Here is an 81,667-nt window from a genome sequence, read left to right on the forward strand (position 1 = left end):
TATCTATCTGCTATGATCTGCGCTTTCCAGAGCAGTATCAGGCGCTGAGGGAGAGAGGGGCTGAGATTCTGACAGTGCCATCTGCATTTACCGCAGTGACCGGTGAAGCTCACTGGGAGGTCTTGTTGCGTGCAAGAGCGATTGAAACCCAATGTTATGTCTTGGCCGCTAATCAGGGGGGGCAGCACTCTGCAACCCGATCGAGCTGGGGGCATTCGATGATTATATCTCCCTGGGGAGAGGTGATCGCAGAGCGGGTGGAATCAGGGCCAGGTATCATTGTTGCGGATATTGATCTGGAATCACTGCATAAGAGACGTAAGGCGATGCCTGTTATGCAGCACAGGTTGGCGGCCAAACTTTAGATATTGGCAATTTCGCGTAGGTACTTAAACAGCTTGCGTGCGGATGCCGGTGGTTTCTCAAGCTTCGCTTCTTTCTGCGCATTTCTGATCAACTGACGAAGGTGCTGAACATCGGCTTCAGGGTGTTCATCAATATACTCTTGTAGAGCGCTGTTGCCGTCAGTGATCAGGCGGTCACGCCACCTCTCAAGCTTGTGAAAGATCTGGGTATGAGCCTGATGACCAGCTTCAAATAAACCCAGGCTGTGTTCAATTTGCTCCGCATCCTCAGTTCGTATTATTTTGCCGATAAACTGGATGTGACGTTTCTGTGCGCCGTTGGATTTTATACGATGAAATTCATCTACAGCGCTGCGTAGACGATCACTCAGATCAAGCTTTTCCAGTTGTTCTTTGTTGAGCTTAGTCAGGCGAGCTCCCAGCTCCTGAAGCGCATGCATCTGGCGTTTTACATCGGTTTTACTCAGCCACTCCTCTTCTGTGTCATCGATGGGGCTTTTATTAAAATCGTCAAATTCGCTCATGGTTTATCTCAAGCATAAAAAATAGTGGCAAGGCCAAGAAATGCAAAGAAGCCTACCACATCGGTAATAGTGGTTAAGAGTACACTACCTGCAAGCGCTGGATCGATACCCATAGATTTAAGTGTGATCGGCAGGAGTGTACCTGCAATGGCTCCGGCTATCAGATTGATCACGATAGCCAGCGCAATGATAATGCCGATATTGATGTCATTGAACCAGATTGTGGCGACCACAGCGATGACAAGGGCCCATAGTAGGCCGTTGAGGGCACCAACGATGATCTCTCGGTTTAACAGCCAGCCTGCGTTAGAGCGTTCTACGTGCCCGAGGGCTTGACCTCGGATGACTAGTGTCAAGGTTTGTGACCCTGCGATGCCCCCCATTGAAGCAACGATTGGCATCAGTACTGCCAGGGCAACGACTTTATCGATAGTATCCTCAAAGAGGCCTATGACTGCTGAGGCGATAAATGCTGTCAGCAGATTGATACCTAACCAGACCGCTCGGCGTCGGGTGGTTTTCATCACAGGAGCAAAGGTGTCTTCATCTTCATCCAGGCCGGCCATGCTCATCAGGGAGTGGTCAGCATCTTCACGGATAACATCCACCACATCGTCGATGGTTATACGGCCAAGAAGTCGACCATCATCATCAACGACAGGTGCTGAAACCAGATCGTGTTCTTCAAAAAGTGCCGCTACCTGATCATCAGGAAGGTTGGCATTAATCGGCTTAATATCCGTGTTCATGATCTCGCGGATAGTAATGGCAGGATCCGACACTAGAAGTTTGGTCAGGGGTAGTAAGCCAATATAGGAGTCTTTACGGCTGACGATGATCAGACTGTCTGTCATTTCGGGAATTTCATCGTGCCGACGAATATAACGCAAGGTTGTCTCAACAGTGATATCTGGCCGAATGGTTGTTGTGTCAGTGTTCATCAGGCCGCCCGCAGTATCCTCTGGATAAGAGAGTAGCTGTTCTACTCTGCTGCGGTTCTGTTTATCCATGATCCTGAGTGTTTCCTTCATGATCCGGTTAGGGAGCTGTTGAAGGATGTCGACCATGTCATCTGAATCGAGCGATTCAGTCAGTGCCAGTACCTCTTCTGAATTCATTCGGCTCAAAATGTCAGCCTGAATATCATCTGAAAGGTGCTGGACAACCTCTGGTTCAAGTTCCTGGGAGATCAGATTCCATAAAATCTGACGCTCTTTAGGAGGTGATTTCTCTATTAAGCGGGCAACTTCGGTGGGGCGCAGGGTGTGGTTCAGGGTAAAACGTATCTGGCGAAATTCACCGCTATCGAGGGCTTCGCTAAGCCTATCTAGCTGAGATTTTGTTTCTGTGTGCGCCATAATGCCGTCGCTAATGATCTTTCAGAGATGATCGAGGGAGCCGGGTAAAAGCCCTGACAGGCTGATTATAGCGGATTGTTTAGAGGAGGGATAACCTAATGATATGTTTATATTATTTACTCATCCTCATCGAAACGATTGTTGATCAGCTCTTCGATGGCCAGAATTGCTTTATCCTCATCACTGCCCTGTGTTTTAACCGTCAGAGTGGTGCCTTTGCTGGCTGCGAGCATCATCACCGACATAATACTCTTACCGTCCACTTCACGACCCTCTTTGATCAGGGTGATATCAGCTGAAAATCGCGAGGTGACTCCGATGAGTTTAGCCGCGGCACGTGCGTGCAAGCCCAGTTTGTTAATAATAAGAAGGTCTTTTTCCTGCATGATCCCTCAGCTTAGTTCTCGATGGCGGACGTGAACATTATCCATATGTTGAGCGAAATAACTAGCCAGAGTTTCGCAGATAAACACTGAGCGATGCTGACCACCTGTACAACCAATGCCGATTGTAATGTAACTGCGGTTATTGTCTGCAAACCGGGGTAGCCATCTTTCAAGAAACACCTGGATATCCGTGATCATCTCAGACACTTCAGCCTGTTGTAGCAGGAACTGCTGGACCGGTTGTTCAAGGCCCGTATATTGCCTGAGTTCAGGTATCCAATGAGGATTGGGTAAAACTCTGACATCGTAAACAATATCAACGTCAAGCGGTACACCGTGCTTGAAACCAAAGGACTCAAACTGTACGGACAGGGCCTGTTCTTTTCGTTGTGCCACCCTAAGTTTGACTGTATCACGCAGTTCATAGATCGATAGCCGAGTCGTGTCTATGCGGATGTCCGCCAGACTGGCGATCGGCTCAAGCAGCTTGGATTCTGACTTTATCGATTGTTGCAGGTTGTTGCATTCATTAGAGAGAGGGTGTTTTCGCCGTGTAGAACTATAGCGTTTGATCAGTGTTGCTTCTGCAGAATCCAAAAAGATCACTTCGTACTCAGCCCATCGTTGCTGGCGTAGTTGCTCCAGAATTTTTGGAAACTGGGTCAGATTGCTTAAGAGGTTTCGTGCATCAATGCTCACCGCGATACGATCCGGGTGGCTTGGTTCACTGCTCATCTGCTGGACGAGATCGGGAAGGAGCAGGGCAGGTAAGTTGTCTATGCAATAGAAGCCGATATCTTCAAGGGCCTGTAGGGCGGTGCTCTTTCCCGAACCTGAACGACCACTTATGACTACCAGCTTCATCTGTATAACTCCTATGAACTCATCTGGCACACGGTATCAAATAGAGCCGTATTGTCCTCTGCCTGCCTGAGTTTGATACGCATGCTCTCCTGGCTAAATAGCTCTGCTACAGAAGCCAGAGTCTGTAAATGCTCTGAGGTCGCATCTTCAGGGACTACAAGTACAAATAGAAGATCAACTGGCTGATTATCGATAGCATCAAAATCGACCGGAACCTCGAGTTTAATAAGGTAGCCTGTTGCATCCTGGCAGTTTTCGAGTCTGCAATGGGGGATTGCTACACCATCACCAATTCCTGTGCTACCGAGCTTTTCTCTGCTGTGTAACCCATTAAATATACAAGCGGCTTCCATCTCTGGATGCTGATCAGAGATGATTTCTGCCGCTTTTTCTAAAATGCGTTTTTTACTACCGCCCTCAAGACCGCAGAGGGTGCTTGAGGGGGTTAAGAGTTCTTGAACCAACATAATTCGTTGAAACGCGAGACCTATTTGTGGGTTTTCATTTTTTCTTTATGCTTGATGACCTGGCGGTCCAGCTTGTCAGTTAAGCCGTCAATGGCGGCATACATGTCTTCATGTTCATGTGTTGCAAAAAGCTGTGCGCCTGAAACATGCATCTCCGCCTCGGCCTTCTGGCGTAACTTTTCAACACTGAGAGTAACCTGAACGTTAGTGATGTTGTCAAAATGGCGTTCAACTTTCTGCAATTTTTCCAGAACATAATTCTGCATAGAGTCAGTCAGTTCAACATGATGTCCAGTGATATTGATCTGCATAGGTCTCTCCTACTTGTTGGTGACGTGCTTCGTCATCCTTAGTTATCAGTGTTATTAAACCAGACGCTTTCTTTCATTAGAAGGAGGAATGCCCATTGCCTCTCTATATTTTGCGATTGTACGTCTGGCGACTTTAAATCCCTGTTCATCAAGAAATTGAGCTATTTTGTTATCACTCAGTGGTTTTGCTGTATTCTCAGCAGCTACCATCTTCTTAATCAACGCTCGAATGGCCGTTGAAGAGGCTGCACCACCTGTTGCCGTACTGACGTGGCTGGAGAAAAAATATTTCAATTCAAAGATTCCCCGAGGGGTATGCATAAACTTCTGTGTGGTCACACGGGAGATGGTTGATTCATGCATCTCGACAGCCTCTGCAATATCATGCAGAACCATCGGTTTCATTCCCTCTTCACCATGGTCAAGGAAGCCAGCCTGCCGCTTAACTATTTCATTGGACACTTTAAGTAGTGTCTCATTACGGCTTTGGAGGCTTTTAATGAACCAGCGGGCTTCTTGTAGGTGGTTTTTAAGATAGGTGTTATCAGAACTGTTGTCTGCGCGCTTCACTAAGCCCGCATAGCCTGAGTTGATTCTCAACCTGGGGGAAACTTCCGGGTTAAGGTTTACTGTCCAGACGCCTCGCTGTTTCGTCACAATAACATCTGGGATGACGTATTCAGCTGTAGAGCTGCTGATCAATGCGCCTGGCTTTGGATTAAGGGTTTGGATCAGTTGGATAACCTGCTGTAACTGAGGTTCCCGTAAGCGGGTTTTTCGCATCAGTTGGCGGTAATCATGGGTTCCCAGAAGCTTGATATGTGACTCGGCTACTTTGATCGCTTCTTTTTTCCAGGGTGTCTCGACGGGGAGTTGTTTGAGCTGAATGCAGAGGCACTCGCTCAGGTCCCGGCAGGCTACTCCCGCAGGATCAAATTGCTGGATTCTGTGGAGAACTGCTTCTATCTCATCCAGTTCAACCTCGTCAAACTGTACCTGTTTCTGCGCAAGAAAGTGTTCGTGAATCTCTTCAAGGCTGATAGTCAGATAGCCATCAGGACTAATTCCGTCGATGATGTTGGTAGCAATGAGTCGATCCAGATCGCTCATAGGTGTCAGATTTAATTGCCAGTGGAGGTGATCCTGAAGTGTCTCTTCTGCACTGTCATTGGATTCAAAGGAATCCAGATCCTCTTTGCCAATCGAGGGAGTAGATGATTGAAAGGTGTCATCCCAGGAGCTGTCAGTGGATAACTCTTCAGGGATACTATCGTTCCAGTTATCTTCAGCCGTTGCGGTATCATCGTATTCAGACTCTGAACTACTGCTCTCCTGAGAGGTGGCAGTTTCTGTTACCGGGCTGGGTTCTTCTGTTGCTGCATTTCCGTCGGCTGGGCTTTCATCTTCTGAAACGTCCAGCATCGGATTGCTTTCAAGAGCTTCCTGGATCTCCTGCTGGAGGTCGAGTGTTGATAGTTGTAACAAGCGGATCGCTTGTTGCAACTGAGGGGTCATAGTGAGCTGCTGCCCAATTTTAAGATGAAGCGCTTGTTTCATATGCGATAGACTTACTTCCTGATACTACTTTGATTATCCGACCGCTGTATCCCATCTCACAGTGAGAACTGGTCTCCGAGGTAGGCATTTTTCACAGCTTTATTTGCCATAATCTCATCTGGTGTGCCTTTCGCAAGTATAGTGCCTTCACTGACAATGTATGCACTTTCACAGATATCGAGTGTCTCGCGAACGTTATGGTCGGTAATTAAAATACCGATCCCCCTGGATTGAAGGTGTCTAACAGTCTGTTTGATATCGTTGACTGATATAGGGTCTACCCCTGCAAAGGGTTCGTCAAGCAGAATAAAATCTGGTTCAGTTGCAAGGGCCCTTGCAATCTCAACGCGCCGTCTCTCGCCACCAGAGAGGCTCATGCCTAAACTGTCGCGGATATGCGTAATATGGAACTCTTCTAGCAGCTCTTCCATCTTGCTCAGAGCTGTGTGCTTGTCTAGCTCCTTGCGGGTTTCAAGAATAGCGAGAAGGTTGTCTTTAACCGATAGCTTCCTGAAAATAGAGGCCTCTTGAGGCAGATAGCCAATACCCTGCTGCGCCCTCCCGTGCATGGGCTGTGAGGTGATATCATGGCCTTTGATCTTTACATTGCCGCGGTCTGCCTGAACCAGACCGACAATCATATAGAAACAGGTTGTTTTCCCGGCACCATTGGGGCCGAGTAAGCCGACAATTTCGCCACTTTTGATCTGCAGTGAAACATCTTTAACAACTTCACGACCTTTATAGCGTTTTGCCAGATTGTTGGCTTCCAAAAAACTCATCTATTCTGCGGCCTTATCTTTTTTCTTGGGTTGGATCACCATGTTTACACGGCCACTCTGGTTATCGCTGCTACTCTGCTTGCTGCTGCCAAATGCGTTAACAATTGAACGATCAAGATCGTAAACAATCTTCTCCCCGGTAAAGGTATCCTGATCTTGAATCACTTTTGCTTTCTGGGTGATTGTTAACAACTGATCATCGACCTGATAGACCATCTTCAGGCCCCAGGCATCACTAAAGGGTTCGTTTGCTTTAGGTTTTTGACGGAAGTGGGCGGGTTGGCCGTTTGCAATAAGTTTTTCTACGCCCTCATCACCGCGATACATATCTACATGTTTTGCTTCAATAAGAAGTGAGCCCTGTTTGATGACAACGTTACCTTTATAGGTAGTAATGCCTGTCTTATCATTGATGCGAGCACTGTCAGCCGTTATGTAGATCGGTTGGTCACGGTCATCTGGTAAAGCAGAGGCATGAAAGGCTGTGAAGCTAAGTGCGAAAATGAGTGCCCGGGGCAGATTATTCAGCTTTATCATGGGTTCCCTTTACCTGATTGTGCAAATTCATAATACGATTATTAAACTCTATATCCATGCCAACACCTGCCATGATCGTCTCGGGAGATTCGATTACTACCGGCTGATCGGTTTCTGCAAAGTCCTTCTCTGGATAGATAGTCAGATGTTCTGTCTTCAGTGTCGTTCCAGAAAGTGAATCTGGATTATCATGAACAATAACATTCCCTGCAAGATCTGTACGGCTGTTATCATCTAATGTGATCCCTGTATCTGAAGTAGTCAGGAGCTGAGTGCCATTATCTCGATAGTGAATGCTTATTGGCGTAGTCAATTCGCTATGTTCGCGTTTAGGGTTGTGCTCCAGTCGGATGGTTTCCAAACCTCGTTGCAGGCCACCATCTTTTTGCCATTCTCGGATTTTGGCTCCATCGACAAAATAGTCCATTTTATCCGTGAGTGGGCTCGTCGATTTATCGCCTTCATGAGGGGAGCCGGAAAAACCCCAGTAGAGTAGCACGGGTATCAAAATAGTCGCGGCCAGTATGAGTCTGAGTTTGCTACTTAGTTCAGGCATTAGAGGTAGTCATCATGTAGTATGGCCAGTTTTCCCTGCGCGCTCAGGATATACTCACAGAACTCGCGTGCTGCGCCTTCACCCCCTTTTCGTTCAGTGCACCAGTCAGCATGGGATTTTACAAAGTCATGCCCGTTTGGAACGGTGGCGCCAAAAGCGCAATGCCTTATCGCCGATAGATCGGGGAGGTCATCACCTATATAGGCAGTCGTTTCAGCGCTGTGACCCGTCCTTGACCAAAGCTCTTCAAGAGCCACGAGTTTGTCTTCGCGCCCCTGTTGAAGGTGGTTAATACCGAGAGAGCGGCTGCGCTGGATGACCTGGGGAGAGCTGCGGCCGGTGATGATTGCAGTTTCAATTCCTCCCTGCATCAGCAATTTCAGACCTAAACCATCAAGCGTATTGAACTGTTTTACTTCCTGACCATTGGGTAAAAACAGCAACTGGCCACTGGTTAGGATGCCATCAACATCAAAGACGGCAAGCGTGATCTTCTGCAATCTGCTATTAAGGCTTTCCGCCGCTTCATAGGTCATTAGAGTACTCCGGCCCTGAGAAGATCGTGCATATTTAACGCTCCAATCGGTCTGTTACTTTGATCCGTGACAATCAGAGCATTGATCTTTTTGGACTCCATAATTTGAAGGCACTCAGCGGCAAGCATCTCACTGGTGACAGTGGTGCCCTGAGGGGTCATTACATCGTCTATGATGGTTGTCTGTAGATCAACATTATGGTCCAGAGCTCTGCGCAGGTCGCCATCGGTAAATATGCCCAGTAGGCGGTCTGAACTGTCAACAATGGTGGTCATACCCAACCGCTTACGAGTAACCTCTATAAGTGCATCTTTCAGAAGAGTTCCTGAAGATACAATAGGCACATCTCGATCTGCATGCATAATGTCGCTTACTTTCAGCAGTAAGCGACGGCCTAAACTGCCTCCAGGGTGCGAAAACGCAAAATCTTCTGCACTAAATCCACGGGCCTCAAGCAGAGCAATGGCCAGAGCGTCGCCCAGTACGAGTTGTGTGGTTGTACTGGAGGTAGGTGCCAGGCCGAGTGGGCAGGCTTCCCGTTCAACACCGATATGAAGGTTAGCATCAGCGGATAGGGACAGCGTTGACGTTGCGTTTGCAGTGATACTAATGAGGGGAGTGTTCATCCGTTTCAGCAGAGGAATAATGGTGACGACCTCTGCTGTTTCACCTGAATTTGACAGGGCGATGACAACATCGTTGGGTGTGATCATCCCCAGGTCACCGTGGCTGGCCTCTCCTGGATGGACAAAAAATGAGGGAGTGCCGGTACTGGCGAGTGTGGCGGCAATTTTTTTGCCAATATGACCTGATTTTCCCATACCTGTCACAATGACTCTGCCGGTACACTGCATCATGATACGGCACGCATTTTCAAAATGTTGATCAAGGTGAATCAGAAGATCGGTTACTGCTTCAGCTTCAAGCTGAATGGTACGCTTTGCAGAACTTAAAAAATCTGGCTGTGTCATCTTTGCTCTGCCCCTGCTTAAGATACAGTCATAGTGTATAGCAGGACCAGATATCCTGCATAGGCTGCAGCAAGCACTATACCCTCTATGCGGCTGATAGAAGGGGGCTTCTGCCATAGAGCGAATGCTAACAAAATGAAGGTCAGAGCCAGCATAGTGACATAATCACGCTGGAGTACGACCGCCTCCATCCCTATGGGGGAGATTAAACCCGGTATTGCCATAACGGCAACCAGATTGAATATATTGGAACCAACGACATTGCCGATTGCAATGTCGTGATGATTTTTCAGGGCGCTGGCAATAGATGCGGCGAGTTCAGGAAGGCTGGTGCCGATGGCGACTATGGTTAAACCGACAACAAGTTTGCTGACACCGAGAGAGAAGGCGATTTCACTCGCTCCCCAGACTAACATGCGAGAGCTGACTGCAAGCACGACTAAACCGACAACTAGCCAGAAAATAGCGGTGCGAGTATTAAGCTCCGGGATCTCATCCTCTTCATGAGAAAGTTCGTCACTTGGTGCGTTTTTTTGAAAATGATTGAATAGAAAGAGGCAGGTCACCAGTGCAATCAGAAGGATGATACCATCCACCAGATCTAGCTTAAGGTCGAACAGAATAACGCCAGCAAGTAGAGTGACCCCCAGAAGTAGAGGAAGCTCCTTTTTGAGTACACCTGATTTGACAGGGAGAGGCGCGATAATCGCGGTAATACCAAGCACTAGAGCAATATTGGCAATATTGGAACCCAGTGCATTACCTATGGCGAGATCACCGGCACCTGATGTGGATGCCATAATCGAAACTAATATTTCAGGTGCTGAGGTGCCAAACGAGACAATGGTCAAGCCTATCAACATTGGAGACATGCCAAAGTTCTTTGCTGTACCGGCTGCACCAATAACAAATCTGTCTGCACTCCAGACCAGCAGGACCAAACCAGCCAGCAGTGCCAAAATCGGATAAAGCATATTCTATTTGTATTCCACTGATAATAAAGCTGGCTATTAAAGCAGAATGGGGAGAGCGTTTGAATCGGCACCAAGGAAGTAGTTGGAAATATTTCTGTTTTTATATCGAAATGGTATAGTTGCCACCCCCAAAGAAGGGGTATTTGAATACAGCCTGAACAGAAGCAATGGATCTGTTCTGTTTCAACACCATAAATGGATACTTATGAATTTATTTGATGATGTCATCATCGATATTCAGAAGCTCAGTTTTTCCCGTGGGGAGCGACCCATCTACAGTGATGTGGATATAAAAATTCCCCGGGGGAAAATAACAGCAATAATGGGACCGTCAGGTACCGGTAAAACCACGCTGCTTAGATTAATTGGCGGCCAGTTACGACCGGAGTCTGGTTCTATTTTGATTGATGATCAAAATGTTCCCGAATTGAGTCGTGGTGACTTGTTCAAAATTCGTGAACGTATGGGAATGCTTTTTCAAAGCGGAGCGCTCTTCACCGATATGAGTGTCTTTGAAAATGTTGCGTTCCCTCTGCGTGTGCATACAGATCTGCCTGAAGATATGATTCGGGATATTGTCCTGATGAAACTGCAGGCGGTAGGCCTTCGAGGTGCTAACACACTGATGCCAAGTGAACTATCCGGAGGAATGGCGCGTAGGGTTGCGTTGGCGCGAGCAATCTCATTAGATCCTGATATTGTGATGTACGATGAGCCATTTACAGGGCAGGACCCTATTGCGATGGGGGTGCTGGTTAATCTTATCCGCCACCTGAACCAATCATTGGGGCATACTAGTATCATCGTTTCACATGACATTCAGGAAACTCTTGGTATAGCTGATTATATCTACCTGATTGCAGATGCCTCGGTGATAGCACATGGCACACCGGAGGAGCTGAAGCAGGTCGATTCTCCTCAGGTTCGCCAGTTTATGCATGGATTACCCGACGGACCGGTTCCCTTTCATTTTCCTGCAGGTGATTATTCCGATGACCTGCTGCAGGGAGGTTTATAGTGGATAGATTAGCGTTACTAGGACGGGCAGGATTGGATAAGCTTGCGGCGTTTGGTCGCTCCTCCATGATTCTGTTTCAGTCGCTGATTGCGAAGCCTCAGCCTGTAATGATGTTTCCGTTGCTGATACAGCAGATCTATTTTGTAGGGGTCCTTTCACTGGTTATTATCGTGGTGTCTGGTCTCTTTATTGGTATGGTTTTAGGGCTGCAGGGTTACACCATACTGGTTGATTACGGTTCAGAGCAGGCGGTTGGCCAGATGGTGGCACTCAGCCTTGTTCGTGAATTGGCTCCGGTTGTGACAGCACTGCTTTTCGCCGGGCGTGCAGGTTCGGCGCTGACGGCTGAAATAGGCCTGATGAAAGCTACTGAGCAACTTTCGAGTCTGGAGATGATCGGTGTCGATCCCTTGAGGCGTATTATTGCACCTCGTTTTTGGGCGGGCTTTATCTGTCTACCTATTCTAGCTGCCATATTTGCGATTGTGGGTATTTATGGCGGGGCGATCGTGAGTATCGATTGGCTGGGAATCTACGATGGTTCTTTCTGGGCCAATATGCAAAACTCGGTCGATTTTGGTGAAGATGTCGTCAATGGTTTGATTAAGGCGATAGTGTTCGGTTTTGTTGTGACCTGGATCGCTGTTTTTCAGGGGTATGACTGTATACCAACCTCGGAAGGTATCAGTCAGGCAACAACTAAAACCGTGGTTTACTCATCCTTAGCGGTGTTAAGCCTTGATTTTATTCTTACAGCTGTAATGTTTGGAGAGCTTTAATATGCGTATGCGGATCTTGGAGATCAGCGTAGGTGCTTTTATCTTGGCAGGGATTCTAGCGCTGATTGGATTGGCATTGAACGTCAGTGGTCTGAGTATGTCCAATGCTGGGGATACATACACAGTTTATGCGCGTTTTGAAAACATTGGAGGCCTGACGCCTCGTTCAAAAGTAACGATGTCAGGGGTGACGATAGGCAAAGTTACCAATATTGATCTGGATACGGATCAGTTGGTTGCCCGGGTTACCATGGAGATCAATGGTGACGTAGATTTTCTGTCGATTGATAGCTCAGCTTCTATCTTGACCGCTGGGTTGTTAGGTGAAAAATATATCGGGATATCGGTAGGCGCTGAAGAGGAGTACCTTGGATCTGGTGATTATATTGAGGATACTCAATCGGCCCTAGTGCTTGAAGATCTGGTTGGAAAATTCTTATTTAATGAGGTGAGTGAATAATGTTGGCCGCACTTTTTAAGTCAATTAATAAAGCTCTCGTACTGGTTTTTACACTGCTGCTTTTTGCACCGGTTGTACAGGCATCCTGGGAAGAGGCGGGTGGTGTGATTGAGGGCGCTACTTCAGATGTTATCAAGTTGCTTGAAAATGAAGAGCTCCTCGTTGAAGGGCAGGAAGATCAGTTAATCAGTGAAATTGATCTGTTGCTGACACCTGTTGTCGACTTCCCTTATATTGCTAAAGGGGTGATGGGGAAATATTACCGTCGTGCTTCAAAAGAGCAGCGAGAGCAGTTTGCCGGAGTTTTTAAAACCACTCTGTTGAAGACATACGCCAAAGCGCTGGTGGGCTTTAAAATTGAAAATTATGAGATGGTGCCTCCTCGCTCTGAAAGTCCTGATGAGCGTAAGCAGATTGTGACAATGAATGTGTTTTCTGCAGATGGGACAAAGTATTCCCTGATCTACTATATGAAGAAAGCGGATCAAGGATGGAAGCTGGTTAACGCCATTCTGGATGGTAGTGTCAATATCCGTTTAAGCTTCAAGAATCAGTTTGCGGATATGGTACAAAAAAATCGGGGTGATCTGGGTAAGGTTATCTCAAGCTGGAAAGAGAAAGTTGATCCTGGTAAGGAAAGTGCCTGATGGCTGCCGTTAAACTGGTTGATCAGCAGCAGATTAAGCTTGAAGGTGAGCTGAAGTTTCCCGTCATTATGCAGGTGCGTAAACAGCTCGAGAATATATTGTCAGAGTTGAACGGTTTAGTTCATGTCGATTTCTCGGGTGTTACCGGTGTCGATAGTTCAGCGCTCTCTTTATGGTTATGCTGTTTGCGTTACTCGCAGGGTAATGGAACCCAGTTAAAGGCACTGAATATGCCGGATGATCTTCAGGGGATTATGCAGCTGGTTGGTCTGGAAGGGCAATTAAGCTAGAAAGGCCAGTTATTATGAATAAGGCGGTGCATGGCATCGCCTTTTTTGTTGCGATCCGGTATTATTTCCGCCTTATTTTTTTCTTGAAGTATTCGATCAGGAGCTTTGAATGCAGGCTGAACAGGTTAAACAGATTCTGGAATCTCAACTGGAGAACTGTACTGTCGCAACAGCGGGTGAAGGTTGCGACTTTCAGGTAACTGTTGTAGGCGAGCTGTTTGAAGGGCTCCGCCCGGTCAAGCGTCAGCAGATGGTATATGCCTGCCTGAATGAATATATTGCCGATGGCAGTATTCATGCCCTTACTATTAAAACCTTTACCCCGGCACAGTGGGAAAAGGCTCAGAACTAATCACCTTTGACTGGATGAACCATGGATAAACTGATTATTACCGGTGGCGAACAGCTAAATGGTGAAGTTCGCATCTCCGGCGCAAAAAATTCCGCGCTGCCGATTCTCGCAGCGACTTTGTTGGCTTCTGAGCCCGTAACTGTATGCAACCTTCCGCATCTGCATGACATTACGACGATGCTTGAACTACTCCGTCGTATGGGGGTCGAGCTGGTTATCGATGAGAAGCTGAACGTCGAAATCGATGCAGGAACAATCAAGCAACTGGTTGCTCCTTATGAACTGGTTAAAACCATGCGTGCTTCTATCTTGGTTCTGGGGCCGATGGTAGCGCATTTTGGTGAAGCGGAAGTTTCACTTCCTGGTGGTTGTGCAATAGGTTCCAGACCGGTAGATCTGCATATTCAGGGCTTGCGGGCTATGGGAGCAGATATCACCGTTGAAAATGGATATATCCATGCCAAGACAGACGGTCGTCTTAAAGGCGCACGCGTTTTCTTTGACACGGTAACCGTGACCGGTACAGAGAATATCCTCATGGCCGCTACGCTGGCTGAGGGGCAGAGTATTATCGAAAATGCTGCTCGTGAGCCTGAGGTTGTAGATCTGGCAGAATGTCTGATCGCTATGGGTGCGGATATCTCGGGCCATGGTACCGATACTATTGTGGTCAATGGTGTGGAAAAACTGCACGGTTGTAAGTTCCCGGTAGTGGCAGACCGCATTGAGACGGGTACTTATCTGGCTGCTGTTGCGGCGACTCGCGGTAAAGTTAAGATCAAAAATACTTCGCCTAAGATTCTGGATGCCGTGTTACAAAAGCTTGAAGAAGCGGGTGCGCATATCACAACCGGTGAAGATTGGATTGAGCTGGATATGAAAGGCCAGCGTCCAAAAGCGGTTAATGTAACAACCGCACCTTATCCTGCGTTTCCTACCGATATGCAGGCGCAGTTTTCTGCTATGAATGCCGTGTCTGATGGTGTGAGTATTCTTAAAGAAACCATCTTTGAAAACCGGTTTATGCACATGCAGGAGATGATTCGCATGGGGGCAAAAATCAATATCGATGGAAACACCGCGGTTGTCGAAGGGGTTGAACGTCTGCAGGGCGCGCCGGTGATGGCAACTGATCTGCGAGCTTCAGCCAGCTTGGTGATTGCAGCACTTGTTGCCGATGGAGATACCGTCATTGATCGTATCTACCACATCGATCGCGGTTACGAGTGTATTGAAGAGAAATTACAGTTATTAGGTGCGCGTATTAAACGTGTGCCAGGTTAATCGATAGGTATAAATAGCGCTATGAAGCAGCAACTCACAATTGCACTGTCTAAAGGACGTATCCTTAAAGAAACTCTGCCGCTGCTGGCGGAGGCTGATATTGTTCCAGCTGAGGATATTCATAGCAGCCGCAAACTGATCTTTGATACTAACCACGACAACATCAAGCTGGTTGTGATTCGCGCTACGGATGTTCCCACTTATGTCGAGTATGGCGGTGCCGATATGGGTATCGCTGGAAAGGATGTTCTGCTTGAACATGGCGCGGCGGGATTGTACGAGCCGTTAGATCTGAATATCTCTAAATGTAAGCTGATGGTTGCGGGTCCTAAAGATGCAAAGCCTGTTGAAGGTCGCATGAAAGTAGCGAGTAAATTTGTCAATGTGACACGTGACTACTTTGCCAAGCAGGGATGTCAGGTTGATATCATCAAATTATACGGCGCAATGGAACTGGCTCCCCTGATGGGACTGGCTGACCGCATTGTCGACATTGTTGATACTGGTAATACCCTGCGTGCAAACGGACTGGAGCCGATGGAAGAGATCGCTGATATCAGCTCTCGTTTGGTTGTGGGTCAACCTTCGATGAAGATGAAACATCGCCAGATTCAACCAATTCTTGATAAGTTGGCTGATGCTGTTGCGCGTCGAGATGCGGAGGTGTCTGCATGAGTGAACTGACGATCAAACGACTGGATTCGACTCAGGCAGATTTTAGTGAACAGATGGATCAACTGTTGGCTTGGGAGGCCGTTTCAGATGAGAAGGTTAACCAGATCGTCAATGAGATCCTGAACAGAGTCCGTGCTGAGGGTGATTCCGCTGTTGTTGAATTTACAAATCGGTTTGATAACACCTCTGTAAGTGAGATCTCTGAGCTTGAGATGAGTCAGGCTCGTTTGCAGCAAGCATTGGATGGTCTGCCTTCTGAACAGCGCAAAGCGCTTGAAGTGGCGGCAGAGCGTGTTCGTAGCTATCACGAGCGCCAAAAAGGTGAATCCTGGCAGTACACAGAAGAAAATGGCACGATGCTCGGGCAGAAAGTAACCCCGATGGATCGTGTAGGGCTTTACGTCCCTGGCGGAAAGGCTGCGTATCCATCCTCCGTCCTGATGAACGCTATGCCAGCTAAAGTTGCTGGTGTTGCTGAAATTATCATGGTTGTCCCAACCCCAGGTGGTGAAGTTAATGAGCTTGTGCTCGCAGCAGCTTGCCTGGCTGGTGTAGATCGAGTGTTCTGCGTTGGTGGCGCTCAGGCTGTGGCTGCATTGGCTTATGGCACTGACACTGTTCCAAAGGTTGATAAAATTGTAGGCCCGGGGAATATCTTTGTTGCTACCGCTAAACGCGCAGTTTTCGGTGCAGTGGGCATTGATATGATCGCTGGTCCATCAGAGATTCTGGTGGTGTGTGATGGCTTGACCGATCCTGATTGGGTTGCGATGGATCTCTTTTCACAGGCAGAGCATGATGAAGATGCGCAACCTATTTTGGTAACCCCCGATGCTGATTTTATTGAAAAGGTTGAAACCAGCATCCTTAAGCTGTTACCAACAATGGAGCGTAAAGAGATTATTGAAACGTCGCTGCGCTTGCGTGCAGCCATGATCAAAGTTCAAGATATGGATGAGGCTATAGAGGTCTCAAACCGGATTGCGCCAGAGCATCTGGAACTTTCAGTGTCAGATCCTGAGGCTCTGCTGCCAAGGATTCGCCATGCGGGTGCAATCTTTATGGGGCGTTATACAGCAGAAGCTTTAGGTGATTACTGTGCGGGCCCAAATCATGTGTTGCCGACATCCGGAACTGCTCGCTTCTCATCACCATTGGGGGTTTATGACTTCCAGAAACGTTCTTCATTGATTATGTTTTCTGAAGAGGGTGCGTCTGAGATGGGGAAAGTTGCATCAGTGCTCGCTCGGGGTGAAAGCCTGACTGCTCACGCAAGGTCTGCAGAGTATCGCATCAAAGATTAAAGCTTTCTGCTTTCAGGAGGGTTCGTGCTCAATAGCACGGCCCCTCAGTTTTACAGTACTCATTACCTCTTACATCCCTTTTTTCATCGTTTAATTACGGCTTTTCGGGCGTTCGCCGATCGTGGCGCTGAGGCTTAACGACTCTCCCAAACGAAGAACCTTAATATTGACCGCTTTCCCCGGACGAAGTCGTGCTATCTGAGTCATCGATTTCTTACCATCAATGATCGGCTGGTCATTAATTGAAAGCATAATATCTCCCGGTTTAATACCTGCTAAGTGTGCAGGACCATTGCGAAAAACACCTGCAATAATAAGCCCCTGCATCTTATTCAGGCCAAAGGATTCAGCCAGACTAGGTGTCAGTTCCTGAATTTCAATCCCCAGCCAGCCTCGAATGACACGGCCATGTTCAATCAGGTCCTGCATCACCTGTTTGGTGAGATCGGAAGGGATCGCAAACCCGATGCCTTGAGAGCCGCCAGATTTTGAGAAGATGGCTGTGTTTATACCGATCAAATTGCCATGTGCATCAATGAGGGCGCCTCCAGAGTTTCCTGGGTTGATAGCCGCATCAGTCTGTATGAAGTCTTCATAGGTATTCAAACCAACACTGTTTCTGCCGGTTGCGCTGATAATTCCCATTGTGACGGTTTGACCTACGCCAAAGGGGTTGCCAATCGCTAGAACGACATCGCCGACTCGGTACGCATCTGAGTGACCTAAAGCGATACTGGGTAGATCACTCAGTGTGACCTTTAAAACGGCCAGATCAGTTTCTGGGTCGGTACCGATCACCTCCGCCACCGCTTCCCGTCCATCCCTGAAAGCAACGATAATGCTGTCCGCACCTGAAATAACATGGTTGTTTGTCACAATGTAGCCTTGTGGACTCAGTATGACCCCTGACCCCAGGCTGGACTGAATTCTTTCGCGCTGTGGAATGCTCTCTGAATCAAAAAAGTTACGGAAAAATGGGTCATTAAAGAGGGGGTGAATTTTTTGTTTCACTACAGTGCGGGTATAGATGTTGACGACTGTGGGGGCTGCTACTGAGACTGCGTCGGCATAGCTGACAGGGCCATTTCCCAGAGCGGATGTCTGAGGCTGAGCCACCTCTCTTATCTCAATGGCTTGCGGTGATGTATTGAAAAAGTCTGGAAAGTACTGAAGCAGAAGTACTGCGACCAGTACACCAGATATTACAGGCCAGAAAAGAAAATTAAATTTACGCATGAGTCCCTAGTCGTTCACCCTTAAACAGGAATAGAATTATACGATGAATCAAGACTTTGTGAATGGAAGACAACCGATGTCAGTGAAACTTTCCGATCTGCTTGCCTATATGAATCAACGCCTCACACCTGAGTTGTTCAAAGATTACTGTCCGAATGGCCTTCAAGTAGAAGGTAAAGAGAACGTTACTTCAATTATAACAGGTGTCACGGCATCTCAGGCGTTATTGGACGAAGCAGTTTCTGCTGGGGCTGATGTTGTTTTAGTTCACCATGGCTACTTCTGGCGCGGAGAAGATAGTTGTATTACACGTACCAAAAAGCGTCGTATCAAAACACTGCTTGATCATGATATAAGCCTGATTGCGTATCATCTTCCCCTGGATGCTCATCCTGAGATTGGTAACAATGTTCAGCTTGCCCGTTTACTCAATCTCGATATTACGGGGGGGCTTGAGCCGGATAATCCAAGGAGTATTGGCCTAACAGGCCGATTAAAACAGCCACTTTCTGCCCAGGATTTTTCAGAACAGGTTGCCCATGCGCTGGATCGAAAACCGCTTCTGATTCAGGGAGGAGAGCATCTGATTGAAACGGTGGGTTTATGCACAGGGGGGGCGCAAAGTTATATCAATAAAGCGATCGATCTGGGATTGGATGCTTATCTCTCTGGGGAGGTATCGGAACCTACTTTTCATGATGCGCGTGAAAATGAGATTCACTATCTAGCGGCTGGGCATCATGCGACTGAGCGATATGGTATCAGAGCGTTAGGTGAGGAACTGGCGCAGCAGTTTAATCTGAAGCACCAGTTTGTCGATATAGATAATCCGGTTTAGGCCTGCTTAGCTTTCTCTTCTTCAGTTGGGATAGCTGCATCGGCAAGCGGGGGCTCTTGTGAGTTCACCTCGCTTTCGCTCTCCGGTTTCTCCTCTTTAAGACCAAAGGTTTCGGATAAAGTACCTTCATCTTCTTCAGTCTTTGGGGCGTAATCCCTTGGTGGCTCAACACTCTCTTCCTCTACGGACGGCGTAGGTGAACTGGTATCGGAGGCGGTTTCATCGCTCTCAAGTTTCGGTGTCATTGCGGGTTCCAGGGCCATATCTATGGTTCCTGGTTGACATAACTCCTGAGCACCTTCGGCCAGATGTTGATGTACATCTTTATAGCTGTTAGTGAGGTCATTCACGAGGCTGGCTGTCTTTTCGAAATGCTCTGCAACTTCCGACTTATAGCTCTCCAGCTCTTGGCGGGTATCTTCGAGTTGCTGAGTGAGTTCTGTTTGGCGGTTGTTGTTTCCGCCGGAACGCCCCATCAGAAAGCCAATCACAGCGCCGATGATCAGAGCGGCAATACTTAATAGCCAGATATTTTCCACAAGGACTCCTTAACTTTTCTATGGGAGGTACTGTTATAGGGCTGTAAGAATAAATCATATACAGCTTACTGCCTAATATAAGCTGATTTTAGGATTGTTGCAGGTCAATTGAATTGGCGATTAGTCGCGTTGTTGTTTTCTGGCATGATTCTCCCTGGCTTCATCATGGAGTGAAGAAAGGTAGTTAACCTGCTCTTTGATCACCTCTACGGCAGTTACCCTGTTTTGATCACGTATTGCCTGTAGCAAGCGCTCGTGCTGGGAGATAATGATATCCCGTTCGCGGAAATGGAAGGTGATCATATTGGCTACCGGTTGCAGGGCTTCGATCAGCGTATACATGACAAAACTTAGCATTCGATTATGGCTAGCCTCGGCAATTGCGCGGTGGAAGCTGACATCTGCGCTGCAAAACTCTTCGGGACTGATATTGATATCCCTTTGACGCTCCAGTTCTGTTTCCAGGCGGGTTAAATCTTCATCAGTGCGATGTTGGCAGGCTAGTTGGCAGCATAGGCTCTCGAGCTCAAGTCGGGTATGTGCAATTTCGCTGAGAGAGATCTGATTCATGCTCACAAAGAGAGTTGCAGCTGTTGTCAGATGATCACTAAGCTCGTCGGCGCCTAAATGGTTAACAAAGGTACCACCTGTTGGTCCTCGGCGTGACCGAATCAGGTTTTTGGCTGCGAGACGTTTAAGTGCTTCCCGGATCGTGGGGCGAGAAACCTGAAAGCGCTTTGAGAGTTCCTCTTCAGTCGGTAGCCGGTCATCAGCTTTAAGTGAGCCTTCGAGAATAGCTTCCTGTAGTTGGTCAGCTACCTGTTTAGATAAACTGGAACGGATAATCGGTTCAACTTCTAGGCTCACGTGTGGCTCCGGGCAGCAATATGTGATGACTGGGCTATTCTACCTAAACAGTACAGGTAAATAACAGATTGCAGAATTAATTATAGTAATTTATATTTGTATGACAAATTAACTTTTCCCGAGTTCTACGAGGTAAAGGCATGTTTAAAGCATTGGTTCTTAATCAGGATGATGGCAAGACAACAGCTGCTGTACAGGAGCTATCACACAGTGATCTGCCTGATGAGGATGTATTAATCAAAGTTGATTACTCCTCACTCAACTATAAAGATGGCTTGGCGATTACGGGTAAAGGCAAAATCATCCGTAATTTCCCAATGGTACCCGGTATCGATCTTGTGGGCACCGTGGAGGAGAGTGCAGATAGTCGTTATAGCAAAGGCGATAAGGTTGTACTAACTGGTTGGGGAGTCGGGGAGAATTTCTGGGGAGGTTATGCTCAGTATGCCCGCCTTAAAGCTGATTGGCTGGTTCCTCTACCTGAGGGCATGGAGCCGATCCGCACGATGCAGGTTGGTACTGCGGGCTTAACGGCTATGCTATGCGTGATGGCCCTTGAAGAGGGGGGGGTAACACCGGATAAAGGCCCAGTTATTGTGAGTGGTGCTGCAGGGGGAGTGGGTAGTGTTGCTGTCTCAATTCTCTCCGGGTTGGGCTATCAGGTTACAGCAATTACAGGTCGACCTGAGACGGCGGAGTATCTGAAGAACCTTGGTGCTCAGGAGATTGTTACACGAGAAGAGATGGCAGAGCCGGCTCGTCCTTTGGAAAAACAGCGTTGGGCAGGGGCTGTAGACACTGTTGGGGATACCATTCTGGGTCGTATATTGGCTGAGACCGATTATGATGGTGTCGTGGCTGCCTGTGGATTGGCTGCGAGTTTCAAACTGCCAACCACGGTGATGCCATTTATCCTGCGTAATGTCCGGCTACAGGGGGTGGATTCGGTGATGTGCCCATTTGAGCGCCGTCAGCAAGCTTGGCAGCGCTTGCAGACTCAGCTGCCTGAAAACGCAATTGGGGATATTGCGCAGATTATTAGCCTGGAGCAGTTACCAGAATACGCAGAGCAGATAACCAATGGTCAAGTGAAAGGCCGTGTGGTCGTTGATCTTAACCAATAGTGGATCTGGGAATTAAAAAAGGCCTCAATTGAGGCCTTTTTTTATCCGTAAACACCATCTAATCTCGGTTTAATCAGGATGGGAGTGTACTTGAATACAAACAAACTCCAGGCTATGACCCATAAGCTTCCAGAGAGGTGTAGCCCCGCAAGATAGGGAATAGGAAGATACCCAATTGCTACCCGGACTATGGCGGAAAGAACCATTAACACAAACGCGGCGATGATGATGGGACCCGTTTCCAGCTGTCTGCCAGTATGGCCGAGTGATACGCGCGCCATCATGCCTAAAGTTAAGCCGCCAATACCACCAACTGCGAATGCGTGATATGCAATGGAGCGCGAGACCAGCCCTAACTCACTCAATCCAAACAGGACAAAGCCAAAGCCTATACAGAGATAGCCGAACTGTAGAATCCAAACCAAAGGCACGTTAAGTACTTTGGTGTTAAACCAGCCTGATACCCTAACGAGGTTAAGACAGCCGATTATAAGGCTCAGCGTGGCGATGATCTGTTCAATGCCACTCAGGCTTACGATGACCCATAAGGCTGTAGCGGGAAGGATGGCTTTTTCGATAAAGCCATATTTTTTACAGCTTACTCCTGCGACACCGCGTTCTGTAAAAAACGGGATAACGCGTCCACCAAGGACAGTAATCACCATCACCACAAGAAATAATCCCAGCTGAATTCCTATGTCAGCAGTCTCTGTTGTGACTTTGAGTAGCTGTAAGTGGATCAGTAAGTTAGCGATAAAAAAGCCAGCAATTAGAGGTATGAAGAGTAAATTTCTGTAGTTTTTTGATCGGATGATTGGCCAGGCAACACTGATCGCTAATAGCGGAGCGAAAGCAAGATCAGCGGTCGCGATGAATAAGCCGGGTACTGTATCGAATAGCGGGAGTGCCCTTGCGGTTAACCACAGGAGGAAAAGTGCAGCCAGCGGCCAACTGTATAAGGTTTGTACATTGGTCCAGTTGCGCACAGCTGTCAGCAGAAAGCCCCCAATAATTGCGAGGGTGAAGCCAAAAATCATCTCATGGGCATGCCAAAAAACACCGTAGCTATAATAGTGAGGCTGCATTCCCCGACTGTATATAACCAGCCATAAGGTGATGATAATGAGTGAAGCGATCGCTCCTCCGAGGAAAAAGGGACGAAACCCTAAATTAAAGAGTGAGAAGTTCTTAGGCTGTCGCCGCTCCTGGAGCTGTATCATGGGAATCTCCGCTGCTGTCTTGCGAGTGTAATGCGATATACTGTAACCACTGATTTTATATTATGTATTAAATATACATGTTAATACATATCAATTTTGTTGCTGTGAATAAAAATATTTTTTTGGTGATTATGTGCGTCAGTTGATCTTGGGAGGAGCGCGTTCCGGAAAGAGTCGGATAGCGCAAGATAGGGTAGAGCAGCTAGGTACTCCGGTCGTTTATATTGCTACGGCGACAGTGCGACCTGATGATCAGGAGATGTGCCAGCGAATTGAGCTGCATAGAAATAACCGGCCGAAAGCATGGCAGGTTCTTGAGGTACCTGTTGATCTCCCACAGGCTTTAGCTCGGTTAAGTGGTGAAGGTAAAACGGTATTGGTTGATTGTCTGACCCTCTGGCTGACAAACCTGTTACTTCAAAATACAGAAACTATGCAACAAGGAATGTCAGAACTGGTATCAGTTGTGGATGACTTCGAAGGAAACCTCATTTTAGTCTCTAATGAGGTGGGTTGGGGTATTGTTCCGATGGGGGAATTAAGCAGAACATTTCAGGATAATACAGGCCGATTGCATCAGGATCTGGCAGTGTTGGTTGAACGAGTTAGTCTATGTGTTGCGGGTATACCCATGGATCTGAAAAATGGTGAGCGCAATGAGTCTTGAAGCCTGGTCGACGCTAGAAGCTAAACCGTTAAATGCTGAGTGTGAGCAAAAGGCGCGTGAGCATCAGTTGAGATTGACCAAGCCGCCTGGATCACTAGGGGAGTTAGAAACACTGGCTGTATCCCTGGCGTCGATGCAGGAAGTTGTTTTCCCCGCATGTGATCAGGTGCATATCTCTGTCTTTGCTGCTGATCATGGTGTGGCAGCCAGGGGGGTCTCAGCATTCCCGCAGGTAGTCACCTCTCAGATGGTCCTGAATTTTGCTGCGGGCGGAGCCGCAATTTCTGTTTTGGCGAAGCAACTAGGGGCTGATTTTGAAGTTATCAATCTCGGGACCGTCGCAGCTGCCGACCATCCTGATGTAATCGATCGTAGGATTGCAGAGCAGACCGCTGATTTTTCTGTTACTGAAGCCATGACTGAAGAGGAGATGCTTCGAGCCATGGATGTGGGGGCTGAAGCAATCGGACGGGCTTTAAGCAAGGGCGCGCAGTTATTTATTGCAGGTGAGATGGGGATCGCAAATACTACTTCAGCATCTGCGCTGATGGCTGCCTTACTGAATATGTCGGGTGAATCAGTTGCCGGTCCGGGAACGGGTATCGGTGCTCCAGCAGTAAAGCGTAAGGCCGAACTGATTTCGGGTGCAATACGCTATCATCAATCCTCTTTAACCTCTCCTCTGGGTTGTTTACGTTGCTTAGGCGGGTTTGAAATTGCGGCTATGGTTGGTGCATATCTGCAGGCAGCACATCAGGGGATTCCTGTTTTAGTTGATGGTTTTATTAGTTCAACCGCGGCTTTTATTGCGTGCAGCCTTTGTGAAGATGCAAAACAGTGGATGCTGTTTGCGCATCAATCGGATGAGCCATTTCATCAGCAGATTCTCTCTGCTCTTGATGTTGAGCCTCTGCTGCAATTAAGCATGAGGCTGGGAGAGGGAAGTGGGGCTGCGCTTGCGGTCAATATTCTGAGAAGTGCTTGTGAATTGCATAAACAGATGGCCACTTTTGAGGGGGCTGGGGTAGCGGATCACTGATGAATCAAAACGCAGATGTCGATGTTAAATTCTAAAACTATTGATCTCTTCCGGCATGGAACGCCTGCTTTGAGCGGGGTTTACTTAGGACAGACTGATTCCCCTTTATCGCATGAGGGAGCTCAAGAGTGTCGGGACCGCTTGGAAGAACACAGGAGCTGGGAGCTGATCATCAGTTCGCCTCTTCAGCGCTGTTTACATACGGCTAGTTGGCTAGCGAAAAAACAGGGGATTGAGCTGCTGATCGCGGAAGGGTTACAAGAGTATGATTTTGGCGATTGGGATGGGCAGGTGTTTGAGGAGGTATATCAGCAGATGCCTGAGCACGCGGATCGTTTTTGGCGGGATCCAGAGCATAACCCACCACCAAAGGGTGAAACGCTGCACCAATTTAAACAGAGAATCACTACAGAGCTGGAAGCGCTGCTTCTAAGGCCTGAACAAAAAATTCTGATAGTGACACATGGTGGTGTAATACGCGGTATAATTGCTGAAATGTTGGGTGTATCCCCTGAACATTGGGGGCGTATAAGGCTGGATTATGCGAAATTCACTCAACTGAAATATGATTACGATGGGACTCAGTTTTGGCCTCAGCTGATCAGCTGTAACAGTGCCAATCCTTATTGATCGCTCTCTGAATTAGGGCTTCTATGAAGTACACGGACACACTCAAAAATATACATCGAAGCCTGGATAAACTCGGAGATCTTCCGGTATTTACTGCCACTGTTAACAGAATTCAGCAGATCAGTTCTTCAGAAGAGAGTGATGCGATGGCCTTGGCAATGGCCATTATGAAGGATGCTAGTCTGTCTGCCCGGTTATTGAAACTGGCCAATTCCCCCGCTTACAAGCGTGGTCAGGGTAATATCACTGTGGTCTCCCGTGCCGTAGTGCTTTTGGGGTTTAATCAGATTAAAAATATCTGCTTAACCCTGAAACTGATCGAGAGCTTTCACGACACCCACCCCGATCTAGATGTCCCTGGCATGATGATGCGTCAGTTTCTCAGTGCGAATATGGCCAAAGAGTTAGCGCTGCGAAGTGAACACCCCATTGATCCCGAAGAAGCTTATATTGGGGCGTTGCTGTTTGGTTTGGGTGAAATTATGGTTGCCTGTACCCTGCCTGATCAATACCGAAAGATGCTGCGCCTCAAAGAGCAGGGTGATAAAAAATGGCCGCATATTCAGGCAGAGGTGCTTGGAATCAGCTTCAGTGAATTGGGACGTGAGATGGCTGCAGGGTGGGGTTATCCGAAACAGGTTTTAGGTTCGATGGCGCAGGTGGACCTTAAGCATCTGGATGAAAAAAGTGATCTTTCTGCCTGCCTGCCATCACTATGTAATGGTATGGTGGAACAGCTCTACGGCCAGGATCAGCAGAATGAGCAGCCTTATGACCGGCTGGTTGATGCAGTCTCTCTCGTTGGAAATATACCTTATGACGATGTCGGCGAGATTACGTTACAGTGCTTCCGTCAGGTAGCAAAAGTCAGTCGCACCTATGGGTTAAAAACACGTTCGATGATCCCCTCGTTTACAGAGAGTGGCGATTTCGCAAAAGATGATATGGTGCGACAGTTATCATTCCTTGCGCATGGTGAGGTAGAACATCAGGCTCAGTATGAGGAGCCATCTGCGCCTGTAGCTTTAGCTGCAAATCCTAAGCAGAACCAGGCTGACAATCAGTTGTTATATATGAATCAGCTGACTGAGATGATCGCAGCGGAAGGCAAAATTCATGAAGTCTTTAAGCTGGTGGTTGAGGCGGTTCGGCATTGTGCCGGTTTTGACCGTAGCCTGCTTTGTCTACTGGATCGCACCCGAAAAAAACTGTCAGTCAAAATGATCGAGGGTGATGAAACCGACAGTCTTCAAAACTATTTTGAGCGTCAGAAAAATGGGAAGGCAGATGATCTTTTTTTCCGTGTTCTGGAAAAGCAGGTCACGCTCATGGTCAACGATCTCGATGAAGATGGCTGGAAGAAACGATTGCCGCCCGAATATGTAAGAAAGGCGGGGGCTCAGGGGTTCGTATTGATTCCACTGGTGATGGGTAAGCGTGTGATAGGGATGTTGTATGCGGATCGCAGTGCTGGTAATGGTGCTGTTACCGAGGAAGACTTTAATACTTTCAATCGGTTCGCTACGCAGACGCGCTTGGCTCTAATGTACGCAGACAGTAAAGCCAAGCAGTAACGTTCACTTTTATTCGGTTAAACCTTTCACAAAAGATTTCGTATCTTCCCAGGCCTCTTTGCTAACCTCGACGCCTGCATCAATGACCTCACCACCGGTCTCAACCGCTGTTTTTGCGCCCGACTCGGTTGAACAGACGGCTCGTTTAGCTGCGCACTTAGATTTACACCCTAATTCTGCTGCTTCATCATTGAAGTGTTTAAAAGCACACTCAGTGTTACAGAGCGTTTGATCGGTAGAACAGTCGGCCGCCGCCCAGGGGGCAAACAATATTAAACATAGTAGGTATATCTTTTTCATCTATCTCTCCAAGAGGGCGAGTAAATTTATCTTTTTTCTCTGGGTTGCCAGAGAGTTTCTTCGCCGCCCTGCCTTCGCGCTATCTCTCTACTTGCCACAAAAAGTAGATCAGAGAGACGATTAATGTAGATAACACAATGGTTATTTACCTCTTCGCCCTCGTACTGAGTTAGTGCAATCAATCGTCTTTCAGCACGCCGGCAGATACTGCGTGCTAAATGGGTATAGCTTGCACCGATTGATCCGCCTGGAAGAATAAACTCTTTCAGAGGGGGGAGTTTGGTATTGATGTTGTCAATCTGTGCTTCCAGATATTTTATCTCGCTGGGCTCGATAACTGTATAGCTTTTTTCTGCGACAGCCAGTTCAGCGCCCAGGTCAAAGAGTTGATGTTGAACTCTTTGGAGGCAACTGGTCATAGGGTCGTTTGTAGCGAGATATGAGATGAGTAATCCGATACAGCTGTTAAGTTCATCGATTGCGCCGATCGCTTCAATTCGGGGGGAGGTTTTCAGGACCTGTTTACCGTTAGCCAGTGATGTCGTGCCGGAATCGCCTGTGCGGGTATAGATTTTTGTCAGCCGGTTGGTCATAGAGGTGTTTTAGCCGTAAGGGATTGGACTAAGTTAGATTGGCAAAAGGGGAAAAGGTTCAGTCTTAGAAAAAATGGCCTGCTGATGCAGGCCATGGGGAGATCTTAATTATCGAAATGTTCTGCAAAGTGACGTATTTCATGCGCCAGCTTATCGATCTTGTCAGCCGCTTTTTCCATCTCTTCAAGAACGGCAGCGCTGATAGCAGATTCGATCAGGAGCGCCAGTTCATCAAAATGTGACTCACCAATATCGTTAATCATGGCATCAGGCAGTTTTTCCTTGAAAGAATCTACCACATGATTGGCATGCGCAGTTTGCTTCATGGTCATAGCTTTTACTCCTTACTATTATCGAGTCACAGGGTGACGCTCAACTTGCCCCGATTGAGCATTGCTGACGATCAGTGGGTCTGGATGTAGATCGATCTCTTCATTCTTATTTGGATAAGACATCCGGCTCAGTAGATGACGCATCGCATTTAAGCGGGCACGTTTTTTATCGTCAGACTTGATTACAGTCCATGGTGCATCGGCGGTGTCGGTATAAAAGAACATCGACTCTTTTGCTTCAGTGTAAGAATCCCACTTGTCTAAAGAGGCCAGATCAATGGGTGACAGTTTCCACTGTTTAAGTGGGTCTACGCGGCGAGCCTGAAAGCGACGAAACTGTTCGTCACGGCTGACCGAAAACCAGAATTTGAAGAGCTTGATGCCGCTGCGTGAAAGCATTCTTTCCAGATCTGGCGTCTGTCGCATAAATTCCAGATATTCAGCTGGAGAACAGAAATTCATCACCTTTTCTACACCGGCACGGTTATACCAGGAGCGGTCAAACAGAACGATCTCGCCCGCTGTCGGAAGATGGTTGATATAACGTTGGAAATACCACTGCCCTTTCTCTTGCTCGGTGGGCTTTTCTAGTGCTACCACACGTGCTCCACGAGGGTTCAGGTGTTCCATCATGCGCTTGATGGTACCCCCTTTACCCGCAGCATCGCGTCCTTCGAAGAGGATAACAATACGTTGACCAGTTTCGCGAACCCAGTTCTGCATTTTAAGCAGTTCAATCTGAAGCTCTTTTTTGTTTTTCTCGTATTCTTTACGTGAAATTTTATTGTCGTAGGGGTAATCACTGGCCTCAAAAATATCAGTCATTTCCTGATCCAGCAGCACAGAAGGGCATGCGTTTTCAGTAGTCTCAACGCATTGTTCTTCAATAGGGGACTCCGGGGTCTGTAACTCCTGGTTCATAGGCTTTCCTCGCATAATTGGTTAATCGTTGGTAGTAATTATGCGCCTCTCACACAGGTAGATATTGATGCAGGTCAAGCAGTGTTTGTTTGTTGGAGTTAAAGACTATTTTCTATGAAAAATGTCAGCTACGATTTTGCATTTTTTTGATTTTAGAGAGGTAGTGGCCGTTGATCGGAGTTTTTATGCCCAATTCTGCAGCCAAATTGCACAGGTAACCTGTGATGTGATCAATTTCTGTGGTGCGGCCGTGTTTCATATCCTGCAGCATGGATGAATAGTTTTCAGCAGTTAATCTGGCCACCTGAGATGCTTGTTCAATTAAAGGAGCTTCAAACAGGGGGATATTCAAAGCATTTGCAACCGCTTCTACTTCTGCGCAGAGAGCTGTCATCTCATCCATCAGCTTTGGGGTGGTGATAAGTTCACCATTCTTGCAATGATGTACCGCTGTGAGTGGATTGATAGCACAGTTGATTGCCAGCTTACGCCATAGAGAACCGGCTATATCCCGATCGATTTCAACATTCAGAAAACCACCCTGTAAATTATTCAGCCATTTCAGGTGAGTTGTTGGGGATCCAATATGTGTCACGCCTTTTCCAGCGTGTTTAACTGAGAAGGGAGACTTAATCCAGGCACCATCTGTAGTTGAAGCCCAGGCAACCTCAGTGTCAGGAGATTGATCAGTTACCCATTGCTGACTTCCCATGCCATTTTGTAAGACAACTATATGGGCTCCCGGGTTGAGCCTGTTTTTAATGCTGTTGAAAGCACTCTGTGTATCTGTTGATTTTGTCGTAATCAGAAGCTGTTGAATTGAGCCAGAGTCGGCTGTTAACTCTGCATCGACCGGGAACAATTCACCGTCCCTAAGGACTCCTTCTATCTGTTTGAACTGATCCAGACGATGTTGATCTCTTAATAGTAGAGTGACCGAGCTGCCTGCTGCGGCCAGATTTGCTGCCCACAACGTTCCGATCGCGCCGGCTCCTAGAATATGCCATCTATTACACATAAAAATCCTCCTCCTCTATTGTGACGTGAAATAGGGGATGAGGTCAGCTAGAATCGGCAAAAAAGTCAGGAGAAGGGTAATGCCATCATTTGATATTGTCTCAGAACTCGATATGCATGAAGTGACCAATGCGGTTGATCAGGCAAATAGAGAGCTGCAGATGCGCTACGACTTTAAAGGCGTTGATGCACGTTTTGAGCAAAATGACTCAATGGTTGTGATTCATGCAGAGGTAGATTTTCAGCTTCAGCAGATGTTGGATGTGCTGCGCACGAAAATGGTTGGACGCAAAATAGATATCCGTTGCCTGGAGGTTAAAGATCCAGAAAAAGCGAATATGCGGGCTCGTCAGGAGGTGGTGTTGCGTCAGGGGCTTGATCAGCCATTAGCCAAAAAAATTGTCAAGATGGTCAAGGATGCCAAGTTAAAAGTTCAGGCGCAGGTTCAGGGTGAGCAGGTTCGGGTTACAGGTAAAAAGCGGGATGATCTACAGAGTGTGATGGCACTGTTACGCGAGTCTGATTTGGAGTTACCACTTCAGTTTAATAATTTCCGGGATTAAAGTATTCATGGAATGAGTGGGGTCGGTGACCCCGCTACTCTTGGTGTAAGCAGTCCAGTAAAAACAGATCTTTAATAAGTTCTTGAGTGGGCTCACCTTCAAAATCTTCTATACAGATCGCACCACTTTGTAACTTCTTGGCTAGGACTTCCCCCTGCCAGCTAACCACAGATACGCCTGTAGTGCAGTGGATGACACGAAGATAAGGATTCTTGCGTTCAAACCAGGCATCGATCAGATAGGTCATCATTTATCTCCTTTGATGTTTTAAGAAGATAATAGATACACAGTATCTGGAAGTAAATGGTAATAATTCTTATTTGTGTTTGAGTTTGAGTTTCTCTATCTGACTGGCTAAATGAACAAGAAACAAGACCGGTAGACCCAAGGCAGCAACGATAATGAAAAATGTTTCATAGTTGTAATGATCGACAAAGCCACCCGAGAAACCGCCCAGAAATTTCGGGAATAAAAGCATAATAGAGCTGAATAACGCGTACTGGGTGGCGGAGTATTGGATATTTGTCAAACTGGATAGGTAGGCAACAAATGCGGCTGTGGCGATACCTCCACTGAGATTATCCAGAGAGATAACAACCGTCAGTGCAGTCGTGTTATTACCCAGCGTGGCAAGCCAGGCGAATAGTAGGTTTGTAAGGGCGACAAGTAAGCCCCCTAGAAACAGTATCCTCAATACACCGAAACGGTTCACAAGAATACCGCCAAGGCCTGCCCCCACTATCGTCATGACAACACCATAGACTTTGATGATTCTCGCGATATCAGCCTTGCTGAAGCCCATATCAACGTAAAAGACATTTGCGATGATTCCGAGAATGACATCAGATATACGGTAAGTGCCTATCAGGGCAAGAATGATGATCGCTTGCTTTCCGTAGCGTTGGATAAAGTCTACAAAGGGACAGATGATAGCAATATAGGCCCAACCCAGAAAACGGGCAATGGGATCAGGTAGGTGAGCATAGCGCTCAGTATATTCGATAATCTTTTCTTGCTGCTGGAGCGTTTCCTCATCCATCTCAACAGCGGTGGGTTCTTTCACGACTAAGGTTGTGAAGATGCCGATCATCATGAGTGCTGCCATACAGAGGTAGGCTGTTTTCCAAGCGTTTAGATCGTATAGATCGGGAAATATGGAGAACATATTCGCAAGGGCAAGCGCCCCGGCCCCGGCTACAATCATCGCTATACGGTACCCTGCCATATAGGTTGCAGCCATCGCTGCTTGCAGGCGTTCACCTGCAGATTCGATTCGATAGGCATCAATAACAATGTCCTGAGTAGCAGAACTGAAGGCGACCAGTAGTGCAAAAAGCGCCATCCATTCCAGGTTATCAAGCGGGTCAGCATGGGACAAACCAATCAGGCCTATAACAAGCATGAGTTGCGCGATCAGTAGCCATGCGCGCCGTCTTCCCAGAAGTTTGGATAGTATGGGAATAGGGAGACGATCTACTAAAGGAGCCCATAACCATTTAAAGCCATAGGCTAGCCCCACCCAGGAAAAGTATGTGATTAAGCTTCGTTCAACGCCTGCTTCTCTTAACCAGAAGGAGAGGGTGCCAAATACAAGAAGCAGCGGAAGTCCTGATGAAAAACCAAAAAAAAGCAGAGTGATCGCGCGGGGATGTAGATAAATTTTGATCGAGTCAAGCCAGGTGCGGGAGTTTGAATCAACTGATGACATGAGGGTGCCTTCCATGAGTAAGCCCGTATTGTGGCTGTCACGGTAAATTAAGGCAATAAAAAGGCCCGAATATTCGGGCCAGAAGTTTCAGTAAGAGCGGTCTGAAGGGGGGAGACGGCTCTACACTTAAACTTGATTAGAACTTGATCTGCATACCGGCCAGAATGTCCGTCTCCACTGTTGCATCTTTTGCCGCATCATCAAAATCGGTGGAGCTGACTTCAGCAAACAGTTTAACGTTTTTCTGAGATGGGAACTTGTAACTTACGTTAGCGTACCAAGTATCAGCGTCTTCAGTATTGTCATCTGAGTTTAGGTTGACATAACCCAGAGCAACTTTTGTCGTTTTAGATGCTTTGAAAGACGCAACCAGGTTGGTCACGTTAGTCTCAAAATCAGTTGCGTCATCTTCTGAAGAGGAGTAATCCGCACCAAATGTTGCAAAGCCAGCATCAAATTCAGCGCTCAGACCCCAAGTGTTGATGTCGTTAGCAGAAGGTGAATCCTGATAAGTCTGGTATGCAGCTGCGATGGATAGTGCATCGAAGTTTGCGCCGACAAATAGATCTGTCGCTTCACCGTTCTCAGAGTCATTGCCTTCAGCTTCCAGGTCATGGGAGAAAACAACACTTACGCTATCGAAATCCCCTTCCACCCGAATTACATCATCGCCAGAGGTTGAAATTGCATCGAACATATCTTCTTCAAGCGTGGTTTCATAAGCCCCTTCGATACCGAATTCGTCGCTTGCCAGATCTTGCTTACCAACCTTAACTTTAAAGTTGTTGTACTGCATACCAACATAAGCTTCTTCCAGCTCGCTGTTGTCCTGTCCATCTTTGTCTGCAGCATCTTTGAAACCAAAATCAACCTGGCCGAATGCTTTTAGATCATTACCCAGGTCATAGATGACAGTGTTCTTGATCTCCAGATCATCGAACTCCACATCCATATCATTGGCTTTTTTGTAATCATCGCGTAGCTGGATCTGCCAATCACCTTTCATTTTGAAAGTAAGGCCTTTGTCTTCGTAAATAGTGGCAGCGGTTGCAGAGTTGGCTGCAATTGCTGCAATAGCAGAAGCCAGTATCAGCTTTTTCATTTTAATATTCTCCAAACGTTTGGTAGGTATAAATGTTTATAAAAAGTAAGGGTTACTGTTTATTAATAATTTCTTTAAAGGATTCTCTTGTTCTTTCATCTGCCTGGTTGTACCAGTAGATCAACATCTGGGCTGCTATATTTTCCTTTGAAATATTTTTATTATTTTTTACATGGTTTGTGATTTGCGTATTTATTTGGCTATTGGAAAATATCTTTTTTTGAGGAAGTGCAGCTTGTGAATTAGTTTTATTAAAATCCTCAAGCTCTTGTTCATAGTCTCTGCTTAATTGAAAGCCAGATCTTTTTATTAGGTTAGATTTGAAAGGGAGAGTCTTTCCAACACCGTCTCTTAAAATCCAGTTTTGACTTTCCTCGAATGTGCTTAGATCTTTTAATTTTTTAATTTCAGGAGCTTGCAGGTAGATTATGGCGTCTTTTATTTTAAATAAGATGACAGATGCATTACTGCTTTCTAATTCGTAATCACTTCCCTTCTTTATCTCTGCGGTATAGTTGACGAGAATTTGGTTGATCCCATTAGGAAGCCTGTATTGACTACTATCACCAAAGAAACTTTCTGAGTTTACTTCTTTACCATTGACAGCAATTAGGTTTACACCGTCACCTAAGTGAAGTGTATTACCAGCACTAGGGAACATGCGATTAAGTCCCTCAGCATGAGACAATCCATGCTCTGATGTGCTGAGGACTATCCATGGATCACCAACTCTCCTTCGCTGACAGCGAATTCAACAACAAGCGCCGCCAAACCCGCAAAGAGAAGTTTCTAGGTCGCATGGAAAAACTGGTTCCTTGGCAGCGGCTGGAATCAGTGATTGCCCCTCACTACCCAAAGGCCGGTAACGGTCGCAGGCCTTATCCGTTATCAACCATGCTACGCATCCACTGTATGCAGCAGTGGTATAGCATGAGCGATCCAGCCATGGAGGATGCGCTCTATGAGATCGCCTCTATGCGTTTTTTTGCTGGTCTCTCGCTGGATAGCTCGATACCTGATCACACTACCATCATGAACTTCCGTCACCTGCTGGAACGGCATGGTTTGGCTCGAAAAATATTCCAAGAGGTTAGCTCCTGGTTAAGCGATGCCGGTGTGCTGGTAAAAGAAGGAACGCTGCTGGACGCAACGATCATCGAAGCACCAAGTTCTACCAAGAACAAAGCGGGTGAACGTGACCCTGAAATGCACCAAACCAAGAAAGGCAATCAATGGCACTTCGGAATGAAAGCCCATATCGGCGTTGATGCCAGAACCGGTCTGACGCATAGTTTCACAACTACCGCCGCTAATGAGCATGACCTCAACCAAGCCGAATACCTTCTTCATGGCAAAGAAGAGTTTATCTTCGCCGACAGTGGTTATCGTGGCGCTGAGAACCGTAAAGAGCTAGAAGATGTAAAAGCGGACTGGCATGTTGCTGAAATACCCAGCAAGGTCAAAGAGCTGAAGAAACATCCACGTATCAATAAGCTCCCATTGAAAACCGAGTATCTGAAAGCCAGTATCCGCGCGAAAGTTGAGCATCCGTTCCGGATCATTAAGTGCCAGTTTGGTTTTACCAAAGCTCGTTATCGTGGGCTGATGAAGAATGACAGTAAGCTAGCTACGCTGTTTGCTCTGGCAAACATTGCTCGCGTGGATCAGATTCTGCGGGCGTAGGATAAATCCGCCTGCATGCTGAGAAATCGGCATGCAGGCAGTAAGAAATAACCAGCAATCGTGCGATTATGCCGCAAATACAGCTTTCTTGGGAGAGTGAGCTAAAAAGTGGGGCTTAATCGCATGTTCCCTAGCCGAATGAGTAATAGTTACTAGTGTCAGAGAAAGTACTAGATTTTTAAAAGTATCTGCTAATTTCAATTTGCTTGCCTGTTTTGGTTGAAAGCTTTGTTGCGCCGCAATAATAATTTGGATTTGTTGCAATGCGGTTTCATATTTATTGTGTCCTTATGACACTTTTACTTTTCTCTATTTCTACTATTTCCATTTAGGGGATTCCCTACATCGGCTTCCTTGAAGAAATGTGTGCGCATTATATGTAAAGGTGAATCATTATCAATAGCAATAGCGACATTAATTATATAAGTGTTTGCTATTAGTATATTCCCTGCGTATATGCTTTATCTCATGGGCATAGTGCGGTGTGGCTGATCTATCTTTAGTTGCTAAGGGAAGAGGGGGGATTGAGGTAAGAGATTGATGATCTAATATGCGCTTTTGACTTCTAGTATCAATATGTCATCACTGTAAACAGTGACCGTTCTGTTTACAGGCTTCAGGTATTACCTGGATATTAAAAGCCATGGAGTTAGTGATGAGTATCGGATACGTAAGCTCTGTTCATCAGATTTTCACAAATGAGTTCTACTTTTATCTATTTGAGCATGGGGATTACGAATACCCCATTTATTAAAGCTGAAGGGTCACCCTATGGTTGATCCGCATATACTGAGTGGTATCTAGGCTATGAGCTATAACAATTCACATGATCGATGCAGCAATTTGGAAGAGCAGCAGGATTCTGAGTTCACACAGATAATTGATATGAGCGTTAGTCGTCGGACTTTTCTGACAGGTATGGGAGCACTGGGTTTGGGTGCTTTTGTCGCGACCACGCCATTGGCACAGTCAGTTCATGCTGCTATGAATTCGAAAGTACAGAGTAGTTTGATTGGCTTTAATCCGATTGTTGCAAGTACAGCTGATACTGTTGTGGTTCCAGAGGGTTATAAGGTAACTAATCTTATCTCCTGGGGGGATCCTCTTTTTGAAAGCGCACCTGAGTTTGATCCATCCGGGAATGCACCGGCTTCCTCACAGGCTCAGCAATTCGGAGACAATACTGATGGTATGTCTTTATTTGCTGTGGATGATGATCGTGCAGTGTTAGCCGTGAACAATGAGTACACTAACAATGATCTGCTTTATCACCATCAAGGTGAGAATATGACTGCGGATGATGTACTGAAAGCTCAGAATGCGCATGGTGTTTCTGTTTTTGAAATCAAAAAAACTGCTGCAGGTTGGAAAGTTGATCGATCAGGTAAACTTAATCGTCGCATCACAGCAAATACACCGATGAAGTTAACGGGCCCTGCTGCTGGCCATGATCTGTTGAAGACTGCTGCTGATTCATCCGGTACAGAGGTGCTTGGAACATTTAATAACTGTGCTAATGGTGAAACCCCTTGGGGGACTTACCTCACGTGTGAAGAAAACTTTCATAACTATTTTGGGACCGAGGATGGTTTTTATGAAGTGTCCGAAAGGCAGAAGCGTTATGGTATTAACACGACAGATAAGCGCTATCAGTGGAGTAAATTTGATGAACGTTTTGATCTGTCGAAAAATCCGAATGAACCGAATCGCCATGGTTGGGTCGTAGAGATTGATCCGATGGATCCGGATTCAGCTCCCCTGAAGCGAACTGCTCTGGGGCGTTTCAAGCATGAGAATGCGGCGCTTATGATCGATAACAGTGGACACGTTGTTGTTTACCTGGGTGATGATGAGCGTGGTGAACACCTCTATAAATTTGTCTCCAAGGGCAAATTTAACGCGACTAGCGGAACCGCCAACCGTGATCTTTTAGCAGAAGGCACGCTCTATGTGGCGAAGTTTGAAGCAGCTGAGGGTGAACTTAAAGGTAGAGGAAAATGGATCGAGCTCTCGTTTGGTAAAAATGGTCTAACGCCAGAGAATGGTTTTAACAGTCAGGCTGAAGTATTAATTTATACTCGTCAGGCTGCTACACAGGTAGGGGCGACAACGATGGATCGTCCTGAATGGGTTGCTGTCCATCCCAACAAATTGAGCGTTTGTTGCACACTGACGAATAATAAAAACCGTGGAAAGAAGGAGAATCAGCCTGTTGGAGGCCCTAACCCACGAGCTGAAAACCGATATGGTCAGATCGTTCGCTGGTCACCGGTAAACGGCGATCATACTGCTCATGAGTTTAGCTGGGATCTGTTTGTTATTGCAGGCAATCCATCTGTTCATAGAGAAGGGCTGTTGGCGGGTAGCAGTAATATAACAACTGAAAATATGTTCAACAGTCCAGATGGTCTTGGTTTCGATAAAGATGGGCGCTTGTGGATAATGACAGATGGTCAATATTCCAACAAAGATGGCTTTGCAGGCATGGGGAACAATCAGATGTTGTGTGGGGATCCCGAAACGGGGGAGATTCATCGCTTTCTAGTTGGCCCGATTGCGTGTGAAGTTACTGGGCTTGCCTTTTCACCTGATCAGAGAACTATGTTTGTAGGAATTCAGCACCCGGGTGAAAAGGGACAACCTTCTCACTTTCCGGGGGGCGGGGAGAGTAAACCTCGTTCTACAATTGTAATGATCACGCGTGAGGATGGAGGTATTATTGGTGCTTGATCGAGACAGTGATATAGATAACAGGCGATATCCTGATATTAGTTGATTCAGACGTAAAAAAACCGGCAGTTGCCGGTTTTTTTAAGATCTGAAAGATCGTACTTAGATGCGCAGGCCACCATCAACCTCGAAGCAGCGACCACTGATGTAGTCGTTTTCAAGGATGAATGTAACCGTTTTAGCGATCTCTTCTGGTTTGCCCAGACGCTTAGCAGGGATACCAGCAGCAATTTTATCCAGTGCTTCAGGTTTCATGCTCATTACCATCTCGGTGCCGATGTAACCTGGTGCAATTGACGCTGCACGGATTCCATAACGAGCCAGTTCTTTCGCCCAAGTAACAGCCATCGCCTCAACACCTGCTTTAGTAGCTGTGTAGTTTGTCTGGCCCATGTTGCCAGAGCGAGAGATAGAGGAGATGTTGATGATGCAGCCTTCAGTGCCAAGGTCGATCATCTGTGCAGCAGCTTCACGTGCACACAGGAAAGTACCTGTCAGGTTTACATCCATGACCAGATTCCACTGATCCATAGACATCTTCTTAGCTACTTTGCCTGTTTCACGGTCAACTTTCAGGAATAGGCCATCGCGAGTCACGCCTGCGTTGTTAACCAAGCCGTTTAGAGTGCCGAAATCAGCAACAACATCAGCAAACATTTTTTCTACGTCTTCTTCTTTTGCAACGTTACAGATGTAAGCACGTGCTTCAACACCTTTCTCCATGCAAAGACCAACAGTCGTGTCCAGATCTTCCTGGCTCAGATCAGCGAGTGCCAATTTAGCACCCTGTGAAGCCAGTTCCAGCGCCATTGCGCGACCAAGACCACGGCCACCGCCGGTTACAACAATTACTTTATCTTTGAGTTCCATTGAGGACTACCCTTACTTCGGTTTGACTCTGTTATTGTGCGTTGCGTCATTGTGCAGAATTCAAACTTATCTCGCTTTTGCGGAAATGTCTACTTCTAAGCAAATCGAATCATTTATCAATAAGTTTTATAGACCATTGAGGGAGTTGTGCGGCCCTATGCTGTGGGTGCTAACTTGCTGTTTTGAGATGTTTTTTCCGCACTGCGGAATAGGTTCTGTACTTTAGTATTAGGGGTGCTGCCGAGGGGCGGTGGCAGATTAAAGCCGGTTTTTATAGCAAATTCTATCCCTGAAGCTTGAAAAAATTGAGGCTGGCCCATAAGAATAGGTTATCTATTCCCTACGATCAGACCCGTTTTGATCTGCAGGAACCCTGGTTACAACCTGTTTGAGGCATTCATGAAGTTTCTATTCCTGCTGTTCATTATCGTACCCATCATCGAAATTTCTGTTTTGATCAATGTGGGTGAAGCTATCGGGACCTGGAATACTGTTGGCCTTGTACTTCTTTCTGCATTTATAGGCGTGAACATGTTGCGCTATCAGAGCCTTTCTACACTTGCCCGAGCCCAACAAAGGGCGAATCAGGGAGAGATCCCCGGACAGGAGATGGTGGAGGGGATTGTACTTGCAGTAGGCGGTGCCCTGCTGGTAACACCCGGTTTTGTTACGGATGTGATCGGGTTTAGCTGTTTGCTTCCATTTGCCCGTAAAGCTTTTGCTAAAAGTCTACTAAGTCGCTTTACGGTGATTGCATCACAACAACAGCATACCTCTTCAGCGCAGTTTTACAGTAGTGATCCTTTTCGGCATCAACAGAGCCAGGATCGATCCGGTCGCGATATATCGCCCAACTCGGGTGATGTGATCGATGGAGAGTTTGAGCGTAAAGATTAGTTTTTTTAAAAAAAAATCGAGAGGGTGTTGAATTCGGTTTTAATGCCCCAACTTAGCAATTCAAAGGGTGATGCGCCGATTGGTTGGCCCACCTACTTAACTAAACGTGTTTATTTTGGTCAGCAAAAAGATCAGGAGAAAAAACAGATGAAAATTCGTCCGCTTCACGACCGTGTAGTTGTTCGTCGTCAAGAAGAAGAAGCTACTACTGCCAGTGGTATTGTGCTGCCAGGTTCTGCTCAGGAAAAACCTAATCAGGGTGAGGTAATCGCAGTAGGTGAAGGTCGTATTCTGAATAACGGTGAGCGTCAGGCGCTGACTGTTCAGGTTGGGGATACAGTTTTGTTCGGTGGCTATGCTAATACTGTCAAAGTTGATGGTGAAGAGCTGCTAATTCTTAGCGAAAACGAAATTTACGGTGTACTTGAAGACTAATTCTTCAGGTTTGACTTTTCGTTTACCCAAGATTGTTTAAAGAATTTTTGATTACAGGATTTTAACAATGGCTAAAGACGTACTATTTGGTAACGACGCTCGTCAGCGCATGCTGGCTGGAGTAAACATTCTCGCAGACGCTGTAAAAACAACTCTGGGCCCTAAAGGTCGTAACGTTGTTCTGGACAAGTCTTTCGGTGCGCCAACAGTAACTAAAGACGGTGTGTCCGTTGCTAAAGAGATCGAGCTGGAAGATAAGTTCGAGAACATGGGCGCTCAGATGGTTAAAGAAGTGGCGTCTCAGGCTAACGATGTTGCGGGTGATGGTACAACTACAGCAACTGTACTGGCTCAGGCGATCGTTAATGAAGGTCTGAAATCTGTTGCTGCGGGTATGAACCCAATGGATCTGAAGCGCGGTATCGACAAAGCTTCCGCTGCTGTTGTAGAGCAGATTAAGGCGATGGCCGTTCCTTGTGCTGACAATAAAGCGATTGCTCAGGTAGGTACCATCTCTGCGAACGCTGATTCTCAGGTCGGCGAGATCATTGCTGAAGCGATGGCTAAAGTGGGTAAAGAGGGTGTTATCACTGTAGAAGAAGGTTCTGCACTGGAAAATGAGCTGGACGTTGTAGAAGGTATGCAGTTCGACCGTGGATACCTGTCTCCATACTTCATCAATAATCAGGACAATATGTCTGCTGAAGTTGAGCAGCCATTTATCCTGCTGGTTGATAAAAAGATCTCTAACATCCGCGATCTGCTACCTATTCTGGAGCAGGTTGCAAAAGCATCCCGTCCACTGTTAATTATCGCAGAAGACGTTGAAGGCGAAGCGCTGGCAACTCTGGTTGTAAACAACATGCGCGGCATCGTTAAAGTTGCTGCGGTTAAAGCACCAGGTTTCGGTGATCGTCGCAAAGCGATGCTGGAAGATATTGCTATCCTGACTGGTGGTACTGTGATCTCTGAAGAGGTAGGTCTGACACTGGAAGAAGCTTCTCTGGAGCAATTGGGCCAGGCAAAACGTGTTTCTATCACTAAAGAAAACACAACTATCGTTGATGGTATCGGTGCTGCTGAGAATATCGAAGCTCGCGTTAACCAGATCCGCGCACAGATGGAAGAGACCTCTTCTGATTACGACCGTGAGAAGTTGCAGGAGCGTGTAGCTAAACTGGCGGGTGGTGTTGCTGTAATCAAAGTAGGCGCAGCAACTGAAGTTGAGATGAAAGAGAAGAAAGCACGTGTTGAAGATGCGCTGCATGCAACTCGTGCTGCTGTTGAAGAAGGTGTAGTACCTGGTGGTGGTGTTGCCCTGATTCGTGCTATGGACAAAGTTAAAGATCTGAAAGGTGATAACCACGATCAGAGCGTGGGTATTGAACTGGCATTCCGTGCACTGGAAGCGCCACTGCGTCAGATCGTTGGCAATGCGGGTGAAGAAGGTTCTGTCATTGTGTCTAATATTCGTGAGAAGGGTGAAGGTAACTACGGTTATAACGCTGCTTCTGGTGAGTATGGCGATATGATCGACATGGGTATCCTGGATCCAGCTAAAGTAACACGTTCTGCGTTGCAGGCAGCGGCATCTGTTGCTGGTCTGATGATCACTACTGAAGCGATGGTTGCTGATAAACCAGCTGAAGGTGGTGCGCCAGCTATGCCTGACATGGGTGGCATGGGCGGAATGGGTGGTATGGGCGGCATGATGTAATTGCCGGTCAACCGACCTGACTGTTCGAAGAGAGCCCCGCATTTTGCGGGGCTTTTTGTTTCTGCGTAAAATGGCCGCATTGATAATTTTAAAGAAGTGAAATCAATCTAATGAACCGTGATGATGACGATATTAATGTTCCAAACCTTGGGCCTGCTGATCCAAATGAGGAGGGTCGTAGCAAGCCTGTGAAAAAGGGTAAGCCTGCTGTTGCTGCTGATAGTAATAAATTACCGGCAGGAAACAGCAGCGGAGGGAGCTTAATACAGACGTTTGTGATCATTATTCTTATCGCATCGGTTGCTGGTCTGGGCTATTTCGGTTTTGGTATCTATCAGGAGCAGCAGGAGCGAAAAGCAACTTTCCAGCAGGCTCAGGAGCAGATTGAGCAGCTTCAGGCGCTTTTAAAACAGGCGGAGCAGGGTGCGGTGAAGTCTGATGAAACGCTCAAAGGTGATGTGAATTCGCTTGAGAACAGCCTGAAGCAAAAAGATAAGCAGCTGGATTCAGAGATTGCAAAGTTGTGGGTGATTGCTCACCAGCAAAATAAGCCAGAACTGACGAAACAGGGTAAGCAGCTAGCTGAGTTAAAACGTTCGTTGTCGGATCAGGCAAAAACGGTTAAAGCCTTGAGGGCGGATCTTGCTGCGCAGTCAAAACAGCTAAAAGCGGTTGCAAGCTTTAAAGAAGATGCTGCGAAGCTGAAACAATCGGTGAATGAAGAGCTTAAAAAGCTCAGTAGGGTGGTGGCCCGTGCGGAGACCGAGATGCGAACAGCGGGCGAGTTGATGCAGGAGCAGCTGGATGAACAGCGTAAAACACAACGGGTTTTATCGGATCGACTGGTTAAGCTGGAAGGTAAAAGCACAGTGGATTTGGAGCGCAGGGTTAAATTGAATGAGCAGTCCGTCAGAGCATTTGATAGTACAAGGCGCCAGTTGAATCAAGACCTGCTTCAGGTAAGACAAAAGCTGAATAATTTACAGTTGATGATCGAACAGCGATAGTTCTGACTAAATAATGATCAGTATTTTGTTTTCAGGGTTTGCTATGTGCACGCCTTGAAGGCAAAATACACGATTCCTCAAAGACAGGGATAGATTTAACCTCTTATGAACATCCGTGCTTTTTTTGCACTAACGCTACCTGATTCAGTCGTTCGTTGGTTAGCTGATCATGCTGATACGCTCTGTGAGTATGATCGTAAAACAGAGGTTAACTGGGTCGATTCTGACCGTTATCATTTAACGCTATGTTTTCTTGGAGAGATCGATCTGAATAAGGTCGATGAGCTTGAGCATTGTGCACGTGAAAGGTTGGCTGATTTCAGTTCATTTCAGGTGCATATTAATGCGGCAGAATACTATCGCGTGAGCAAAAAACTGGCGCTGATCGCTGCGTTGCCAGATGTTCATGAGGAATTACAGTCTTTGCACGACATTATGGTGTCCGTAGCCTCTGATGCAGGGGTTAACTACACTGAAGAGGATTTCAAACCCCATGTGACATTGGGGCGTTTACCTGGAAAAAATAAGTTTAAGAAGCCTGAAAGCTGGCCTGCGATTGACTTGTTCAGTCTGGCTGATTCAGTGGTTCTTTTTCAGAGCAAACCCGGGGAAGACGGATCTATCTATACGCCGCTTTTTGAGATCCCATTAAAGGATCTGTCCTGATCTGAAATCAGCAATTAGCACATTTAGACTCTTACAAAAGCCATCTCATAACTATGTTGAATCCAGAACTTTTGTCCCCTGCAGGGACACTGAAGAATATGAAATATGCATTCGCCTACGGGGCTGATGCAGTGTATGCAGGTCAGCCACGTTACAGCCTGCGTGTGCGGAATAATGACTTCAATATGGATAACCTGTCAGAAGGGATCGATCTTGCTCATCAACTGGGTAAGAAGTTTTTCCTCGCCAGTAATATCCTCCCGCACAACAGCAAGCTGACAACCTATATCGATGACCTGCGTCCTGTGATTGAGATGGGACCAGATGCTTTGATTATGTCAGACCCCGGTTTGATCTATCTGGTAAAGGAGCAATTTCCGGATATTCCGATCCATCTATCCGTTCAGGCGAATACCATGAACTGGGCTTCGGTTAAGTTCTGGCACTCAATGGGTGTAGAGCGCGTTATTCTATCACGCGAGCTCTCTCTGGATGAGGTGGCTGAGATCCGTCAGCGTTGCCCGGAGATGGAGATTGAGGTTTTTGTTCACGGCGCGCTGTGTATCGCTTATTCAGGGCGTTGCCTGTTATCCGGGTATATCAACAAACGTGATCCTAACCAGGGAACCTGTACTAACAGTTGTCGCTGGAAATACGATGCGCATGAAGCGAAAGTCGATGACTCCGGTGATGTTGTTCCTGTAGAACAGTTTGATCCACAAGCTGAGCAGGAAGCAAAACCAGCACTGGGTGTCGGAAAGCCAACGGATCAGATCTTCCTGCTACAAGAGGAAACGCGTCCAGGTGAGTATATGCCAGCCTTTGAGGATGAGCATGGCACCTATATTATGAACTCCAAAGACCTTCGTGCGATTCAGCATGTTCATCGTTTGGCAGAGATGGGTGTGGATTCTTTGAAGATTGAAGGCCGTACCAAATCACACTACTACGTAGCCCGTACAGCGCAGGCGTATCGTAAAGCGATCGATGATGCTGTTGCAGGTAAGCCATTTGATATGAGTCTGATGGATGAATTGGAAAATCTGGCTAGCCGTGGGTATACAGAAGGTTTCTACCGTCGCCATGTCCATGATGAGTACCAGAACTATGAAACGGGTAACTCCGTTGGTGTTCATCAGCAGTTCGTAGGTGAAGTGATGAGTTACGATAAAACTGCTGGGATGCTCGAGATTGATGTGCGTAACCGTTTCCTCAAAGGGGATACGCTTGAGCTGATGACCCCGCAGGGAAATCATAAGTTTAAACTCGAAGAGATGATCGACAAAAAGGGTAACTCAGCAGATGTTGCTCCCGGTTCAGGTCATGTCATGCGAATCCCTATGAATCTGGAAGCTGATCTGGAATATGCGCTGTTGATGCGTGATCTGCCTAATGCACCGGGATACAGCAGCCAAAAGTAATATGATCGCCGAAAAATACCTGTTTTGGCGTGCTATACGGCCGTTTTCGTTCAGTGTGGCTCTTATAGTATGCCTGACAGGTATTGTCATCGCTTATCGGGATGGTATAACCAACATCCCACTCTCCCTCCTTATTCTATCAGCAGGCCTTCTGCTACAGACCGGCGTTAATCTGATCAATGATTATGCGGATCTCTCTCAACCTGAGTTGAGCCCGGCCTCGATTCGGCAGATTAAGGCAAACTTCAACTATGGCCTGATCAGCTTCCTGCTGGCAGCCATCATTGGGTTCTTTCTGATCATTAATTCAGGACCTCTCCTCTTAGTGCTAACTGCCATCGGTGTTGTTGGGGCATTGGGTTACACGTTGGAGCCGATCAATTACAAGCGTCGCGGTCTTGCCGTCCTGCTGGTCTTCTGGCTCATGGGAGTGCTGATGGTGGTTGGAAGTTACTATGCCCTGTCGTCTGAGATAACAGCTGATCTGTTTCTGTTATCGGTTCCGGTAAGCCTGTTTACATCTTTGTTGCTTCTGAGTAATGAGATTCGTGATTTTGAGGATGATTGTGCTAATGGGATCAACACGTTGACTGTGAGGTTGGGATATCCGACTGCGGTCGTGCTTTACAGATCACTTGTTGTGTCCGTGTATCTTGCGTGTTTGTTGCTCTATCTCTTCAATTTACTTCCAGGCGCTCTCTGGGTGCTACTCAGCCTTCCTGTTCTACTGCTGCCCTTAGGCCGGCTTGAAAAGACAGGTGCAGATAGGAGCAGGCTTCCACCCGAAACGGGGCGTTCCTTTCTCTGTTTTGGCTTGTGCTACTGTCTGGCGTTGCTATTTTAGTTTTTTCGGCCTATATAATTAATAGATAAACCATTGGCGCCTGATCAGCGTTGCTTTACTCTTGGCCGGAACGGTATGAGTTATCTACGAAAGTTGCTCTCGTTATTAGGCGTAATGCTGTTCGTTTTTGCAAACGGCGCCTCAGCAATTGAACTTAGGGAAGAGGAGCGGGCGTGGCTTGAGCAGCATCCCGTGATCCGCTATGCCCCTGCACCGAACTATCCCCCCGTCGAATTTTTTGATGAGACTAAACGTCATCTCGGTATCACTGCGGATTTTCTATCACTGATTTTACAGAAGGTTGAACTACCCATTGAGATCCTGCGTTACGACACGTGGGATGAGGTGATGGATGCAACCCGTCAGCGAGAAGTTGATATGTTAGGTTCTGTTGCCAGAACCCCTGAGCGTGCCCAGTTTTTAGAATTTTCTCCGGTATATATCTCTCTGCCCACATTGATCTATATGCGGCATGATTCGCGCTACGAAGAGATCGAGCTGAGTCAATTGATTGGCAAGCGAGTGGTTGTTATTGAGAGCTATGCATCGACAGAATTTCTTCATCAGAACTATCCGCTGATTGACACAATTACCGTACCGGATATTGAAACGGGGCTCCGAATGGTCTCATATGGCATGGCTGATGCGATTGTCACGACAGAGGCGGCAGCGGTTTACTATATCGAGAAGCACCGGTTGTATAATCTGAAATCTGTAGGTAGCTCTGATGTTGTCTGGCATCTAAGGTTTGCTGTACGCAAGGATTGGCCTGAGCTGATCAATATCATCCAGAGAGCAGTTGATGAGATCCCTTCTCCTAAAAAAGAGTCTTTGATCCAGCGCTGGCTAAAACTCGATTATCCAAAGCAACTTTTACAAAGCCAATGGGTTCAGATGATCCTGGTACTGGTGGTGATGTTGCTGTTGATGAGTTCAATCATTTTAAATGGGATGCTGTATAAGCAGATAGGCCGGCATAAACGTCAGGTTGCTAAAGTTAAGCGCCAACTTGATGAAGCAAAAGAGCAAGTTGAAGAGTTCAGGCGTGTTGACCCTTTAACCGGTATAGCCAATCGTCGTTCCTGGCTGTCAGAAGCCAATAAGGAGTTAGCGCGTTTTCATCGATATGGTCAGAGTTTTTCAGTGATCTTCATTGCAGTTGAGGATTATCAACGCTTATGCAGTGAAGGGTTGAAACTTGTTGCGGAAGATCGATTACGCCAGGTTTCTCTGATTATCGCAGGGGAGGTGAGGGAGCACGATCATTGTGGCGATATTGGTAATGGTCATCTCTGCCTGCTGGTGCAGGGAGAAGATGAGGTCAGAGCGCAGCAGGTAGTGGAGCGGCTTAATGCACGTTTGCTTGAGAAAACCCAGAAAGGTGACAGTTTTGATGGACCGGTTATCAAAGTGGGTATAGCCAGCCCGAAAATTTCAACAGTATCGATTGAGGAGTTGCTCCAGCAGGCTGAAGCGCAGCTTTATGCGTCGAATACATCCCCCGAATAATACCAATGCCCGACACCGAAATGCGGTACTTTTGGTGTATACTCCTGTCCCAGTTCAAGCTCTCCTGAGAGAGAGCGTAAACGGGTGAGGATTCAACATACTGAATCTTCCTAACCTCAGCCCTTTGGCAAGAAGCTTTACTGGGAGTCTCCGAATGAGCGTAATCCGTCAAGACGATATGATCAGCAGTGTTGCTGATGCATTGCAGTTCATCTCTTATTACCATCCGATTGATTTTGTACAAGGTGTACATGAAGCCTATCTAAAGGAAGAAAATCCGGCTGCAAAAGATGCGATGGCCCAGATCCTGATTAACTCCCGTATGTGCGCAGAGGGGCATCGTCCTATCTGTCAGGATACTGGTATCGTAACTGTCTTCCTTAAAGTGGGTATGAACGTTCAGTGGGATGCTACCATGAGCGTTACAGATATGGTGAACGAAGGTGTTCGCCGTGCTTACACTCATCCGGACAATGTTCTGCGTGCATCAATTTTGGCAGATCCGGCGGGTAAACGGCAGAATACTAAAGATAATACGCCTGCTGTCATCCACTATGAGATTGTAGAGGGTGATGAAGTAGAAGTTCATGTTGCAGCGAAAGGCGGCGGTTCTGAAAACAAGTCTAAGATGGTCATGTTGAATCCATCCGATAGCATAGTGGACTGGGTTGTTAAAACAGTCCCGACTATGGGAGCAGGCTGGTGCCCACCAGGTATGCTGGGCATAGGTATTGGCGGTACTGCTGAGAAAGCCGCAGTCATGGCAAAAGAGTCCCTGATGGATCCGATCGATATCCATGAGCTTCGTGAGCGCGGACCTCAGAACCGGGTTGAAGAGCTACGCTTGGAAATTATGGATGCAGTTAACAACTTGGGTATCGGTGCTCAGGGTTTGGGTGGCCTGACAACTGTTTTGGACGTTAAGATCATGGATTGCCCAACCCATGCTGCGTCCCTTCCTGTATGCATGATTCCAAACTGTGCAGCGACACGTCATACGCATTTTAAACTGAAGGGTGATGGTCCAGCTGTACTGACACCACCAAGCCTTGAAGACTGGCCAGATGTGACCTTTGAGGTAGGCTCAAATACACGTCGTGTTAATCTGGATGAGATCACACCTGAAGCTGTTAAAGAGTGGAAAGTCGGAGAAACTGTTCTGTTGAACGGTAAGATGCTGACGGGGCGTGATGCAGCGCATAAGAAAATGGTAGAGATGCTGAATAACGGCGAAGAGCTGCCAGTAGATCTTAAAGGGCGCTTCATCTATTACGTCGGCCCTGTAGATCCAGTACGTGATGAGGTTGTAGGTCCAGCAGGCCCAACAACATCTACACGTATGGATAAATTCACCCGTCAGGTGATCGAAAGTACAGGTCTTCTGGGGATGATCGGTAAATCTGAGCGTGGTCCAGTGGCTATTGATGCGATTAAGGATAACGAAGCTGTTTATCTAATGGCTGTTGGCGGGGCTGCGTATCTGGTATCGAAAGCGATTACTAATGCCAAGGTACTGGCTTTCCCAGAAATGGGAATGGAAGCGATCTACGAGTTTGAAGTGAAGGATATGCCGGTAACTGTGGCGGTTGATACATCAGGCGAATCTGTCCATACGACAGGCCCTGCTAAATGGAAAGATATCATCGCTAAGCAGGCATAAAGCCAGAATGATAGGAAAAACGCAGCATATGCTGCGTTTTTTTTGGTTAAAATAACTTAGATATTGTCCCTTGGGAGTATTAAATACGTACTTTATGTCAGGTTAAAATTCCTGCGTAAGTGCAGTAGTGGTTCTACATTCATCGGCGGATACTGTGGGGAGTTTTGGCATTCATTTAGAGGGGAATGATAATGAAAACTAAACTCGCTGTGGTCTCTTTACTGGCATCGATGTCAGCATCAACATTGGTTTCTGCCGATACTGATGCAATGATGGAAGCTGCTGGAAAAGAGCTGTTCTCAAAATGTTCGGCTTGCCACTCTGTGGATAGCAGTAAAAACGCTTTTGGTCCCAGCCTGATCGGCGTAGTAGGGCGTAAAGCAGCATCACTGCCTCGTTTTGCATACTCTGATGCTCTGAGAAAGTCTGAGATCACCTGGGATGAGGGTAACTTGCGCAAGTGGATCGCAGGTAATGATCAGTTTGTACCTGGAACACGGATGCGTCATGTTGAAATCACAGATAAGGCGGAGCAGGATTATCTGATCGCTTACCTGAAAACACTTAAGTAAGCGCATAAGGTTCTCAAAAAAGCGGCAAGGGATGCTTGTCGCTTTTCTTTGTATTGGCCTCAATGTTGGCCTACCAGAAAAATATCGCGTTAGTCAGAGTTGCTAACACAACTTTCAGGAGGCATCTAACAACCGTTTTTGTTCGGCAATATATTTAGGCATAGGGCCGGCATCTTCGAAGATCTCCTCCCCATCCTCTATCCGTATCACCTTGCTACCCTGAACATAGGGCATTTTCGCTTCCAGCTCATTGAGTGCTTCATGAATTAAGGTTGCCACGACATCATCTTTTGGCAGCTCATACATTGCAGCCAGTGCCTCCAGCTTTATGATATCGCTTTGATAAATTGAGAGAGTTTCGCTTCTACGCCCATTGATTTTGCGGGCCCTTTTCTCCCATTCATCCAGTAATCTTGAAAGGCTTTCGTTTCCCATGGTCCATCCCCCGTAAACCGATGCTCACATTCAGTGTAGGTGCTGTTTCCGGTATTACCAGTGAGTTATTTTCTGACTTATTCATCAATATAAGCGGCACAATAGTATAATTCTGAAGGGCTCTTAAACCTTTGGCTTAATACGGGTGTATTTAATGGCAAATATTAAAATTCTGGTAGGGACTGTCTACGGAAACGCATTGGATGTTGCAGAGATGTGTTTTGATCAGCTCATGGATAAAGGTCATCAGGTTAAACTTCTCAGACAGCCTGAGTTTGATCAGGTGTTCACCGATGATGCTGATGTGCTTTTAGTCTGTACTTCCACTACCGGACAGGGTGAGATACCGGATAGCTTATTGATGTTTTACTGCCAGTTGCAGGACCGTCAACCAATCCGCCCTGAGCTACGTTATGGCCTGATAACGCTGGGTGATAGCTCCTACGATACCTTTGCGGAGGCGGGGAAATTAATTGATAGCCTGTTTTCTCAACTCCAATTCCAGCGCTTGGGTGAGCCTCTGGTGATCGATGCGTGTGAATCGCTGGCCCCCAGAGAGGATGCTCAACCCTGGATTGAGAGCTGGGAGAGAAACCTCTGAACGGCAACAAGATTACAGGATCGGTGAAAGCCGGTCTTGTAGAGTCTTGCTAAATTCAGCGGCGTCTACCGGTTTTCCAAAGAGAAACCCCTGTAGCTGATCACAGCCTTCATGCTCTAAAAATGTTCGCTGTGCAGTAGTTTCCACACCTTCTGCACAGACCGTAAGATCTAATGTGTGACTCAGAAGAATAACGGCCTTGGTAATGGCTTCATCGTTGGGGTCATCAGGAATATCTCTTACCAGAGAGCGATCAATTTTCACTTTGTTGATCGGTAGTCGTTTGAGGTAACTCAGTGATGAGTAACCTGTTCCAAAATCATCCAATGCAAGTCCGACCCCCATCGCTTTTAAGGCCTCAAAAGTGGCCGTTGCTTCTTTCTCATGCTCCAGCAAAAATGTTTCCAGGATCTCAAGCTCGATCATCTCTGCTGGGACATGATATTTCTCTAGCAGTAGGTGAAGAGTATTAGGTAGATCCTGCTTCGTTATCTGCTCACTTGCTAGATTGATAGAGAGTCGGAAATTATCCAGCCCCATCTTTCGCCATTCAGCGAGTTGAGCAATGGCTGTCTCAAGGACCCAGTTGCCGATTTTGAGCATTAAACCGATCTCTTCAGCGATGGGGAGGAACTGTATTGGGGGTATATTGCCCATCACAGGATGTTTCCAGCGAATGAGTGCTTCTGCACCGATCAGATTGGTGCCGCTGTTATCCATCTGCGGTTGGTAGTGAAGAGATAGGTGATTCTGCTTCAGCGCGTTACGTAATTCAGGTTCCAGTTTTATCCACTCTTCTACTGTTTCGGAAAGTTCTGGCTGGAAAAATGCGTAGTTGTTGCGGCCAATATCTTTAGCCTGATTGAGGGCTATGTCAGCGTGTTTAGTGAGTGTGTCAATATCTTCGCCATGATCAGGGGCTAAGGCTACTCCGATACTCGCTGTCGTGAAGAAGGTTTTACCGTCCAATTCAAATGGCTGTTCAAGTGCTGAAACTACCTGATCAGCAATGGAGGCCGCATCGGCTGCATGCTCCTGCGACTCTACCAGAATCGAAAACTCGTCCCCCCCGACTCTTGCAATTGTATCCTTATCGCTCAGGGTATTGATCAGGCGTTCAGTTACTTCGATCAATAATTGGTCGCCATAACGGTGCCCCAGGGTATCGTTAATATGCTTAAATCGGTCCAGATCAAGGTGCAGCATCACGATTTTTTCGTCATCACTCCGGTGGGTCAAGGCGTGATCAAGACGGGCGCTGAATAGCAGTCGGTTGGGAAGGTTGGTGAGCGCATCATGATGCGCCAGGTGAGACAGCTTCTCTTCTGATGCTTTGATATTACTGATGTCTGCAATAACACTGACGTAATGGGTGAGCTCACCGGATTTCGGATCATGAACCGCATTAATATTGGCCCAATGGGGAACCACTTCGCCATTTTTGCGGCGGTTCCAGATCTCGCCCTGCCAATGATGTTCCTGATTGAGGGAGTTCCAGATCGATTGGTAAAAATCTTCACTATGCCGTTCCGATTTGAGCAGGGTCGGATAGTTGTTAATCAACTCATCCCGGGAGTAACCAGTGATATCGACGAAAGCGCGGTTAACATCAATAATCTTATTTCCGCGATCAGCGATCATGATCCCTTCATTGGTACTGGAAAAGGCGATACCCGCTAATCTTAATTGTTCGATAGATGATTTTTCTGGCGTAATATCCAGAAACACGCCGTTCCAGCGCGTTATCCCGGTTTTCTCATCAATTTCAGGTGAGGAGGAGCCTCTTACCCAGTGCAGATCGCCATTTTTATGGTAAATCCGGAACTCATGGCTCCAGGAAACTAGTTGCTGACTCGCATGAATCATTGAAGCTAATAATCCAGGTTTATCTTCAGGGTGGACCTGCTTCCAGATCAGGTCGAAATCTTTAACGGCGTCATCCGCGGAGATTCCGGTGATTGTCTCGATCCCTGGACCGATATAGTTGAAGGATTGATTAAGCTCAGCGTCCAGTTGGGATTGGTAGATAACACCGGGGATCGATTTTGTGATGTTTTGTAACAGCAGTTCTTTATCTTCTATGTATTGTTGTGAACGCTGGCGTTTAAGAATAATGCCGACGATGCTGGCTGCTGCCTCAAGCAGTAATGCGTGAAAGGCGAGAGGTGTGCGAGGTTTGAAGCTGGAGATAGCGATAGTACCGGCGATCTCCTGTGAGTCTATTTTGACCGGGTAGGACCAGCAGGCTCGAATCCCCAACTGAGTGGCTAGGCCTCTCAGTTGATCCCAACGGTTATCAGAACCCGTCTCTACAACATAGACAGGTGAGCCGAGAAAGACTGATGTGCCGCAAGAACCCGCTCCAACCCCAGGTATCAAACCATTAAGTGTCGCTGCCGCTTCAGCTGGTACGCTGGGAGCGCAGGCAAGATTCAGATGCTGTTGTGCCTGATCAAGTAACATAATGGTGACAACACAATCAGGAATAGCATGTTCTATATAGCGACAGATTTGATCAAAAAGTTGATCGGCATCCGTATCTTGAGTGACCTTTTCAAGCACCCGGTTCTGAAGCGATAAGATTTTATTCAGCTCTGCAGAACTGGGGGTGCCTTCAATAATAGGGTTTTGCGTAATCGCTCGGCTATTCATATAACGTGTCTTAATTATTTTTATATCGACTTTAACTGCTTCGCAAATTATACCTGAGGTTAAGGTTTTAAGTGGAACTCTTAACCGGAAAATATTGACGAAGGTCCTAAATCTGAATTTTTCTGAAAGTAAGATTAATACGCGCAGTAACCGGTTTCTTTGTTTTGGGCAGGCTGTGCTGACATTGATTTTGGAAAGAGGGGCCCATCCATAGTAACGCACCGGAGTTGAGCTGAAGTTCATAGCGTTCTCTGTCCCGGGTGCGCATAAGGAAGCGTCGCTGGGCTCCAAGAGAGATACTTGCGATCACCGGGTTACTTCCAAGTTCTGGCTCATCATCCCGGTGCCAGCCCATACTGTCATGACCATCCCGGTAAAGATTCAATAAAACGGCATTAAACTGAACCTCAGTTTTGTGGAGTAGCCGATCCCTTATCTCGGCCACGGCAGGGTGCCAGTCGATCGCACTCAGGCTCAAACCTGAATAACGGTAATCAAGTCCTGCCTCCCCCATGAATGCCTGTAGACGTGGGATAGATATACTCCGGCCAAAGAGTTGTATCTGATCCTGCTGCCAGGGAATCTCCTCGTAGAGTTGCCTGAAATAGCTAGCAGCCGTTTCAACCGGGATGAAGTCTTCATCAAGCCAACCATCCAACTGAGTAGAAGGCAGAGGCTGCATCTCAGATAAACTCTCTGGCTGCATCTGAGAGTGTGCTACAGATATCTATCTGATTGGATAGGTGAGGAATGCTGTTGCAGGTAATCACCTCTGCTTGCATCGAGAGCTGTGAGTATGCCTCATCAGAGAAAAGCCCATGAACACCGATACAGACTGCTGTTTGTGGAACTGAACTTTTAAGGTGGGTGACTGTTTCCTGCATGGTGCGTCCACTGGAGATGATATCGTCTACCAGTACCGGAGTATGATTTTGCCAACGCTCCACCTCTGGGAGAGATACCTCGACATCATAATCTCCCCGGCGAATTTTTGAGAGTACCTGGAAAGGCGCATCGGCCAGTGATGCCACATGGGATACCCACTGTTCGCTTTCACTGTCTGGCCCGATTAAAAGCGGTTTTTGAATCGTATTTTTAATCCACTCAGCGATCTTCGGAGCCGCATGGCACACTCTGCTTTGCAGGGAATAGATCTCATCAAGCGAGTGGTAACGATGAAGATGCGGATCCAGAGTGACCAGCCAGTCCAGTTGTTCTGAGAGGAGTTTGGCAAATGGGCGGGATGAGATACATTCCCCTGGCTGAAAGCGTTTATCCTGACGCATATAAGCCAAGTAGGGGGTGATCAACCCAATTTTTTTTGCGCCAAGCTCACGTAATGTAGAAGCAAGAAAGATCAATTTGAGCAGTTTGTCATCAGGCTGGAATAGATTGCAAAAAATGATGACCGAACGGTTACGGCAATCAGTATCTACTCTAAGGTAGCTTTCACCATCGGGGAACTGTCGCATATTGAGTTTGCCGATCTCAGCACCCAGCTGTTGGCTGAGGTTTTTAGCAAGACCCGGATCGGATTCAATCGTAAAGAAGAGCGGTTGCATCACACCACCTCGCATGTCGTAATTTCGATAATTCCCTGATGATCTTCAAGGTATTCGACGGCATAGCTGAGCTCACCAGAGCTCTCAGCATGTATCGTGAGAAGAGGCTGATTAGGTTTCACTGAATCACCAATTTTACAGTGCATATCTACACCGGCTGCCAGATCTGCAGGTGCTCCAGCTAACTTCGCCACTTTGGCTAGTTGACGATTATTGATGCGGTTCACTCTGCCAGAGGTATGGGCAATCAGTTCATATCGATAAGGTGCAATGGGGGGCTCCTTGAGCGCTCCTTGTGTTTGGCAGATGGATTGGAACTTATCCCAAGCTGCGCCTGAGTCCAGCAGCTCAAGAGCCTGGTTATAGCCTTCACCGGGAGGGACCTCGTTCACCATCTCTAGCATGGCGCCTGCCACTTCAGCAGCTCTTTGTCTGAGATCCATCGGCTGATCGGAATGATTTTTTAATACAGATAAAATATCACGCGCTTCTAGCGCAGGGCCGATGCCGCGACCTACAGGTTGGGAACCGTCTGTAAACATTGTGGTTATTTTTAAGCCCAGGGTATCCGCTACCGCCTGAAAATTAGTAGCAAGGGCTTCAGCGGCTGCCTGGCTCCGCACTTTGGCAGTCGGACCTACAGGAATATCAATGACAACATGAGTTGCTCCGGCGGCGATTTTTTTAGAGAGAACCGACGCAATCAACTGACCTTCACTATCGATATCCAATGCTCTTTCCACCTGAATCAGCAGATCATCCGAAGGGGAGAGGCGAACAGCGCCTCCCCATGCGAGACAGCCACCCTCCTGCTCAACGACCTGACGCATCTGTTGAAGGCTGAGGCTAACATTGGTCAAAGTCTCCATGGTATCGGCAGTACCTGCGGGTGAAGTGATCGCCCGGGAAGAGGTTTTCGGCATTGTTAATCCGGAAGCGGCTAATATGGAGACTAATATGGGAGTGGTTCTGTTGCCCGGAAGTCCACCCACGCAGTGCTTATCGACCACCATGGGTAACCCCCATTCAATCTGGCTGCCGGAATTAACCATCGCTCTGGTGAGATCGGTAATTTCACGGATATTTAGTTTGTCATCACCGCAAGCCGTGATAAAGGCGGCCAGATGAACATCTGCATAGCGTCCTGCAACGATATCATCAATGATCTCCTGAAGCTGTTCCGCTTGTAGTTCGTTGCCATACACCTTGGAGCGGATATATGAAAGAGACTGCACAGGCTTGGGGTGTGAAAGCCACACCGATGTTCCTGGTTTTAGCCCCATCCGTTTCCAGGCTGATTCGGAGAAACCGATCTCGCCAGGCATCAACAATTCACCTGTCACCATATGCAGGGTAGCGATCAGGTGGCGCTGTTCTGTTCTGACTAAGACGCGAGAGAGAGCAGAGAAACCCTCAGACCGACAAACTGGACTATCCTGTCGTAAGTAGATGGTGAGTTCTTGATGGGTATCTAGCCCTAAACGGCACGCGCTCAGGGGAGTCATTCGCTCGAGTGTGTAATTCATGCCTAATCTCCCTTCCAGTGATAAGTATATGAAGGATTGGCAAAGGGGAAAACTATTCTGTATCAACTCATTAGGAGCGACGGGAGAAAATGATGCCAGAAACACCACTGTTGGTTGAAGAAGCATGCGAAGCGTGCCGCGCTGACTCAGTAACATTAGATCTTCCTGAGATCGAAAAGCTTTGCCGACAGATTCCCTGTTGGTCAGTGGTCAAAAGTGACGGGGGCCAGCAGCTGGTTCGTGAGTTCCGCTTTAAGGACTTTTCCCAGGCGCTGATGTTTACCAATCTGATAGGGGAGATGGCTGAAAAACAGAACCATCATCCAGATATTCTGACTCGTTGGGGGGCAGTCGAACTGATTTGGTATACCCATCGGATCAGTGGATTACACCGGAATGATTTTCGCTGTGCTGCCCGTTGTGATCAGCTCTATTCATCGATTCCAAACACAAGTTAACTGCTGCTAGAATAGGCTTTCGAATTTTCGCAGTGGAGTTTTGGCTAAATGGAACGTAGATTCAGGTTGGTTTTGGCATGCCCTGATCGTGTGGGTATTGTGGCGATGGTAAGTAATTTTATTTCTAGCCACGGTGGTTCGATTTCAGATGCAAACCAGCATACAGATACTACGACCGGCTGGTTCTTCATGCGGGTTGAAATTAATGCAGCGACACTGCCTTTCTCACTGGAAGAGCTGAAAGAGGCTTTTGCCCCGATTGCGCAATCGTTCAATATGGATTGGGATATCAGCGATTCCGGCACACCTAAGCGTGTGATCCTGATGGCCAGCAGAGGGGCGCACTGCCTGGCGGATCTCCTCTATCGATATCATGAAGGTGAACTGGATTGTGAAATCCCCTGTGTGATCTCGAATCATGATGATCTGCGTAGCATGGTCGAATGGCATAACATCCCATATTTCCATGTCCCTGTTGATAAAGACGATAAACAACCTCATTTTGATGAGGTCAGTCGCCTGATCAGGGAGCATAAGGCTGATACGGTGGTTCTGGCGCGCTATATGCAAATTCTGCCATCAGATATCTGTGCAGAGTATGCGCATCGAATCATCAATATTCACCACAGTTTCCTGCCCTCATTTGCGGGGGCCAAGCCCTATCACCAGGCACATGAACGTGGAGTAAAACTGATCGGTGCAACCTGTCACTATGTGACTGAAGATCTCGATGCCGGACCGATTATCGATCAGGATGTTATTCGGATCAGTCATCGTGATATGCCCGAAGATATGGTTCGACTGGGGCGCGATGTTGAAAAAACAGTTTTGTCTCGTGGTTTGCGCTGGCATCTCGAAGATAAAATTTTGGTACAGGGCAATAAAACGGTCGTTTTCAATTAAGCTAAGTGAATGCGCTTGCGGGAAAGTGCGGAAGGGTGTAAAGATAGAATCGTCACAGGAGCTGTTAACGATTTTCTTTGGGCTCCGGTATTTAGTTGTCAGGTAGGGTGCCTACCGGCCATGGAGGAAGGGTAATGTTAAGATCCGTAAAAGCTCAGGACTATATGTGTGAAGACCTGATCACTTTTTCACCAGAAACAGATCTTTTTGATGCGATTAATCAGCTGTTGGAATACCGAATTACAGGTGCCCCAGTGGTTGACGGTAGTGGCAACCTGGTTGGTCTTATGTCCGAAGTAGACTGTTTGAAGGCCATTTTGACACTGACCTACCATGAGGAAGAGATGGGAGGCCTTGTCGGTACCTATATGTCTGAAGAGGTGTACACCATCAGTCATGATGCCGATATTATCAAAGTGGCAGAAGAGTTTATAAATAATAAGCGTCGTCGTTTACCGGTCGTAAAAGATGGTAAACTGATCGGCCAGATCAGTCGTCGAGATGTACTGCGAGCGGTAGAGCGTTTCGCACAAGATGGTTGATCGCCGCATTTTTTTCAAAGCCGCGGCTAAGTCTGCGGCTTTTTTGTTTCTAAGGTGCTCTTCTAAGAGTGTCCACCGTATTTAGGTGCTTGATCACTACATGAGTTATTCATTTCCAGAAAGTCCGATACTGCTTTACCCCTCACTGGCAAAACGTTTGGGGGTTGAAGCTGCAGTATTGTTAACCCTCTATCATAAGCGTTTTGAGCGGGTGGCCGGGTTTGGCAGTGATGAGCAGCCGGAGCTGATCTTTTCCAGAGAGCAGTGGTTGTCACTGGGGCAGTTTTGGGATGAGGAACAACTGGCGCAGCTGACCAATCTGCTGGTGGGTGAAGGGATGATTGATGCAGCATTTGCATCGGATGGTCGAGTACGGATTATTATGCTCGCTCCCGACTCTGAGAGTGATGATCTGCCTGTTGCTGACGCTGACGTTGAGATTGTGGCGCGACTGCCTGTTGTTGAAGTGCTTCCTGAGCGGGTTGTCCCGCCCTCTGATGTGCTAAATCATACGGCGCCTGAGGTACAGGATACACCCTACTACCCTGATCCCCCTGTTAGTCAGCCTCAATCGACTTATAACTCTAACCCGGGGCCAGCGCCTACTTTTGGGGGCAGTATCGGGTGGGCGAAAAAGAATCGTCAGGGCGATGAGCTTCAGGCACTCTTCCAGCAGCATGAAAAACGTAATAAACAGTTACATGCAATGGAGCTGGGGTGGCAGCCATCGGAAAACTTTTTTGCGTTGCTACCACGGCACAATATCGCTCCTCAATTTGCGATATCCTGTCTGGATGAGTTTGTGCTTTACTGGTTAGATAAAGATCGTAAAGAAACCAACTGGGATCAAAAATTTCTGGGTTGGGTCAAACGCGAGTGGGTGAAGAAACAAACCCAGGATGGGCGCCAACAGCGTATTAATAACGAACAGAAAGCAGGCTTTAACCATGAAAACCCCCGCAGAGATACTCGCGAAAAACGAAAACGGGTTACCGCAGCCATCATGGACATCAAAGACACAGACTGGTGAGGAGCCTTCACATCCACGTGAGCTGAGCGTTGAAGTTAAAACCTTCGTGAATATGATTTTTGCCCGGTTTATGGCGATCTATGGGCATAAATTTAAGAGCTGCTTTGAAACACAGGATGAGATCCGGATTGCTAAGCGCGAGTGGGCGTTGAGCTTAGGTGGATATACTGAGGCTGAATTGGTGTCTGCGATCGACTACTGCAAAGAGCACAGTGCTTGGATGCCGACGATCTCAGAGTTTCTGAAGGTCTTGCGTAACCTGACCGGAGATCACGGGTTGCCCGTTGCAAAACATGCTTATGAAGAGGCTTGTATGCATTCAGAGCATGCAAGCAAGCATCAATGGACCCATCCCGCTATCTACCATGCCGGTAAGGCGACAGGGTGGTTCCGTTTACGAACGGAAGATGAAGCGCAGGTATTTACAGATTTTCGCTACAACTATGATGTGATCTGCCGCAGAGTACGCGCAGGAGAACGGTTGGATAACCCTGTTCCTGTAGCCCTGCCTGATCAAAGTGATAACTCACTGTTTGAGTTTATTCAGGCGTGGGGAAAGGAGCATCAACTTAAACCGGAAGTAGCCAGTACCTGGTTGTTTTACCTCACAAAACCGAAGGGTTCGATGGTTCGAAAACGCTTTCAGCAGCAAGCTCAGGTTGAAGCGACAGCGATGGGGATCGAACTGCCGGATGACTATCAGTAAGTTATTCTGATTTGTAGTGAGCCGCTTCGATCCCATGCTTCTTTAGAAGCTTATAAAAATCGGTTCGATTACGTTCTGCTATCTTGGCTGCCTGAGTGACATTTCCCTCTGTAATCTGTAGCACTTTGCTCAGATAACGTTTCTCAAATTCTGATCGTGCTTCATTAAAACTGGGAATCACCTGTTCCTGATTGGCAAGCGCTCGTTTAATGGCTGCATCAGAGATAACAGGGGTGGTACTTAGGGCTGTAACCTTCTCGATCACATTTTCCAGCTGTCTGACATTCCCGGGCCAGGCTGATTGAGCCAGAACCTGAAGAGCATCAGCGGAGATCGATTTCACTTTAGGGTTGTGACGCTGCGCTGATTGCTCAACAAAATAGCGAGCCAACGGTGGGATATCTTCAGGCCGTTCCGAAAGGGGGGGCAGGTGCAGATTAACCACATTCAATCGGTAAAAAAGATCCTCTCGAAACTGGTTATCCTGCATCGCCTGCTCCAGGTTTCGATGGGTGGCAGAGATAAGGCGAACATCGACAGGGACCGTTTCAGTACTGCCGACAGGTCTGATCTGGCGCTCCTGTAGCACCCGTAATAGTTTAACCTGCAGTGGTGCTGGCATATCACCTATCTCATCGAGAAAAAGTGTGCCGCCATCGGCTGCCTGAAATAGGCCTTCATGCTTGCTCACCGCTCCTGTGAATGCGCCTTTTGTGTGACCAAACAGTTCTGACTCCAGCAGCTGTTCTGGAAGAGCTCCACAGTTGATCGCGATAAATGGTTTATCTGCTCTTTGACTGGCTTGATGCACTGCGTTAGCAAGCAACTCTTTACCGCTGCCGCTGGGCCCTGTGATCAGCACACTGACATCAGAGGTCGCTATCTGCTCGGCTTCCTGAAGAATGTTCTCCATAACCTGGCTGCGGCTAATGATGCGGCTGCGCCATTCACTGTCTGAACGACTGGTTCCCGCCAATGCTGATGCCATCGTCTGCAGTAACTGATCCCGGTCGATCGGTTTTGTCAAAAAACCGAATACGCCTTGCTGTGTGGCCGTGACCGCTTCAGGAATGGAGCCGTGAGCGGTGATAATGATAACGGGGAGTTGAGGGAATTTGCGTTGTACTTGCTCAAACAGGGCCAGCCCATCCATGCCCTCCATCCTAAGGTCGGTGATAAGCAGGTCAAATTGGTCACTCAGAACATTCAGGGCTTGCTCTGCACTATCTGCACAGCTTACCTGATAGCCGCTGGCCTCTAATCGCATAGAGAGGAGTTTCAGAAGAGAGCTGTCATCATCAACCAGAAGAACGTGGGGGGTCATTCCTGCACCTCGCGCTGTTTTTCGAGGTCTGTCTCAATCTGGGTCAGGGCATCGATTTTGATCTGAAGATTACGGTTCTCTGTTAGCAGATTATCCTGCTCTGCTCGCATCCATAACAGAGCGGATGCGAATCGATTTCGGGTATCCAGATAGCGATCGCCCGGGCAATCAACATGTGGATATAGCACGAGTTTTGAAAAGTGACGTTTGCTCTGTTGTAACTGCTCAGTTGAGGAGTAGGGAGTCGATAGTAATAACGCCAGTAGAGGGCGATCCTTACTGCGTATCGCATTTTGCATAATACGGCTTCGGTGATCTGCTTTTTCTAGAAACTTCAGCTCGATAGTCTGAAGTGCAAAGAGTTGTTCTTCGTCAATCAGGCAGCTATCTCGATTGGCACTACCTTCGAGCGCTAACTGCTGGAGCTGACAGCCTTGCAGGAGAACCAGGATAGAGAGTGATAGATATTTAAACATGTGAGTCTTCCTTGGCGGGCAGACAGATACGAAAGCCAACCTGTTCATCCGAATTTGTAACAAGAGCCACTTCGGCACCTAATGAATCCGCTGCGTCACGTACAATGCTAAGTCCAATACCTGACCCTTTGACCGGACCTAAGCGGCGGTTCTGTCCCTGATAAAAAGGTGTAAAGAGGTGAGGTATATCATTTTCGGGGATGGTAGGACCATCATTGATCACCTCAATGCAGAACTGCTCCGATCTTAGTTCCGTTTTAATTCTGAGTTGACCACCGGGATCTCCATAGAGGGCAGCATTCGAGACTAAATTGCCCAGTATACGGATTATCATTGCACGATCAGTGTAACAGAGCTGATCTTGCTGAGGTAACGTGACGGAGATCCGCTTCTGTTCCAGAAGTAGTTTATAAGGTTCGAGCGCTTCATGCAGAACGGGTAGCAGATTGACCTGATGAAGGTTCACCGGCTCGTTTTGGTGTAAGCGGTTATAATCAAGTAGCTGTTCAATGAGGGATTGGAGTTGTCGTGAGTTGCTTTGCAGTAGCTGTGCAATCTCCATCTGATTATTGTTGAGCTCGCCAGTGATCTGATCAGCAAGAAGATCAGACCCCTCTCTCAGGGTTGTTAAAGGGGTTTTCAGCTCATGGGACATATGGCGGAGAAACCGCTGTTTCTCTTTTTCAACTTCGGCCAGTCTTTCAGTGAGCCAATCCAGTTGTTGCTCCAGTTCAACCAGTTCATCGGGACCGCCTACTTTATGTCCCAGGTACTCCTCTCCTGTACCTAATGCCTGAATGCGTTCTGCAATGCGTTTGACCGGGCGGGTGATAGTGAAACTAAAGAAGAGAATCAACAGCGCTTCAAGGCAGAGGAGAACAATTGCCAGTGAGCTCAGTTGTGCCTGAGTTTTTTGTGCCGTTTCATTAAGTGCTTTGAGCTTCTCATCCAAGACCAGATCAACCTGTTGGTTTACCTCTCGGGTCATGCCGAGTAAAAAACCTACCTGTTCCGGGTTGGATTGATCTATCTCAGCCAGCAATTGGGTAATTTGGGTATAGAGGCCTGAATCGGTCAGTAGGAAACTATGAACAGAAAGCTGACTGGAGTAATCCTCTAGATATTGGTTGAGCCGCTCCTGAATTTCTGGCTTAGCGACAATCTGATATTGTCTGACCGAGCGAGTGATATCTTCGGCGAGACGTTCGAGTTGCTGCCCCCGACGGGTGACTTCTAATGCTTGTTGTGCCAGTAATCGGCCCTGAGTCGATTGTTCAACCAGTTCATTGGTGGCGTAGTAGACCAGGATGCCAAAGGGAGTGACAACCACAAGAAAAGAGAGAAGCACTAATTGCTTCAGAGAGCTGAGTCGCCAGGGATGGTGGTTATAATTTGGCATTAAGAGTGATCGGACTTTTGAAACAGATGTATCGCTATTATCCATTAATTGTCCATCACTTGGGTAGTCTCCACTGATTAAGGAGGAAACGGTTGCTCCTTAATTAGGGGAAGGAAGGGTGGGGAGCCGGATACCCGTTAGGTATCCGGACATGCTAAAACAGAGCTGGCGGCTAAGCTGTGGACAAGGATGCTCTGAATTAACTTGTTATCAGTTAGAAAAATAGGGCTTTTCTGAGGCTGTCTCGGAATCAGTGAAACCACTATCTCTCCAACTGATGAACCCCTTCATAACTTATACAGCAGCCACAACAGCATAGGTTTTGGCTGATGTGTTTTTAACCTGCAGCATGGAAAACTCATCCTGGCTCAGGAATCCATCTTTATTGGTATCGATTTTTTCAAACCCTTTTACCAGAGCGGGTGAAACCTGTGCTTCCTGCTGGCTGACTTTGCCATCTTTATCCGCATCCAGTTTTTCGAAAATGCTTTCAGACTTTGGCTGTTCTTCAGTCATAACTTCAGGCTGTACAGCGGGCTTAACTTCAGCAGCGGCTTTATCGTCAGCTGCAACAGCTGAAACAGACGCAACGGCAAGAACAGAAGCCAGTGTCAGTGTGGTCATTTTCATTTCTAATTCTCCTTGATAGATACAACATTAAATCGTGCAAAAATTGAAATTCGATCTGTATGTATCAAGTGTTGTGCCAACTATTAAAAACGCTTATAAATCATATGGTTGAAAGTGTTCCAAACGATTTTAAACTAGCACGAAGAAAAATTTTGGTTGATATCAGGCGAAACTGTCTCTAAATAGAGACAGTTAACTGTATGGAAATTATACTTATCTTTTAATTTCAATAGGTTAGTTGGTTACTTATTGGCGACAGGGATTATTGGCCTGTAGTTATTTTGGCGACAGACTAATATTTTTGTGTATCAGGTTCCTCAATAACGTGATTGATCAATTTGCCAATTCCTTCTATCTCTATCGTTACTCTGTCTCCTGGTTTCATATAACCTCGTGGTTTCATTTTTACACCGACACCTGAGCAGGTGCCTGTAGCGATCACATCTCCCGGTTCTAGGGTACAGACTGTCGAAACAACTTCCACCAAGCGGTAGCAGTCAAAAATTAGCTGATCGGTATTGGATTGCTGTCGTAGTTCGTTATTGACCCATGTTTTCAAAGCGAGCTTATGGGGATCAATCTCATCCGCGGTCACAATCCATGGGCCCATAGGTCCGTGGGTGTCAAACGATTTTCCAAGGGTCCAGGTGGGCGCTTTAATCTGCCAGTCCCTAACAGAAACATCATTGACGATGGTATAGCCTGCAATCACCTGATCCGCTTTGGCGTAGGGTACATGGCGACAGGATTTTCCGATCACGAGAGCTAACTCGCCTTCGTAGTCCAGTTTCTCTGAAACAGCGGGACGTTGAATCGCTTCATTTGGGCCAATGATGCAACTGGTTTGTTTGTTAAAAATCGTCGGAAAGGTGGGCTGCTCTAGTCCCGTTTCCTCAATGTGGTCTGCATAGTTGAGCCCGACTCCCAGAAACTTCTGAGGGTTGGGTACAGGAGCCATCAGAGTGACCTGCTCAATGGGAATATCATCCTTGCCTGAGAGAGCGAGTAGCGCTGCTTGCCCTGCTGAACCCAGGCTCAGAAACTCGGTCATGGTCTCTGGTAGAGCAGGGTCTAGCCAGGCGGGGGTTACCCGATCATTCACAATACAGCCGACAGAGATGTGATCACGATACTTAAAGGTTACCAGCTTCATAAAAATAGGCTGTTTTGAAACTAATTGGATGGTTCATACTCTATTAACAACTGAGATACATTTTAAATGTATGGCTGAGAAACTTTAGCCCTTTTCAGAACCTTAAATCCTCAATGGGAGGGTGTTCTATGAGCCGTAATCTCAACTTTACCGCACTCATGCTGGTGGGTGTAGCCGCCAATTTAAGTGCAGCACCGGATAAAGTGTTGATTGAAGCCGGAGCTTTTAATATGGGTTGCTCTCAGGGAGACGGAGCATGTGAAAATGACGAAGCTGGGGCCGGAGGAGTGACGGTCAATGTGCCTGCATTTGAATTAGATCGATTTGAGGTGACGGTTTCTAGTTATACCGCGTGTATTGAAGCTGGAATTTGTGTTCGCCCAAAAGATCATCAGAGAAATCAATACTGTAATTTAGGAGCAAGTGGGCGTGAGAACCACCCGGTAAACTGTGTTGATTGGCAAGAGGCCCTGAGCTTTTGCCAATGGAAGGGGGGCCGGTTACCTTTCGAGGCTGAGTGGGAGAAAGCGGCTAGAGCTAAAACTGATACTGCATTTCCCTGGGGGGAGCGGGTCAGTTGTAAACAGGCGATTCTGGATGATGGTGTGACACAGGGATCAGTACCTGGTGAGCCTGATGGCTGCGGAGAGGATAGAACCTGGCCGGTCGGCAGTCGTAAGGCGAATATGTACGGGCTTCATGATATGCACGGCAATGCTGGGGAGTGGACCATGAACTGGTATGAGAAGTCAGGGATTGCTCGCTATGCTAACGGTGACTTGAAAGGGCCTGAGCAGGGGCGTCAGCGTGTAGTCAGAGGGGGTTCATGGGATGAAAATAGAGCTAATCTACGTAGCTCTTTCCGAAATGTAAAACCTCCGGTGAGCGGCCGGTCGGTCTATGGGTCTATTGGATTCCGCTGTGCCTATGATGTGAAATAAAGCACCCCTGAGGGCGCTTTACTGATCAACGGCTGCTGACCTAATGACTAGGGCTGTGCAGTGCCTTGAAAATATTGGTGATCACAGCATCATATTTCTTGCGATCGGGGCGTTTACTACTCAGAACCCGTAACCCCCAGATGTTAGTCATCAGGAAGGTTGATAGTTCGTCAGGGTCCTTGTTTTTATCCAGTTGTCCCTGAGCCTGAGCTTCGGTTATCAACTGATAAAAGTAGCTTTCGACCTGATTTAGGTAGTCGTCTACCTTGAGACGCACTTCCTCATCCTCAGTGGCCAGTTCCAGCATGGTGTTAACCATGAGGCAGCCTTGTCCGATAGAGTCATGGGACAATTCATCACAAAAACGCTGGAAAAACAGTTCTATCGCATCTAACGGTGAGGATGCATCTTCCATTGCGCCTTTAACACGATCGATACTGCGAACGGCATAAGTATCAATAACCTCCAAAAACAAACCGCGCTTGCTTTGGAAAGCACCGTATAAAGAGCCAGGCTTTAACTTGGTGGCATTCACAAGATCTGTAACAGAGGTGGCGTTGTAGCCTGTCCTCCAGAACACATTCATTGCCTTTTCAAGTACTTCAGTACGATCAAATTCCGCTGGCCGTGCCATATTTTTGCCCTCCATGATCAATTAGCATATTATCAATATTCGTTCCTTATCTCGCAATACCTATATGAAACTTAATGGACAAACGCACCAGCAGGGAGTTCTCACCCTTCTGGCTGTAGGTATTCTCGCGGGTTGTCAGACCCTGCCTGAGAATATGACAGGAGAGTCAGGGCCCCTATTCAGGCGTGGTATCATTTCTCAGGTTGGGGATAACCTTCATTTCAAGCCCTGTTATGTACAAAAGGGTGAGTTGATATCCGATCGCTCCGGCCGTCTTAAAGAGTTCTTTCAACAGTATGAAGTGCCGGCAGCTTATGCAGAACTGAGCGGCGACCATCTCTATCTGGGTGAACCCTGGGCGGTATATAAAGTGCATATGCTGAGTGGGAACCAACTAAGCTGTAGCTATGAACTTTCAGGGAACCACTATCGTGCAGCGGGAGAAAAACCGGTTTGGGTAGTCGATGTCCGTGATGAGGGCATCTATGTGCAAAACTATGGCCGGCTTTCTCAACTGATCTTCCCCGCAACAGAGCCAGTGCAGCAGGGCAATGGGCTTGAATGGAACAGCTCCCTTACCGGATTTAACGCCTACGATCTGACACTGAGATTATTGCAACAGCGTTGCACAGATCGCTACGGTGCAGTTTATCAATACCGGTCAGAGATGGTACTGAACGGTAAAATGCATTTTGGCTGCGCGCGGCAGGGAGATCTTGATATCCGCACGTTGCCGGGGCTTTATCGGGCCAATCTTGCTGGAGTCCGAGGAGAGGGGCGGTTTATTACACTCGATCTGACAGTGGATGGTCAGGCACTGATGAATCAGGATTACCGCAATAACCAGCCTGTGATCAAACAACAGGGGAGTTGGAAGCGGTTGGAGGGTCGTACGATTATTCTGGAACTAAATGATGATAATAGCCGTGCGGAGAAACAGGTACTGATTTTCGAACGTGACAAACAGGGCGCGTTGAAGATGAAAGGGTATAACAGTACCTATGGTCGATCCGGGTTGCGTTTGGAGCGGGTTGGGCCCGCACAAAGCTATCGAAAATCTATCCGTGTAGAAGCAGGTCCTTCGCCTGATTAATTTTTGCGGCCAGATAATCACTTCCGCCACGGTCGGGGTGGTATTTCTGCATCAGTCGCCTATGCGCATTGACTATATCTTCTCGTGAGCAACCGGGGCATAAGCCTAAAATATCGTATGCTTCTTTACGGTTCATCATCCGTTCGCCCTTGTTGACGGTATTTTCCCCCGGATCATCTTCTCGCCAGCTATCGCCAAAGCGCTTATCCAGGTAGGCCTCTAGCAAGCGTGCTGATTCGCTATCCTGCTGGCGGCAATAACTTAGCAGGTTTATAAATTCCTTTTCATTGAGCTCTCCTAACTCGCGTCCTGCAAACGGTCCCGATTTGATGGTTCCGTACATCACCCCGGAATCATGATCGAGTGTCAGGTGTAAAATCAGGGTGTCGACCTCTGAGCAGTTGCCAGATGTTGGGTGTGGGTTTGGGCGTGACTGGTACCACTGCCGTATAAATGGCAGGGCTCTCAATATAATGGGGATTAAGTTACGCCAGAAGGGAAGTAATCCAGCAAAAACAGCGGCGATCCAATGTAATCGCCCTGTGAGTGCCATCAGCAACATAAACAGGGAAACAACAACGATAGCGATCATAACCAATGCGCGTATTCGCTTTTTTGGTGACATCGATTTCAACCAGAGAAATACCATAAAGCCCAGACCGGCTAAAATCACTAAGCTAACAGGGTTCACAATAGGCTCCGTAGAATTTGATCATCTTTTTTGTTTGGTCATCTCTTATTTTAACTGTTCCAGCAGCCGTGTGATGGCTGGATCTTTATCTTGTGCAAAATGTTGCAACGCTTTCTTTCCACCGCTGGCATAAACAGCTACAGCATTGAGCAACTGTTTAAGCAGATGAGAGCTGGCGCTGTTAAACGAGTGATAGGCACCACCGGATAACCTCGCCACCTCTTTGAATGCTCGCTTGGCTATAAGTTCATTCCCCTCCTGAAAGATGAAAACCGGTGTGGAAAGTAATCCCAGTTCGCCAGCTTTCTGGCATAGGTTATCAACCGGTTCCTCCATACAGTCACCGATATAGATAACGGCTTGAACACTTTTAATTCGCGTTTCCTTAAGCGCAAGATTCAACACCTTACCTATCTGAGTATGCCCAGCCGCACATGAAACCTGCTGCATGATGTTCAGTAAACTGTGTGAATCAGTGAGCCAGTCACTCTGATGAAACTGCTGGAACCCCCGGAAATAGCAGAGCTTCATCATCAAACCACCTATTTTACCAGCTTCTATAAACATAGAGTTCTGAAGATGGCAGGCGTGATCCCAGGTTAACTGTCGGCTGGCTGTCGCATCGAGTGCGAAAAGGACTCTACCCTCACCTCCAGCGGAAAAAGTCACCGGTGTTTGCTGCATCTTATCAATAAATGCATCCAGTTCCTGTTTTGAGGTTTGTGTTGCTAAAGGCTGTTTAGATTTTGGCATAGCAGAGTTATCGATCAGAAACGGTTAATTTCAGTATAGCGATTCCAGATCGGAGTAGGTTTTTTACTTTCCATCAGGACAGTTTGATGGGGTTAGGTTAAGATCGGACAAAATTACAAAATGGAGTTTTGGACGGTGCGAAATCTCATTATAGCTGGAGCGGTTGTCGCAGCTGGTGCAGTCGGATACCTGGTAAGCCAACAAGGTGGTGAAACGTCGGTGATGCAACCCGCAGATCATCCACTGGCGTATGTGCCTGCAGATACTGTTTTCTTTTCAGGGCAATTGGAGCCGTATCCGGTAAAGGACTATCTGCAATCTGTTACTTATACCCAGACTCAGGTGCCAGATGATTTTCTTGAGGAGTTGGATGATGATCCGAATCCCAAGAATCGCTTTATTGGAAGCCTGGTTAGATCCTACTTTGAAGCGTCACGATCAGCAGAGAGCTTTCTGAATACCTTTGGTCTGCCTGAGCAGATGAGAATGTTGGTGTACGCAGTAGGGTTTATTCCAGTCCTGCGTTATGAAGTCGCGGATGAAACACGCCTCTGGGCTCTGCTGGACAAAGCTGAGCAGGAGAGTGGGTTTACCCATCAAACACGCTCCATAGGGGAACTGAACTATCGGGTTTATCCCTTTGAAAATAGCGACAATGGGGAAAAGTTTGAACTGCTGGTGGCCTTCCATGAGGGCTGGGCTACCTGGAGCTTCAATACTCACTTAAATGATGCGCAAACGGAAGCTGTTGTTCTGGCTCAAAGCAAACCAAAGGCTTCGCTAGAACAATCGGGAACGTTGGATGAAATAGCAAAAAACCATGGATTTATTAAAACCAGCCTCTCCTATCTGGATCATCAGGGGGTGGTTACTGCGTTGACAACAGAGAAGGGTAATGCCCTGGCACAGATGTTGACCCAGGTTTTGGAACGGGAGGGCAAGACGGATGATTTTGCTGAACTACGTACGCCCGAATGCCAAACAGAAATGGGCGCGATTGCTGCTAATTGGCCGCGTACGGTTCTGGGTTTCAGGGATAGTAAGGATATCCAGATATCAGCGGAACGTAGTTATATGAAGATGTCGATGGTTGTGGAAAGTCACAATCAGACGGTGCTGGATGCCTTAAATGCGGTGCAGGGCTATCTTCCAGACTATCTGAACGGAGATCAGGTGTTCAGCATGGGGTTTGGTATTGATGCGAATAAGCTCAGCTCGTCAATGTCATCGATCTGGTCAAATATGCTTGAACCTGTATACCAGTGTAAACCATTGATGGAGATGCAGGAGGGACTGAAAGCCAGTAATCCGGCAGCGCTTGCGATGTTTACAGGTATGGCACAGGGGGTGAAAGGGATCGGTATGGGAGTTCAGAGCTTTGCACTGAATCTGAACGGACCGGAACCGCAGCTGGATGATCTTCAGGGGGTGATCACCCTTTCCGCTGATCAGCCGGAAGTTATTTTTAATATGGCCAAAGCATTTGCGCCGCCACTTGCAGGTATTCAGGTGCCTAACGATGGTAGTGCTGTGGATCTGGCAACGGTTATGCCGATTCCGCCGGAGCTGAATATTCGACCGATGCTGGCAGTTAAAGGTAAACATCTGGTGATCTATAACGGTGAGAAAGGTGCGGCGATTGCCGATCAACTCGCTGATGAAGAGCCGATTAGTAACGGAATTCTGGGTCTATCAATCGATTATAAGAAGTTACTTGCGCCGCTCGTGCCTGTGCTGGAGCAGGCAGCCGCAGATCCTGCTGTAACGGAACAGCTTGAGGTGCTCAAACATATGGATATGCGGATTAAAATGGCTATGGATATGAATCCACAGGGGATTCAACTTACCAGTGAAGCTGACATCAAAGCGGCCCCGAAGGGAGAGACCGTTAGTCGGTAGTTGCCTTGCCAATTATGAAAAGGCCACAGAGATGTGGCCTTTTTTTTATGAGCAGCAAGCGTTCGGCTTAATATTTTCAGCTTGGTTGCTCAATCTGTTCGCCGATATAGCGTTTACGCTTTTTCTCTTTAACATGGTGGATATCAACTAAAACCAATCCATCAATACAGTAGTTAAAGTCTGCATCAACACCAAAATCTAAAAAACGAACACCTCCCTCTTCACAGAGCTCACTGTATTGTTTGTAAAGGGTCGGGACACTAACACCGAGAAAATCAAGCTGCTCTTTGAGTACCTTAAAGTCCGCTTTATAGTTATCCCCACAAAATAACCGTGTCATATTATTTTGAGTTTCACTGTCTAATGGGTAGGGGGAGAAAGAGCGGCCTAACGCTTCGGTATCACCAAAATAGTGTTTGTAGAACCAGATCAGCATATCTTTGGCAACTTTGGGGTAGTTATTACTCAGGCTGACCGGGCCAAACATATAGCGAACTTCAGGGTGTCTGCGTAGGTAGGCACCGATTCCGTACCAAAGATAATCCAGGCTACGTTTTCCCCAGTATTTGGGCTGTACGAAACTTCGGCCCAACTCGATCCCCTGTTCGAAGATCGGTTGCATCTGCTCGGAGTATTTGAACAGGCTTGCACTATAGAGCTGCTGGTGTGCTTCTGGATCAAGTTTTCCAGCTTCTGCTAATCGGTATGCGCCGGCAATCTCTAACTCATCTTCATCCCAGAGGATCAGGTGGCGATAGTACTGGTCGTAGAGATCCAGGTCTCTACGGTCCCCGGTCCCTTCACCGACACACCGGAAGGCGATCTCTCTGAGCCGGCCAACCTCCTGCATAACCGCAGAATCTGCCTGGTAATCAAATAGGTAGATCTTTTTACCATCCGAGGTCTCCCCTAAAAGCTCGGAGTCTCTGAGTTCCTGCTTCAAGGATTGCCGGCTCTGAGGGTGAGCGATCGTTTTCTCAGTGATAAACAGAGGTTTTTTATTTTTGGCAATTCGGTAGAGATGCTTTTTCAGCAGCTTGGTTTTTTCGGCGGTGGATACGGGCACTGCATCGATCTGGCTGAACGGGATCGCCTCTCCGACTTTCATCGAAATCGTCACCGAGCGTTTATTAAACATCTCGTGAGCCAGCATGATGGTAGACAAAGCTTTGTTGATATAGGAAACACTGTAAAACAGAGAGGAGTTTCTTCCGCCGATAAAGATGGGGAGCACTGGTGCATTGGCTTTCCGGGCAAAACGGATAAACCCACTGTTCCATTTATCATCTTTAACGCCGGTGATGCCTGCTCGTGAGACCTCTCCGGCAGGAAAGACAATGATCGCCTGGTCCTGATGTAAAGCGTCTACAATGCGTGAAATGTCACGCTTACGGGTGCTCTTTCCTAAGTTGTCGACGGGAAGGAAGAGGTTTTTGATCGGATCAAAGTTCATCAGAATATCATTGGCAACAATTTTGACATCCCGTCTCACCTCGCCGACCATTTTGAGTAGAGCCAACCCATCCAGAGCGCCGAGAGGGTGGTTCGCAATGATCACAACCCTGCCTGATGAGGGAATGTTATCGCGGTCACGATTACTGATGCTGTAACCAAAATTAAAATACTCCAGGACGCGGTCAATGAATTCAAAACCACGGGCATCCTGGTTCGTATCAAGAAAGTTGTTGATCTCACCCTCATGAACCAGCCTGCGAAGCATATAGAGAGCTGATCGCTTAAAGGGGGCTGGTTTTTCAGAGAATGCCGGATATTTACTGATAAGAGCCTGCTCTATATTGAGAGCGGGCTCAGTTACGATGAGGTTGTTTTCACGTCTATTCATAGCGTGAAAACTATATGAGGGTTTCGTGACTAAACTTTTACGTATCGTTTACGTTTTAGTGACATGGGGCTGAGAAGAGAGTGATTGATCACTCTCCTTCATACTTGTCCCAAGGGTCTCCATCTTCAGCGCGGCGCCCACGTGTTTTCCTGCGATCAGTTTTACCCGGTTCAAAACGAATATCTTCACGGCGGTCTTTCAACTTTCTACGGTCGCCACCTTTCCTTCTATCACCTTGAAAAGCGCCTTCTTGCATTACTGATTCCTTTTATAGTGATTACTTCAATAAGGGAAGTTCTGGGCAGTAGTAGAGGAAGAGAGAACACTGCCCAAAACTTCAGATACCTGTGTATTGCTATTCAGAATAGCAAAAAAATCTGTTGGCTGGGAAAAATGATAGTATACAATACTGTATATATAGTCAGTATTTGGGTGAGCAGGTGCAGAGGAAAATCATTCACTGTGATTGCGATTGTTTTTTTGCAGCGGTTGAGATGCGAGATCAGCCTGCACTCAGCAATATCCCAATGGCGATTGGCGGTTCATCTGATCGTCGAGGTGTTATTGCTACCTGCAACTATCCTGCCCGCGAGTACGGTGTGCGTTCTGCCATGCCAACAGCGCAGGCTTTGAAGTTGTGCCCCACGCTGACGGTGATGTCTGGAAATATGGCTAAGTACCGTGAAGCATCACAGCAAGTTATGCAGATTTTCAGAGATTACACCAACCTAATTGAGCCTCTCTCTCTGGATGAGGCGTTTCTTGACGTGACCGGCGTGCCACACTGCCAAGGCAGTGCTACCTTGATAGCAGAAGAGATACGCAATCGGGTTAGGGAGGAGGTCGGTATTACCATCTCTGCTGGTGTTGCACCGAATAAATTTTTGGCCAAAGTTGCCAGTGATTGGAATAAACCTGATGGTCTCTTTGTCATACACCCCTCGCAGGTGGCCACTTTTATCACCGACTTACCGGTAAAAAAAATATCAGGAGTCGGGGCCAAGACGGCTGAAAAGCTCAAATTGATGGATATTGAAACCTGTGGGGAACTGGGTGACCGTAGCTTGCCACAGCTCATTGAGCGCTTTGGTAAGTTTGGCCAGCGTCTTTATGAACTTGCGAGGGGGGTTGATGAACGCCCGGTGCGTGTTTCCCGGGTTCGTAAATCGATCAGTGTGGAACATACCTACTCCAGGGACCTACCGGACTTGGAGGCCTGTTTAGAGCAGTTACCCCGGTTAATCATGGAGTTGGAGGAACGCTTTCAGAAACACAAAGATGCCAGAGCCGTGAGTGGTGTGGTGGTGAAAGTAAAGTTTTTTGATTTTGTGCAAACCACTGCGGAGCACTCTGTTGCTGCCCCTGAGCTGTCACATTTCAGACAGTTGCTGATCGATGCCTATCATCGGGGTGGGCGACCCGTACGTTTGATTGGGCTGGGCTATCGTTTAGCGTCGGAGGAGCCAGGGCAGCCGGAGCAGTTGAGTTTACTTTCCTAATCTGAAAGAGGCAGGAGCCGAGTGTGACAGAGCGATCAGAGCATGAACTGGAATCGATAGCGTTAAGGCTGGCTGCATATCGGTCAGAATACGGAACAGGCGAAGAAAAGTGGGCGCTGAGGGTCTGTGAGTTAGCCTGGCAAGCTTCTTTGCAAGGAAACTATGGGGTAGGGGCTGTGCTGGTTGATGGGCAGGGCGACCTTCTGGCTGAAGGATCTAATCAGGTATTTGAACCGGTGTTTAATTCGTCAGCACATGCAGAGATGAAAGTGCTTGATCTATTTGAAGCGGTTTATCCCGATTATCATCAGCGTGTACAGCTAAGCTTGTTCACCTCACTTGAGCCCTGTCCGATGTGTTGTGGTCGTATTCTTGCTGCAGGGATCGGTCGGGTTGTTTATCTGTCTGAGGATAAGGAGGGTGGTATGATGTCGCATTGCACTAGGCTGCCAGCCGCATGGAAGAATCTATCGCAGCTCCTTGAAATTAAAGTATTTGATAAAGAACATGAACTTTCAGTTCTGGCCTCTGATATTGCGACTGCACAAAAAATCAGGCTCCGTCATAAACTAATGGCCGTTATTCGTCCATGAACGCCTGTAATTAACACCTGCATTTGTTATACTCGCGCGCTTTTACGCGGTCTGGTTAAAAAAGAACCAGTTCTTTTGCAGGGGTGTTAAATGATCGAATTGCTTGTGTCCAAGACACAATCACTCAAAAGTGATGTTCTCTCCGGATTGACAGTGGCGTTAGCGCTGGTTCCGGAAGCGGTTGCTTTTGCCTTCGTTGCGGGTGTTGAACCCTTAGTGGGTTTATATGCGGCGTTTATGGTGGGATTGATTACCGCTGCAATTGGTGGCCGTCCGGGGATGATCTCCGGTGCAACAGGTGCTTTGGCTGTTGTGATGGTCAGTCTGGTTGCGCAGCACGGCGTTGAATACCTGTTTGCAACAGTCGTTCTCATGGGGATCTTTCAGGTATTGGCGGGGGTTTTCCGGCTGGGTAAATTTATCCGTCTCGTGCCTCACCCGGTGATGCTGGGCTTTGTGAATGGCCTTGCGATTGTGATCTTCCTTGCACAGATGAAGCAGTTCCAGTTTACCGATGAGCAGGGAGTACTTCAGTGGCTGCAAGGTCAACAGATGATGCTCATGCTGGGACTGATTGCGCTGACGATGGCGATCATACACTTCCTGCCTAAACTAACGCGTGCAATCCCATCATCACTGGCGGCGATTGTAACCGTGACTCTGCTGGTTATCGGTTTGGATCTGGATGCGCGTACCGTACAGGATGTGCTGGCAGATATGACGGGTAACCCCGCAGCTACTATAGCCGGCGGTTTACCCGAGTTTCACATCCCGATGGTTCCTCTGAACATGGAAACGTTCCAGGTCATTGTCCCTTATGCTTTGATCCTTGCTGCTATCGGTTTGATTGAGTCGCTGCTGACATTGACACTGATTGATGAAATCACTGAAACCCGGGGTCGTGGTAATAAAGAGTGTATCGGCCAGGGTGTTGCAAACGTGGCGACAGGCTTCTTTGGAGGTATGGGCGGTTGTGCGATGATTGGTCAAAGCATGATCAATATAAACTCTGGCGGCCTGGGTCGCGCATCCGGGATCTCTGCGGCCCTATTTCTGCTGACCTTCATTCTTGTCGGTTCGAATCTGATAGAGATTATTCCAGTTGCCGCGCTGGTCGGTGTGATGTTCATTGTTGTAATCGGAACGTTCGAGTGGGCAAGCCTACGCCTGTGGGGCAAGATTCCTCGTTCTGATCTGATCGTGGTTATTGCCGTGACGGGTGTCACTGTGTGGCAGGATCTTGCGGTTGCGGTTGTTGTCGGTGTAATTATTTCAGCGCTGGTGTTTGCGTGGAAGCATGCTAGCCATATGGTGTTTGAGATTCGTGATGAATACGATACGAAGGTTTATCTGCCAAACGGTCCCCTATTCTTTGCCTCTATTCAGACTTTCCGCGATCAATTCAATCCTAAAATGGATCCGCCTGAAGTCATAGTCGATTTTGTTAACTGCCGTGTGATGGATCATTCAGGTATCGAAGCGATCGATTCTTTGGCAGAGCGCTATGAAAAAGCGGGTAAAGAGCTTCATCTTCGCCATCTAAGCCCTGAGTGCCGAGCCCTATTGAGGAAGGCCGGGAACCTGGTCGAGGTGAATATGATTGAGGATCCAAAATATAAAGTGGCAGATGATAGTCTCGCCTAGATTCTGATTCATCGTTCAAAAATATTGATATCTAAAACCGGCATTTATGCCGGTTTTTTTATGCTAACTATTTGATATTAAAAGGTTGTGAGGCTTAGGGTCGTGCCGGGTTTTAAATGTAAAAAGCTTGGTAAGTTCCGATATTCTATTTTTATGGTGTATATAGAGTTGGTTATTACTTTTCGGTATATAGTTTAACTGATTGTAAATTAAGGGTTTTTTGGTTTTCTGGTTTTGATTGTACTTCAGTACAGTAGGTAGTAACGCTTATCAGGTCTAATTTTGAGTGTAGATTAATTGAACAGTTGTAAGTTGCGACTGTATTCCTTCAATTAGCGCCTCTGATAAGTTTTAAAGCTGCTGTTTTCAGTGCGCAATGATGAATTCCTGAATAATGGAGATATTCTCATGAGCGTCATCGGTTCTGTATCACAAATCACCGGTAAAGTTGTTGCAATAAAGCCTGATGGATCTGAGCGGGTGCTCTCCCTCGGCGATCCAGTTTTTGATGATGATCTGATCAAAGTCGCACAGGATGCGACGATTGAAATCTCCATGAATGATGCCGGTCCGGTCTCTCTGGAAGGTGGCCAGACATGGCTTGTCTCTTCAGAAACTTACAACACGGCTGAATCGCTGGATGTGTCAGAAGCGCGTGCCGGTGAGGAATCTATCAACGCTGCTATCGCTGAAGCCAATGCTGAAGCAGCGGCTGAACGTGCAGCCCAGGCGCAGCAGAATGCTGAGTCTGAAGCAGCAGCCGAAGCACTAGCCAATGCAGAATCACAAGCTAATACAGATGCCGCGGCTGAAGCTGATGCGATTCAGGCCGCAATCCTGGCGGGTGCTGACCCTACCGAAGTAGGTGAAGCAACAGCTGCAGGGGGTGAAACCGGTGCTGGTGGGAACCAGGGTAATGAAGGTACCTCAACGGTTAATATCGCGCGTACCGCAGGAGAGGTTGATCCGAATGCGGGTTATGAAACCATCGGTATTCAGGATTCCTTTGAGCAGCCCGAGCAGGAAGATCTGGGAGTAGTACTTCCAACCGTATCTGTCTCTGTAAATGTTAATGTTGATACACCAACAGATCCAACCGATCCGGAAGTACCAGATACTCCAACGGAGGAGTTCCCAGTCCTGGTTGAAGGAAACAGTGTTTCCATTCTTGAAGGGTCAGATGTCTCGGGTGGTGCGGATAGCCCAACACTACGTGAAATTAAGTTTGAGCTGGTTCTGGATAAAGTATTTGGCTCAGATGTGACCGTGACCTATCAGCTCGTAGCCGGTTCAGCTGAGTACGGCGTTGACTGGTTGAACGGGGATGATCCTGAACAGATCTATACCGTTGTGATTCCTGCCGGTGAAACTGCGATTCCGGTCTCTATCTTTGTTATTGAAGATAAATTAGATGAAGGCAACGAAACCGTTGATATCGTCCTGCTAAGCGCAGATAACGCGACTATCGGACCTGATTCCAGTGGTATGCTCACCATCTTTGATGATGATACAACACCTGTCGCAAATGCAGATACCAACTGGTTAGTCTCTGAAGGACAACTGGCTGATGAAGAGAGCCAAGAGCAGGCGATGCCCTATGCAGAAGGTAATATCCTGCAATCGATCGCACATGATGGTGATCCATCCGATGAGATCGATTTTGCAGATCAGGCTGATTCTGATGCCGATGGTGATCCACTCTCTATTTTGACTGTTAGTTCGCCCGTCAATGGCGTTACGGATATTACGCCCGATGCGGATGGTGAAACTATCCAGGGTCAATACGGTACTCTGACCATCTACGATGACGGCAGCTATCGTTATGAGTTTAATCCAGAGTCTGTCGAGCTCACCTTTGGCCAGACGGTAGAAGATGAATTCGGGTATTCGGTTACAGACGGATATAACACCCCACAAGATAGCACCCTGACGATCACTATCTTCAGTGGAGATAGCGGTGTTGAAATTCTTGATCTGACTCCGACCCTTGAAGGGGGAGATGTCATTGTTGATGAGGATGACCTTCCTCAGGGCAGTGATGGCTCTCAGTCCAATACTCAACAGGGTACATTTACAATTTCTGCGCCAGACGGTGTTGATACCGTTTCTGTGGGTGGAGTGACCCTGATTGCAGCGGGCGCTCTGGTTGCGGATCCAAGCTTCTCTACGGCGCTGGGCAATACATTCACAGTCACCAATTATGATGCTAACTCAGGCGTGATTACCTATGAGTACACGCTTGAAGATGCAGAAACCCATGCGAACGCAGATGGCGAGAACAGTCTGTTTGAAGAGCTGGCTGTCGTACTTAGGGATACTGATGGCGATGAAGCCAACGATATCCTGAGTGTTCAGATTGTTGATGATCTGCCTGGGGCCAATGATGATGGCCCTGTGGGTGTAACTGAAGATGCAGCAAGCTTTATCGATGGTGATGTTTTACTCAACGATGATGCCAATGCGGATCAGAGTGCGGTCTTTGTGGGCTGGTCTGCAGATGGGCAGGATAACGCTGCTGCAATTGCTGCGCTGGATAGCTACGGTACTCTGGTGCAGGGCGGCGATGGTACCTGGAGCTTCACACTGGATAACAGTTTGGCGACGACTCAGGCGCTGACTACGTCCGACAACTTAAGCTATGACCTGTGGTACACCATGGCGGATGCTGATGGTGATGAGTCTGCTGCAAAACTGACCATTACCATTACCGGATCTGATGACAGTGCAAGCGTAGCGACTGGCGAAGGCGAGACTGTTTATGAAGCGGGCTTGCCAGCGGGTTCTGCCAACGATGAAAGTGATCTGGTTGTGGGTGGTACCTTTACGGTCTCTGCCAGTGACGGAATTGAAACGGTCACCATTGGTGGCACTGACTTTACCCTGGCAGAGGTGGAAGCGTTTGATGGTAGTCAGACGGTGAATACGGGTCAGGGTGTTCTCACGCTGATGAGTTACGCTGCGGGTACAATCACCTATAACTATGCACTATCGGCCACCATTGATAATGACAGTGCGACACCAATCTCACCGGAAGCAGTCGACGGTGATAGCTATCTGGATGTTGTGACTATTGAAGTCGATGGCATCGGTGGAAGCTATGCGACAGATGATCTGGAAATCACGATCATTGATGACACGCCAACCGCTGTCGATGATGGCCCTGTGGGTGTGACTGAAGATGCAACAAGCTTTATCGATGGTGATGTTTTACTCAACGATGATGCCAATGCGGATCAGAGTTCGGTCTTTGTGGGCTGGTCTGCAGATGGGCAGGATAACGCTGCTGCAATTGCTGCGCTGGATAGCTACGGTACTCTGGTACAGGGTGGCGATGGTACCTGGAGCTTCACACTGGATAACAGTTTGGCAACGACTCAGGCGCTGACTACGTCCGACAACCTGAGCCATGACCTGTGGTACACCATGGCGGATGCTGATGGTGATGAATCTGCTGCAAAACTGACCATTACCATTACCGGATCTGATGACAGTGCAAGCGTAGCGACTGGCGAAGGCGAGACTGTTTATGAAGCGGGCTTGCCAACGGGTTCTGCCAACGATGACAGTGATCTGGTTGTGGGTGGAACCTTTACGGTCTCTGCCAGTGACGGAATTGAAACGGTCACCATTGGCGGCACTGACTTTACGCTGGCAGAGGTGGAAGCGTTTGATGGTAGTCAGACGGTGAATACGGGTCAGGGTGTTCTAACGCTGATGAATTACGCTGCGGGTACAATCACCTATAACTATGCACTATCGGCCACCATTGATAATGACAGTGCGACACCAATCTCACCGGAAACAGTCGATGGTGATAGCTATCTGGATGTTGTGACTATTGAAGTCGATGGCATCGGTGGAAGCTATGCGACAGATGATCTGGAAATCACGATCATTGATGACACGCCAACCGCGGTCAATGATGGTCCTGTGGGTGTAACTGAAGATGCAACAAGCTTTATCGATGGTGATGTTTTACTCAACGATGATGCCAATGCGGATCAGAGTTCGGTCTTTGTGGGCTGGGCTGCAGATGGGCAGGATAATACTGGCTCGATAGCGGAATTGGCTAAGTACGGCTCATTATCACTGAATGCGAACGGAACCTGGGATTACACTTTAGATAACAGTCTTCCAGCGACGCAGGCTTTAACAGCAGGTGATAATCTATTTTATGATCTTTATTACACGATGGCTGATGCAGATGGTGATGAAGCAATTGCAAAACTCACTATCAATGTTATTGGTGCAAATGATGGTTCATCTGTTGATGCAGGTGATGGTGAAACGGTTTATGAAGCGGGTTTACCAGCTGGTTCTGCCAACGATGACAGTGATTTGATTCAGTCCGGCACATTTGATGTCGCAGCTACAGATGGGATCGCAACAATTACCATTGGTACAACAGTACTGACCTATGCAGAGTTAGCAGACGCGGATGGCACAGCGACCTATCAGATAAATACGGGACAAGGCTTGTTAACTTTGACCGATTATGTCGGAGATGCCATGGGTGGAACTGTAACCTATGACTATGCTTTGGCTGGTGCCATTGATAATGACAGTGCGACACCCACCTCTCCAGAAACGGTCGATCCGACAAGCTATTTAGATGTCGTCTCTATTACAGTTGATGGTGCTGGCGGTAGTACAGGTAGTGATGATTTGGAGATTACTATCATTGATGATGCGCCTACAGCGAATGATGATGCTCGTAATATTTATGAGGGAACCTCTGCCATTGCTGGTAATGCCCTGGGTATATTAGGTTCAGCGTCTGGTGACCAGGCTGATATTAAAGGGGCCGATGGGGCAACTGTCACCGCCTTCAGAACTGGCACAGAAGCATCCGTTAGCGGTACTTCAGGCGTGGTTGATGGTAGTACCAAGTTAATGGGGAGCTACGGTGAACTCACACTGGATAGTGCTGGTATATATGTATATCACCTTGATCAGTCGATGGTCGACAGCTTAGCTGAAGATCAGACCGTACAGGATGTATTCACCTACACCATTACCGATGGTGATGGTGATACTGATCAGGCAGAGATAACTATCACAGTGACTGGGGTGAATGACCAACCAGTAGTGTCTGCCGATACCAACTGGGCACAGGAGGATCTGGCGACTATTGCTACAGGTAATGTTCTGGATACCCTTGCCCATGATGGTGCGCCAGATGGTGCTTCTCGTGGAGATGTGGAAGATACGGATGTTGATACAAACGATATATTAACTGTTACCAACATAGCCGATGGAGATGAGAATAAAGCGGTTGCAGCGAATACGACCTCTGCGGATGGTACCGTTGTAACGGGTCTGTATGGAACGTTGACCATCGGTGCGGATGGTAGTTACAGCTACATTCTGAATGATGCAGCGATTCAGGGTATGGACGATCT

Annotated in this window: 84 protein-coding genes (1 of these 84 only partly in view); 42 read left to right on the forward strand and 42 right to left on the reverse strand. The window is 47.4% G+C overall.

What is annotated here, in order from left to right:
- A protein-coding gene (locus Q0882_RS09870) for a carbon-nitrogen hydrolase family protein (protein WP_299180898.1) crosses the window boundary here: on the forward strand, positions 1 to 365 show its 3' end. 472 nt of this gene lie to the left of the window's left edge; the window shows 365 of its 837 coding nt (coding positions 473–837); its start codon lies beyond the left edge, outside the window; it ends in the stop codon at positions 363 to 365.
- Here the strand turns inward: Q0882_RS09870 and yjgA are convergent.
- From yjgA to Q0882_RS09935, 13 genes are all read right to left on the reverse strand, one after another.
- Positions 362 to 889, reverse strand: a complete 528-nt coding sequence (gene yjgA / locus Q0882_RS09875; RefSeq protein ID WP_299180901.1) for a ribosome biogenesis factor YjgA — start codon at positions 887 to 889, stop codon at positions 362 to 364. The two genes, Q0882_RS09870 and yjgA, sit on opposite strands and share 4 nt — an antisense overlap.
- Before the next feature lie 8 nt (positions 890 to 897).
- Positions 898 to 2,247: a magnesium transporter gene (gene mgtE / locus Q0882_RS09880; RefSeq protein WP_299180902.1), complete on the reverse strand. Its 1,350-nt coding sequence runs from the start codon at positions 2,245 to 2,247 to the stop codon at positions 898 to 900.
- A 116-nt stretch (positions 2,248 to 2,363) separates the two neighbouring features.
- Complete coding sequence (locus Q0882_RS09885; protein WP_299180904.1) at positions 2,364 to 2,633, reverse strand: HPr family phosphocarrier protein; 270 nt, start codon at positions 2,631 to 2,633, stop codon at positions 2,364 to 2,366.
- A gap of 6 nt (positions 2,634 to 2,639) precedes the next feature.
- Positions 2,640 to 3,497, reverse strand: coding sequence for an RNase adapter RapZ (gene rapZ, locus Q0882_RS09890; RefSeq protein WP_299180905.1), 858 nt, complete (start codon positions 3,495 to 3,497; stop codon positions 2,640 to 2,642).
- Positions 3,498 to 3,508: 11 nt separating this feature from the next.
- A complete protein-coding gene (ptsN, locus tag Q0882_RS09895; protein WP_299180906.1) occupies positions 3,509 to 3,964 on the reverse strand; it encodes a PTS IIA-like nitrogen regulatory protein PtsN in 456 nt (151 codons plus the stop codon).
- 20 nt (positions 3,965 to 3,984) lie between these two features.
- Positions 3,985 to 4,275: a ribosome-associated translation inhibitor RaiA gene (gene raiA, locus Q0882_RS09900; RefSeq protein WP_299180907.1), complete on the reverse strand. Its 291-nt coding sequence runs from the start codon at positions 4,273 to 4,275 to the stop codon at positions 3,985 to 3,987.
- Positions 4,276 to 4,329: 54 nt separating this feature from the next.
- A complete protein-coding gene (locus Q0882_RS09905) occupies positions 4,330 to 5,832 on the reverse strand; it encodes an RNA polymerase factor sigma-54 (protein ID WP_299180908.1) in 1,503 nt (500 codons plus the stop codon).
- Between the two features lie 56 nt (positions 5,833 to 5,888).
- Positions 5,889 to 6,614: an LPS export ABC transporter ATP-binding protein gene (lptB, locus tag Q0882_RS09910; protein ID WP_299180909.1), complete on the reverse strand. Its 726-nt coding sequence runs from the start codon at positions 6,612 to 6,614 to the stop codon at positions 5,889 to 5,891.
- A complete protein-coding gene (gene lptA / locus Q0882_RS09915; protein WP_299180912.1) occupies positions 6,615 to 7,151 on the reverse strand; it encodes a lipopolysaccharide transport periplasmic protein LptA in 537 nt (178 codons plus the stop codon).
- Positions 7,135 to 7,707 (reverse strand): LPS export ABC transporter periplasmic protein LptC, encoded by a 573-nt coding sequence (lptC, locus tag Q0882_RS09920; RefSeq protein WP_299180915.1) that lies wholly within the window; start codon positions 7,705 to 7,707, stop codon positions 7,135 to 7,137. The genes lptA and lptC overlap by 17 nt, the downstream gene beginning before the upstream one ends.
- Positions 7,707 to 8,243 (reverse strand): HAD family hydrolase, encoded by a 537-nt coding sequence (locus Q0882_RS09925; RefSeq protein ID WP_299180917.1) that lies wholly within the window; start codon positions 8,241 to 8,243, stop codon positions 7,707 to 7,709. The genes lptC and Q0882_RS09925 overlap by 1 nt, the downstream gene beginning before the upstream one ends.
- Entirely contained in the window at positions 8,243 to 9,214 is a 972-nt protein-coding gene (locus Q0882_RS09930) for a KpsF/GutQ family sugar-phosphate isomerase (RefSeq protein ID WP_299180919.1), read from the reverse strand. The genes Q0882_RS09925 and Q0882_RS09930 overlap by 1 nt, the downstream gene beginning before the upstream one ends.
- Before the next feature lie 17 nt (positions 9,215 to 9,231).
- On the reverse strand, positions 9,232 to 10,188 hold the full coding sequence (locus Q0882_RS09935) for a calcium/sodium antiporter (protein ID WP_299180920.1): 957 nt from the start codon (positions 10,186 to 10,188) through the stop codon (positions 9,232 to 9,234).
- A gap of 205 nt (positions 10,189 to 10,393) precedes the next feature.
- On the opposite strand from Q0882_RS09935, the gene Q0882_RS09940 reads away from it, so the two are divergent.
- The 9 genes from Q0882_RS09940 to hisD all read left to right on the forward strand — a co-directional run bounded on the left by Q0882_RS09940 (position 10,394) and on the right by hisD (position 16,997).
- Complete coding sequence (locus Q0882_RS09940; protein ID WP_299180922.1) at positions 10,394 to 11,206, forward strand: ATP-binding cassette domain-containing protein; 813 nt, start codon at positions 10,394 to 10,396, stop codon at positions 11,204 to 11,206.
- A complete protein-coding gene (gene mlaE, locus Q0882_RS09945; RefSeq protein ID WP_299181094.1) occupies positions 11,203 to 11,985 on the forward strand; it encodes a lipid asymmetry maintenance ABC transporter permease subunit MlaE in 783 nt (260 codons plus the stop codon). Before Q0882_RS09940 ends, mlaE begins: the two co-directional genes overlap by 4 nt.
- A gap of 1 nt (position 11,986) precedes the next feature.
- Positions 11,987 to 12,445 carry an outer membrane lipid asymmetry maintenance protein MlaD gene (gene mlaD / locus Q0882_RS09950; protein WP_299180924.1) on the forward strand — a complete coding sequence of 153 codons (459 nt, stop codon included), beginning with the start codon at positions 11,987 to 11,989 and terminating at the stop codon, positions 12,443 to 12,445.
- Positions 12,445 to 13,092 (forward strand): phospholipid-binding protein MlaC, encoded by a 648-nt coding sequence (locus Q0882_RS09955; protein WP_299180927.1) that lies wholly within the window; start codon positions 12,445 to 12,447, stop codon positions 13,090 to 13,092. The genes mlaD and Q0882_RS09955 overlap by 1 nt, the downstream gene beginning before the upstream one ends.
- Positions 13,092 to 13,382, forward strand: a complete 291-nt coding sequence (locus tag Q0882_RS09960; protein WP_299180929.1) for a lipid asymmetry maintenance protein MlaB — start codon at positions 13,092 to 13,094, stop codon at positions 13,380 to 13,382. The genes Q0882_RS09955 and Q0882_RS09960 overlap by 1 nt, the downstream gene beginning before the upstream one ends.
- A gap of 109 nt (positions 13,383 to 13,491) precedes the next feature.
- On the forward strand, positions 13,492 to 13,734 hold the full coding sequence (locus Q0882_RS09965; protein ID WP_299180930.1) for a BolA family protein: 243 nt from the start codon (positions 13,492 to 13,494) through the stop codon (positions 13,732 to 13,734).
- Between the two features lie 21 nt (positions 13,735 to 13,755).
- Positions 13,756 to 15,018 (forward strand): UDP-N-acetylglucosamine 1-carboxyvinyltransferase, encoded by a 1,263-nt coding sequence (murA, locus tag Q0882_RS09970; RefSeq protein ID WP_299180932.1) that lies wholly within the window; start codon positions 13,756 to 13,758, stop codon positions 15,016 to 15,018.
- Between the two features lie 21 nt (positions 15,019 to 15,039).
- On the forward strand, positions 15,040 to 15,693 hold the full coding sequence (gene hisG / locus Q0882_RS09975; protein ID WP_299180935.1) for an ATP phosphoribosyltransferase: 654 nt from the start codon (positions 15,040 to 15,042) through the stop codon (positions 15,691 to 15,693).
- Positions 15,690 to 16,997: a histidinol dehydrogenase gene (hisD, locus tag Q0882_RS09980; RefSeq protein WP_299180938.1), complete on the forward strand. Its 1,308-nt coding sequence runs from the start codon at positions 15,690 to 15,692 to the stop codon at positions 16,995 to 16,997. Before hisG ends, hisD begins: the two co-directional genes overlap by 4 nt.
- A gap of 90 nt (positions 16,998 to 17,087) precedes the next feature.
- Here the strand turns inward: hisD and Q0882_RS09985 are convergent, their stop codons facing one another.
- Positions 17,088 to 18,233: a trypsin-like peptidase domain-containing protein gene (locus Q0882_RS09985; protein ID WP_299180939.1), complete on the reverse strand. Its 1,146-nt coding sequence runs from the start codon at positions 18,231 to 18,233 to the stop codon at positions 17,088 to 17,090.
- A gap of 76 nt (positions 18,234 to 18,309) precedes the next feature.
- Here Q0882_RS09985 and Q0882_RS09990 point away from each other — a divergent pair, with 76 nt between their 5' ends.
- Complete coding sequence (locus Q0882_RS09990) at positions 18,310 to 19,071, forward strand: Nif3-like dinuclear metal center hexameric protein (RefSeq protein ID WP_299181096.1); 762 nt, start codon at positions 18,310 to 18,312, stop codon at positions 19,069 to 19,071.
- Here Q0882_RS09990 and Q0882_RS09995 read toward each other — a convergent pair.
- Together Q0882_RS09995 and Q0882_RS10000 are read right to left on the reverse strand one after the other, a co-directional pair.
- A complete protein-coding gene (locus tag Q0882_RS09995) occupies positions 19,068 to 19,610 on the reverse strand; it encodes a DUF1043 family protein (RefSeq protein ID WP_299180941.1) in 543 nt (180 codons plus the stop codon). The two genes, Q0882_RS09990 and Q0882_RS09995, sit on opposite strands and share 4 nt — an antisense overlap.
- A 120-nt stretch (positions 19,611 to 19,730) precedes the next feature.
- Positions 19,731 to 20,477, reverse strand: a complete 747-nt coding sequence (locus Q0882_RS10000; protein ID WP_299180943.1) for a FadR/GntR family transcriptional regulator — start codon at positions 20,475 to 20,477, stop codon at positions 19,731 to 19,733.
- Between the two features lie 140 nt (positions 20,478 to 20,617).
- On the opposite strand from Q0882_RS10000, the gene Q0882_RS10005 reads away from it, so the two are divergent.
- Positions 20,618 to 21,601, forward strand: a complete 984-nt coding sequence (locus Q0882_RS10005) for an MDR family oxidoreductase (protein ID WP_299180944.1) — start codon at positions 20,618 to 20,620, stop codon at positions 21,599 to 21,601.
- Between the two features lie 41 nt (positions 21,602 to 21,642).
- Here Q0882_RS10005 and Q0882_RS10010 read toward each other — a convergent pair whose 3' ends face one another.
- Positions 21,643 to 22,821 (reverse strand): NnrS family protein, encoded by a 1,179-nt coding sequence (locus Q0882_RS10010; protein WP_299180946.1) that lies wholly within the window; start codon positions 22,819 to 22,821, stop codon positions 21,643 to 21,645.
- 133 nt (positions 22,822 to 22,954) lie between these two features.
- Between Q0882_RS10010 and cobU the strand changes: the two genes are divergently transcribed.
- Genes cobU through Q0882_RS10030 form a run of 4 tightly spaced genes read left to right on the forward strand, consistent with a single transcriptional unit; the run spans position 22,955 to position 26,731 of the window.
- Positions 22,955 to 23,488 carry a bifunctional adenosylcobinamide kinase/adenosylcobinamide-phosphate guanylyltransferase gene (cobU, locus tag Q0882_RS10015; RefSeq protein WP_299180948.1) on the forward strand — a complete coding sequence of 178 codons (534 nt, stop codon included), beginning with the start codon at positions 22,955 to 22,957 and terminating at the stop codon, positions 23,486 to 23,488.
- On the forward strand, positions 23,478 to 24,527 hold the full coding sequence (gene cobT, locus Q0882_RS10020; RefSeq protein WP_299180950.1) for a nicotinate-nucleotide--dimethylbenzimidazole phosphoribosyltransferase: 1,050 nt from the start codon (positions 23,478 to 23,480) through the stop codon (positions 24,525 to 24,527). Before cobU ends, cobT begins: the two co-directional genes overlap by 11 nt.
- A gap of 21 nt (positions 24,528 to 24,548) precedes the next feature.
- On the forward strand, positions 24,549 to 25,157 hold the full coding sequence (locus tag Q0882_RS10025) for a histidine phosphatase family protein (protein WP_299180952.1): 609 nt from the start codon (positions 24,549 to 24,551) through the stop codon (positions 25,155 to 25,157).
- Positions 25,158 to 25,180: 23 nt separating this feature from the next.
- On the forward strand, positions 25,181 to 26,731 hold the full coding sequence (locus Q0882_RS10030) for an HDOD domain-containing protein (protein ID WP_299180954.1): 1,551 nt from the start codon (positions 25,181 to 25,183) through the stop codon (positions 26,729 to 26,731).
- 9 nt (positions 26,732 to 26,740) lie between these two features.
- On the opposite strand, the gene Q0882_RS10035 is transcribed toward Q0882_RS10030, so the two are convergent.
- The 5 genes from Q0882_RS10035 to Q0882_RS10055 all read right to left on the reverse strand — a co-directional run bounded on the left by Q0882_RS10035 (position 26,741) and on the right by Q0882_RS10055 (position 29,895).
- Positions 26,741 to 27,031 (reverse strand): hypothetical protein, encoded by a 291-nt coding sequence (locus Q0882_RS10035; RefSeq protein ID WP_299180955.1) that lies wholly within the window; start codon positions 27,029 to 27,031, stop codon positions 26,741 to 26,743.
- A 26-nt stretch (positions 27,032 to 27,057) separates the two neighbouring features.
- Entirely contained in the window at positions 27,058 to 27,624 is a 567-nt protein-coding gene (locus tag Q0882_RS10040) for a cob(I)yrinic acid a,c-diamide adenosyltransferase (protein WP_299180956.1), read from the reverse strand.
- 104 nt (positions 27,625 to 27,728) lie between these two features.
- Positions 27,729 to 27,956 (reverse strand): phosphatase, encoded by a 228-nt coding sequence (locus tag Q0882_RS10045; RefSeq protein WP_299180958.1) that lies wholly within the window; start codon positions 27,954 to 27,956, stop codon positions 27,729 to 27,731.
- An 18-nt stretch (positions 27,957 to 27,974) separates the two neighbouring features.
- Positions 27,975 to 28,877: a polyphosphate kinase 2 gene (gene ppk2, locus Q0882_RS10050; protein WP_299180960.1), complete on the reverse strand. Its 903-nt coding sequence runs from the start codon at positions 28,875 to 28,877 to the stop codon at positions 27,975 to 27,977.
- A 124-nt stretch (positions 28,878 to 29,001) separates the two neighbouring features.
- Complete coding sequence (locus Q0882_RS10055; RefSeq protein WP_299180961.1) at positions 29,002 to 29,895, reverse strand: ketopantoate reductase family protein; 894 nt, start codon at positions 29,893 to 29,895, stop codon at positions 29,002 to 29,004.
- A 79-nt stretch (positions 29,896 to 29,974) separates the two neighbouring features.
- On the opposite strand from Q0882_RS10055, the gene Q0882_RS10060 reads away from it, so the two are divergent.
- The gene (locus Q0882_RS10060; RefSeq protein ID WP_299180963.1) at positions 29,975 to 30,457 is read left to right on the forward strand and encodes a YajQ family cyclic di-GMP-binding protein; all 483 of its coding nucleotides are present in this window, start codon (positions 29,975 to 29,977) and stop codon (positions 30,455 to 30,457) included.
- Positions 30,458 to 30,491: 34 nt separating this feature from the next.
- Here the strand turns inward: Q0882_RS10060 and Q0882_RS10065 are convergent, their stop codons facing one another.
- From Q0882_RS10065 to Q0882_RS10080, 4 genes are all read right to left on the reverse strand, one after another.
- Positions 30,492 to 30,707 carry a hypothetical protein gene (locus Q0882_RS10065; protein ID WP_299180964.1) on the reverse strand — a complete coding sequence of 72 codons (216 nt, stop codon included), beginning with the start codon at positions 30,705 to 30,707 and terminating at the stop codon, positions 30,492 to 30,494.
- A gap of 66 nt (positions 30,708 to 30,773) precedes the next feature.
- Positions 30,774 to 32,165: an MFS transporter gene (locus Q0882_RS10070; RefSeq protein WP_299180966.1), complete on the reverse strand. Its 1,392-nt coding sequence runs from the start codon at positions 32,163 to 32,165 to the stop codon at positions 30,774 to 30,776.
- Positions 32,166 to 32,301: 136 nt separating this feature from the next.
- Entirely contained in the window at positions 32,302 to 33,267 is a 966-nt protein-coding gene (locus Q0882_RS10075) for a porin (RefSeq protein WP_299180969.1), read from the reverse strand.
- Positions 33,268 to 33,319: 52 nt separating this feature from the next.
- Entirely contained in the window at positions 33,320 to 33,928 is a 609-nt protein-coding gene (locus Q0882_RS10080) for a DUF2057 domain-containing protein (protein ID WP_299180972.1), read from the reverse strand.
- Between the two features lie 56 nt (positions 33,929 to 33,984).
- Here Q0882_RS10080 and Q0882_RS10085 point away from each other — a divergent pair, with 56 nt between their 5' ends.
- A complete protein-coding gene (locus tag Q0882_RS10085; protein WP_299180973.1) occupies positions 33,985 to 34,950 on the forward strand; it encodes an IS5 family transposase in 966 nt (321 codons plus the stop codon).
- 807 nt (positions 34,951 to 35,757) lie between these two features.
- Complete coding sequence (locus Q0882_RS10090; RefSeq protein WP_299180975.1) at positions 35,758 to 37,680, forward strand: PhoX family phosphatase; 1,923 nt, start codon at positions 35,758 to 35,760, stop codon at positions 37,678 to 37,680.
- Positions 37,681 to 37,782: 102 nt separating this feature from the next.
- On the opposite strand, the gene Q0882_RS10095 is transcribed toward Q0882_RS10090, so the two are convergent.
- Complete coding sequence (locus tag Q0882_RS10095) at positions 37,783 to 38,550, reverse strand: SDR family oxidoreductase (protein ID WP_299180978.1); 768 nt, start codon at positions 38,548 to 38,550, stop codon at positions 37,783 to 37,785.
- 399 nt (positions 38,551 to 38,949) lie between these two features.
- Here Q0882_RS10095 and Q0882_RS10100 point away from each other — a divergent pair, with 399 nt between their 5' ends.
- The 10 genes from Q0882_RS10100 to Q0882_RS10145 all read left to right on the forward strand — a co-directional run bounded on the left by Q0882_RS10100 (position 38,950) and on the right by Q0882_RS10145 (position 49,278).
- Complete coding sequence (locus Q0882_RS10100) at positions 38,950 to 39,447, forward strand: FxsA family protein (RefSeq protein ID WP_299180981.1); 498 nt, start codon at positions 38,950 to 38,952, stop codon at positions 39,445 to 39,447.
- A gap of 147 nt (positions 39,448 to 39,594) precedes the next feature.
- Entirely contained in the window at positions 39,595 to 39,882 is a 288-nt protein-coding gene (locus tag Q0882_RS10105) for a co-chaperone GroES (RefSeq protein ID WP_299180984.1), read from the forward strand.
- Between the two features lie 67 nt (positions 39,883 to 39,949).
- Positions 39,950 to 41,599: a chaperonin GroEL gene (gene groL, locus Q0882_RS10110; protein WP_299180987.1), complete on the forward strand. Its 1,650-nt coding sequence runs from the start codon at positions 39,950 to 39,952 to the stop codon at positions 41,597 to 41,599.
- A gap of 110 nt (positions 41,600 to 41,709) precedes the next feature.
- Positions 41,710 to 42,606 carry a hypothetical protein gene (locus Q0882_RS10115; protein WP_299180989.1) on the forward strand — a complete coding sequence of 299 codons (897 nt, stop codon included), beginning with the start codon at positions 41,710 to 41,712 and terminating at the stop codon, positions 42,604 to 42,606.
- Positions 42,607 to 42,711: 105 nt separating this feature from the next.
- Positions 42,712 to 43,272 (forward strand): RNA 2',3'-cyclic phosphodiesterase, encoded by a 561-nt coding sequence (gene thpR / locus Q0882_RS10120; RefSeq protein ID WP_299180992.1) that lies wholly within the window; start codon positions 42,712 to 42,714, stop codon positions 43,270 to 43,272.
- 53 nt (positions 43,273 to 43,325) lie between these two features.
- Positions 43,326 to 44,693 carry a tRNA 5-hydroxyuridine modification protein YegQ gene (gene yegQ / locus Q0882_RS10125; RefSeq protein WP_299180993.1) on the forward strand — a complete coding sequence of 456 codons (1,368 nt, stop codon included), beginning with the start codon at positions 43,326 to 43,328 and terminating at the stop codon, positions 44,691 to 44,693.
- Complete coding sequence (locus Q0882_RS10130; RefSeq protein ID WP_299180996.1) at positions 44,665 to 45,537, forward strand: prenyltransferase; 873 nt, start codon at positions 44,665 to 44,667, stop codon at positions 45,535 to 45,537. Before yegQ ends, Q0882_RS10130 begins: the two co-directional genes overlap by 29 nt.
- Before the next feature lie 75 nt (positions 45,538 to 45,612).
- On the forward strand, positions 45,613 to 47,046 hold the full coding sequence (locus Q0882_RS10135) for a transporter substrate-binding domain-containing protein (RefSeq protein WP_299180999.1): 1,434 nt from the start codon (positions 45,613 to 45,615) through the stop codon (positions 47,044 to 47,046).
- Positions 47,047 to 47,200: 154 nt separating this feature from the next.
- Positions 47,201 to 48,706: a fumarate hydratase gene (locus tag Q0882_RS10140; RefSeq protein WP_299181001.1), complete on the forward strand. Its 1,506-nt coding sequence runs from the start codon at positions 47,201 to 47,203 to the stop codon at positions 48,704 to 48,706.
- Positions 48,707 to 48,897: 191 nt separating this feature from the next.
- A complete protein-coding gene (locus Q0882_RS10145; RefSeq protein WP_299181004.1) occupies positions 48,898 to 49,278 on the forward strand; it encodes a c-type cytochrome in 381 nt (126 codons plus the stop codon).
- A gap of 114 nt (positions 49,279 to 49,392) precedes the next feature.
- Here the strand turns inward: Q0882_RS10145 and Q0882_RS10150 are convergent, their stop codons facing one another.
- Positions 49,393 to 49,713 carry a hypothetical protein gene (locus tag Q0882_RS10150; RefSeq protein ID WP_299181007.1) on the reverse strand — a complete coding sequence of 107 codons (321 nt, stop codon included), beginning with the start codon at positions 49,711 to 49,713 and terminating at the stop codon, positions 49,393 to 49,395.
- 154 nt (positions 49,714 to 49,867) lie between these two features.
- On the opposite strand from Q0882_RS10150, the gene Q0882_RS10155 reads away from it, so the two are divergent.
- Entirely contained in the window at positions 49,868 to 50,314 is a 447-nt protein-coding gene (locus Q0882_RS10155; RefSeq protein WP_299181010.1) for a flavodoxin, read from the forward strand.
- A gap of 12 nt (positions 50,315 to 50,326) precedes the next feature.
- Here the strand turns inward: Q0882_RS10155 and Q0882_RS10160 are convergent, their stop codons facing one another.
- The 4 genes from Q0882_RS10160 to Q0882_RS10175 all read right to left on the reverse strand — a co-directional run bounded on the left by Q0882_RS10160 (position 50,327) and on the right by Q0882_RS10175 (position 56,054).
- On the reverse strand, positions 50,327 to 52,966 hold the full coding sequence (locus Q0882_RS10160; protein WP_299181013.1) for an EAL domain-containing protein: 2,640 nt from the start codon (positions 52,964 to 52,966) through the stop codon (positions 50,327 to 50,329).
- 106 nt (positions 52,967 to 53,072) lie between these two features.
- On the reverse strand, positions 53,073 to 53,648 hold the full coding sequence (locus tag Q0882_RS10165) for an alpha-ketoglutarate-dependent dioxygenase AlkB (RefSeq protein WP_299181016.1): 576 nt from the start codon (positions 53,646 to 53,648) through the stop codon (positions 53,073 to 53,075).
- A 1-nt stretch (position 53,649) separates the two neighbouring features.
- Positions 53,650 to 54,528, reverse strand: a complete 879-nt coding sequence (locus Q0882_RS10170; RefSeq protein ID WP_299181019.1) for a ribose-phosphate pyrophosphokinase — start codon at positions 54,526 to 54,528, stop codon at positions 53,650 to 53,652.
- Complete coding sequence (locus tag Q0882_RS10175; protein ID WP_299181022.1) at positions 54,528 to 56,054, reverse strand: thymidine phosphorylase family protein; 1,527 nt, start codon at positions 56,052 to 56,054, stop codon at positions 54,528 to 54,530. Before Q0882_RS10175 ends, Q0882_RS10170 begins: the two co-directional genes overlap by 1 nt.
- Positions 56,055 to 56,143: 89 nt before the next feature.
- Between Q0882_RS10175 and Q0882_RS10180 the strand changes: the two genes are divergently transcribed.
- The 5 genes from Q0882_RS10180 (at position 56,144) to Q0882_RS10200 (ending at position 59,693) form a co-directional block, all read left to right on the forward strand.
- Positions 56,144 to 56,512: a 4a-hydroxytetrahydrobiopterin dehydratase gene (locus Q0882_RS10180; protein WP_299181025.1), complete on the forward strand. Its 369-nt coding sequence runs from the start codon at positions 56,144 to 56,146 to the stop codon at positions 56,510 to 56,512.
- Between the two features lie 48 nt (positions 56,513 to 56,560).
- Complete coding sequence (gene purU, locus Q0882_RS10185) at positions 56,561 to 57,415, forward strand: formyltetrahydrofolate deformylase (RefSeq protein ID WP_299181028.1); 855 nt, start codon at positions 56,561 to 56,563, stop codon at positions 57,413 to 57,415.
- 134 nt (positions 57,416 to 57,549) lie between these two features.
- Entirely contained in the window at positions 57,550 to 57,957 is a 408-nt protein-coding gene (locus tag Q0882_RS10190) for a CBS domain-containing protein (RefSeq protein WP_299181030.1), read from the forward strand.
- Between the two features lie 100 nt (positions 57,958 to 58,057).
- Complete coding sequence (locus Q0882_RS10195) at positions 58,058 to 58,987, forward strand: DnaT-like ssDNA-binding domain-containing protein (protein WP_299181032.1); 930 nt, start codon at positions 58,058 to 58,060, stop codon at positions 58,985 to 58,987.
- Positions 58,905 to 59,693: a replication protein P gene (locus tag Q0882_RS10200; RefSeq protein WP_299181034.1), complete on the forward strand. Its 789-nt coding sequence runs from the start codon at positions 58,905 to 58,907 to the stop codon at positions 59,691 to 59,693. Before Q0882_RS10195 ends, Q0882_RS10200 begins: the two co-directional genes overlap by 83 nt.
- A gap of 1 nt (position 59,694) precedes the next feature.
- Here Q0882_RS10200 and Q0882_RS10205 read toward each other — a convergent pair whose 3' ends face one another.
- The 5 genes from Q0882_RS10205 to Q0882_RS10225 all read right to left on the reverse strand — a co-directional run bounded on the left by Q0882_RS10205 (position 59,695) and on the right by Q0882_RS10225 (position 64,675).
- Positions 59,695 to 61,017, reverse strand: a complete 1,323-nt coding sequence (locus Q0882_RS10205) for a sigma 54-interacting transcriptional regulator (protein ID WP_299181037.1) — start codon at positions 61,015 to 61,017, stop codon at positions 59,695 to 59,697.
- A complete protein-coding gene (locus Q0882_RS10210; RefSeq protein ID WP_299181040.1) occupies positions 61,014 to 61,493 on the reverse strand; it encodes a hypothetical protein in 480 nt (159 codons plus the stop codon). The genes Q0882_RS10205 and Q0882_RS10210 overlap by 4 nt, the downstream gene beginning before the upstream one ends.
- Positions 61,486 to 62,937 (reverse strand): ATP-binding protein, encoded by a 1,452-nt coding sequence (locus Q0882_RS10215; RefSeq protein ID WP_299181043.1) that lies wholly within the window; start codon positions 62,935 to 62,937, stop codon positions 61,486 to 61,488. The genes Q0882_RS10210 and Q0882_RS10215 overlap by 8 nt, the downstream gene beginning before the upstream one ends.
- A 249-nt stretch (positions 62,938 to 63,186) precedes the next feature.
- Entirely contained in the window at positions 63,187 to 63,522 is a 336-nt protein-coding gene (locus Q0882_RS10220) for an EF-hand domain-containing protein (protein ID WP_299181046.1), read from the reverse strand.
- 292 nt (positions 63,523 to 63,814) lie between these two features.
- A complete protein-coding gene (locus Q0882_RS10225) occupies positions 63,815 to 64,675 on the reverse strand; it encodes a fumarylacetoacetate hydrolase family protein (RefSeq protein WP_299181049.1) in 861 nt (286 codons plus the stop codon).
- A gap of 128 nt (positions 64,676 to 64,803) precedes the next feature.
- On the opposite strand from Q0882_RS10225, the gene Q0882_RS10230 reads away from it, so the two are divergent.
- The gene (locus tag Q0882_RS10230) at positions 64,804 to 65,616 is read left to right on the forward strand and encodes an SUMF1/EgtB/PvdO family nonheme iron enzyme (RefSeq protein WP_299181052.1); all 813 of its coding nucleotides are present in this window, start codon (positions 64,804 to 64,806) and stop codon (positions 65,614 to 65,616) included.
- A gap of 40 nt (positions 65,617 to 65,656) precedes the next feature.
- Here the strand turns inward: Q0882_RS10230 and Q0882_RS10235 are convergent, their stop codons facing one another.
- Positions 65,657 to 66,250 (reverse strand): TetR/AcrR family transcriptional regulator, encoded by a 594-nt coding sequence (locus Q0882_RS10235; protein WP_299181055.1) that lies wholly within the window; start codon positions 66,248 to 66,250, stop codon positions 65,657 to 65,659.
- A 64-nt stretch (positions 66,251 to 66,314) separates the two neighbouring features.
- On the opposite strand from Q0882_RS10235, the gene Q0882_RS10240 reads away from it, so the two are divergent.
- Positions 66,315 to 67,343 carry a hypothetical protein gene (locus Q0882_RS10240; RefSeq protein ID WP_299181057.1) on the forward strand — a complete coding sequence of 343 codons (1,029 nt, stop codon included), beginning with the start codon at positions 66,315 to 66,317 and terminating at the stop codon, positions 67,341 to 67,343.
- On the opposite strand, the gene Q0882_RS10245 is transcribed toward Q0882_RS10240, so the two are convergent.
- Together Q0882_RS10245 and Q0882_RS10250 are read right to left on the reverse strand one after the other, a co-directional pair.
- Positions 67,309 to 68,034: a DnaJ domain-containing protein gene (locus Q0882_RS10245; protein WP_299181060.1), complete on the reverse strand. Its 726-nt coding sequence runs from the start codon at positions 68,032 to 68,034 to the stop codon at positions 67,309 to 67,311. The two genes, Q0882_RS10240 and Q0882_RS10245, sit on opposite strands and share 35 nt — an antisense overlap.
- A gap of 45 nt (positions 68,035 to 68,079) precedes the next feature.
- Complete coding sequence (locus tag Q0882_RS10250) at positions 68,080 to 68,787, reverse strand: VWA domain-containing protein (protein WP_299181063.1); 708 nt, start codon at positions 68,785 to 68,787, stop codon at positions 68,080 to 68,082.
- Between the two features lie 135 nt (positions 68,788 to 68,922).
- Here Q0882_RS10250 and Q0882_RS10255 point away from each other — a divergent pair, with 135 nt between their 5' ends.
- Positions 68,923 to 70,686 carry a hypothetical protein gene (locus Q0882_RS10255; protein ID WP_299181065.1) on the forward strand — a complete coding sequence of 588 codons (1,764 nt, stop codon included), beginning with the start codon at positions 68,923 to 68,925 and terminating at the stop codon, positions 70,684 to 70,686.
- A gap of 76 nt (positions 70,687 to 70,762) precedes the next feature.
- On the opposite strand, the gene Q0882_RS10260 is transcribed toward Q0882_RS10255, so the two are convergent.
- Positions 70,763 to 72,529, reverse strand: a complete 1,767-nt coding sequence (locus Q0882_RS10260; protein ID WP_299181067.1) for a lysophospholipid acyltransferase family protein — start codon at positions 72,527 to 72,529, stop codon at positions 70,763 to 70,765.
- 88 nt (positions 72,530 to 72,617) lie between these two features.
- Positions 72,618 to 72,785, reverse strand: a complete 168-nt coding sequence (locus Q0882_RS10265) for a hypothetical protein (protein WP_299181069.1) — start codon at positions 72,783 to 72,785, stop codon at positions 72,618 to 72,620.
- Positions 72,786 to 72,969: 184 nt separating this feature from the next.
- Here Q0882_RS10265 and dinB point away from each other — a divergent pair, with 184 nt between their 5' ends.
- From dinB to Q0882_RS10285, 4 genes are all read left to right on the forward strand, one after another.
- Positions 72,970 to 74,028, forward strand: a complete 1,059-nt coding sequence (gene dinB, locus Q0882_RS10270; RefSeq protein ID WP_299181071.1) for a DNA polymerase IV — start codon at positions 72,970 to 72,972, stop codon at positions 74,026 to 74,028.
- Between the two features lie 23 nt (positions 74,029 to 74,051).
- Positions 74,052 to 74,621, forward strand: coding sequence for a nucleoside deaminase (locus tag Q0882_RS10275; RefSeq protein WP_299181074.1), 570 nt, complete (start codon positions 74,052 to 74,054; stop codon positions 74,619 to 74,621).
- 90 nt (positions 74,622 to 74,711) lie between these two features.
- Positions 74,712 to 76,265, forward strand: coding sequence for a SulP family inorganic anion transporter (locus Q0882_RS10280; RefSeq protein WP_299181077.1), 1,554 nt, complete (start codon positions 74,712 to 74,714; stop codon positions 76,263 to 76,265).
- 408 nt (positions 76,266 to 76,673) lie between these two features.
- On the forward strand, positions 76,674 to 81,667 hold a 4,994-nt coding region (locus tag Q0882_RS10285; protein ID WP_299181080.1), incomplete at its 3' end, for a retention module-containing protein.

This window comes from uncultured Neptuniibacter sp. (assembly GCF_947498015.1).
Taxonomy (GTDB): domain Bacteria; phylum Pseudomonadota; class Gammaproteobacteria; order Pseudomonadales; family Balneatricaceae; genus Neptuniibacter.

Bases quoted from the DNA above. Each gene is read 5' to 3' on its own strand.
- lptC (WP_299180915.1), bottom strand. From the start codon at position 7,707: ATGCCTGAACTAAGTAGCAAACTCAGACTCATACTGGCCGCGACTATT.
- hisG (WP_299180935.1), top strand. From the start codon at position 15,040: ATGAAGCAGCAACTCACAATTGCACTGTCTAAAGGACGTATCCTTAAA.
- Q0882_RS10100 (WP_299180981.1), top strand. From the start codon at position 38,950: ATGAAGTTTCTATTCCTGCTGTTCATTATCGTACCCATCATCGAAATT.
- Q0882_RS10055 (WP_299180961.1), bottom strand. From the start codon at position 29,895: ATGTGTAATAGATGGCATATTCTAGGAGCCGGCGCGATCGGAACGTTG.
- yegQ (WP_299180993.1), top strand. From the start codon at position 43,326: ATGTTGAATCCAGAACTTTTGTCCCCTGCAGGGACACTGAAGAATATG.
- Q0882_RS10215 (WP_299181043.1), bottom strand. From the start codon at position 62,937: ATGGATAATAGCGATACATCTGTTTCAAAAGTCCGATCACTCTTAATG.
- hisD (WP_299180938.1), top strand. From the start codon at position 15,690: ATGAGTGAACTGACGATCAAACGACTGGATTCGACTCAGGCAGATTTT.
- Q0882_RS10075 (WP_299180969.1), bottom strand. From the start codon at position 33,267: ATGAAAAAGCTGATACTGGCTTCTGCTATTGCAGCAATTGCAGCCAAC.
- Q0882_RS10005 (WP_299180944.1), top strand. From the start codon at position 20,618: ATGTTTAAAGCATTGGTTCTTAATCAGGATGATGGCAAGACAACAGCT.
- Q0882_RS10170 (WP_299181019.1), bottom strand. From the start codon at position 54,528: ATGCAACCGCTCTTCTTTACGATTGAATCCGATCCGGGTCTTGCTAAA.
- Q0882_RS09985 (WP_299180939.1), bottom strand. From the start codon at position 18,233: ATGCGTAAATTTAATTTTCTTTTCTGGCCTGTAATATCTGGTGTACTG.
- Q0882_RS09905 (WP_299180908.1), bottom strand. From the start codon at position 5,832: ATGAAACAAGCGCTTCATCTTAAAATTGGGCAGCAGCTCACTATGACC.
- Q0882_RS10205 (WP_299181037.1), bottom strand. From the start codon at position 61,017: ATGACCCCCCACGTTCTTCTGGTTGATGATGACAGCTCTCTTCTGAAA.
- Q0882_RS10150 (WP_299181007.1), bottom strand. From the start codon at position 49,713: ATGGGAAACGAAAGCCTTTCAAGATTACTGGATGAATGGGAGAAAAGG.
- yjgA (WP_299180901.1), bottom strand. From the start codon at position 889: ATGAGCGAATTTGACGATTTTAATAAAAGCCCCATCGATGACACAGAA.
- ppk2 (WP_299180960.1), bottom strand. From the start codon at position 28,877: ATGAACCAGGAGTTACAGACCCCGGAGTCCCCTATTGAAGAACAATGC.
- Q0882_RS10130 (WP_299180996.1), top strand. From the start codon at position 44,665: ATGCACCGGGATACAGCAGCCAAAAGTAATATGATCGCCGAAAAATAC.
- Q0882_RS10280 (WP_299181077.1), top strand. From the start codon at position 74,712: ATGATCGAATTGCTTGTGTCCAAGACACAATCACTCAAAAGTGATGTT.
- Q0882_RS10195 (WP_299181032.1), top strand. From the start codon at position 58,058: ATGAGTTATTCATTTCCAGAAAGTCCGATACTGCTTTACCCCTCACTG.
- mlaD (WP_299180924.1), top strand. From the start codon at position 11,987: ATGCGTATGCGGATCTTGGAGATCAGCGTAGGTGCTTTTATCTTGGCA.
- Q0882_RS10160 (WP_299181013.1), bottom strand. From the start codon at position 52,966: ATGAATAGCCGAGCGATTACGCAAAACCCTATTATTGAAGGCACCCCC.
- Q0882_RS10045 (WP_299180958.1), bottom strand. From the start codon at position 27,956: ATGACCATGAAGCAAACTGCGCATGCCAATCATGTGGTAGATTCTTTC.
- Q0882_RS10010 (WP_299180946.1), bottom strand. From the start codon at position 22,821: ATGATACAGCTCCAGGAGCGGCGACAGCCTAAGAACTTCTCACTCTTT.
- Q0882_RS10220 (WP_299181046.1), bottom strand. From the start codon at position 63,522: ATGAAAATGACCACACTGACACTGGCTTCTGTTCTTGCCGTTGCGTCT.
- lptA (WP_299180912.1), bottom strand. From the start codon at position 7,151: ATGATAAAGCTGAATAATCTGCCCCGGGCACTCATTTTCGCACTTAGC.
- Q0882_RS10250 (WP_299181063.1), bottom strand. From the start codon at position 68,787: ATGCCAAAATCTAAACAGCCTTTAGCAACACAAACCTCAAAACAGGAA.
- Q0882_RS10235 (WP_299181055.1), bottom strand. From the start codon at position 66,250: ATGGCACGGCCAGCGGAATTTGATCGTACTGAAGTACTTGAAAAGGCA.
- Q0882_RS10200 (WP_299181034.1), top strand. From the start codon at position 58,905: ATGAAAACCCCCGCAGAGATACTCGCGAAAAACGAAAACGGGTTACCG.
- Q0882_RS10180 (WP_299181025.1), top strand. From the start codon at position 56,144: ATGATGCCAGAAACACCACTGTTGGTTGAAGAAGCATGCGAAGCGTGC.
- Q0882_RS10095 (WP_299180978.1), bottom strand. From the start codon at position 38,550: ATGGAACTCAAAGATAAAGTAATTGTTGTAACCGGCGGTGGCCGTGGT.
- groL (WP_299180987.1), top strand. From the start codon at position 39,950: ATGGCTAAAGACGTACTATTTGGTAACGACGCTCGTCAGCGCATGCTG.
- Q0882_RS09965 (WP_299180930.1), top strand. From the start codon at position 13,492: ATGCAGGCTGAACAGGTTAAACAGATTCTGGAATCTCAACTGGAGAAC.
- Q0882_RS10025 (WP_299180952.1), top strand. From the start codon at position 24,549: ATGTTAAATTCTAAAACTATTGATCTCTTCCGGCATGGAACGCCTGCT.
- Q0882_RS10085 (WP_299180973.1), top strand. From the start codon at position 33,985: ATGGATCACCAACTCTCCTTCGCTGACAGCGAATTCAACAACAAGCGC.
- lptB (WP_299180909.1), bottom strand. From the start codon at position 6,614: ATGAGTTTTTTGGAAGCCAACAATCTGGCAAAACGCTATAAAGGTCGT.
- Q0882_RS09955 (WP_299180927.1), top strand. From the start codon at position 12,445: ATGTTGGCCGCACTTTTTAAGTCAATTAATAAAGCTCTCGTACTGGTT.
- murA (WP_299180932.1), top strand. From the start codon at position 13,756: ATGGATAAACTGATTATTACCGGTGGCGAACAGCTAAATGGTGAAGTT.
- Q0882_RS10240 (WP_299181057.1), top strand. From the start codon at position 66,315: ATGAAACTTAATGGACAAACGCACCAGCAGGGAGTTCTCACCCTTCTG.
- Q0882_RS10230 (WP_299181052.1), top strand. From the start codon at position 64,804: ATGAGCCGTAATCTCAACTTTACCGCACTCATGCTGGTGGGTGTAGCC.
- Q0882_RS09885 (WP_299180904.1), bottom strand. From the start codon at position 2,633: ATGCAGGAAAAAGACCTTCTTATTATTAACAAACTGGGCTTGCACGCA.
- Q0882_RS09990 (WP_299181096.1), top strand. From the start codon at position 18,310: ATGTCAGTGAAACTTTCCGATCTGCTTGCCTATATGAATCAACGCCTC.
- Q0882_RS10265 (WP_299181069.1), bottom strand. From the start codon at position 72,785: ATGCAAGAAGGCGCTTTTCAAGGTGATAGAAGGAAAGGTGGCGACCGT.
- Q0882_RS10105 (WP_299180984.1), top strand. From the start codon at position 39,595: ATGAAAATTCGTCCGCTTCACGACCGTGTAGTTGTTCGTCGTCAAGAA.
- Q0882_RS09935 (WP_299180920.1), bottom strand. From the start codon at position 10,188: ATGCTTTATCCGATTTTGGCACTGCTGGCTGGTTTGGTCCTGCTGGTC.
- Q0882_RS10080 (WP_299180972.1), bottom strand. From the start codon at position 33,928: ATGTTCCCTAGTGCTGGTAATACACTTCACTTAGGTGACGGTGTAAAC.
- Q0882_RS10175 (WP_299181022.1), bottom strand. From the start codon at position 56,054: ATGAATTACACACTCGAGCGAATGACTCCCCTGAGCGCGTGCCGTTTA.
- Q0882_RS09940 (WP_299180922.1), top strand. From the start codon at position 10,394: ATGAATTTATTTGATGATGTCATCATCGATATTCAGAAGCTCAGTTTT.
- Q0882_RS09960 (WP_299180929.1), top strand. From the start codon at position 13,092: ATGGCTGCCGTTAAACTGGTTGATCAGCAGCAGATTAAGCTTGAAGGT.
- Q0882_RS10260 (WP_299181067.1), bottom strand. From the start codon at position 72,529: ATGAATAGACGTGAAAACAACCTCATCGTAACTGAGCCCGCTCTCAAT.
- Q0882_RS10135 (WP_299180999.1), top strand. From the start codon at position 45,613: ATGAGTTATCTACGAAAGTTGCTCTCGTTATTAGGCGTAATGCTGTTC.
- Q0882_RS10035 (WP_299180955.1), bottom strand. From the start codon at position 27,031: ATGAAAAAGATATACCTACTATGTTTAATATTGTTTGCCCCCTGGGCG.
- Q0882_RS10190 (WP_299181030.1), top strand. From the start codon at position 57,550: ATGTTAAGATCCGTAAAAGCTCAGGACTATATGTGTGAAGACCTGATC.
- rapZ (WP_299180905.1), bottom strand. From the start codon at position 3,497: ATGAAGCTGGTAGTCATAAGTGGTCGTTCAGGTTCGGGAAAGAGCACC.
- Q0882_RS10065 (WP_299180964.1), bottom strand. From the start codon at position 30,707: ATGATGACCTATCTGATCGATGCCTGGTTTGAACGCAAGAATCCTTAT.
- Q0882_RS10155 (WP_299181010.1), top strand. From the start codon at position 49,868: ATGGCAAATATTAAAATTCTGGTAGGGACTGTCTACGGAAACGCATTG.
- mgtE (WP_299180902.1), bottom strand. From the start codon at position 2,247: ATGGCGCACACAGAAACAAAATCTCAGCTAGATAGGCTTAGCGAAGCC.
- Q0882_RS10060 (WP_299180963.1), top strand. From the start codon at position 29,975: ATGCCATCATTTGATATTGTCTCAGAACTCGATATGCATGAAGTGACC.
- Q0882_RS10070 (WP_299180966.1), bottom strand. From the start codon at position 32,165: ATGTCATCAGTTGATTCAAACTCCCGCACCTGGCTTGACTCGATCAAA.
- Q0882_RS10030 (WP_299180954.1), top strand. From the start codon at position 25,181: ATGAAGTACACGGACACACTCAAAAATATACATCGAAGCCTGGATAAA.
- ptsN (WP_299180906.1), bottom strand. From the start codon at position 3,964: ATGTTGGTTCAAGAACTCTTAACCCCCTCAAGCACCCTCTGCGGTCTT.
- Q0882_RS10090 (WP_299180975.1), top strand. From the start codon at position 35,758: ATGAGCTATAACAATTCACATGATCGATGCAGCAATTTGGAAGAGCAG.
- Q0882_RS10115 (WP_299180989.1), top strand. From the start codon at position 41,710: ATGAACCGTGATGATGACGATATTAATGTTCCAAACCTTGGGCCTGCT.
- Q0882_RS09925 (WP_299180917.1), bottom strand. From the start codon at position 8,243: ATGACCTATGAAGCGGCGGAAAGCCTTAATAGCAGATTGCAGAAGATC.
- Q0882_RS10140 (WP_299181001.1), top strand. From the start codon at position 47,201: ATGAGCGTAATCCGTCAAGACGATATGATCAGCAGTGTTGCTGATGCA.
- Q0882_RS10145 (WP_299181004.1), top strand. From the start codon at position 48,898: ATGAAAACTAAACTCGCTGTGGTCTCTTTACTGGCATCGATGTCAGCA.
- Q0882_RS10040 (WP_299180956.1), bottom strand. From the start codon at position 27,624: ATGACCAACCGGCTGACAAAAATCTATACCCGCACAGGCGATTCCGGC.
- Q0882_RS10210 (WP_299181040.1), bottom strand. From the start codon at position 61,493: ATGTTTAAATATCTATCACTCTCTATCCTGGTTCTCCTGCAAGGCTGT.
- cobT (WP_299180950.1), top strand. From the start codon at position 23,478: ATGAGTCTTGAAGCCTGGTCGACGCTAGAAGCTAAACCGTTAAATGCT.
- purU (WP_299181028.1), top strand. From the start codon at position 56,561: ATGGAACGTAGATTCAGGTTGGTTTTGGCATGCCCTGATCGTGTGGGT.
- thpR (WP_299180992.1), top strand. From the start codon at position 42,712: ATGAACATCCGTGCTTTTTTTGCACTAACGCTACCTGATTCAGTCGTT.
- Q0882_RS09930 (WP_299180919.1), bottom strand. From the start codon at position 9,214: ATGACACAGCCAGATTTTTTAAGTTCTGCAAAGCGTACCATTCAGCTT.
- Q0882_RS10165 (WP_299181016.1), bottom strand. From the start codon at position 53,648: ATGCAGCCTCTGCCTTCTACTCAGTTGGATGGTTGGCTTGATGAAGAC.
- raiA (WP_299180907.1), bottom strand. From the start codon at position 4,275: ATGCAGATCAATATCACTGGACATCATGTTGAACTGACTGACTCTATG.
- Q0882_RS10225 (WP_299181049.1), bottom strand. From the start codon at position 64,675: ATGAAGCTGGTAACCTTTAAGTATCGTGATCACATCTCTGTCGGCTGT.